Raw genomic sequence first — 115,343 nt, forward strand, 5'->3', positions numbered from 1 at the left:
GATGACAGCGGCTTTCAGGCGAATTCAAACGGTCGTATGATTTTTGTTGACAGGCCTCGCTGCCCGCCCTACCCTCTGTCGAGCTGCACTTTCTTGCATTGCAACGCCCGGCGTTGCCCGACGAAACATCCGATAAAGGAAGAATCCATGACTACCGTTGCTGAAATCATCAAAAACATGGAAGGCAAGTTCAACCCGGCCGCCGCTGCTGGCCTGGATCTGGTTTTTCAATTCAACATCGAGGATGATTCCAACTTCTACACCGTGATCAAGGACGGCACCTGCACGGTCAGTGAAGGCGACGCCGAAGACCCGAACGTCACCCTGATCATGGACTCCGAAACCCTGAATGGTGTCATCTCCGGTGAGACCGACGGCATGCAGGCGTTCATGGGCGGCAAGCTGCGTGCCGAGGGCGACATGATGCTGGCGCTGAAACTGGGCGAACTCTTCCCGGTCTGATCCGCAGCGACAATGAAACCGGAGGCCCGCCTCCGGTTTTTTTATGCCTCGCCAACACGGTTTCTGATAAACCGCCGTTCAGGTTGGCTCGGCCCCCACCCTCCAGTACATTGACCCGCGATCAGCCATCCACACAAGGACAATACCGATGCAAAAAACCCAACTGTTCGATCTCGACGGAAAAGTCGCTCTGGTAACCGGCGCCAGCCGCGGTATCGGCGAAGCGATCGCCAGACTGTTGGCCCAGCAGGGCGCACATGTGATCGTCAGCAGCCGCAAGATCGAGGGCTGCCAGGAAGTGGCCGACGGCATTGTCGCCGCCGGCGGCAAGGCCAGCGCAATGGCCTGCCACATCGGGGAAATGGAACAGATCACCGCGACCATCGAGGCTATCCGCAGCCAGTTCGGCAAACTGGACATTCTGGTCAACAACGCGGCTACCAACCCCTACTTCGGCAACGTGCTGGATACCGACCTGACGGCCTTCCAGAAGACCGTTGACGTGAACATCCGCGGCTACTTCTTCATGTCCGTCGAGGCCGGCAAGCTGATGCGGGAGAACGGTGGCGGCGCGATTCTCAACGTGGCTTCGGTGAACGGTCTGGTTCCGGGACTGATGCAGGGCATCTACTCGATCACCAAGGCGGCGGTCATCAACATGACCAAGGTGTTCGCCAAGGAATGCGCGCAGTTCGGCATTCGCTGCAACGCGTTGCTGCCAGGCCTGACCGACACCAAATTCGCCTCTGCCCTGGTGAAGAATGACAGCATCCTGAAGCCGGCGCTGCAGCGCATTCCGATGGCGCGCCCGGCCGACCCGACCGAAATGGCCGGTACCGTGCTCTATCTGGTGAGTGATGCGTCCAGCTATACCACCGGCGCGGCCATCAACGTTGACGGCGGCATGCTGTCCTGACGCCGCAGGCGGGCCCCGTCAACCGGGGCCCGCTATTCCAGCCCCTTAATCGCATCCAGGGCCTGGGTGTTCATTGCCACCGGCGAGAGGCCTGTCGCACCGATTTCAACCGAGTAGCGGGCGCCATCGGCGATCGGCATGAAGCGGATGGCGAAGGCATCGGCATACAACCAGCCCGGGTCGAACCGGTCCAGCCAGTACCACAGGTCCCGCCAGGCCGGCGTACCGTGCAGCGACGGGGCGAGCGCAGCGTCCATCTCCCGTTGCTGCTCCAGGGTCAGATAGCGCCCGGTCAGGCCGTTGAGCCGGTAGCCGTCCTCCAGCCCCAGCATATGTGGCAGACCACGCCAGCGCAGCACCTGGACATCCAGCTCCCATAGCTGCCCCTGTAACGGCAGATGCTGCGTATCGCCGGCCTCGTCCACCTTCACCTCGTAGTGCTGATGGCTGATGCCCCTGAATTCCAGGGTCGCGATTCGCTCGCCATCGGTGATCGTCCGGAACTGCGCCAGCTCCCAGGCGACAGCCCCGATCACCACGCATACCCCGAGCAGTGCGAGCAGTGCGCACCCCTTCAGCCAGCCGAGCAGCCATTCCAGGCGCCAGCCGGCACGCCATACGAGGTACAGGAGCAGCAGCGCGAGGCACCCGACCAGCAGCGCAAGACCGATGTATTGCATGTACTCTCCTTGTAATTGTCAGGCGGGAACCGGAGGCTCCGGCTGCCCGGCCAGCCTGGCCAGGTAACAGTCAATCAACCAGCGTGAGATGGTGCCCTGGGGCGGGATGGCCGGCAGGCTGTCCACATGCCACCAGCGGGCCTCTTCGATCTCTCCGGGCTGGGGAACGATCTCGCCGGAGACATAGCGTGCGTGAAAGCCCAGCATGAGAGAGTTCGGAAAGGGCCAGTTCTGGCTGCCGAGGTATTCCAGGTCATCGACCTCGATATTGACCTCCTCCATGACCTCCCGACGCAACGCTTCCTCGGCCGACTCGCCGGGCTCGATGAACCCGGCCAGGGTACTGAAGAAGCCGGCTCGGAAGTTCGCCGAACGGGCCAGCAGCACCTCCTCGCCCCGGGTGATGAGAACGATGATGCATGGCGCCAGCTTGGGATACTGCCGGTTGCCGCAGCTACCGCACTCCATGGCCCGCTCGTCATTGCGGATCGCCGTGGGCTCACCGCACCGGCCGCAGTAACGGTGGGTCTCATACCAGATATCGAGCTGCTGGGCGACGCCCAGCAGGCGAAAGGTGGAATCATCGACATTCCCCATCAGGCCCCGCAGGCCATGCCAGGAGAGGCCCGGCAGGTCGATCTGCTCCCGCACCCGCACCAGCCGACAGGGCCGGTCATCGACCAGCCCCAGGGTCATCTGATATTCCGCATCGCCAAGATAGCGAGCCATGTCCGGATCGTGCAGCAGGTTACCCTGATACATGGCGAAGGATTGCTCATGGCGAATCAACACCCAGCCATCCGACGCGCTCTCGGCAGAGATGGACGTGACGAACCGGGTGAATTTCTGCATGGGTCAGCTGCCTACTTGGTAGCCCAGCTCGGCCAGACTCTCTTCGGCCAGGGCCAGCACGTCGCCCTTGTTGACCGAGGAGCGCTCTGCGGACTCGAGGTAGAACTCGATGCTGGTCAGCGCGTCGGCCAGCACTTCCAGCTGCGCTTCCAGCGGCGGGTTCTGACGTTCCAGCAGTGCCTCGCCGATGAAGCGGGTGGCGCTGCGGATGATCTCCGCCGCGCGGGTCATGCCGAGGAAGATCAGGCCGCCGCGGACGGTTTCCAGGGTGTCCGGCACATTCATCAGGTGCATGCGGTCGTGATCGGATTCGACGTACGCGGTCATCGCCCGGCGCGCCAGCGCCAGGCCGGCCTGGGATTCCTCGACCAGCACGATGTGGGCTTCCTTGAGTTCGACCGGCGAGCTCTGCTGGTCGCTGCCCAGCGACCCGACCACCTCACCCTCGTTTTCCATCCGGGTAACCAGCAGCTCGGCATGCAGCACGGCATCGGCGATCCGCTCCAGGGTGCTGGTATCACCCACCTGCCAGCCCTGCAACCGGACGGCCGCCTCGCGGATCTGCTCGGAAATGGCCGGCATATCCAGCACGCTGAGCGTTTTCCACAGTCGCTGCAGCGAGGCGTCCAGGGTGTCCAGCGACTGTTCGGCGTCGCCGGCATTGCGCGCCAGCAGGTCGAGCATGTCCTTGGTTATGCTGATTTCTTCCTGCAGCGCCTCGGCCACAGAGCGCATGACATCCGCACCGGGGCCGTGCAGGCTGGCACTGGCCTGGCGCAGGCTGGCTTCGGTATAACCCGGATCGGGCAGATTCACCGAACGGCGAACCTCGTCACAGAGCACGCAGCCCTCGCCGGCCAGGGCCACCAGATACAGCAGCTCGACCCGCAGCGCCGCCGTTGCCTCGGTGTCCGCCGCCCCCGCCGCGATCCGCTTTATTTCCCGGTCCAGCCGGGAATACAGACGTTTGCGCTCGTTGGTGAGTTCAAGCGGAGTGAGTTCGATGGCCTCCAGCGAGGCACAGGCGATCCAGCAGAGGGTGGCGGCATGGTCCTGCAGCCGCGTCTCCCAGCGTTGCAGGGCACGCTTCATCATGGACACCCCGGCACCGGGGCGTGACTCACGGATCATTTCCAGCAGGCCCAGCTGGAACATCTGCCGAAGGCGGGCGAACGTCTGCCTGTCCAGCGGCTGGCGGGCCCCGTCACGCAGGGCGGGGGGTACCCGATGGGCATCCAGGGGATAGAAGTGGCTCTCGGGCAGCGCCCGGGCACCGCTGCGGTGCGAGCGCAGCTCATTGATGATCGGCAACAACAGTTCGGGGCGCTCACCGCCCTGCTGACGGCAGAAATGCAGATACCGCTGCAGCAGGAACAGGCTGTTGCACAGGGCAGACAGGGGCTCGTTGAGCCCATCGCCTTCGTGCACCGGAATATCCGTCGCGAGGGCGATCATCTCCTCGAGCAGCAGCGCGGCGCCTTCCAGCTCGATCAGATCAAGCGTACCGCGCAGTTGCTGCAGACCCTCAATGGCCCGCTGCAACAGGCTGCCATCGTGGCGCTCTTCAAGAAACTGCTGCAGCAGATCCTCAACCTCGCCCACGCTGACAAAAAGTTCATCCCTGACCAGATCAAGTGATGTAGCACCGGTTAACATCGCTTCAGTCTCCCTTCATCCCTGCAATCAGACTGGCACGCTCAATCAGCGAACTCGGCTGGTTTTTTGCTCATTTGTGCAGCAACGGCCAGTTTGAGGTCCTCCGACTGAAGCATGGCTGCATTCCAGGTGGCTATGTAATTCAATCCGTCAGCTACGCTATGGTCACGGCTGTAGCGAATCATCTCCTTGGTACCACGTATGGCCAGGGGTGACTTTGCGGCAATCTGCCGGGCAATGTCCATCACCGCTTCGAGCAGACTGGCATGATCGGGGTACACCCGATTCACCAGACCGATGCGCTCGGCTTCCTCACCGTACACGGCACGACCGGTATAGGCCAGTTCCCGCATGATGCCATCGCCGATAAGTCGCGGCAATCGCTGCAGAGTCCCCACGTCAGCCGCCATGCCCACGTCTATCTCCTTGATGGAGAAGTGTGCATCGGTTGTAGCATAGCGCATGTCACAGGCGGCGATCAGATCAATCGCACCGCCGATGCAGTACCCGTGGATAGCGGCGATAACCGGTTTCCGGCACTCGTCGACCGCATTGAAGGCAGCCTGCAGGCGCAGGATATTGCGCCGTATCCGCTCGGCATTGCGACCGATGTCACTGACCATGCTGCCCGCTGCCTGGGCAAGCATGTTCAGATCGATGCCTGCGGAGAAACATCTGCCGGCGCCGGAAATCACCGCGACCCGTACGCTGTCCGTCGTATCCACCCACTCGAATATCTCGACCATCTCGCTCCAGAAGGCTTCATCCATGGAATTGGCCTTGGCCGGGCGGTTGATCATCACATGGGCCACGGGCCCGTGCTGTTCCACTGCTAGCGATTGGTATTCACGCATGCGTAACTCCCTGACGGACTGCGTCTTTTATCAAGCCGTGCACTATAACAAGCAACTTCTGTCGCGGCATACCGCCAGTATCGGCCTGGCACCGATAATGTGGCGAAGGCCGCAGTTTCACACCTCAGCGGTTTCCTGCTGGGTCCACAGGGCAAACCCGGCCGCCTTCTCGATGGCAGCCAGACGCTCCGCGTGGGCAGCCAGTTCTGCCTCGCTGGCCTGCAGCACCGGCAGCGCCGGTCGGGTCTGCGGATCCAGCCGACGAATGGCCTCTATCTGTTCACCGCCCGAGTCGCCGCTGCCCTGTCCGGACAGCATCAGCGCGGTCTGACCACCGGTCATCACCAGATAGAGGTCGGCGAGAATCTCCGCGTCGAGCAACGCGCCGTGCAGATCGCGCTGCGAGTTGTCTACCGCATAGCGTTTGCACAGCGCATCCAGGGTATTGCGCTGGCCCGGATGGCGATGGCGTGCCAGTGCCAGCGTATCGAGCACCTTGCAGTGATCGGCAACGGTGCCGTGTCCCCGGCCGAGCAGCGCCAGCTCGGCATTGATGAAGCCGACGTCGAAGGGCGCGTTATGGATGACCAGCTGCGCCCCACGGATGAACTCCATGAACTCGTCAGCCACATCGGCGAACAGCGGCTTGTCGGCAAGGAATTCATTGCTGATGCCGTGTATCTCGAAGGCACCCGCCTCGACTTCACGCTCGGGATTGATGTAGACATGGAAATGCCGGCCGGTCAGCCTGCGGCCGATTAGCTCGACACAACCGATCTCGATAATGCGGTGCCCTTCGCGCACCTCGATACCGGTGGTTTCGGTATCCAGAACCACTTCACGCATTCAGTGCCTTCCCCTTGCCAAGAACCTGCTCCACCCCCCGGTTGGCCAGCGCGTCCGCCAGCTCGTTTTCCGGATGACCGCTGTGCCCCTTCACCCAGCGCCATTCGACATGGTGCTGACTGACCAGCTCGTCCAGCTGGCGCCAGAGATCGGCGTTCTTCACCGGCTGGCGACTGGCCGTTTTCCAGTCCCGCTTCTTCCAGTTCGGCATCCATTCGCGGATGCCCTTCATCACGTACTGCGAGTCAGTGGTCAGCAGCACCCGCGCCGGCGTCTTCTTCAGCGCCTGCAGGCCGCGAATGGCCGCCATCAGCTCCATCCGGTTATTGGTGGTTTCCGGCTCACCGCCGAACAGGGTCTTCTGGTACTCCCCCAGGCGCAGCAGTACCCCCCAACCGCCCGGCCCCGGGTTCCCCTTGCAGGCGCCGTCGGTAAATATCTCGATCACGTGACTCATGGTTTATCCCGTTTGTGTGCCCGACGACTGCCCGCCACCAGCGGCGGCAGCGCCAGCGCAGGGAATTCCCTGCCCCGCTGACGGCGTGGAATGGCGCCCAGCGACTGGCGCCTGGCACGCAGAAAGTAGAACCCGCCGCCGGGAAAGCGGTGTCGCTCGCCCCAGGCATCCAGCAACCGCAGACGCTCCAGCCAGGCACTCGAATCAAGCGGCGGACGATAACATCCATCGACTCTTTTCTCCACTTCGAAACCCAGCAGATCCAGCCAGTCGACAAGACGGGAGGGGCGTACGAAGCCGGCCTCGCTGAACCAGTCGCGCCCGACGAAATGATTGATGCCCCAGCAGCTCCAGGGGTTGAAGCCGAAGATCAGCAGATGGCCGCCGGCCCGCACCGCCTGGCTGGCTTCGCGCAGCAGACTGCGCGGCGACAGGCAGAAATCCAGCCCATGATGGAGCAGCACCACGTCCAGCGAGTGCGGCGCGAAGGGCCAGTGGGTTTCATCCACCGGCAGCCCGCCCTGGCTCACCAGCAGATCCAGCCGCCAGTGGTTGCGCAGCACCGAGCGCTGTTCGTCCAGCAGTTCCGGCAACAGGCCGTACTGCACAAGATGCTGACCGAAGCAGTGTTCCAGCTCGCTGCGGATGATGGTGCGCTCGCTGTCCAGCAGCATCTGCCCCGCTGCACTGTCCAGCCAGCGACGGGCCACACCGAGCAATTGCAGGAGATCTTCCTGGCTGATGGATCGTGACTGTTCCGGAATGTCCATGGAGCCTCCAGTTGGCCTGTTGACGCCAACCTCTTATAAGATAGCCGTAACAACGCTGCCAGGAAGACAGATCGCCATGCCCACCTTCACTGCTCTACGCGCCTTCGAGGACAACTATATATGGCTGCTGAGGAATGAAGATACCCTCCAGGCCGTCGCGGTCGATCCCGGCGACGCAAGGCCGGTTATCAGCTGGTTGGGCCGACATCCGGATTATCAGTTGACCGGCATTCTGCTGACCCACCATCACCGGGACCACACCGGAGGGGTACTCACCCTCAAGGGGGCCACCGGTTGCAAGGTCTGGGGGCCCGCCAACGAGAACATCCAGGGGATCGACCATGCCCTGGCCGATGGCGACACACTGAGCCTGCTGGGTTGTGAACTCCAGGTCATGGCGGTGCCCGGCCACACCCTGGATCATATTGCTTACTATTGCGACGCCCCGGGGGAGCCCTGGCTGCTCAGCGGCGACACCCTGTTCGCCGGCGGCTGCGGCAGATTGTTCGAAGGCACCGCGCAGCAGATGCATGAATCCCTGCAGCGGCTCGCACATCTGCCGGACGACACCAGCATCTATTGCACCCACGAGTACACCCAGGCCAATCTGCGCTTTGCCCGGGCCGTGGAGCCGGACAACGACGACATCCGGGTGCGGCTCGAGGTAGTGGAAGAACTGCGGCGCGACGGGCGGATTACCCTGCCGAGCAGCGTTGCGCTGGAAAAGCGCACCAACCCCTTCCTGCGTTGCGACCAGCCACCGGTCATCGAAGCGGCCACACGCCACGCCGGCCGGGCTACGGCGCCGGGCGTCGAGACATTTGCCGCAATCCGTGCATGGAAGGACATATTCTGACATAGTTGCCGCAAGTGGCCGGAACCTCGGGAAAACGGAGCTTCTGACGCCGTCGTGGATGGCTGCGTCAAGGCACCGTCTTCCAGCCGGTTGACCCCTGGGAAGTGACTCCCTAGAATCGGGCAAATTTTAAGGATGGCCCCCCATGACTTTTAAGCCTCAAGTTCTCGGAAAGGGACTCCTGACGCTGTGGCTTGTGATCCTGGCCGGCTGCCAGACCACCTCCAACCACACCGATCGCACAGCCACGCCGCATGGCACTTCAGGCCAGTCCGTCAGTGAATCCGCACAGCGCTCAGCCAGAAACGCAAAATGGCGCGCGCCGGTCGAGCAGGACGAACCCCACACGCTCTGGACCCGCATCCGCGGCGGCTTCCAGCTTGACCCGGCGCTGATCGACAGTCCGCGGGTAGACAAGCAGAGGCTGCATTATGTGTCCCAGTCCCGCTATTTCAATGTGACATCGGAGCGCGCCCAGCGCTACCTGCACTATGTGGTCGAGGAACTGGACAAGCGCGGGATGCCGCTGGAGCTCGCCCTGCTCCCCTTCGTTGAAAGTGGCTACAACCCGCTGGTCTACTCGAGGTCTCAGGCAGCCGGGATCTGGCAGTTCATCCCTTCCACCGGCAAGGTGTTCTCGCTGCACCAGGACGAGCTGTACGACGGCCGGCGGGACATTACCGCCTCGACCAGTGCTGCCCTGGATTACCTGAGCAAGCTCAACGCCATGTTCGACGGCGACTGGCTGCTGGCGGTGGCCGCCTACAACTGCGGCGAGGGCTGCGTTGGCCGTGCGGTCAAGCGCAACCAGAGTCTCGGCCTGCCGGCGGACTACTGGAACCTGCAACTGCCCGGGGAAACCATGAATTACGTACCCCGCCTGCTGGCCCTGGCCCAGATCATCAGCGCACCCGAGCAGTACGGCATAAACCTGCCGGCGCTCGAGGACGAGCCCTACTTCGCGCAGATCACCATCCGGCGCCCGCTGGACCTGCTCAAGGCGGCGGAACTGGCACGGATCAGTGCCGATGAGATGCGCTATTTGAATCCGGGTTTCAAATACCGCGTGGCAACGCCGCGCGCCCCCTATCAGCTGCTGGTTCCGGTGGCGCAGGCCGAACAGTTCTCCGCTGCCCTGGCCAGCCTGCCGGACAGCGAGCGGGTACCCTTCAGTCGCTATACCGTGCGCCGCGGAGACAACCTGTCGCAGATCGCCCGTCGGCATGGTTCCAGTGTCGAGGCCCTGCGCCGGGCCAACGAGCTTGACGGCAACCTGATCAATGTCGGCCAGACGCTGATCGTGCCCCAGGGTAACGCCGCGCTGGCGTCCGCTTCCAAGCCCGCGCCGGCCAGGCGCACCTACACCGTCCAGAGCGGTGATTCGCTCTACAGCATCGCCCGTCGCTTCGGGGTCAAGGTCAAGCAGCTGCAGGCATGGAACGGTATCGACACCCTGCTCAAGCCCGGTCAGCAGCTGACCCTGCAGATGCCCTGATGCCGCGAGCGAAGGCGTTCGGGGGGCGTACTGGCACCCCGCCCGCTTTCGCTTGCCCGGGGAGGATGGTAGCGTACGGCCCATCATGTACAGACGACGCTCGATGCCTTCCCTGCTGCGCTCCCTTGTTCTGCTGCTGACCCTGGGTCTGCCCGGCCTGGCCCAGGCCGCCATTCATCATCAGCACGGTTACTCCGTGTTCGGCCAGCCGAAGTACCCGGCGCAGTTCGCCCACTTCGACTACGTCAATCCCCGGGCACCGAAAGGCGGGACGCTGCGGGTGATGGGCAGCGGCACCTTCGACACCCTCAACCCCTATACCCTCAAGGGCACCAGCCCTATTGCCACCGGCAACTTCTTCCAATACGGCATCAGCGAGCTGAACGAGCCATTGATGGTCGGCAGCGGCATCTACGACCCCTCCGGCGACGAACCGTACTCGGCCTATGGTCTGATCGCCAAAAGTCTGGAGTTCCCTGACGACCGCAGCTGGGTAGTATTCAACCTCAGACCCGAGGCTCGCTTTCATGACGGTCGGGCAATCACGGCACACGACGTAGCCTTCAGTTATCGGCTGTTGAGCGAACAGGGTCACCCCAACTACCGCGCCATGCTGCAGGAAGTCCAGCGCATCGACATCCTCGGCAGCCACCGCATCCGCTTCATTTTCCGGCAGTCGGACAACCCGCTGCTCATTCTCCGGCTGGGTGAGCTGCCGGTTCTGCCCGAACACTACTGGCGGGACCGCAGCTTCGGCGACACCACCTTCGAACCTGCGCTCAACAGCGGCCCCTACCGCATCACCCAGGTGTCCCCCGGGCGGCGGCTGGTGTTCGAGCGGGTGAAGGATTACTGGGGCCGGGACCTGGCGGTCAACCGCGGCAAGTACAACTTTGACCGGATGGAGGTCGAGTTCTACCGGGACAACAACGTCGCCTTCGAAGCCTTCAAGGCCGGCGAGTTCGACGTCTACCTCGACCACAAGGCCAGCAACTGGGCCAACGCCTATGATTTTCCCGCAGTGCATTCCGGCGCGGTGCTGAAGCGGGCAATCAAGCACCAGATTCCCGCCTCGACCCAGGGCCTGTTCTTCAATACCCGGCGCAGCCCCTTCGATCAGCGTCCGGTGCGTCAGGCGCTGGGCATGCTGTTCGATTTCGAGTGGTCCAACCGGGTGCTGTTCTACGATGCCTATCAGCGCTCGCTGAGCTACTTCCCGAACAGCCCGTTCAGCGCCACCGGCCTGCCCGCAGGCCAGGAATTCCTTTTTCTCGAACCCTTCCGCGAACAGCTGCCGGACGAGCTGTTCCTTGAGCCTTTCACCCTGCCCACTACCGATGGCCGGGGCATTCCGCGGGAGACCCTGCGCGAGGCCGTGAGCCTGTTCAATCAGGCTGGCTGGAAGCTGCGCAACGGTCGGCTGGAAAACCAGGCCGGCCGCCCGCTGATCTTCGAGGTACTGCTGGTCAACCCCAGTCTGGAACGCATCCTGCTGCCGTGGCGCACCAATCTGGCCCGGCTGGGCATCGACCTGCGCATCCGCACGGTCGACCGTGCCCAGTACAAGGCCCGCCTCGACCAGTTCGACTTCGACATGATTCTCACCACCCTGCCCCAGGGCCTCTCGCCCGGATACGAGCAGCACACCTACTTCCATTCCTCCCAGCGCGATGTCAGGGGCAGCCGCAACTATGCGGGTATCGCCAACCCGGTGGTCGATGTCCTGGTAGGCGAACTGCTCAACGCCCGAACGCGCACCCGGCAGATCGCCGCCGGGCGGGCGCTGGACCGGGTGTTATTGTGGGAGCACTACATGATTCCGAACTGGTATATTGACTACCACCGCGTCGCCCATCGAAGTACTTTGCGGTCCCCGGAGACCCCGCCCTATTCACTGGCCATACGGACCTGGTGGAAGGAATGAATCGAACGATAATAAGGTCCCTAGATGCTCGATAAGCTGAAAACCGCCCTGGGCTGCCTGCTGCTCGCCGTCGCCACGGCCACCAGCGCCGCGCCCGGCAGCCATGCGCTGACCCTGTACGGCGAGCCGCCGAAATACCCCGCTGACTTCCAGCACTTCGATTACGTCAATCCCGATGCCCCCAAGGGCGGCACCCTGCGCCTGTCGGCCTTCGGCAGCTTCGACTCGCTCAATGGCTTCATCAGCCGCGGCACCGCCGCCGATCAGCTGGGCCTGATCTACGACACCCTGACCGCCCACGCGCTGGATGAACCCTTCACCGAATACGGACTGATTGCCGAACGCATCGAACAGGCCGAGGACAATACCTGGGTGCGCTTTCATCTGCGCCCGGAGGCGCGCTTCCATGACGGCCACCCGGTCACCGCAGCCGACGTGGTATTTACCTTCAATACCCTGATCGAACAGGGCGCGCCCTTCTACAAGGCCTACTACGGCGATGTGAAGGAGGTGGTGGCCGACGACGAGCGCAGTGTCACCTTTCACTTTCTGCACGGCCGCAACCGCGAGCTGCCACTGGTGCTCGGCCAGCTGCCGGTGTTGCCCGAGCATTACTGGGAAGGCCGGGACTTCAATCGCAACGGTCTGGAGCCACCGCTAGGCAGCGGCCCCTATCGCATAGGCCAGGTCCGCGCCGGCCGCTCCATGACCTTTGAGCGGGTTGCCGATTACTGGGCTGCCGACTTGCCGGTACGCAGGGGGTTCTACAATTTCGACCGCATCACGGTGGACTATTACCGGGACCTGGGCGTGGCACTGGAAGCCTTCAAGGCCGGGCAGTTCGACTTCAACGAGGAGTACAGCGCCAAGAACTGGAGCACCGGTTACGACAGCCCGGCGCTCACTGCCGGGCGCATCATCAAGGAAGAGATTCCCAACCTGAATACCCGGGGCATGCAGGGCTTTGTCTTCAACCTGCGCAAGCCCTACTTCCAGGATGTACGGGTGCGCCAGGCGATTTCCCTGCTGTTCGATTTCGAATGGGCCAACAGCCGCCTGTTCCACGGGGCCTATGAGCGCAGCTCGAGTTTCTTCGGCAACTCCGAGCTGGGCGCCGAGGGTCTGCCCGGTGAGGACGAGCTGGCTCTGCTAGAGCCCCTGCGAGAGCAATTGTCGCCCGCCGTATTCGGGCCCGCCTATGTTCCGCCACAGACCGACGGCAGCGGCAATATCCGCGATCAGCGCCGGCAGGCCTATGCCCTGCTGCAGGAGGCCGGCTGGCGCATCGAGAACGACCAACTGGTGAATGCCGAGGGGCAACCTCTGAGTTTCGAATTCCTGCTGATCCAGGCTGATTTCGAGCGGGTGCTGTTGCCCTTCAAGCGCAACCTGGCGTCGCTGGGCATCGACATGCAGCTGCGCCGGGTGGATACCTCCCAATACGTCAACCGCCTGCGCTCGCGGGACTTCGACATGGTGGTGACCAGCTTCGCCCAGTCCAACTCCCCGGGTAACGAGCAGCGCGAATACTGGCACTCCTCCAGCGCCGACAACCCCGGCAGCCGCAATCTGATGGGCCTGCAGGACCCGGCCGTCGACCAGTTGGTCGAAGGGCTGATCCAGGCCGATTCGCGCGCCGAGCTGATCAGCCATACCCGGGCGCTGGACCGGGTGCTGCGTGCCGGTCATTACCTGGTGCCCAACTACCACACCAGCGTGTACCGGGTGGCCTACTGGGACAAGTTCGCTCACCCGGAGCAGGCGCCGAAATACGACCTGGGGCTCTATACCTGGTGGGCCACCGACCAGGCCGGGGAGCCCGCGCCCATCCTGCTGCCCGAACCCGAGCAGGAGGACTGATCCATGCTGGCCTACATCATCCGACGGCTGCTGCTGATCATCCCTACCCTGTTCGGCATCCTGCTGATCAACTTCCTGATCATCCAGGCCGCCCCGGGCGGCCCGGTGGAACAGATGATTGCCAATCTCGAGGGCTTCGAGGGCGCCACCAGCCGCATCTCCGGCAGCATGCACGCCGAGGTTGCCAGTGGCAGCAACTACCGCGGCGCCCAGGGGCTGGACCCGGACATCATTGCCGAGATCGAGCGCATGTACGGCTTCGACAAGCCGGCCCACGAGCGCTTCTGGCTGATGATCAAGGGCTATCTCACCTTCGATTTCGGTGACAGTTTCTTCCGCGATGCCAGCGTCATCGACCTGATCATCGAGAAGATGCCGGTGTCCATCTCCCTGGGGCTGTGGACCACGCTGATCACCTATCTGATCTCCATTCCCCTGGGCATCCGCAAGGCCATCCGCCACGGCTCGGCCTTCGATGTCTGGACCAGTTCGCTGATCATCGTCGGCTATGCCATTCCCGGCTTCCTGCTGGCGATTCTGCTGATCGTACTGTTCGCCGGTGGCAGTTATTTCGACTGGTTCCCGCTGCGCGGGCTGACCTCCAACAACTGGGAGGAGCTGAGTACCTGGGGCAAGATCACCGATTACCTCTGGCATCTGGTGCTGCCGATCACGGCGATGGTCATCGGCAGCTTTGCCACCCTGACCATGCTGACCAAGAACTGCTTCCTCGACGAGATCGGCAAGCAGTACGTGGTCACCGCGCGGGCCAAGGGCCTGTCGGAAAACCGCGTGCTCTACGGCCACGTATTCCGCAATGCCATGCTGCTGATCATTGCCGGTTTTCCCGCTGCGCTGATCAGCGTCTTCTTCACCGGTGCCCTGCTGATCGAGGTGATCTTCTCGCTGGACGGGCTGGGGCTGCTGGGCTTTGAAGCGGCGATCAACCGGGACTATCCGCTGATGTTCGGCACCCTGTACATCTTTACCCTGCTCGGACTGGTCGTGAAGCTGATCGGTGATATCGCCTACACCCTGGTCGATCCGCGCATCGACTTCGAAAGCCGGGAGGGTTGAGCATGGCCCTGTTTACCCTCTCGCCGCTGAACCAGCGCCGCTTCGCCCGGTTCAAGGCCAACCGCCGGGGCTGGTGGTCGCTGCATATCTTCCTGGTGCTGTTCGTGCTCAGTCTCGGCGCGGAACTCATCGCCAACGATAAACCCTTGCTCGTCAGCTATCAGGGCGAACTCTATACGCCGGTATTCAAGCGCTACGCCGAGACCGAGTTCGGTGGCGAGTTTCCCATCGAGGCGGATTACCGCAGCCCGTATGTGCGCGAGCTGATCGAGGAAGCCGGTGGCTGGATGCTCTGGCCGCTGATCCCCTACAGTTATCAGACCATCAACTACGACCTGCAGGTGCCGGCTCCCGCGCCGCCCTCGGCGGACAACTGGCTGGGTACCGATGACCAGGCCCGGGACGTACTGGCCCGGGTGATCTATGGCTTCCGCATCTCGGTGCTGTTCGCCCTGACCCTGACCATATTGAGCTCCATTATCGGTGTCATCGCCGGCGCCATCCAGGGCTTCTACGGCGGGCGCATCGACCTGTTCGGCCAGCGCTTCATCGAGGTCTGGTCGGGCCTGCCGGTGCTCTACCTGCTGATCATCCTGGCCAGTTTCGTGCAGCCCAACTTCTGGTGGCTGCTGGGCATCATGCTGCTGTTTTCCTGGATGGCACTGGTGGACGTGGTGCGTGCCGAGTTCCTGCGCGGGCGCAACCTGGAATATGTCCGCGCTGCCCGGGCTCTGGGTGCCGGCAATGGCACCATCATGTTCCGCCACATCCTGCCCAACGCCATGGTCGCCACCCTGACCTTCTTCCCGTTCATTCTCACCGGCGGGGTGATCACCCTCACCTCGCTGGACTTCCTGGGCTTCGGGCTGCCGCCCGGCTCGCCGTCGCTGGGCGAGCTGATTGCCCAGGGCAAGGCCAACCTGCAGGCGCCCTGGCTGGGCATCACCGCCTTCGTCGTACTGTCGGTGATGCTGTCGCTGCTGGTATTCATCGGCGAAGCCCTGCGCGATGCCTTCGACCCGAGGAAATGACATGACCGAGCCATTGATACGGATCGACAATCTCAGCGTGGCCTTCCGCAGCGAGCAGGAGGAAATACAGGCGGTGCGCGGCGTCAGTTTCGACATCCGGCCCGGCCAGACCCTGGCCCTGGTCGGTGAGAGCGGCTCCGGCAAATCCGTGACTGCCCACTCCATCCTGCGTCTGCTGCCCTACTCCCAGGCACGTCACCCCAGCGGTCGGATCCTCTATCAGGGGCAGGACCTGCTGACCCTGGGCGAGAAACAGCTGCGCAAGGTGCGCGGCAACCGCATCTCGATGATCTTTCAGGAGCCGATGACGTCGCTGAATCCGCTGCACACCATCGAGCGGCAGATCAGCGAGGTGCTGTTCCTGCACAAGGGGCTGGACAAGAAGGCCGCCCGCGCCCGCACCCTGGAGCTGCTGGAGCTGGTCGGCATCCCCGACCCGGCCCGGCGTCTGGGCGCCTTTCCCCACGAGCTGTCCGGCGGCCAGCGCCAGCGGGTGATGATTGCCATGGCGCTGGCCAACGAGCCGGAACTGCTGATTGCCGACGAGCCCACCACCGCGCTGGACGTCACCGTGCAGCAGAAGATCCTCGAACTGTTGCAGAATCTGCAGCAGAAACTGGGCATGGCGCTGCTGCTGATCAGTCACGATCTGAACCTGGTACGCAAAATTGCGCACCGAGTATGTGTCATGTACCGCGGAGAGGTCGTCGAAGAGAATGATTGTGCAGAACTCTTTGCCAACCCGCAGCACCAATACACTCGCCAGCTGATCGCAGCGGACCCGACTGGCGCGCCGGTGGAGGCGCAACCGGACGCGCCGGTGGTGATGCGGGCGGAACAGCTGCGGGTCTGGTTTCCGATCCGCAAGGGTGTGTTCAAGCGCACCGTGGGGCATGTGAAGGCGGTCACCGACGCCAGTTTCAGCCTGCAGTCTGGGCAGACGCTGGGCATCGTCGGCGAGAGCGGTTCCGGCAAGACCACACTGGGTCTGGCGCTGTTGCGCCTCATCGAGAGCCAGGGCCTGATAGAATGCAACGGGCAGCGGCTGGACGGCCTGGGCCAGAAGGCTGTACGCCCGGCCCGGCGCCAGTTCCAAGTGGTGTTCCAGGACCCCTTCGGCAGTCTGAGCCCGCGCATGTCGATCGCGCAGATCATCAGCGAAGGACTGGAGATCCACCGCATCGGCACGCCAGAGGAGCGGGAGCAGATGGTGATCCAGGCGCTGGAGGAAGTGGGCCTGGACCCGGACAGCCGGCACCGCTACCCGCACGAGTTTTCCGGCGGACAGCGCCAGCGGGTGGCTATTGCCAGGGCCTTGGTGCTCAAACCCTCGCTGATCCTGCTGGATGAGCCGACCTCGGCACTGGACCGCACGGTACAGAGCCAGGTAGTCGAGCTGCTGAGGGACCTGCAGCGCAGGCACAATCTGAGTTATCTGTTTATCAGCCACGACCTGGCGGTGGTCAGGGCCCTCAGTCATCAGCTGATGGTCATTCGCCAGGGTGAAATTGTAGAACAGGGACCGGCGGAGCAGATCTTCGCCTCCCCGCAGCATGACTACACCCGTCAGCTGCTGGAGGCTGCCTTCGCCAACCCGGTATCCGAAAGAACGGCCTCACTGTGAGGCCCAGTGAAACAGGAAAAGAACATGGGATTTCTTAGCGGAAAGCGCGTACTCATTGTTGGTGTAGCCAGCAAGCTGTCCATTGCCTCGGGCATTGCCGCGGCCATGCACCGCGAAGGTGCCGAACTGGCCTTCACCTACCAGAATGACAAGCTCAAGGGCCGCGTCGAGGAGTTTGCCGAGGGCTGGGGTTCCAGCGCCGAGATGTGCTTTCCCTGTGACGTCGGTGACGACGCGCAGATCGAGCAGGTATTCACCGAGCTGGAAAAGAAATGGCCCGAAGGCATCGACTGCATCGTGCACTCGGTAGGCTTTGCCCCCGGCGACCAGCTGGACGGCGACTTCACCGAAGTCACCACCCGTGACGGTTTCAAGATCGCCCACGACATCAGCGCCTACAGCTTCATCGCCCTGGCCAAGGCCGGCCGGGAAGCACTGAAGAAGCGCAACGGCAACCTGCTGACCCTGACCTACCTGGGCTCGGTACGCACCATGCCCAACTACAACGTCATGGGCATGGCCAAGGCCAGTCTGGAAGCCGGCGTGCGTTACCTGGCCAGCAGCCTTGGCCCGGACGGTATCCGGGTCAACGCCGTCTCCGCCGGCCCGATCCGCACCCTGGCCGCCTCCGGCATCAAGAGCTTCCGCAAGATGCTCGCCTACAACGCCGACCGCACGCCCCTGCGCCGCAACGTGACCATCGAGGAAGTGGGCAACGCCGGTGCCTTCCTGTGCTCGGACCTGGCTTCCGGGATCTCCGGTGAGATTCTGTATGTGGACGGCGGGTTCAATACCACGGCCATGGGCAGTATTGACCAGGAGTGAGTTCTGATTGGGGAATTGAGGCTGCTTTCCCCCTCTCCCCCAGCCCCTCTCCCGCAAGGGGAGAGGGGTGACGTGGCTGCAATACCATGCATCCTCTGAAACATCGCCGATATCAAAGCAACGGCGGAGTTGCAGAACATACTGGACCAACCCCCTCTCCCCTCGCGGGAGAGGGTTGGGGAGAGGGGGATCAAGCTCTGAAGTCGCCCTCTACTCCCCCACCACCCTCCGCACCACCGGATCATCCAGATCCCACCCTCCCCCGATAATCGCAGCCAGTTGCACAGTGGCCGCCAGCCGCTCGGCATGGATATCCACCGCCACCCGCCGGGCACTCAGGGTAATGTTCTGCGCCGTAGCCACCTCCAGGAAGGACACCTGCCCTGCCCGATAGCGGTTGTTGACCACCCGTTCGTTTTCCTCCGCCAGATCCAGCAGCTCGGCCTGCTGATCGGCCTTCTCGCTGAGGATCTGTAAGGTCGCCAGCGCGTCTTCCAGCTCCCGCAACCCATCGATAACGGTCTGCCGATAGAAGGCCGCCTGCTCGTCGTAACGGGCCACGGCGATATCCCGGGTGGCTTCCCGCCGGCCGCCATCAAAAATCGTTTGCGCCAGGCTCGGGCCGAGGGACCAGACCCGCGCGGGGGCATCGAAAAGACCGCTGAAGCTGCCGCTCTGCACACCGCCCCACAGGTCCAGGGTTACATCCGGCAGCCAGGCGGCCTGAGCGACACCGATGCGGGCATTGGCGGCGGCCACCTGGCGTTCGGCGGCGACCACGTCCGGGCGCCGGGCAATCAGTACTGCCGGCAGGCTGCGCGGCAACGTGGGGATGGCTGGCAAGCCGTCCTGCTCGGCGAGGGCCAGACCCACCGGTGCTACACCCAGCAGCGCCGCCAGCGCATTCTGTTCCCGGGCCCGGGCGGCCTGCAGGTCGTACATGTCTGTACGCACCGACTGCAGCTGGGTCTCGGCCTGGATCACGTCCGAGCGGGAAACGATGCCGGCGCCGTACTGGTTGCGGGTCAGGGTGGCCGAGCGTTCGAAGGCAGCCAGGGTGTCACGCAGGATGGCCTGCTGCCGGTCCAGCGCGCGCAGTCGGATATAGGAGTCGGCCACTGCCACCTGGATGGCCAAACGCGCCGCCGCAAGATCTGCGGCACTGGCCTGCAGGCCAGCCTGATCCGCCTCGATGCTGCGCCGCACACGGCCCCACAGGTCCGGCGCCCAGCCTATCTGCAGGCGTGCATCGTACTGGCTGCTGTTGGAGCGATCATTGCCTCCGCCGCGACTGGCGCTGACGCTGGCCCCCACCTCCGGAACCAGCTCGCCACGGGTCAGGCGCCACTGGGCTTCGGCGGCACGGTAGCGGGCCTCGGCCTGGGCCAGGGTCTGGTTTGCGCTCTGGCTCTGCTCAATCAGAGAAACGAGCGTCTCGTCACCGAAGGCCTGCCACCAGCTGCCGCTGGCCGCCCAGCTGCGCTCGGGTACCGGCTGCCAGCCGTCCTGGTGGCGCAGCTGGCTGGTGTCGATGGTGTCAGGGCGCTGGTAATCCGGTCCCAGGGTGCAGGCAGAAACCAGCAGTGCAGCGGAGAGGACGAAAATCACGGCAGAGTTGTTCATGGCGATGCGTTCACAGAATCAGTGGGGTTACCCCGGCGGCGCAGCACCCGCTGGCGCAGGCGCTCCAGATAGAGGTAGATGACCGGGGTGGTATACAGCGTAAGCAATTGACTGACCGCCAGCCCGCCGATGATGGTGATACCCAGCGGCCTGCGCATTTCCGCCCCCTCGCCGAAGCCGAGCACCAGCGGCACGGCACCGAGCAGGCCCGCCAGGTTGGTCATCAGGATCGGCCTCAGGCGCAACAGCGCGGCCTGACGGATCGCTTCCTGGGGCGATAGCCCCTCCCGCCGCTGCCCCTCGAGGGCAAAGTCGATCATCATGATGGCGTTCTTCATGACCACGCCTATCAGCAGGAACAGGCCAAGCAGCGCGATGAGGCTGAAATGGGTCCCGCTCAGATGCAGCGCCAGCAGCGCGCCCACACCTGCCGAGGGCAGCGTCGAGAGAATGGTCAGCGGATGCAGCGTGCTCTCGTAGAGCACGCCCAGCACCAGATAGACAGCCAGCACCACCCACAGCAGTAACCAGGGCTGATTGAGATTGACGCTGAAATCCGGCCCGCGGGACAGGGTCGGCACGGTATGCACAGTGGAAGGCAGCATGATCTCGGCCAGCATCCGATCGATCGCCTGTTCCGCCTCGAAGGCGGTAACCCCCGGCGCCAGCGCATAACCCACGCCCACCGACGCGAACTGGCCGTCATGGCGCACCCGGTCATTGGCCATGCCGTAACGCCAGCTGGCAAAGGCAGACAGGGGCACCCGACTGCCATCATCGGTTATCACTTCGATCTGGGCCAGCACAGCGGGGTCGGCGGTGTACCGCGGGTCCAGCTCCATCACCACCCGGTACTGGTTGAGCTCGTCATACAGGGTGGCGACCTGGCGCTGGGAAAAGGAGTTGTTCAGCACCGAAGCGATGGTCGCCATGTCCACCCCCAGACGCCGTGCCGCCTCACGATCGATATCGAGCATCACCTGGCGGGTTTCCTCGCCGCCGGCCGCATCCACATCGACCAGCTCCGGCATCTCCTGCATCGCCTCGGACACCCGCCGGGACCAGACCTTCAGCTCATCCAGCGAATCGGAACGCAACACCACCTCGTGCTCGCTGCGACGGAATGGCGAGCCCAGGTAGATGTCCTGATCCACCATGAGCATCATCATGGCGCCCGGAATCTGCGGTGCATTCAGACGCAGGCGGTCGACCACCTCATGGGCCGATACACCCCGCTCGCGCAGCGGCTTCAGGCTGATCGACAGCTGGGCGTTGGTGGTGCCGCCGGCGCCGCCACTGGTGCCGGTCAGGTCCTGCACCGCCGGATCAGAAAGGATGTACTGGCGGTACGCCTCGATCTTCGGCTGCATGACCTGGAAGGAAAAGCCATCATCCCCGCGCACGAAGCCGCGGATCTGGCCGGTATCCTGCTGCGGCAGCGCTTCCTTGTCCAGACTTGCATACAGCCCGACGGTGGCCGCCATCACCCCCGCCAGTGCCAGCAGCACAATGACGCCGTGGCGCAGCGACCAGTCCAGGCTGGACCGATATCCGTCACGCAGGGCATCGAACAGCGCACCGGTATGCACCGCCAGGCGCCCGGGCCGGCGCTCCCGCTGCGCCCTGAGCCACAGCGCACAGAGGCTGGGCGTCACGGTGATGGACACCAGCAGCGAGATCAGCATGGCGCCGGCCAGCGTGATGGAAAATTCGCGGAAAAGCCGCTCCACCACCCCGCCCATGAACAGAATGGAGACGAACACCACCACCAGCGCCACGTTCATCGCCAGCAGGGTAAAGCCCACCTCCTGCACCCCGCGCAGCGCAGCGGCAAAGGGCGTCAGTCCATTGTGGATATGCCGCTCGACGTTCTCCAGCACCACGATGGCGTCATCCACCACCAGCCCGGCGGCAACGATCAGCGCCATCAACGACAGATTGTTGAGAGAGAAGCCCTGCAGGTACATCACCAGGAAGCTGCCGATCAGGGACACCGGCAGCGCCACCGAGGGAATCAGTGCGGTGCGGGCATTGCCCAGGAACAGCCAGACCACCAGCACCACCAGCAGCGAGGCCAGCACCAAGGTGAACTGGGCCTCGTTGAGGGTGGCACGGATCACCGGCGAGCGATCCATCACCACGCTCAATTCGCTGTCAGCCGGCATCAGCGCCTGCAACTGCGGCAGCTGCTCATGGATGGCGTCGATGGTGCGCACGATGTTGGCACCGGTCTGGCGACTGATCATCAGGATCACCGCTGGGTGATGGTTATGAAAACCGCTGGTATAGCGGTTCTCCACCGAGTCGGTAACTGTGGCCAGATCCCCCAGACGTACGACGGCGCCGTCCCGGTGGCGGATGATCAGGTTGCGATACTCGTCGGCACTGCGCAGCGCATCGCTCAGGCCGACCCGCCAGCGGTGTTCGTCGTCCTCGATCAGACCCAGCGGAAAGATCGCGGTGCTGCGGCTGATGGCCGACCGCACCTCGTCCAGAGCGATGCCGTTGTGCAGCAGCGCGCCTGGGTTGAGCTGCACCCGCACCGCCGGCAGCGACGCACCGGCCACACTGACCTCCCCCACGCCACTGATCTGTGCCAGTTTCTGCGCCAGGATGGTCGAGGCCGCATCGTACAGCGCACTGTCCGCCAGGTTGGGCGAGCTCAGCGCCAGCGCCATGATCGGTGCCTGGGACGGGTTGATCTTGCGGTACTGGGGATTGCCCGGCATGCCCGCCGGCAGCTCGCCACGCACGGCATTGATCGCCGCCTGCACCTCCCGTGCGGCTTCGTCGATATCACGGTCCAGTTCGAACTGCAGCATGATCTGGGTCGAGCCCTGATTGCTGCTGGAGGTGATGGAGATGACCCCGGAGATGGCCCCCAGTGCCCGCTCCAGCGGAGCGGCAACGGTACTGGCCATACTCTCCGGGCTGGCCCCCGGCAGGCTGGCACTGACGGTGATCACCGGAAAGTCCATCTCCGGCAGCGGCGCCACCGGCAGCAGGCGCCAGCTCAGCAGTCCGCAGGCCAGCACCGCCAGCGCCAGCAGGCAGCTGGCAACCGGGCGGCTGACGAACAGACGGGCCGGGTTCATCCGTCGCTTCCCGCCAGCCCGGCCCGTTCCCCGCCCGCACGCCGGCCCAGGCGGTCGAAGAACAGATACACCACCGGCGTGGTGAACAATGTCAGTACCTGGCTGACCAGCAGCCCGCCGACCATCACCAGGCCCAGTGGCTGGCGCAGCTCGGCCCCCGACCCGCTGGCCAGCATCAGCGGTATGGCACCGAACAATGCCGCCAGGGTGGTCATCAGGATGGGCCGGAAGCGAAGCATGGCGGCACGGTGGATTGCCGCCCGGGGGGCCATGCCCTGGTTGCGCTGGGCCTCCAGCGCGAAGTCCACCATCATGATGCCGTTCTTCTTCACCAGCCCGATCAGCAGCACCACTCCGACCACCGCGATCATGTCCAGTGAGCGACCGGTGAGCAGCAGCGCCAGCAGCGCACCGACCGTGGCCGAGGGCAGGGTCGAGAGGATGGTCACCGGATGGATGGTGCTCTCGTAAAGCACACCCAGCACGATGTACATGGTCAGGATGGCCGCCAGAATCAGCCACAGGCTGTTGGCCAGCGACGCCTGGAACGCCTCCGCTGCGCCCTGGAAGCGGGTCTCGATCTCCGCCGGCATCTGCAGCTGCTCCCGGGTCTGCTCGATGGCCGCGACCGCCTGACCCAGCGAGGTGCCGGGCGCCACGTTGAACGACACCGTTGCCATCGGAAACTGGCCCTGGTGGTTGACCATCAGCGGTGTGGAGCGCTGGTGCAATCGCGCCACACTGGCCAGCGGCGCCTGACCGCCGTTGGCAGTGGGCACGTGCAGGCTGCGCAAGGCCTGGGGACCATCGGCCAGCGCCGGGTCCATCTCGAGCACTACCCGGTACTGGTTGGACTGGGTGAACAGGGTGGAAATCTGCCGCTGTGCGAAGGCGTTCTGCAGCACGTCCGCCACAGTGGCCACGTCCACGCCCAGGCGCGCCGCAGCGTCCCGGTCGATCTCCAGATACAGCTCCTGCCCCCGGTGCTGCAGGTCGGAAGCCACATCCGCCAGCTCCGGCCGCCGGGCGAGTGCATCCACCAGCTGCGGCACCCATTCGCCCAGCGTCTCGCTGTCCAGACTGGTGAGGGTGAACTGGTACTGGGTACGAGCCACCCGGTCCTCGATACTCAGCTCCTGGACTGGCTGGAACCAGGCCTGGATACCGTCCACCTCCGTGGCCCGCGAACGCAGCCGATCCATCACCGTGAACACCGATTCGCTGCGCTCGCTGTGCGGCGGCAGGTTGATGAACATGCGCCCGCTGTTGAGACTGGCATTGGTGCCGTCCACACCGATGAAGGAGGACAGGCTGGTCACCCCTTCATCCTTCAGCAGCGCCGCGCCCAGCGCCTGCTGGCGTTCCGACATGGCGGCAAAGGAGACATCCTGCGGCGCCTCGGTCACTACCTGGATCACACCGCTGTCCTGTACCGGGAAGAAGCCCTTGGGCACCGCCAGATACAACAGCGCGGTCAGCACCAGCGTAGCCAGCATGACCAGCAGCATCAGCGCCTGGCGATCCAGGACCCAGTCGAGCATCACGCCATAACGGCGGATCACCCTACTCATCAGACTCCTGCCCTCCGCTTCCTGGTCGTGGGCCGGGGGCTGGCGCAGCATACGAGCGCACATCATCGGGGTCAGGGTCAGGGACACTACCAGCGAAATCGCGATGGCCACCGCCAGGGTGACGGCAAATTCGTGGAAGAGTCGGCCGACCAGATCGCCCATGAACAGCAGCGGGATCAGCACCGCGATCAGCGAGACGGTCAGGGAAATCAGCGTGAAACCGATCTGCGCCGCGCCGCGCAGGGCGGCCTGCATCGGCGAGGCACCCTGCTCCCGGTGGCGGGCGATGTTCTCCAGCATGACGATGGCATCGTCCACCACGAAGCCGGTAGCAATGGTCAGCGCCATGAGCGTGAGGTTGTTGATGGAGAAGCCCATCAGGTACATGAAGGCAAAGGTGCCGACCAGCGACAGCGGCACGGCGACACTGGGGATGATGGTCGCCGGGAGGCTGCGCAGAAAGGCGAAAGTCACCAGCACCACCAGTGCTATGGCCAGCAGCAGTTCCTTCTGCACGTCACGCACCGAGGCGCGGATGCTCTGGGTGCGGTCGGTCAGCACCATCACGTCCACCGAGGCCGGCAGGGTGGCGGTCAGCTGCGGCAGCAGCGCCTGCACCCGGTCAGCCACCTCGATGACGTTGGCGCCGGGCTGGCGCTGAACGTTGAGCAGCACGGCCGGCTGGGTATCGGCCCAGGCGGCGAGGAAGCGGTCCTCGGCACCGTCGATGATGTTCGCCACATCCCCCAGGCGCAGAGCCGCACCGTCCTGCCAGGTGAGGATGAGATCACGATAGTCCTCCACCGAGCGGATCTGATCGTTGGCGTCCAGCATGGTGGTGCGGTGCGGCCCGTCGAAGCTGCCCTTGGGCTGATTGACGTTGGTGGCGGCAATCGCCGCGCGCACGTCATCCATGCCCAGCTCGCGTGCGGCCAGCACCGAGGGGTTGACCTGTATGCGCAGGGCCGGCCGCTGACCACCGGCCAGGCTGACCATGCCGACCCCCGACAACTGGGCCAGTTTCTGCGCCATGCGGGTGTCGACCAGATCATGCACTTCGGGCAGCGGCATCGCCTCGGAGGTGATGGCCAGGGTGAGAATGGGCGCATCTGCCGGGTTGACCTTGCGGTAGATCGGCGGCGCCGGCAGGTCGTTGGGCAACAGGCTCTGAGCCGTGTTGATCGCCGCCTGCACCTCCTGTTCGGCCACGCCCAGGTCCACCTCCAGGGCGAACTGCAGGGTAATCACCGAGGCGCCGGCGGAACTGGTGGAGGACATCTGCTTGAGGCCGGGAATCTGCCCCAGATGCCGCTCCAGCGGTGCGGTGATGGTACGGGCGGTCACCTTGGGGCCGGCCCCCGGCTGGAAGGTGAACACCTGGATGATCGGGTAGTCTACTTGGGGCAATGCCGCCACCGGCAGCATGCGCCAGGCAATCAGGCCGGTGATGAGGAACGCCAGCATCAGCAGCGAGGTCGCCACCGGTCGCAATATGAAAGGCCGGGACAGGCTGTGCTGCCCTTCGGCGCGGCCGTTGTCGACCGCCATGTCAGTCGCTGCCCCGCTCGCTGATGACCACTTCGCGACCGTCGCGCAGACGATCCAGCCCTTCCAGCACCACCAGTTCGCCGGCGTCCAGCCCCTCGGTGACGGCCACGCGGCCATCGGCACTGGCCCCCAGGCTGACAGTACGGGCATAGGCCTTGCTCTCGGCGGCATCGACCACGTAGACATAGGTGCCCCGCGAACCGAACTGCACCGCGTCCGACGGAATGGTGATCACCGAGGCCAGGGTGTGCAGGCGCAGGCGTACGTTGACGAACTGGTTGGGGAACAGCGCATCATCCTCGTTATCGAATACCGCCTTGGCCCGCAACGTGCCGGTCGCTAGATCGATCTGGTTATCCAGTGTCTGCAGCCGGCCGCTGGCCAGCACATGCTGCTCGTTGCGGTCCAGTGCCTGTACGGGCAGCTCGCCTTCCCCTGTCACTGCCCGGCGCAGGGCCGGTACGTCGGGCTCCGGCACGGTGAACTCCACCGCGATCGGGCGCATCTGGGTGATGCTCACCAGGCCCTCGCTGTCTCCGCTGCTGATCAGATTGCCCGGGTCTACCCGGCGCAGGCCCAGCCGCCCGGAGATCGGCGCCTCGATGCGGGTCCAGGACAGCTGCAGACGGGCATCCTCTACCTGGGCGCGATTGGCCTTGAGGGTGCCGCGCAGCTCCTCGACCAGCGCGCGCTGGCTGGTCAATTGCTGGCGGGCAATGGAGTCCTGCTCATACAGCCCTTCGTACAGCTCCAGATCGGCCTGAGCGTTGGCCAGCTGGGCCTGATTCTGCTGCAGCTGCCCTTCGGCCTGGGCCAGACGGGCCCGGTAGGGTGCGGGATCGATTTCCGCCAGCAGGCTGCCCTGCTCCACCTCCGCGCCCTCGGTAAACAGCACCCGCAGCAGCTCACCGTCCACCCGGCTGCGGATGACCACGTTATTCAACGGCGTAACGGTGCCGATGGACTGGATCTGCACATCCAGGCTGCCCTTTTCCGCGGGCACGGCATACACCGGCACCGGCTGGTTCCAGGCGCTGCGCATGGGCATGGACTCGCTGCCCGGGTTGCGGGTCAGCAGATAACCTCCCGCCAGCAGGAAGAGGATCACGCAGAAAATACCGATCAACCGCCGTTGGCGCGTGGACAGAGGGGAAGTATCAGTCATGGAAGGCACACATCTGTAGATCCGGTGAAAAGGGGCGACAAGAAAGCCGCATACCCGGAGACGAGCATGCGGCTTTCCTCAACCCGACGTGAACGCTCAGTAGCGCTCGATGTCGGCCTCATCCTGCAGTTGCTGACGCAACGCGGCAAAATCCTGCTCGCCGGTCTGCCCGCGGACGAAATCCGCGTACATCGACCCTTCCTCCTCGGCCAGCAGATCCTCCGGTGTCGCTACACCGCGCAGCTCCACTATCCACTGGCTGCCATCAGGCTGGCGGAAATGCCCGTACACAGGCGCGTCATCCGGGTGCGGCATGGAGAACACGCTGCGCAACAGGGCCTGATGCACATCGCGGTTGGTGCGCGAGACGGCCTCGTGGGCCTGCCATTGCTGACCGAGCTGCTCTGCAGTACCGCTCACCGACAGCTCGCCGCTGCGCAGGCCAGCCACTATCTCACCGGCGCGCTGTTCGGCCTGCTCCACTGCCTGCTCGAACTGCAGGCGATCGGCAATGTCTGCCTTCACTTCGGCCAGTTCACGCTGCTCCGGCAGCAGATGCTCTTTGACCCGCACTACGGCGACGGTGTCGGCATCCAGTTCGATCAACTGACTGTTGCGACGATCCAGCAGCACGTCATCGCTGAAGGCGGCCGCCATCACCTTCGGATTGGCGGTCAGACCTTCCCCACCGCTGCGTTCAACCGGGCCGTGGGTTTCCAGTTCGACGCCGAGCACACGAGCCGGCTCGGCCAGATCCTCGGACTCGTACGCCAGGTTCGCCAGCTCGCGGGAGGCCTCGACAAATCGGCTGGCAACCTGTTCGTTCTTCAGCTCCTGCTCAAGACCCGGGCGCATCGACTCCAGGGTGGGCACATCGGCCGACTGCAGGTCGGTCAGCTTGATCAGGTGGTAGCCGAAGCTGCTGCGCACCGGTTCGGACACTTCGTTTTCCTGCAACGCATACAACACCGCCTCGAAGTCCGGATCGAAACTGTCACGCTCGACATAACCTAGGTCACCACCATTGTTCACGGTGCCGGGGTCCTGGGAGAACTCCCGCGCCAGCGCGGCAAAATCCTCACCGGCATCGATCCGCGCCTTGACCTCACGGGCCTGCTCGAGCACCGCCGCCTCGTCCCCTTCGATCTCGAACAGGATATGGCTGGCGCGGCGCTGCTCGGCCAGGTTGCCCACCTCGCGGTGGTACAGGGACTCCAGGGCTGCCTCGTCAACTTCCCCATCGTCGAAGAAGTCCGAGCGTGACAGTGTCAGGGTCTCCAGCACCACCTGCTCCGGACTCATGAAGTCGGCCTGGTTGGCCGTGTAATACTGCTCCACCTGCTCGTCGGTCACTGTCACCGCATCGGCGTCAAGATCCAGCTCGATCACCGCGAAATCACGGCTCTGCTTCTCCAGACGGGCCAGCTGCAGCTGTTCACGGGGCGTAGCGAAGGACGTCGCCTCGTAGGCGTTGCGCAGCTGGGCCAGCATCAGTTCCTGGCGCACCAGATCACGGAAGGCCATCCGCGAACTCATGCCCATGCTGCGAATCACCACATCGAAGCGGTTGGCATCGAACTGGCCATTGACCTGGAAGTCGGGGGTGTTCAGCAGCATCTGGTCGATCATCTGTTCGGAGACACGCAGATTGGCGTCACGCGCGCCCTCCAGCAGCACGGCCCGATCGATCAGCCCCTGCAGTACCGAGTCACGCAGCACCTGGTCATCGATCATGTCGGGATCGAACTGCTCGCCCAGCTGCTGGAGTTGCTGGGTCAGCTGGCGGCGTTGCAGGGACACGGCCTGCTCCAGTTCGGCGCTGCTGATGGTGGTGCCATTCACCTCTGCCGCCTTCTGCTCGTTACTGGTGAAGCGGCTGATGGACTCCCAGCCGGTCAATGCAAAAACCAGCACAATGACGCCGACGATCACTTTCGCGACCCAGCTCTGCGCCTTGTCCCTCATGTTCTGAAGCATCGTGCCCCCAATCCTCTGGTCGATTACCTGATGCGCTGCAGGTAAGGGGCGGCTGCGCGGGCAGCCACCTGATTATTCTTTACAACAAAAAAAGGCGCACCAGAAGATGCGCCTTTCGGGAACTGACTGAACCTCTGTGTCTGTGCTGCTGACCAGGAGTCCGCTGCATGCGGCACAGGGTGTATGCGCCGGCATGTCCTGTCAGTTTCGTGACGCTATCAGTTGACAGCGTCCTTCAGTGCCTTGCCAGCCTTGAAGCCCGGGATCTTGGCGGCGCTGATTTCAATCGGCTCACCAGTTTGCGGGTTGCGACCGGTACGGGCAGCACGCTCCTTGACGGCGAAAGTGCCAAAACCAACCAGAACAACCGAATCACCCTCTTTCAGAGCACCGGTAATGGACTCGATGACGGCGTCCAGAGCACGACCGGCAGCAGCTTTGGGAAGATCGGCAGATGCAGCGATGGCATCGACCAGTTCAGACTTGTTCACTCTAAGTCCCCTTATATCTCTCAATGAGTTAGTTAGTCGTTATGTAAGCTTGTGGTTCTAGCAACGCTGTGGCCAGTCAGCATACCTGCTTGGGTCGAAGCACGCTTTATATCAAGCGGTCAAAAACCATGTCAAGGAATGCTTCTGATAACGGCAACATGGCGCTGGGTCGAGGTTTACCGCCCCGAACCCGTTAGCGGCCAGCTTACCATCAATGCGTACTGATGCGCCCTTTTGCATCAGTTTTGTGAGGCTCTTCCTTGGCTACGATTTCTTCCCCTTCTTCCGTCAGGGGCTTCGGCATGTATTGCAGCGCAACTTGCAGCACCTCGTCAATCCATTTCGCCGGGATAATCTCGATATCCTGCTTGATATTGTCGGGTATTTCCTTCAGGTCCTTGAGATTGTCGTGGGGAATGACCACCGTGCGGATTCCGCCGCGGTGGGCCGCGAGCAGCTTTTCCTTCAATCCACCGATCGCCAGCACCTGACCGCGCAGGGTGATCTCTCCGGTCATCGCCACTTCTGCGCGCACCGGGATCTTCGTCAACGCCGACACCAGCGCGGTACACATGCCGATACCGGCGCTGGGGCCGTCCTTGGGCGTGGCGCCCTCGGGCACGTGGATATGCACGTCATGCTGCTCGTGGAAGTCGTTGGCCAGGCCCAGGCTCGCTGCCCGGCTGCGCACCACGGTCATCGCCGCGCTGATCGACTCCTGCATCACGTCGCCGAGGGAGCCGGTCTTGATCTGACGGCCCTTGCCCGGCATCACCGCCGCCTCCAGGCTGAGCAGTTCGCCGCCGACCTGGGTCCAGGCCAGCCCGGTCACCTGACCGATCTGGTCGCTTTCCTCGGCCAGGCCATACTTGAACTTGTGCACACCCAGATGCTGTTCAAGCAGCGCGCCGTCGACTTCGACGCTGGGATACGGCCCCTTGCCGGCATGCTCGCGCACCACCTTGCGGCAGACCTTGGCGATCTGCCGCTCCAGGCCGCGCACACCGGCTTCGCGGGTGTAATAGCGGATCAGATCGCGCAGCGACGCTTCACTGAAGGTCAGCTCGCCCTGCTTAAGGCCGTTGCGCTTCATCTGCTTGGGCACCAGGTAGCGCTGGGCGATCTTGATCTTCTCATCCTCGGTGTAGCCCGGGATGCGGATCACCTCCATCCGGTCGAGCAGCGGCGCCGGAATGTTCATCGAGTTGGAGGTGCAGACGAACATCACCTCGGACAGATCGTAGTCGACCTCCAGGTAATGGTCGGCGAAGGCGTGGTTCTGCTCCGGATCCAGCACCTCCAGCAGTGCCGAGGACGGATCGCCGCGCATGTCCTGACCCATCTTGTCGATCTCGTCGAGCAGGAACAGCGGGTTCTTCACGCCGACCTTGCTCATCTTCTGGATCAGCTTGCCCGGCATCGAGCCGATATAGGTGCGCCGGTGACCACGGATTTCGGCTTCGTCCCGCACGCCGCCCAGTGCCATGCGCACGAACTGACGGTTAGTGGCCTTGGCCAGTGACTCGCCCAGCGAGGTCTTGCCCACGCCCGGAGGCCCGACCAGACAGAGCACCGGCCCCTTCAGCTTGCGCACACGCTTCTGCACCGCAAGATACTCGACGATGCGCTCCTTGACCTCCTCCAGGCCGTAATGGTCGCTGTCCAGCACCTTCTGGGCATGCTCGAGGTCGTGGCGCACCCGCGTGGTCCTGGTCCACGGCACATTGATCAGCCACTCGATATAGGAGCGCACCACTGTCGCCTCGGCGGACATCGGCGACATCATCCGCAGCTTCTTCAGCTCGGCATTGGCTTTCTCCAGCGCCTCCTTGGCCATACCGGAGGACTCGATCTTCTTCTGCAGCTCGTCCAGCTCGCTGGAACCATCCTCGCCGGTGCCCATCTCTTTCTGGATGGCCTTCATCTGTTCGTTGAGGTAGTACTCGCGCTGGCTGCGCTCCATCTGCTTCTTGACCCGCCCGCGGATACGCTTCTCCACCTGCAGCAGGTCAATTTCGGTGTCCAGCACCCCAAGCACGTGCTCGACGCGCTCGCGTACCGGTGCGATCTCCAGGATCTGCTGCTTCTGCTCCACCTTCAGCTGGAGATGGGCGGCCATGCTGTCAACCAGACGCCGTGGGTCCTCAATGCCGGCGAGCGAAGTCACGGCCTCCGGCGGCACCTTCTTGCCCAGATTGACGAACTGCTCGAACTGGCTCATCAGGGTGCGTACCAGCACTTCGCTTTCCCGGGCGTCCTGTTCGACCTCTTCAACGAGCTGAACATGGACCTGCTGGTAGCCGTCCAGCTCCTCTACCTGCTCGATGCGGGCACGCTGCTCGCCTTCCACCAGCACCTTGACGGTGCCGTCGGGCAGCTTCAGCAACTGCAGGATGGTGGCAAGGGTTCCCGTTTCGTAGAGCTGCTCGGCACCGGGGTCATCGTCCGCAGGATTGCGCTGGGTTACCAGCACCACCTGTTTCTCGCCCAGCATGGCGGCCTCCAGGGCTTCGATGGACTTGCTCCGGCCAACGAAGAGGGGGATGACCATATGGGGGAAAACCACCACATCACGCAATGGCAATAGCGGAAATACGCTGGGGCTCGTCATGGTTTGGGCTCACTCGCAAGGGGATGGGTCGCATGCCCACCCGATATTGATCTGGGTCTTGGCATCAAGATGGGGGTGCGGGGGGTAAATTACAAGATGTCGTGCGCAGCAGCGCAGAAAAACCGCGCCGCCAGACTGGCGGCGCGGGTACCTCTCACTCCTCGGGCATCGCCTTGGGCGGCTGCTCGGCGCTTTCGTAGATCAGCAGCGGCTTGGCGTTGCCACTGATCACGTTCTCGTCGATCACCACCTTGCTGACGTGCTCGATGGAGGGAATCTCGTACATGGTGTCCAGCAGCACGCTTTCCAGGATGGAACGCAGGCCACGGGCACCGGTCTTGCGCTTGAGGGCACGCTGGGCGATGGCCTTGAGCGCGTCGGTACGGAATTCCAGTTCCACCCCTTCCATCTCGAACAGCCGACCGTACTGCCGGGTCAGCGAGTTCTTCGGCTCGGTGAGAATCTGCACCAGCGCTTCCTCGTCCAGCTCGGCCAGCGTGGCGATCACCGGCAGACGGCCGACAAACTCGGGAATCAGACCGAAACGCACCAGATCCTCGGGTTCGACCTCCATCAGCGTGTCGCCCACCCGCTTGCCATCATCCTTGCTGCGCACACTGGCATTGAAGCCGATGCCGCTCTTCTCGGAACGGTCGCGGATGACCTTTTCCAGGCCAGCGAAGGCGCCACCGCAGATAAACAGGATGTTGCGCGTGTCCACCTGCAGGAATTCCTGCTGCGGATGCTTGCGGCCTCCCTGCGGGGGTACCGAGGCGACAGTGCCCTCGATCAGTTTCAGCAGGGCCTGCTGCACGCCCTCGCCGGAAACATCCCGGGTGATCGAGGGGTTGTCCGATTTGCGCGAGATCTTGTCGATCTCGTCGATGTAGACGATACCCATCTGGGCCTTCTCCACATCGTAATCGCACTTCTGCAGCAGTTTCTGGATGATGTTCTCGACGTCCTCGCCCACATAACCGGCTTCGGTCAGCGTTGTCGCATCGGCAATGGTGAACGGCACGTTCAGCAGCCGGGCCAGGGTTTCCGCCAGCAGCGTCTTGCCGGAGCCGGTGGGGCCGATGACCAGGATGTTGCTCTTGCCCAGCTCGACCTCGTCCTTGCCCTCGCGCTGGTTGAGCCGCTTGTAGTGGTTGTACACCGCTACCGACAGCACCTTCTTGGCCTGTTGCTGGCCAATCACGTACTGGTCGAGGATGCCGCAGATCTCCATCGGCGACGGCAGCTTGTGTTCGCCGCTGTCGCTGCTGTTTTCCTGCACTTCCTCGCGAATGATGTCGTTGCACAGGTCGACACATTCGTCACAAATGAAAACGGAGGGGCCGGCAATCAGCTTGCGCACTTCATGCTGGCTCTTGCCGCAGAAGGAGCAATACAGCAGCTTGCCGTTGTCGTCACCCTTCCCAGTCATATCTGTCATCTAAAACCCCTGCTTGCGATCGCTCTTGCAGTTAAAGATGAGGGCTACCCGCTCTCTTTGCAAGTGCAAACCTGCCAGCCTGTGCCGCTTCTCGCGGATCAGGCTGGCGAATAACTATTTCACCCCGGCACACGCCGATGATGGTCTATCACGCCGGTTCGGCACCCGGCCGGCTGTCCAGCACCTGATCAATCAGACCGTACTCCACCGCCTCGGAGGCGCTCATGAAGCGGTCCCGGTCGGTATCCCGGGCGATCACGTCCAGCGGCTGGCCGGTGTGGTGCGCCAGCACCTTGTTCAGACGCTCGCGAATATACAGGATCTCGCGGGCATGAATCTCGATGTCCGACGCCTGACCCTGGAAACCGCCCAGCGGCTGGTGAATCATCACCCGCGAATGGGGCAGCGCGAAACGCTTGCCCGGCGCGCCACCGGCCAGCAGGAAGGCGCCCATGCTGCAGGCTTGCCCGATGCACAGGGTGCTGACATTCGGCTTGATGAACTGCATGGTGTCGTAGATCGCCAGACCCGCGGTCACCGAGCCGCCCGGGGAATTGATGTAGAGGTGGATATCCTTGTCAGGGTTCTCCGACTCCAGAAACAGCAACTGGGCGACGACCAGGTTGGCCATGTAATCCTCGACCTGACCGACCAGGAAAATCACCCGCTCCTTGAGCAGACGCGAGTAGATGTCGTACGAACGCTCACCCCGTGCCGACTGCTCGACAACCATGGGTACAAGCCCGCCTGCGGCCTTGATTTCCGGCGGTAGCCCGGTATAGCTGTTATGAATCATGCGCTGGTGTCACTCCACTTTGCCTGTCGCGTAAACCCGGTCGGGGTTCCCCATAAACACATGAGCCAGCCCTAAGGCTGGCTCCATGCACTGCATCACATCGGCGACGAACTTATTCGTCTTCGCTGCCTGCCGCGTCTTCAGCCTGCTCGGGCTGAGCCGGCTTGACTGCGTCCTCGTAGGTAACGGTCCTGTCTGTCACCTTGGCCTTCTGCAGCACAGTATCCACGACTTGCTCTTCCAGTACAACCGACTGAATCTCCGCCAGTTGCTGCTCGTTCTGCATGTACCAGTTGATCACCTGTTCCGGCTCCTGGTAGGCCGAAGCCAGCTCCTCAACCATGGCCCGCACGCGATCATCGTCCGGCTTGATGTCGTTCTGCTTGACGATCTCGGCCACGATCAGGCCCAGGGTCACGCGGCGCTTGGCCTGCTCTTCGAACAGCTCGGCCGGCAGCTGGCTCGGATCGATGTTGGCACCGCCGAACTGCTGTACGGCCTGCTGACGAAGACGATCGATCTCGCTGCTGATAAGCGCCTTGGGCACTTCGACATTATTGGTTGCCAGCAGACCGTCCATCACCTGGGTCTTGGTCTTGCTCTTGATGGCCTGGCGCAGCTCACGCTCCATGTTCTTGCGAACTTCGGTACGGAAACCTTCCAGACCACCCTCTTCCACGCCGAAGCGGGCAAAGAACTCGTCGTTCAGCTCAGGCAGGCGGGCCTCGGCCACCTCGTGAACCATGATCTCGAACTCGGCGGCCTTTCCGGCCAGATCCAGGTTCTGGTAATCCTCGGGGAAGGTCACGCTGATGGTGCGGCTTTCACCGGCCCTGGCGCCGACCAGACCGTCCTCGAAGCCAGGGATCATGCGCCCGGAACCCAGCACCAGCTTGGTGTTGCTGGCGGTGCCGCCCTGGAAGGCCTCACCGTCGATACGACCAGTGAAATCGATGGTCAGCTGGTCATCGTTGGCGGCTTCACGTTCGACTGCTTCATAGCTGGTGTGCTGCTTGCGCAGGATCTCGAGCATGTTCTCCAGATCCGCATCGGTCACCTCGGACTCGATGCGCTCGACGGAGATGTCCGCGAAATCACCCAGGGTCACTTCGGGGTAAACCTCGAAGGTGGCGATGTATTCGAAGTCCTTGCCTTCCTCCAGCTCCTTGGGCTCAACGCTGGGGGCACCGGCCGGATTCAGCTTTTCCTGAACGATGGCCTCATAAAGGGAGGACTGGATCATCTCACCGATGACTTCCTGACGTGCGGATGCACCGAAGCGCTTGCGGATGACGCTCATCGGCACCTTGCCCGGACGGAAACCATCAACGCGCGCACGACGAGCAGTCTGCTGCAGGCGCTTGTTGACTTCGTTTTCGATGCGCTCGGCCGGAATGCCGACAGTCATGCGGCGCTCAAGACCGGAGATGGTTTCAACCGAAACTTGCATGTAGAGCCCTCGTTGAACAGACAGATTATGAGTGGATGAATAAAAGGCGGACATTCTAGGGTTTGTTGGCCTGTCATCGCAAGCCGCATCGCCCCGAGATTCCGCCGCTCGGGGTTTTTCTTGAATCTTTTCTCCCCGTGCCGCTCGAAACAGATAGCCCCCGGACAGGATATGACGATGCAGACACTCAGCCAGTACCACGTCGACCAGACCGACCTTCGCGATCTCTATCAGCAGCTTCAGCACGCCCCGGCGCAGCACCTGAACGAAGCGCGGCATTTCCTGCGCAACCAGCTGCAGCATGCCACCCCACAGCTGGCGGATCTCCCTGACAACCCCGCCCAGCTGGAGACCCACATACTGCGCAACAACGCACGAACCGCCCGCGCCTGGCGCGACTACCTGATGACCCGCAAGCAGGGCCAGCCCCGTCGCTATTTCAGCACGCGATCCCATGCGCTCTACTTCCTGCGAAACGTGGCGCCCACCAAGCTGGTGGACGGCGCCTGGCTCTACGGCGTGCTCCGCCAATGGCATGACCCGCGGATGCATGACCTGGTACGCACCTATCTTGAAGAGCTGGGCGATGGCGAACCGGAACAGAACCACGTACTGGTCTATCGTCAGCTGCTGGCCAGCCACGACCTCCGCGACCTGGATGGACTGCCGGCCGACCGCTACATGCAGGGCGCTCTGCAGCTCGCCCTGGGTCACCTCACCGACGAGTTCCTGCCGGAGGTGATCGGCTACAACCTCGGCTACGAGCAACTGCCGCTGCATCTGCTGATCACCACTTACGAGCTGGCGGAGCTGGGCATCGACCCGCACTACTTCCGCCTGCACATTACCATCGACAACGCCTCCACCGGCCATGCACGGCGGGCAGCCCGGGCAGTACTGGACAACCTGCCGATCGGCAGCGGCCAGCAGAGCTTCTATCGCCGGGTGCGCCAGGGTTATCAGCTCAACGAGCTGGGCGCCTCCTCCACCTCGGTGATCCGCGAGTTCAATCTGGACAGGGAGTTATGCCGCGTTCTTGAAGAAAAGGCTAAAGTGGCCCGGCACATGCATTCGGATATGTGCCGGATAGATGGACGCACCATCAATGAATGGCTGGACAGCAGCGGACGCATCCCTGCCCTGCTCGAAGCCCTGCAGCAAAAAGGCTGGATACGCCGCCACCAGGACCCGGCGGACAGCCGCTTCTGGCGACTGATCAAAAGCGACCGCGCACCCATGTTCGGCGTATTCAGTGATTACGAACTGCAGCTGTTGCACGACTGGATTGCCGGAGAATGGCAATGCGAACAGACCAACCGCCTGGCAGCACGCCGCAGCCACGCGGGCCACCCTGCGGACGCGGAGGCGAAGGAAAGCCTGCGTCGGGAGGAAGTCGAGCTGCAGAAGACGCTGAGCAAGCTGTCGGAACAGGAACGCACCCGGCGACTGATCGAGCTGCTGTCACCGGCCGAGCATTTCACCCCCGCCGGGCTGGCCGCCACCAGGATATTTGCCGCAAGGCTGTGACCGGGCCGGGGCTGCTGTGCAGCCGATCGCGGCGAGGTCGCCAGAAGACATATATAAAGGAAGCAATGAGCAGAGCCGCTCATCAGGCATGAATGGTGCGGACGGAGAGACTCGAACTCTCACACCTCGCGGCGCCAGAACCTAAATCTGGTGTGTCTACCAATTCCACCACGTCCGCAATTTGGTACAGATACAAAAACGCCAGGCAGTGCCTGGCGTTTTTGCTGAAATGGGGTGGACGATGGGGATCGAACCCACGACACCAGGAGCCACAATCCTGTGCTCTACCGACTGAGCTACGCCCACCATTACAGCTGCAACACTAACACAACTTCTGCAGAATCATACCATGTGCGCTGTGGCGCGCCCGGCAGGATTCGAACCTGCGACCACCCGCTTAGAAGGCGGGTGCTCTATCCAACTGAGCTACGGGCGCCGTATGCACATGATCAATCCCGAAGGCTTGAAATGCTGGTGCCTTGATCGCCTTCCAAACCGACTTCGTTGTGTTTGTGAAGCGGGGCGAATAATACTCAGCCCCCACCCCCACGTCAACGGTAAAATCATATTTTTTTCAAATATTTGAGTAGCTTAAGAATGAAACGCTCGCTGGTCTTTGCCGAGCCCCCGTGGCGTGCGACAATCAGCGGCATTCTCGTACTACCCAGGAACATCATGAAAGCCCAACTCATCGATGGCAAACAGATTGCCGCCAGTCTCCGGCGAGAAATCGCCGACAAGGTCAACCAGCGCAGACAGCAGGGGCTGCGTATTCCCGGTCTCGCCGTTATTCTGGTAGGCAACGATCCAGCCTCCGAAGTCTATGTCGCGCACAAGCGCAAGGACTGCGAGGAAGTGGGCTTCATCTCCATGTCTCACGACCTGCCCGCCGACACCCGTCAGGAAGACCTGCTCGCGCTGATCGACCAGCTCAATGAAGACCCGACCGTGGATGGCATCCTTGTGCAGTTGCCTCTGCCCGCGCACCTGGATTCCTCCCAGCTGCTCGAGCGCATCCGCCCGGACAAGGATGTGGATGGCTTCCATCCGTACAACATCGGCCGCCTGGCCCAGCGCGTACCGCTGTTGCGACCCTGCACCCCGCTGGGCATCATCCGCCTGCTCAAGAGCACCGGCGTCAGCCCCTACGGTCTCAACGCCACCGTGGTCGGGGCCTCCAACATCGTCGGTCGTCCCATGGCCCTGGAACTGCTGCTGGCCGGCTGCACCACCACCGTCGCCCATCGCTTCACCACCGATCTGGAAGACCACGTCCGCCGCTCGGACCTGGTGGTCGTCGCGGTCGGCAAACCCGGCCTGGTGAAGGGTGAATGGATCAAGCCCGGCGCGATCGTCATCGACGTGGGCATCAATCGCATGGAAGATGGCCGCCTGCGCGGCGATGTGGACTTCGACGAGGCCGCCGAGCGTGCCTCATGGATCACGCCGGTTCCCGGTGGCGTCGGGCCGATGACCCGCGCCTGCCTGCTGGAAAACACCCTCACCGCCTGCGAGAAGCTGCACAGCTGAGCCGCCCCGGCCACGGAAGGTGCGCTGGCCCTGCCGCCAGCGCACCGGCTCACAAGCTCGCCGTCGCGCCACCATCCACCGGCAGATTGATGCCGTTGATGTAGGACGCCGCCGGCGACGCCAGAAAGGCCACCGCGTTGGCAAACTCCCTGGGCTCGGCAAACCGCCGGGTCGGCAGCTCCTGCAGCATGTCCTGCTCGATCTCCGCCACGCTGCGGCCCGCCGCCTGCGCCCGGTAGGCCAGCAGCTCCTCCAGCCGCGCGGTGCGTGTCAGCCCCGGCAGCACATTGTTGACCGTGATGCCGGCCGCCGCCAGTTCCCGGGACAGGGTCTTGGCCCAGTTCGCCATGGCGGCGCGGATGGCATTGGATACGCCCAGGTTGACGATGGGCGCCTTCACCGAGGTCGACAGCACATTGATGATGCGCCCGTAGCCCTGCTCCCTCATGCCCGGCAGCAACAGCTGCAGCACCGCCTGACTGCCCGGCAGGTGCTGGCTGAAGGCATGGGTAAACTCCTGGGGCGTGGCCAGATGAGCCGGGCCCGGAGCAGGCCCACCGGTGTTGTTGACCCAGATGGTGATCGGCCCGCCGCTGTCCAGCCGCGCCTGAAGCTCGGTGGACAGATGCGGCAGGTCGGCGGAGTCAGCACATATATAGCCATGCTGTTGCCCTTCGGCAGTGGGCAGCTGCGCCACCACCTCCGCCAGCTTCTGCTCATTGCGCGCGAGCACGATGACCTCCGCGCCCAGGGCCGCCAGTTGCCAGGCGCAGGCCGCCCCCAGCCCCTGACTTCCCCCACCGACCAGTGCACGTTTACCCGTAAGATCAAGATCCATTGCCGACTCCAATCAAAGCATTCCTAGGGATTCGATTCCCCAGAGCATAGCCTCTGGAGCCGGCACGCAGGAAGTGGCGCCGGGCCTTATATCGTATCGGCCGGCACCCGCACCCAGCCTTCCATCAGGATCCGCGCACTGCGGCTCATGATGGCCTTGGTCACCGTCCAGTTGCCGCCCTCCTGCCTGGCTTCCGCACCCACGCGCAGCGTGCCCGAGGGGTGACCGAAGCGCACCGCCTCGCGGTCACCGCCACCGGCCGCCAGATTGACCAGGGTGCCCGGCACCGCCGCCGCCGTGCCGATGGCCACCGCACAGGTACCCATCATCGCGTGGTGCAGCTTGCCCATGGACAGCGCGCGCACCAGCAGATCGACATCCGCGGCCATGATCGGCTTGCCGCTGGAGGCCAGGTAATCCTTCGGTGGTGCGACGAAGGCAATCTTCGGCGTGTGCTGGCGTTTGAGCGCCTCTTCCGGCGTCTTGATCAGCCCCATGCGCAGCGCCCCGGCAACGCGAATAGCCTCGAAACGCGCCAGCGCTTCCGGGTCCGAGTTGATCTGCTCGCGCAGCTCGGTACCCTGATAGCCGATTTCCTCTGCATTGACGAACACCGTGGGGATGCCGGCGGCAATCATGGTCGCCTTGATGGTGCCGATACCCGGCACCTCCAGGTTATCCACCAGATTACCGGTGGGGAACATGCTGCCGCCCTCTTCCCCGTCATCGGACGGGTCCATGAACTCCAGCACGATCTCCGCCGCCGGAAAGGTCACCCCATCCAGCTCGAAATCCCCCAGCTCCTGTACCTGGCCATCGCTGACCGGCACGTGGGCAATGATGGTCTTCTGGATATTGGCCTGCCAGATACGCACCGTGCAGGTGCCGTTCTCCGGAATCCGCGCCGGGTCCACCAGCCCCGCATGGATGGCAAAGGCCCCTGCCGCAGTCGACAGGTTGCCGCAGTTGCCGCTCCAGTCGACGAAGGGGCTGTCGATGGAGACCTGGCCGTAGAGGTAATCCACGTCGTGATCGGGCTGACTGCTCCTGGACAGGATCACGCACTTGCTGGTACTGGACGTCGCCCCGCCCATGCCGTCGATGTGGGCGGCATAGGGATCGGGACTGCCGATTACCCGCATGAACAGCCGGTCCCGCGCCTCGCCCGACACCTGACAGGATTCGGGCAGGTCCTGCAGACGGAAGAAAACACCCTTGCTGGTACCGCCACGCATGTAGGTGGCGGGGATCTTGATCTGTGTTGTCATTGTTGCTCCTGGGTTTGGGTGACAGGCCCCCCTCCCTTCACGGGTGAGGGGGAGCCTTTTACCGCCCTAAACCTTCCCTTCCAGAAAGTCCTGCGCAAACCGCTGCAGCACACCACCCGCTTGGTACACAGTCACTTCCTCGTCACTGTCCAGCCTGCAGGTCATGGGCACTTCAACGCGCTCGCCGTTCTTCCGGTTGATCACCAGCATCAGGTCCGCCCCCGGTGCCGGCGTGCCCTCCACGTCGTAGGTCTCGGTACCATCCAGCTCCAGCGTCTTGCGCGTGGTGCCCGGTTTGAACTCCAGCGGCAGTACGCCCATGCCGATCAGGTTGGTGCGGTGGATGCGTTCGAAGCCTTCGGCGGCGATCACTTCCACCCCGGCCAGACGCACGCCCTTGGCCGCCCAGTCGCGGGAGGAGCCCTGGCCGTAGTCGGCGCCGGCGATGATGATCAGCGGCTGCTTGCGGTTCATGTAGGTTTCGATGGCTTCCCACATGCGCATCACTTCGCCTTCCGGCTCGACCCGGGCCAGCGAGCCCTGCCTTACCGTGCCGTCCTCGTTCAACACCATCTCGTTGAACAGTTTCGGGTTGGCGAAGGTGGCGCGCTGGGCGGTCAGGTGGTCGCCGCGGTGGGTGGCGTAGGAGTTGAAGTCCTCCTCCGGCAGGCCCATCTTCGCCAGGTACTCACCGGCGGCGCTGTCCGGCAGGATGGCGTTGGACGGCGACAGGTGGTCGGTGGTGATGTTGTCCGGCAGGATCGCCAGCGGGCGCATGCCCTTCATGGTGCGCTCACCGGCCAGCGCGCCTTCCCAGTACGGCGGGCGGCGGATGTAGGTAGACATCGGACGCCAGTCGTAGAGCGGGCTCTTGGCCTCTTCCACCGCGCCGAGGTCGAACATCGGGATGTACACCTGCTTGAACTGCTCCGGCTTGACGCTGGAGGCGACAATGGCGTCGATCTCCTCGTCGCTCGGCCACAGGTCCTTCAGGGTAATCGGTTGACCCTTCTGGTCGTGCCCCAGCACATCCTGCTCGATATCAAAGCGCACGGTACCGGCAATCGCATAGGCCACCACCAGCGGCGGCGAGGCGAGGAAGGCCTGCTTGGCGTAGGGGTGGATGCGGCCGTCGAAGTTGCGGTTACCGGACAGTACCGCCGTGGCATACAGGTCGCGGTCGATGATTTCCTGCTGGATCTTCGGGTCCAGCGCGCCGGACATGCCGTTACAGGTGGTGCAGGCGTAACCGACGATGCCGAAGCCGAGCTTCTCCAGTTCCGGCAGCAGGCCGGCCTCTTCCAGATACAGCCTGGCGACCTTGGAGCCGGGCGCGAAGGAGGTCTTCACCCAGGGCTTGCGGATCAGGCCCAGTTCGTTGGCCTTTTTCGCCACCAGACCGGCGGCCACCACGTTGCGCGGGTTGGAAGTGTTGGTGCAGCTGGTGATGGCGGCGATGATCACCGCGCCATCGGGCATCAGCCCCTGCTCTTCTTCCTTGCGCGCCGCGGCCAGCTGCTCGGCGCTGGCGATGCCACGCTCCTGCAGCGCCGAGGTTGGCAGACGGCGGTGCGGGTTGGACGGGCCCGCCAGGTTGCGCACCACGCTGGACAGATCGAATTCCAGCACCCGCTCGTACTCGGCGGTGGTCAGCGCGCTGCTCCACAGGCCCAGCTGTTTGGCGTACTGCTCGACCAGCGCCACCTGCTCCGGCTCGCGGCCGGTCAGCTTCAGGTAATCGATGGTCTGGCCGTCGATATAGAACATTGCGGCGGTAGCGCCGTATTCCGGGCACATGTTGGAGATGGTCGCACGGTCGCCGATGGTCAGGCTGTCGGCTCCTTCGCCGAAGAACTCGACGTAGGCGCCCACTACCCGCTCCTTGCGCAGGAATTCTGTCAGGGCCAGCACGATATCGGTCGCGGTGATGCCCGGCTGACGCTTGCCGGTCAGCTTGACGCCGACGATGTCGGGCAGGCGCATCATGGACGGGCGGCCGAGCATCACGGTCTCGGCTTCCAGCCCACCGACGCCGATGGCAATCACGCCCAGCGCGTCGACGTGCGGGGTGTGCGAGTCGGTACCCACGCAGGTATCCGGGAAGGCGACGCCGTCACGGGCCTGGATCACCGGGCTCATCTTCTCCAGGTTGATCTGGTGCATGATGCCGTTACCGGCGGGGATCACGTCGACGTTCTTGAACGCGGTCTTGGTCCACTCGATAAAGTGGAAGCGATCCTCGTTGCGACGGTCCTCGATGGCGCGGTTCTTCTCGAACGCCTCGGGATCGAAGCCGGGCGCCTCCACGGCCAGCGAGTGGTCGACGATCAGCTGGGTCGGCACCACCGGGTTGACCTTGGACGGGTCACCACCGGCCTCGGCGATGGCATCACGCAGGCCGGCCAGGTCGACCAGTGCGGTCTGGCCGAGAATGTCATGACAGACCACGCGGGCCGGGTACCAGGGGAAGTCCAGATCGCGCTTGCGATGGATCAGCTGGCCCAGGTAGTCGTTGAGCTTCTCCGGCTCGGCGCGGCGCACCAGCTGCTCGGCCAGCACCCGGGAGGTATAGGGCAGTTTCGCCCAGGCGCCGGGCTGAATCGCATCCACGGCGGCGGGGGCGTTGTAGTAGTCCAGGTCGGTGCCCTGGAGTTTTTCGCGGTACTTGGTGTTCATGGTTTTGCCTGTATGAGCGTGGTGTGGGCCGCCCCCTCTCCCCAACCCCTCTCCCGCCAGGGGAGAGGGGCTTTGATAGCGTGCACGGAGCTGAGTAGGCGTTTTTCTGCAGCCCAACAAAGGTCTGCAGGCGAACCACTATCTATCCAGCGCACGGACTGCCCCCTCTCCCTTGACGGGAGAGGGCTGGGGAGAGGGTGAAAGGCCGCCCCAGAAAACTTACTTACGATCCTTCAACGGCACAAACTCCAGATCCTCCGGCCCAACATAGTTGGCGCTCGGGCGGATGATCTTGCCGTCGATGCGTTGTTCGATCACGTGGGCGGACCAGCCGGCGGTGCGGGCAATCACGAACAGCGGCGTGAACATGGCCGTGGGCACGCCCATCATGTGGTAGCTCACCGCGCTGAACCAGTCGAGGTTGGGGAACATCTTCTTGATTTCCCACATCACGCTTTCCAGCCGCTCGGCGATGTCGTACATCTTGCGGTTCTGCTGTTCGTCTGACAGCTCCAGCGCCACCTTCTTGATCACCTCGTTGCGCGGATCGGAGACGGTGTACACCGGGTGGCCGAAGCCGATGACCACTTCCTTGCGCCCTACCCGCTCGCGGATGTCGGCTTCAGCCTCATCCGGATTGTCGTAGCGCTTCTGGATCTCGAAGGCCACCTCGTTGGCGCCGCCGTGCTTGGGGCCGCGCAGCGCGCCGATGGCACCGGCAATAGCCGAGTACATGTCCGAGCCGGTACCGGCAATGACGCGGCTGGTAAAGGTCGAGGCGTTGAACTCGTGCTCGGCGTACAGGTTCAGCGAGGTGTGCATGGCGCGCACCCAGGACTCCCGGGGCTTCTCGCCGTGCAGCAGGTGCAGGAAGTGACCGCCGATGGAGTCGTCGTCGGTTTCCACGTCGATGCACTTGCCGTTGTGGCTGTAGTGGTACCAGTACAGCAGCATGGAACCCAGCGAGGCCATCAGCTTGTCGGCGATGTCACGGGCACCCGGGTGGTTGTGGTCGTCCTTCTCCGGCGTCAGACAGCCCAGCACGGAAACGCCGGTGCGCATCACGTCCATCGGGTGGGCGGAGGGCGGCAGTTGTTCCAGAGCGGTCATTACCGCCGCCGGCAGGCCGCGCAGGGCCTTGAGCTTGGCCTTGTAGGCACGCAGTTCGGCTTCGGTCGGCAGCTTGCCATGCACCAGCAGGTGGGCGATTTCCTCGAATTCACAGGTCGTGGCGATATCCAGGATGTCATAGCCACGGTAATGCAGGTCGTTACCGCTGCGGCCCACGGTACACAGGGCGGTGTTACCGGCGGCGGTGCCGCTCAGGGCGACGGATTTCTTCGGCTTGAAGGTCGGGGTGGTCGATTCGGTAGCGCTCATCGCACATTCTCCTCTTGTGCCCGGCCGCAGGGTCGGCCGGGTATTTTCTTGTTCAGGAAATCACTTCTTACCGGCGGCAAACAGCGCGTCCAGTTTCTGTTCAAAGGCGTGGTAACCGATGCGGTCGTACAGCTCCATGCGCGTCTGCATGCTATCCACCACGTTCTTCTGATGGCCTTCGGTACGAATGGCGTTGTAGACATTCTCTGCGGCCTTGTTCGCTGCGCGGAATGCCGACAGCGGATACAGCTGAATGGCAACACCTACCGAGGCCAGCTCTTCACGGGTGAACAGCGGCGTGGCACCGAACTCGGTGATGTTGGCAAGAATCGGAACGTTCAGCTCCTTCACGAAGCGCTCGTAGGTCGGCAGATCGTAGGCAGCTTCGGCAAAGATGGCATCGGCGCCGGCTTCGACGTAGCGCTTGCAACGCTCCAGCGCCGCGTCCACGCCTTCGGCCTGGATGGCATCGGTACGGGCAATCAGGAAGAAGTCCGGATCGGTCCGGGCGTCAGCCGCCGCCTTGACCCGGTCCGCCATCTCCTCGGTGGAGACGATCTCCTTGCCCGGGCGGTGGCCGCAGCGCTTGGCGCCGACCTGATCCTCGATATGGGCAGCGGCCGCGCCGGCCTTGATCAGGCTCTTGATGGTGCGCTCGATATTGAAGGCGCTGGGACCGAAGCCGGTGTCGATATCGACCATCAGCGGCAGGTCGCACACATCGGTAATGCGGCGCACATCGATCAGCACATCCTCAAGGGTGTTGATACCCAGATCGGGCATGCCGAGGGAGCCGGCGGCAACGCCACCACCGGACAGGTAGATGGCCCTGAAGCCAGCACGCTTGGCCAGCAGGGCATGGTTGGCATTGATCGCGCCGATCACCTGCAACGGTTGTTCTTCGACCAACGCCTGACGAAACTTCTGACCCGGGGTCTTGTTCATTACCTATTTCCCTCCTGAGGATGTAGTGGCGTCGCGCTGCTCCAGCATACGGCGCTCTATATTGCGGCGAGATGCGCTGATATGACGGCGCATCAGCATTTCCGCGAGTTCACCATCACGGTCGGCGATGGCTTCGATGATTCGATGGTGCTCGGCAAACGCCTGCTGCGGGCGCTTGGGAGCGGATGAGAACTTGTAGCGGTACATGCGTACCAGGTGATACAGATCCCCGCAGAGCATGTCGCTCAGGGTGCGATTCTTGCTGCCCTGGATGATCACGAAATGGATATCCAGGTCGCCTTCCTGCTGATAGTAGGATTCGTTGGCCTTCAGGCCGGAATGCCGCTCGTGGGTTGCCAGCACTTCACGCAGGTTGGCGACCTCCTCGTCGGTCATGTTCTGCGCGGCCAGCCGGCAGGCCATGCCTTCCAGCGCCTCGCGCACATGGTAGAGCTCGATCAGCTCTTCATAGCTGAGCGACACCACCCGCACACCGGCATGGGGCACGCGCACCACCAGCCGCCGCCCTTCCAGCCGACGGATGGCCTCGCGCAATGGCCCCCGACTGATACCGTAGGTGGTGGACAGAAACTGTTCACTGATCCGCGTCCCCGGCGGGATCTCACCCTTGACGATGGCCGTCTGCAAACGCAGAAAGGCTCCATCGGAGAGTGTGGTGGTGGCTGCAGCCTCTACGGAATCGGTCAATTGTATACAACCTTGTTATGTGCGGATATAGAAAGCCCCGTTATTGAGGGCGATAGTGCCAGCGTCGAACACGGATTGTCAACAATCCGAGAATAGCGGTTACGTAGCGCAACAACTCGGCAAGGAACTTAGGGCCCTGTGTGCCGGTCTGCTTGCGTGCTACTATCGCACCCGTCCAACGCTGCCTTTTCCGACCGATCCATGGAATGGAGCAGCAGTCTGAAACTGCCGCTGAGAACGTTATGCAATCGATCAACACGCATCTGAAAATCCTGATTGCCCTTATGGTCAGTCTGGGGCTCCTGATTACCGGTTATCAGATCTATGTCCTGGACATCCCCGTCCGGGAAGACGAAACCGACGATATATGGAGCCTGGACGCGAAGGTGGAATTCCGCGCCAACAGCGGGGTTCCGGTAAAGGCGCAGCTGTTCATTCCACCGCTCAATCAGGAATTCGTCAGCCTCAACGAGAGTTTCATTTCCAATAACTACGGCGTCAGCGTCAACCAGCAGAACGGCAACCGCCGGGTTACCTGGTCCGCCCGCCGTGCCAGCGGCTCCCAGGCTCTTTATTACCGCATGGTGCTGACCAAGCGTTACGGCACCGAGCCGGTCGAGGCCAGGCCGCCCGCCCCGCGCCAGCCGATCGAGCTGAGCGGCGCCGAGCAGGTCGCCGCCGACGCCCTGATCAATCCGATCCGCCAGCACTCGGCCGACATCGAGACCTTCATCAGCGAAACCATCCGCCGGGTCAACGACATCACCGATGACAACGTCCGTCTGCTGCTGGACGGTCAGGCCACGCCGCTGAACAAGGCAAGGGTGATCGACGTGCTGCTGTCCAACGCCCGCATTCCGCTGGAGCTGGTGCACACCATCCGCCTGGAGCCCTCGACCAACCAGGAGCCGGAACTCTGGCTGCGCAGTCACAACGGCGAGCGCTGGCTGTACTTCCACCCGGAGACCGGCCAGCAGGGCATCCCCGACAACCGTCTGGTCTGGTGGACCGGTAACCTGCCGCTGCTGCAGCTGGAAGGCGGCCGCACCGGCAACGTCAGCTTCACCATCAACAACAGCGAAATGAACGCGCTGCGCCTGGCCCGCATGACCACCGAGGCCACCACCTCGCCGCTGCTGGAATACTCGCTGTACGGCCTGCCGCTGCAGGCCCAGCAGGTCTATCAGGTGATGATCATGATCCCGATCGGCGTACTGGTGATCCTGGTGCTGCGCAACCTGATCGGCATCCAGACCCTGGGCACCTTCACCCCGGTGCTGATCGCCCTGGCATTCCGAGAAACCCAGGTCGGCTGGGGCATCATGCTGTTCACCCTGATCACTGCCCTGGGCCTGTCGCTGCGTTCCTATCTGGAGCATCTCAAGCTGCAGATGCTGCCCCGACTGTCCATCGTGCTCACCTTCGTGGTGATCATCATTGCGGTGATCAGCCTGTTCAGCCACAAGCTGGGCATCGAGCGTGCATTGTCGGTATCGCTGTTCCCGATGGTGATCCTGACCATGACCATCGAGCGCCTGTCGATCAACTGGGAAGAGCGCGGCGGCGGTCACTCCTTCAAGGTCGCGGTTGGCACGCTGATCGCCGCGACCCTGTCGCACATGCTGATGACCATTCCGGAACTGACCTACTTCGTGTTCACCTTCCCGGGTGTGCTGCTGGTGCTGGTAGGCTTCATGCTGGCCATGGGTCGCTATCGCGGCTACCGCCTCACCGAACTGATGCGCTTCAAGGCGCTGACCAAGCAGGGTTGAGGGCCAACACATGTTTTTCTGGAAAACCTGGAAGGCACTGAGCGAAGCGGGCGTGATGGGCATCAATCGCCGCAACGCGGACTACGTGCTCAAGTACAACAAGCGGCATCTGTACCCGGTGGTGGACGACAAGATCCTGACCAAGGAACGGGCCATCGCTGCGAAAATCAACGTGCCGGAAATGTACGGCATCATCGATAGCGAAAAGGATATCGGCAAGTTCAGCAAACTGGTTGAAGGCCACAAGGACTTCGTCATCAAGCCGGCGCAGGGCGCCGGCGGTGACGGCATCATGGTTATCGGTGACCGCTACGAGGGGCGTTATCGCACGGTATCGGGCAAGATCGTCAGCCATGACGAGATCGAGCATCACCTGTCCAACATCATCTCCGGGCTGTACTCCCTGGGCGGCCACCGTGACCGCGCGCTGATCGAATATCGGGTCAAGCCCGATCCGATCTTCCGCAGCATCAGCTACGAAGGCGTGCCCGACATCCGCATCATCGTTCTGATGGGCTACCCGGTGATGGCGATGCTGCGCCTGCCTACCCGGCAGTCCGGCGGCAAGGCCAACCTGCACCAGGGCGCGATCGGCGTCGGCGTGGACCTGACCACCGGCATCACCCTCCAGGGCACCTGGCTGAACAACAAGATCAGCAAGCACCCGGACACCGCCAACGAAGTGGCCGGCGTGCAGCTGCCCGACTGGGACGGCTTCATGCGCCTGGCCACCTCCTGCTACGAGCTGTCCGGGCTGGGCTATATCGGCGTGGATCTGGTCCTGGACGAGAAAAAGGGCCCGCTCATTCTGGAGCTCAACGCCCGCCCCGGCCTCAACATCCAGATCGCCAACGATGCCGGCCTGACCCACCGCTGCCACACAGTGGAACGACATATCGCCGCGCTGAAGAAAGCCGGTCGCAGCGAGACCGTCGAGGAGCGTATGGCGTTCTCGCAGAAGCATTTCGGCAAGCCGGTGTTTCTCAGCGCCGACGAAGTGCCCCCGCCGTCGGAAGCTGTCGAACCCGACGCATGATCCAGCCCTACCGCATCACCGAGCTGCCCTGGCAGGCCGACCCGCTGCCGGGGCTGCTTGCCATCCGGGGCATGGGCCACCCGGTCCTGCTTGACTCGGCCGCCAGCGGTGATCCTCGCAGCCGCTACAGCATACTGGCTGCCGATCCCGCCATGGTGATCAGCGCCGAACGAAACGAAAGCGGATTGTCGACAATCGCGCGCCTGCGCGCCGCGCTGCAGGACCTCGGGCCGGCCAGCTGGCCTGATCAGCTGCAACTGCCGTTTGGCGCAGGTGCGCTGGGATTCGTCAGTTACGACTTCGGCCGGGCGCTGGAAAGCCTGCCGGTACAGGCGAAGGCCGATATTTCCCTGCCACTGTTGCAGATGGGCATCTATCACTGGAGCGTCATCAGCGACAATCAGGCCCGGCGCCGCTGGCTGGTCTGCCACCCCAGGGTGGCACGGGAGTATGAGGAGCAAGTGCTGATGCGGCTGGGCTCCCGAGATCCTTCCGAACAATCCTTCGCCCTGCGACAGCCCTTCGCCGCCGAACAGCGCAAGGACGAATATCTTCAGTCGTTCGAGCGCATCCAGCACTATATCCGCGCCGGCGACTGCTACCAGGTCAACCTGGCCCAGCGCTTCAGCGCGCCCTGCCAGGGCGATCCCCTCGCCGCCTACCGGCGACTGCGCCGGGCCTGCCCCACCCCCTTCGCCGCCTACCTGGAGTCACCGGACCACGCCGTGCTGAGCCTGTCGCCGGAGCGCTTTCTCAAGGTAGTGGATGGCCAGGTGGAAACCCGCCCGATCAAGGGCACGCGCCCCCGGGGCACAACCGCCGAGCGGGACACAGCGCTGGCCGAGGAGCTGCGCAGCAGCCCCAAGGACCGCGCGGAAAACCTGATGATCGTCGACCTGCTGCGCAACGACCTAGGTCGCGTATGCGCCTATGGCAGCGTACGGGTGCCGGAACTGTTCAGCATCGAGCGCTACCCCAACGTCCACCACCTGGTCAGCAGCATTACCGGCACCCTCGCCCCCGGCGAGGACGCCCTGAGCCTGCTGGCCGGCGCCTTCCCGGGCGGCTCCATCACCGGCGCCCCGAAGATCCGCGCCATGCAGATCATCGAAGAACTGGAGCCGGTACGCCGCAGCCTGTATTGCGGCAGTATCGGTTACATCGGCTGCGAGGGGCAGATGGACATGAACATCGCCATCCGCACGCTGGTGCACCAGAAGGACCGGCTCTATTGCTGGGGTGGCGGCGGTATTGTCGCGGATTCGGATGGGGAAGCGGAATATCAGGAAAGCCTGACCAAGGTGCGGGTGCTGATGGAGAGTCTGGGGTAGCTTGGTTTGAGTTGCTGGTTGCTGGTTGTTGGTTGCTGGTTGCTGGTTGCTGGTTGCTGGATCAGCGGAAGACTTCGCTTATGGGGCGGGCTATCTCGACACGCTGCAAGTACATCCCTGTAAGCTCGCGGTCGCCATCCATGGCGACACGACGGTCGAGCTAACCCGCCCCACAAGCTCCGTCACAAACTCTTGAGTCGCGGACGGCAAAACCAAACCAGCAGCGGCTTGAATGTCAGCAGGCCGGAGGGGGTATGACCGATCGCGGGACCGTCTGCGGCCAGGGACGGCCGTAGACGAGCGCCATGGATGGCGGGGTGCGAGTCCAGCGATGGGTCATGCCCCCTCCGGCCCGGCCCCGATTCCGCAACAGCGTCGACCTGAGAAAAAATCACGCTGATCAAGCAGGCTTACAGGCTCAGCTTCCGATTCGACGCCTTGATGAATTCCTTCTTCAGGTCTTCAAAGGTATGCACCGCGGGGAACTGCGGGAATTCGGCGATCACGTTGTCCGGCGCGTGGAACAGAATGCCAGCGTGGGCTTCGGAGAGCATGGTGGTGTCGTTGTAGGAGTCACCGGCGGCGATCACCCGGTAGTACAGGCTCTTGAACGCCAATACCGACTGACGCTTGGGGTCCTTCTGGCGCAGCTGGTAGTCCACCACCCGGTCATTCTCATCGGTGATCAGCTTGTGGCACAGCAGCGTCGGAAAGCCCAGCTGGCGCATCAGCGGCTGGGAGAATTCGTAGAAGGTGTCGGACAGGATCACCACCTGGAAACGCTCGCGCAGCCAGTCCACGAACTCCACTGCACCGTCCAGCGGCTTCAGGGTGCCGATCACTTCCTGGATATCGCCCAGCTTCAGGCCATGTTCGTCCAGAATACGCAGGCGCTGCTTCATCAGCACGTCGTAATCGGGAATATCCCGGGTGGTCGCGCGCAGCTCGGCGATACCGGTTTTCTCGGCGAAGGCAATCCAGATTTCGGGGACCAGAACACCTTCGAGGTCAAGGCAGGCGATTTCCACAGAGTACTCCTGAAGCAGTGATTGAACTGGCGCCACAATCTACCGGCTCCGCTACGCGGGCGCAATCGCGGCGCGACAGGACAGGTCTTCGATAGCAGCAAGGCATAAAACTATAACCAAATAGAGGAAGAAGTACTAAGCGCCCCTTGCTAAAATGCCGCGATCAAGAGATGGCCCGCAGATGGCCGCATTGCAGGAGAGCCTGATGTTGAGCAATACATTCGATGCCGAAGCCCTGGCGACCGAGTACGCCGCGAAGTCGCCGCAGGAAATTCTGAAGCTGGCCTTCGCGCATTTCGATGACCTCTGGCTGTCCTTCAGTGGGGCCGACGACATCGTCGTGCTGGACATGGCCTGGAAGATCAATCCGCAGCTCAGGGTGTTCACCCTGGATACCGGTCGCCTGCATCCGGAGACCTACCGTTTTCTGGAAGAAGTGCGCAAGCACTACGACATCCAGCTCGAAGTACTCTCCCCCGATCAGCAGGCGCTGGAAGCCTACGTCAAGGCCAAGGGGCTGTTCGACTTCTATGAAAGCGGCCATGGTGAATGCTGCGGCATCCGCAAGATCGCGCCCCTGCGCCGCAAGCTGGCCACCGTCGATGCCTGGATCACCGGCCAGCGCCGGGATCAGAGCCCCGGTACCCGCAGCAACGTGCCGGTGGTGGAAGTCGATGGCGCCTTTTCCACTGCGGACCGCCAGTTGATCAAGTTCAACCCGCTGGCCAACTACACCAGCGAAGACGTGTGGAACTACATCCGCATGCTGGAGATTCCCTACAACCCGCTGCACGAGCGCGGTTTTGTCAGCATCGGCTGCGAACCCTGCACCCGCCCGGTCCTGCCCAACCAGCACGAACGTGAAGGTCGCTGGTGGTGGGAAGAGGCAACCCAGAAGGAATGCGGACTGCACGCCGGAAACCTGATCGCCCGGGGGTAAGCGCGTTTTGGGCGGGCGTCCGCGCCTGCGGCCATCGCCGCGAGGTCGCGGCTCCTACAGAGATGGGGCATGTACCGGGTTCGAATCGATGGGTATGGCGCGGCTGACAGGCCCGCCCCCGGGAATGTCGAGTTCCATCTCGACACAGCGGACCGTCAGCAAACCGGGTACCCGGAACGAGCACCCGGCCCCGCCGCAGGCGATGACTCAGTAAACCGGCAGCTCCACCGACTCGAACAACGCCTCCACCTCCGCGCGATTGGCACAGGCGGTCACTTCCTCGATGCGCTCACGGGTAAGATGTGGCGCAAAGGCTTCGATGAAGTCGTACATGAACCCCCGCAGAAAGGTTCCCTTGCGAAAGCCCAGATGGGTGACGCTGGACTCGAACAGATGACTGGCATCAATCGTCACCAGATCATCATCCAACTGCGGATCAACCGCCATCTTCGCCACGATTCCCACCCCCAGTCCCAGCCGCACATAGGTCTTGAGCACGTCGGCATCCGCGGCGGTGAAGACCACCTTCGGCTCCAGCCCCTTATGGCTGAAGGCCTCGTCCAGTTTCGAGCGGCCGGTGAAGCCGAACACATAGGTGACAATGGGCTGCTCGGCCAGCAGCTCCAGGGTCAGCGGACCGGCGTCCGCCAGCGGGTGCCCCTTGGGCACGATCACGCAGCGGTTCCAGCGGTAGCAGGGCATCATCACCAGTTCGTTGAACAGCTCCATGCCCTCGGTGGCAATGGCAAAGTCGGCAGTGCCATCGACCGCCATCTCGCTGATCTGGGTCGGCGTGCCCTGATGCATGTGCAGCGACACCTCGGGATAGGCCTCGATGAAGCGGGCGATCACCGGGGGCAGAGCATAGCGCGCCTGGGTGTGGGTGGTTGCCAGGGTCAGGGTACCCCGGCGCTCATGGCTGAACTCCTGGGCGATCTGCTTGATGTTCTCGCACTTGCGGAGGATTTCACCGGCCGTCTGGATGATCTGTTCGCCGGCCGGCGTGATGCGGGTGAGGTGCTTGCCGCTGCGTGAGAACACCTCCACTCCCAGCTCGTCTTCCAGCAGGCGGATCTGCTTGCTGATGCCCGGCTGGGAGGTGTAAAGACTCTGGGCGGTGGCGGAAACGTTGAGGCCGTGGTGGGCCACTTCCCAGATATAACGCAGCTGCTGCAATTTCATAGATGCCATCCCTCAGTGCAAACAAGCGAAACATCATGAACCGTTTATAACCAAATTCATAGTTATCACGGTGATGTTAGACCAGGAATGGCAAAAGGTAACGCCGCTGGTCGGTTGGAACAGCGGCGAAGCAGCAGTGCCGGGGAGCCCCCCGAGCCGGAAGTCAGTTCTCGCTCAGATAACCTGCTTCGATAAACCGCAGCATGTTCAGCAGCGTTTCGGTGCGCGGCATGCTGTACCCGGCCTCTGCGGCGAGCTTCAGCGCTTCACCGTACAGATTGTCGAGTTCCATCGGCCGCTTGTGCAGCCAGTCGTGGTACATGCTCGGCAGATAGTCGGGTATGCGGCTGGTACCGGCGATCAGCAACTCCGGCAGCTTCTCCGGCAGCGGGTAGCCGCAGGCGCGCGCGGCTCCTGCCACCTCTTCCATCAGCCCCAGGATCAGCTCCCGGCTCGCCGGGTTGGCCAGCAGAGCGTCGGTCCCGGCATTGAGTACCACGGATACGCCGTTGAACGGCGCGTTCCACACCAGCTTCTGCCAGCGGGCCGCATCCACGCTGTCCATTTCCCGGGCCTTCAGTCCGGCAGCACGGAACATCTCCGCCCCTTCGGCAATGATCGCCTGCTGCTGCGCTGCGTCGGCGCCGCCGGAGTGATAGCCCAGGTCGATCATGCCGTTGTCCTGGTGCACTACCACTCCCGGAGCCTTGCGGTACAGGCAGACGTAGCACAGCCCACCGATCAGGTGCAGCCCCTGCGGCAGGTGCTGACGCAGGTGTTCTTCGTTGTTCAGTCCGTTCTGCAACAGCAGAACCCGGGCGTCGGGCGCCGCCGCCCGGGCGATAAGGGGGGCCAGCTCATCGTTGCTGGTCGATTTGGCGCCGATCAGCAACCAGTCGCAGGGCGGCATCTGCGTCACATCCTCATAGGCCTGGACCGACGGCAGCCTCAGTTCGCCATGCACCTGGCTCTCGATCAGGATGCCGTTCTGCCGGACCGCCTGGTATTCGCTGCGCAGCAGGAAATGCACGTCGTACCCTGCCCGCGCCAGCATGACGCCGTAAAACCCACCGATAGCGCCGGTGCCGATGATTCCAATACGTGGCTTCGCCATTCACTGCCCCCTGGTTATTGTCGAATGCTTCACAGAACTCGCCCATGGTATGACGTCGCCGCGCCGGGGAACAGTCAGACAGGCGACAAAGCATGCGTCAGGGTAGCCGTGGCGGGCGTCCATGCTTTAAGCTGTCCGCCATCAAAGACGGGCCGGCGGTTTGCCGGCCTGACCGACTCGCTGGGAAGGAAGATGGCTGATTTACCTATTAATGATCTGAACGTTGCTTCCAACGAAGCGATGATTACACCGGCCCAACTCAAGGCCCGAATCCCCATGAGCCAGGCGGCGCAGGCCACCATAAGCGGAAGCCGCCAGGTCATTCGCGACATTCTCGACGGCAAGGACCACCGCCTGTTCATCGTCATCGGCCCCTGCTCCATTCATGATGTCGAGGCGGCCAAGGACTATGCCCGTCGGCTCCGGGAGCTGGCCGCCGAGGTCAGCGACACCCTGTATCTGGTCATGCGCGTGTACTTCGAGAAGCCGCGTACCACCATTGGCTGGAAAGGACTGATCAACGACCCTTATCTGGATGACAGTTTCAAGATCGAGGACGGACTGCACATCGGCCGTCAGCTGCTCAGCGACCTGGTCGAGCTGGGCCTGCCCACCGCCACCGAGGCCCTGGACCCGATCTCGCCGCAGTACCTGCAGGACCTGATTTCCTGGTCCGCCATCGGCGCGCGCACTACCGAATCCCAGACCCACCGTGAACTGGCCTCGGGCCTGTCCTGTGCGGTCGGCTTCAAGAACGGCACCGACGGCAACCTCGGCGTGGCCATCAATGCCCTGCAGTCCACCGCCAGCCCGCATCGCTTCATGGGTATCAACCATGAAGGCCAGGTTTCGCTGGTCACCACCCGCGGCAACCGCTATGGCCACGTGGTGCTGCGCGGCGGCAACGGCAAGCCCAACTACGATTCGGTCAGCGTTGCCCTGTGCGAGCGCGAGCTGGAAAAGGCCGGCATCAAGCCGAACATCATGATCGACTGCAGCCACGCCAACTCCAACAAGGACCCAGCCCTGCAGCCGCTGGTGATGGACAACGTGGCCAACCAGATCGTGGATGGCAACAACTCGATCATCGGCCTCATGGTGGAAAGCCATATCGGCTGGGGCAACCAGGCAATCAACAAGGATCTGTCGCAGCTGGAGTACGGCGTGTCCATCACCGACGCCTGCATCGACTGGGACACCACCGTCAAGGCGGTCCGCAGCATGCATGCCAAGATCAGGGATGTACTGCCACAGCGCAAGCGCGGCTGAGTTCTTCTCGACCTGCCAGCGCATCACCCCGGAGGCCGGCTCCCCGCCTCCGGGGCCCCTCTCAATCCCGTCCGGCCCGCTCGTCCATGTAGCGTGCAACGTAAGAGCACGACGGGATCACCTTGTAACCCTGCTCCGCAGCGTATTTCAACGCCTCCGCCGCCAGCAGTGCGGCCAGTCCCCGCCCACGCAGCGAATCCGGCACGAAGGTGCGGTAGATATCGATGGTCTGCTTGCCCAGGTCCATGTAGGTCAGATACGCGCGCCCCGCCTCGTCATCGATGTAGAACATCCGACCCTCGATGTCATGCTGAACAGCAACATCCTCATTCATCTCCGCCCTCCTCTGTTATGCCGGCCCCTCACGCCGGCGGATTGACCCCGATACCCAGCAGCATCAGCAGCCCGATGGACGCCAGACAGGCAATCACCGGCACCACCACGGTCACCACGAACATGTCCTTGTAGGCTTCACGGTGGGTCAGCCCCATGATCATGAAGGTAGCGATGACCGCTCCGCAGTGCGGCAGCGAATCCAGGCCCCCGGCAGCAATCGCCGCAATCCGGTGCAGGATCTCGGGCTGCACGCCCATGTCAAGATAGCTCGGCGCCAGGGTCTGCATGAATATCTGCAGACCGCCCGATGACGAGCCGACGATGGCCGACAGGGTGCTGACGGACGCGAACACCGACAGCAGCGGCGGCAGGTTCACACCCAGGATCCACTGGGCAAACTCGCCGAAGCCGGCCGTCTGGGTGACCACCCCACCAAAGCCGATCACGGCTGCGGTATTCAGCAGCGGCATCACCGAATCCTCGGCGCCCTGCCCGAACACCTTGCCGATCTGGCGGCGGGCATTGCCAAACAGTATTGCACAGGTCAGTGAGCCGACAATAAGTGCAATGCTCGGCCAGATGATCGGCTGCGCGGCACTGAACAGCAGCGTCCGGGCCAGCAGCCCATCGTCGGCGGACCAGTCGCCCATCCCCAGCAGCAGGCGCGGCAGCATGATCACACCCAGCACCATGATCAGCGGCACGATCGCCAATCCCCACGATGGCGCCTCATCCGGGTCGCCGATCAGTTGCTCCATGCGTCGGTCCTGCTCGTTCTCCACATAGCCTTCACCAGTGGCCCTGGCGACTTTCCACTCGCGCTCCACATACCACATGCCCAGGCCCGCCATGATCGCCGCCGCGAACAGCCCGATCCAGCCGCCGGCAAACAGATCGGTACCCAGCGCGCTGGCGGAGATCACGTTGTGGATCGAAGGCGAACCGGGCAACGCCGTCATGGTGAAGGTGCCGGCACCGATGGCGGTGGCCGCGCACCAGATGCGCTTGGGCAGGTTGGCTTCGCGCATCAAGGTGATGCCCAGCGGATACATGGTGAACACCACCACGAACACCACCACGCCGCCATAGGTCAGCAGCGCACAGACCACCATGCCCACCAGCAGGGTATGTCGGGTGCCCAGCCCCCGGGTGATGGCTACGGCGATGCTCTTGGCCGCCTGGCTTGTAGCCATGGCCTTGCCGAAAATGGCGCCACAGAGAAACAGCAGGAAGAACTTGCCGGCAAAGGTATAAGCCCCGAGCGGGCCGAAAGGATAGTGCTCCAGCAGTGCCGCCGGCAGCATGATGCCATTGGGAATGGCGACTACCAGGGCACAGATGACCGAAGCCAGAAAGATGTTCACGCCACGCAGCGCAAACCAGATCAGCAACGCCAACCCTGCGAACAACCCGATGTATCCGAGCATGTGATGCGGTCCTTTTATTATGATTGTTACCGGCTTCACATTAACCCAGCTCGCAGCGGGAACAAACCGCGCTGCACACAGGTCACTTTGCTGAATACTGGGGAACGCATGGCGATGATGATCGTCGTCAACCACCGTTCATCAGAAAACTGCCATAATTGCCGTCATTGGCGTTTTGCCATGAATGCGCAGCGGCAGGATGTCAATGCTCAGGCCCCGACCGGGGCCAGTCACCCTCTGTGAAATTGAAGGAGTATCACGATGAAAACCCTGATGAAGCTGTCCGCTCTGCCCTTGGCGGCCCTGCTGCTTGCAGGTTGTGCCAGCAACCAGCACAGCGAGGAAACCACCGCGCGCCTGTCCGCCAACGAAAACGCTGCTGCCCGCGCCCAGTCCACCGCCGACGAAGCCAACCGCAAGGCTGACGAGGCCCTGGCCGCTGCCCAGCGTGCCCAGCAGACAGCTGACGAAGCCAACGAGCGCGCCCTCCGCATGCTCGAGCGCGCCAGCCGCAAATGAGGTACCGGGGGCTGGCCGCCAGGCCGGCCCCTTTTCCACCCGTAGTAGCTCAGAAGAACGCGGTCGCCGCCTCGTACGGCTCGCCGATCACCTCCGGAATTCCCTCCTCGGCAAACACCACATCGCGAATCTTCTTCCAGTCCAGGCGGAATCCGCCCACCAGCTCGCCGCGCTCGCGCAATAGCTGCTGAATGGCGGTCTGTTTGTCCAGCACCGACGGGAAGCCATGCTCGTCCAAGGGGGTATGCACCTCCAGATACAGGCGTTCATCCATCACACCAAGCTTGTACGGCTGGTTGACGATGGTGACTGGAGTCCCGACCGGCACCTGGGGAAACAGCTCGGTGACATCCTTGTTGTTCATCCGGAAACAACCGTGACTGACCCGCATGCCGATACCGAAGGATTTGTTGGTCCCGTGGATCACATAGCCGCTCATGGCCAGATTCATCTTGAACGGCCCCATGGGATTGTCCGGCCCCGGCGGCACTACCGCCGGCAGGATCTCGCCCTGGGCAGCATGCTCATCACGGATCGACTGGGGCGGATACCACGACGGGTTCGCCTCCTTGCGCGCCACCCGGGTCTGCCCGATCGGCGAGGACCAGCCCTCACGACCGATGCCCACAGGCCAGGTGCTCACGCGTTCGCCGCCTTCCGGATAGAAGTACAGGCGGTACTCCGGCAGATTGATGACGATCCCGTTACGCGGCGCATCCGGCAGAATATGCTTGCCGGGCAGACGCACCTTGGTACCCTCGCCGGGCAGCCAGGCATCCACGTTCGGATTGGCTGCCTGCATTTCGTTGAAACCGAAGCCATGGGCGTCGGCCAGATCCACGAGGGTATCCTCGTAACGGGCCTCGATGGTGTAGATACTGCCGATTATCTGCTGCCCCTCGTAGGCAAGAGGGTAATCAGCCGCCTCTGCGGCTACCGCGGCCGCAATCAGAGCAATGCCCAGCAATCCAACTGATGTTTTCACTGGTCCCTCTCATGAACCGGGCGCTATTGCGCATACAAATCAAACTGTTGATTCAAGACCGGCACGGCATCAGCCGAGCGTGTAACCACTCGCTTGCCTGCATTGCGCAAGGTGCGCGCAACGTCCATGCACTGCGGACACAGGCTCTTCAGGGTGTGGCGTTGCACCTCCCGGTAAACCGGGCGCGATGGCAGCAGATCACCACAAAGAGATCGTTCCAGCGGCATATCCAGCCGCAGGTTGATATCTACCAGATGCATGTGCCACGGGTCGCCTACAAACAGGTCCTGCTGTTCGTCCTGCTCTACTACACACCACCTTCTGGCCATCCAGGACACTGTCACCTGAATTTTCCTTATATCTACTCGATGCTGTCCAGCCAGAGCCGGATAGCGGGCCAGGCATTATCCAGCAAAAGCGGCTGGGCTGCAGCGGTTGGATGCACACCATCATCCTGCATCATCCCCTCTACCCCGCCGACACCCTCGAGCAGAAAGGGTACCAGCGTCACATCCCGCTCCTCGGCCACCTGGTGAAACACCTGGGCAAACCCGTCGGCGTAACGCGGACCGTAGTTCGGCGGGATCATCATGCCCAGCAGTATCACGTCTGCACCGGCCTGCTGCGACAGGGAAACCATCGCCGAAAGATTCTGTTGCATATTCTCCAGCGGCAGCGCACGCAGCCCGTCATTGCCACCCAGCTCGATGATCACCAGCTCCGGCTCGAACTCCTCAAGCAGCCCGGGCAACCGCGCCAGACCGCCTGCGGTGGTGTCACCGCTGACCGACGCATTGATCACGCTGTGCGGGTAGCCCTCGTCGGTCAGCCGCTGTTCCAGCAGGGAGCCCCAGCCTTCGCTGATTTCCAGACCAAAGGCCGCGCTGATACTATCGCCGACCAACAGGATGTTCTGTGCATGCACTGGCATGGCCAGCAGAAACAGAAAAACAGCAGCACATCTTTTCCAGACAGTCATCAAGGCCGATCCCATGTCAGACAGCGTTATCATCGCCCGCCACCTTAGCAAAGTCGTGGATGCCCCGGAAGCAAGACTGACCATACTCGACAACGTCAGCCTGAGCATTGCTCGGGGCGCCAGCGTGGCTATCGCTGAGCCTGCTCGCAGGGCTGGATCTGCCCAGTTCCGGCGAGGTGCTTATGGCCGGCGAATCCCTCGGCAGCCTGGACGAGGACCAACGCGCCGCCCTGAGGGCCGAACAGGTCGGCTTCGTGTTCCAGTCCTTTCAGCTGCTCGACAGCCTCAACGCACTGGAAAACGTCATGCTGCCGCTGGAGCTTGACGGGCGCCGCGACGCTGGCCGCCGCGCCGAGCAGCTCCTGCAGCGTGTCGGGCTCGGCCATCGGCTGCGCCATTACCCCCGTCAGCTGTCCGGCGGTGAACAGCAGCGCGTAGCAATCGCCCGGGCCTTTGCCAGCGAGCCGGCAATCCTGTTTGCCGACGAGCCAACGGGCAACCTCGACGCCGCCACCGGCGCTCGCATCACCGACCTGCTGTTCGAACTCAACCGCGAACAGGGCACGACACTGGTCATGGTCACCCATGACGAACGCCTGGCCCAGCGCTGCGAAAGCGCACTGCATCTGGAAGCCGGCCGACTGAAGGAAGACGTCGCATGATCGGTCGTGACCTGCCGCTGGCCTCCCGGCTGATACTGCGCGAGTGGCGCGCGGGCGAGCTGCGGGTCATGCTCCTCGCCCTGCTGATCGCGGTCACCGTCAGCACCGCCATCAGCTTCTTCACCGACCGCCTGCAGCGCGGTATGGCGACCCGGGCGGCGGAGTTTCTCGGCGCCGATATGCGGGTGTCCTCAAGGGAGCCCCTACCCGACGCATTTCTTCAGGAGGCGATAAGGAATAACCTGCAACACGTTGATCTCGTTGACTTCTCAAGCGTCACTTCCAGTGAAGCCGAGATGCAGCTGTCCAGCATCAAGGCGGTCGGACAGGGCTATCCGCTGCGCGGGGAGGTACGCATCAGTGAGCAGGCTTTCGGCCAAGAGCGGGTAGCCGAGGGCGTACCGGAGCCCGGCAGCGTCTGGATCGAACCGCGGCTGCTCGGTGTGCTCGGTCTTGAGGTAGGCGACGCGCTGGAGATCGGTTATGCGCAGCTGCGCATCGACGCCCTGCTTACCCACGAGCCGGATCGCGCCGGAGATTTCTACAGCCTCACCCCGCGGGTGCTGATGAACCTGGCCGACCTGCCCGCCACCCGGGTAATACAGCCGGGCAGCCGGGTGCGCTACCGCCTGCTGGTGGCCGGCGACGAAGCCGATCTGCAGCGTTATCGTGACTGGCTCGAACCCCAGCTGGAAAGTCATCAGCGACTGACCTCCGTCGCCGACGACAACCGGCAGATGGGCAACGCCCTGGACCGCGCCAACCAGTTTCTCGGTCTGGCCAGCATAGCCGCCGTGGTCCTGGCCGGGGTCGCCGTGGCGCTCTCGGCCAGTCGCTTTGCCCAGCGCCACTTCGACACCAGCGCCCTGCTGCGCTGCCTGGGTGCCAGCCGGCGGCGCACATTGCGCCTGTTCCTGCTGCAACTGCTGGGCCTGGGCATCATCGCCACCCTCCTCGGCCTGCTGGCCGGCGGGCTGATGCAATGGGGGTTGATGCATCTGTTGCGCGACCTGCTGCCGCCGGATCTGCCGCGCCCCGGTTTCAAGCCTCTCGTCGTGGGGGCAGCCACCGGCCTGGTGGGCCTGTTCGGCTTTGCCCTGCCGCCGCTGCTGCGGCTGGGCCGGGTATCACCGCTGCGGGTTCTGCGCCGCGAACTCACACCGCTGCCCGGCAGCGGCTGGTTGATCTACGGCCTGGCGCTGTCCGGCCTCGCCCTGCTGATGTGGCAGTTCACCGGCAACCTGCCGATGACCCTGGCGGTGATCACTGGCGGCGCGCTGGCCACGCTGCTGCTGAGCAGTCTCGCCTGGCTGCTGCTGCGCAGCGCCGGCAACCGCCTGCGCCACCTGGGTCTGGCCTGGCGGCTGGGCAGCGGGCAACTGCTCAAGCAGCCCGCCGCTGCGGCCGGGCAGGTGCTGGCGTTCGGGCTGATCCTGATGTCCATGGTGGTGATCTTCATCCTGCGCACCGAGCTGCTCGACACCTGGCAGGCCCAGCTGCCGGAGGATGCGCCCAACCACTTCGTGCTGAACATCCTGCCCGCGGAGGAAGCCGCCTTCCACCAGGCACTGGATGACATCGGCGCCCGCGCTGCGCCGCTGTATCCGGTGTCACCGGGCCGGCTGGTCAGCATCAACGGCGAGCCGGTACGCGAACACGTCACCAAGGACAGCCCCGGTGAGCGCGCCATCAACCGCGACCTGAGTCTCACCTGGTCCGCCGAGCTGGCGGAAGACAACGAGTTGGTCGCCGGGCAATGGTGGCACCAGCTGCCGCAGACGGAGGGCCATCATGTGTCGGTTGAATCCGAGCTGGCCGACAGCCTCGGCATCGGTCTGGGCGACCAGCTCGGCTTTATCGTGGGCGGCACCCGCATCGAAGCGGGGGTCAGCAGCATCCGCCGCGTCAACTGGGACAACTTCACCCCCAACTTCTACATGGTGCTGTCCCCCGGCGCCCTCGAGGGCATGCCTACCACCCTGCTTACCAGCTTCCATTTGCCGGTGGAGCAACGCGAAGGCCTGCGCGAGCTGACCCGCGCCTTCCCGGCGATCACCCTGCTGGAAGTGGAAGCCATCCTCGAACAGCTGCGCGATATCCTGCAGCAGGTCACCCTGGCCGTTGAGTACGTGCTGGTATTCGTGCTGCTGGCGGGCTTTACCGTGCTGTTTGCCTCCCTGCAATCGACACTGGACACTCGCCTGTACGAAGGCGCCCTGCTGCGCACCCTCGGCGCCCGCCGTGACCTCCTGCGCAAGGCCAACCGCCTCGAATTCAGCCTGCTCGGCGCGCTGGCCGGCGCGCTGGCCATCGTCGCGGCGGAGCTGATCACCTGGCTGCTGTACCGGTTCGCGTTCGAGCTGGAGTGGCAGCCGCACTATGCGCTGTGGCTGGCGGTACCGGCGGCGGGAGCACTGCTGATCGGCCTGGCGGGGGCGCTGGGTACCCGGGCGGTGGTCAATCAGAGTCCAATGGGGTTGTTGCGGCGGAGTCAGTAAGCTGAACCTCCCCCTCTCCCCTCGCGGGAGAGGGCTGGGGAAAGGGGGAAGGCCCACAACCCCCAGCACCCACCTCACTCCCCCTCATACTCGATCGAATTCACATACCACACCGCCGTGCCCGCCTCCGTCGTCACCTCCGCCTCGTCATCCACCTGCTTGCCGATCAGTGCCCGTGCCATGGGCGAGTCCACCGAGATGTAATCCTTGCTCCCGAATATCTCGTCATAGCCTACAATCCGAAAGCGCAGCTGCTTGCCGTCATCATTCTCGATCTCCACCCAGGCACCGAAGAACACCTTGCCTTCCTGCTCCGGCCGGTAGTCCACCACCTTCAGGTACTCCAGACACTTGCGCAGATAACGCACCCGGCGGTCGATCTCGCGCAGGCGCTTCTTGTTGTACTGGTAATCCGCATTCTCGCTGCGGTCCCCCAGACTCGCGGCCCAGGCGACCTTCTTCGTGATGTCGGGGCGTTCCACCCGCCACAGTTCGTCCAGTTCCCTGCGCAGGTTCTCGTAACCCTGGCGCGTGATCAGCGGTGTCTTCAAACTGTCTGCTCCCTGTCCTGCCATTGGAGTGCGATGAAATGATGCGGTAATCCGCTCTGAATACGCGTATACTACGCGATCTTCAATCCCCCAAGGTTTACTCCACGTATGTCCGATACCGCTCCGGCGGCACCGCAATTTGCCGACCTCGGCTTGCCTGCACCGCTTCTTGAGGCCCTCAACAGCCTCGGCTATGAAACACCCTCCCCTATCCAGGCCGAGGCAATCCCGACTCTGCTGGCTGGCGAAGATCTGCTCGGCCTGGCACAGACCGGCACCGGCAAGACCGCCGCCTTCTCCCTGCCGGTACTGGCAGGCATCGACGTCAGCATCCGCGCCACCCAGGCGCTGGTCCTCACGCCCACCCGTGAACTCGCCCTGCAGGTAGCAGAAGCCCTGCAGCGCTATGCGCAGAACATGCGCGGCTTTTCCGTGCTGGCGCTGTACGGCGGCTCCCCCTTCGCTCCCCAGTTCAAGGCACTCGAGCGAGGCGCCCACGTCGTCGTGGCCACTCCAGGCCGCCTGACCGACCACATGCGCCGCGGCAGCATCAAGTTCGACAACATGCGCTTCCTCGTCCTCGACGAAGCGGATGAGATGCTCAAGATGGGCTTTGCCGACGATCTCGACGCCGTGTTCGAGAAGGTGCCCGAGAACACCCAGAAAGCACTGTTCTCCGCCACCATGCCCACCGGCGTGCGTACCGTTGCCCGCAAGCACATGCGCGAGCCGAAGGAAATCCGCCTGCACAGTGGCAAGACCAGCAGCCTGGACACCATCACCCAGAAGGTCTGGGAAGTGTCCAACCACCACAAGCTGGACGCCATGACCCGCCTGCTGGAAGTCGAGCCGGTCGAGGCGATGATCGTCTTCGTCCGTACCAAGACTGCCAGCCTCGAGCTGTCCGAGCGCCTGGAAGCGCGTGGCTTTGCCGCCGCGGCGCTGAACGGCGACCTCAGCCAGCAGTTGCGTGAGCAGGTCGTCGACCGGCTCAAGCGCGGCCTGCTGGATATCGTCGTGGCAACCGACGTGGCCGCCCGCGGGCTGGACGTGGAACGTATCTCCCACGTGCTGAACTACGACCTGCCCCATGACAGCGAGTCCTATGTCCACCGTATCGGTCGTACCGGCCGTGCCGGGCGTTCCGGTACCGCCATCCTGTTCGTCACCCCGCGCGAGCGGCGCATGCTCGGCATGCTGGAAAAGGCCACCGGCCAGAAGATCGAGCAACAGGCCCTGCCCACCGCCGACGCGGTACGCAGTGGTCGACTGAGCAAGCTCGCCGGCCGCCTGCAGACCGCCTCGGAAACCACTGGCGCCCTGCATCAGCAGCTGGTTGATGATCTGCTGCAGCTGACCACCATGGAACCGCTGGAGCTGGCCGCCAACCTGCTGGCCCTGCTGCCCAGTGCCAAGACCCTGGTCGAGCCCGTTGCCGACCTGCCCGCTGCCCCGCCGCGCCGGGAGATGAGCGACGACCGCGACAGCGGCCTGGTCCGTTACAAGGTTCAGGGTGGCCGCTCCAACGGTCTGATGCCCAAGCCGCTGGTCGATGCGCTGGTCAGGCATGGCGGCCTGCGCCGCCAGCAGATCGGTCACATCAAGATGTTCACCGAGCACACCGGTGTCTATCTGCCGCAGCTGGACAGCTCCGTACTGAACAAGCTGGCCGGCGTTGAGGTGAACGGCGTCGCCCTGCAGATCCGCGAGTGGCCGCTGCCACCCGGTGAAGTCGAGCGTCCGCGCAGCCCGCGTCCGCCGCGCAAGGACTTTGCCGGCAAACCGCGCACCGGCAGCAAGCCACCGGCACGCCGCAGCTGATCGATGGAATGGGTCGATATCGGCGTCAATCTGCTCGACGCCGCCTTTGACAGGGATCGCGACCAAGTGCTCGAACGCGCCTGGTCGGCCGGCATCAGCCAGATGATCCTGACCGCCACCGATATAGAAGACTGCACAGCCGTGCAGACCCTCTGCGCCAGCGACCCGCAGCGACTGTTCTGCACCGCCGGCGTCCATCCCCATTCCGCCCGCCACTGGTCCACTTCCGCTGCAGGCGAGCTGAAACGTCTTGCCCAGGCCGATTGCGTGCGCGCCATTGGTGAATGCGGACTGGACTACAACCGCGACTTCTCACCCCGCCCCGAGCAACGCAAGGCCCTCGAGCAACAGCTTGAACTGGCCGTGGAGCTCGGCTATCCGGTATTTCTCCATGAGCGCGAGGCCAGCGATACCCTCGTCGCCATCCTGCGGGACTTCCGCGACCAGCTGCCGGCCGCGGTGGTACATTGCTTCACCGCCGACAAGTCGGCACTGTACGGCTATCTGGATCTGGACCTGCACATCGGCATCACCGGCTGGATCTGTGACGAGCGCCGCGGCACCCACCTGCAACCGCTGGTCAGAGACATCCCCGCTGGACGACTGATGTTGGAGACCGATGCCCCCTGGCTGTTGCCCCGGACCCTTTCGCCCAGGCCGAAGGACCGGCGCAACGAGCCGGCTTTCCTGCCGGAGGTCGCCGCCATGGTAGCGCGCTGCCGGGGCGAGAGTCTGGAGCAGTTGGCAGCCCATACCAGCGCAACTGCCCGGGATTTTTTCGGTATCGCCATCTGAGCCGGTGGTCTTACCCTGCGTCCATACGCTATTCTGTCTCGCAGCCGGCAGTCCTCCAGGGATCGGACGCTCCGCACCGCCTTTTTCACATGTTTTCCCTGGGAGTCGCACAAGATGCTGCGTCTGAAGAAACTGTCCCTCTACTGCCTGCTCCCGTTCGCCGGCATGCTGGCCACCACCGCAGCTGTTGCCCAGAGTGATCGTGGCACCCTGCCGGCCAAGGTCACCTCGGCCCTGAACGCCGCAAACATTCCCACCAATGCCTTCTCCCTCGCGGTGATCCCGCTGGAGGATCAGGGCATGGCGCAATTCATCAATGCCGATCACCCGGTCAACCCCGCCTCGACCATGAAGCTGGTCACCACTTATGCGGCGCTCGAGCTGCTCGGCCCCAATTACCAGTGGCAGACCGATTTCTACGGCACCGGCGCCATCCGCGATGGCGTGCTGGAAGGGGATCTGGTATTTCGCAGCAGCGGCGACCCCAAGCTGACCATGGAGCGCATGTGGCTGCTGCTGCGTGATCTGCGCGCCGCAGGGGTGCGCGAAGTGAAGGGCGACCTGGTACTGCAGCCGGCCGACCTCAAAATGCCCGCCGATGTGCCGCCCTTCCAGGACGACGGCAACGACCCGACCCGCCCCTTTCTGGTGGAGCCGGACCCGCTGCTGACCAACCTCAAGCTGCTGTCCCTGCGCACCTATGGCGAAGCCGGCGGCGTGCGCACGCATCTTGAGCCGGCCCTGCCGGAAGTGACCATCGATAATCAGCTGAGCGTGCTGCCGGCGGCCAAGAGCTGCCCCTGGCCCAACGTGGTGTACTCGGTGAAGGATGACGGCAAGCGCGCCACCATCACCCTCACCGGCTCCCTGCACCAGGGTTGCAGTGCCGAGCGCTACCTGTCCGCGCTGGACGCACCGGTTTACACCGCCAGCCTGATCCGCACCCTGTGGCACGAGATGGGCGGCCGGATCGCCGGCGGCAATCGCATTGCCACGACGCCGTCCAACGGACGACTGCTGGCCCGCAGCACATCACCGGACCTGGTGGACGTGGTGCGCGACATCAACAAGTACAGCAACAACACCATGGCCCGCCAGCTGTTCCTCACCATCGGCCGTGAACAGCGCAGCGCCGCCGATGCGGACGATCACAAGGCGGCCAACCGCATCATCAACCAGTGGCTGGCGGACAAGGGCATTCAGCCCAACGGGCTGGTACTGGAGAATGGCTCGGGACTGTCACGCATGGAGCGTATGAGCGCGAGGGACATGGCCCAGCTGCTCAGCCACGCCTGGCGCAGCCCCTATGCGGCCGAGTTTGTCGCCTCCATGCCGCTCGCGGCCATGGACGGAACCATGCGGCGGCGCCTGCACAACACCCCGGTGGCGGGGCAGGCACATATCAAGACCGGGTCCTTGCGCAACGTCAGAGCGATAGCCGGGATCACCCGGGACAACAACGGCCAGAGCTGGGCGGTGACCGCCATCGTCAACCACCCCGCCGCCGGTGGCGCGAGGCAGGCGCTGGACGGCGTGCTCACCGACGTCTACCGCCGCGGACCGACCGACGTGGCGGACAGCCGCTGAGCCGGGGCGCCAAACCCCGGGCGGGCTCCGCCCGCCTATCGCCCCGAGGTCGGGCTCCCACAAAAAACGGCCCAGGGACTCGTTGTAGGAGCCCCGACCCCGGGGCGATAGGCGCGCAGCGCGCGCCCTGCCGCCTGCACTCTGTTACCCCAACCGCTCAATCCGCCAGGTCCGGTGTATCCTCGCATTGCGCTGAAAATCCCTATCCAGCGTCTGCGCCGATATATCCTCCACCCGATACCTCTCCTCCAACCCCGCATCCAGCCGGAACCGTCGGAAATTGTTGGAGAAATACAGCACCCCACCCGGTGCCAGCCGGGCCATGGCCATGTCCAGCAGCTGCACATGGTCGCGCTGCACATCGAACACGTCATCCATGCGCTTGGAATTGGAGAAGGTCGGCGGGTCGATGAAGATCAGGTCATATTCGCCCCGATCCGCCGCCAGCCAGGTCATCACATCGGCCTGCACCAGCTGGTGCAGATCGGACAACCCATTGAGCGAGAGATTGCGCCGCGCCCAGTCCAGATAGGTCCTGGACAGATCCACACTGGTGGTACGCCGCGCGCCGCCGACCGCAGCGTGCACGGTGGCACTGGCGGTATAGCAGAACAGATTGAGGAAGCGCTTGCCGCGGGCCTCCGAGGCGATGCGCAGGCGTATCGGACGGTGATCCAGAAACAGCCCGGTATCCAGGTAATCGGTCAGGTTGACCAGCAGCTTCACCTGCCCTTCCTGCACCGTCATGAACTCGCCACGCTGGGCCATGCGTTCGTACTGCTGCTTGCCGGTCTGGCGCTGGCGCTGCTTGAGCACCACCCGTTCGGAGGGGATATCCAGCACCTGGGGCAACGCCACCAGCACATCCTGCAGCCGTGCCTGGGCCTTGTCCTCGCTGACGCTGGCCGGCGCCGCATACTCCTGCACGTGGGCCCAGCCATCATACAGATCGATGGCCACGGCAAACTCCGGCATGTCCGCGTCATACAGCCGATAGCAGCTGATGTTCTGCTGCCGCGCCCATTTGCCCAGGGTCTTCAGGTTCTTCTTCAGGCGGTTGGCAAACATCTGCGCCGACTCGCTGAGCCGGGCCTCGGCAGCCGGTGCGGCCGGGTCCCCCTGTTCACTGCGGCCTGCCGCGGCGTCGCCGGTAATATAGCGCTCGGGCTGAAGATCCATCATCAGCAGCTTGCACGGCAAGGCACCGTTGAACAGGGAATACTGCTTGTGACTGCGAATCCCCATGCGCCGCCCGAGCTCGGGGTTGCCGGTGAAGATTGCTGCCTGCCAGCCGGTGCATTCCCGACGCAGCACCTCGCCCAGCTTCTGGTACAGGTAGACCAGACTGGCCGCCTCGCCCAGGCGCTCACCATAGGGCGGATTGCAGACGATCAACCCGGTCTGGCCGCGATCCGGGTTCGGCGCGAAGGTCGCCAGCTCGCCCTGATACACCTTCACCCATTCCGCCAGCCCTGCCCGCTGGATATTGTTGCGCAGCGGCTGCAGCAGCCGCGGGTCCGCCTCGTAACCACGAATCCACAGCGGGGGACGCGCCAGTCCGGCCGCTGCCCGCTGCTCCGCTTCGTTCAGCAGCCGCTGCCACATCGCCGGTACATGCTGCAGCCAGCGGCTGAAGCCCCAGTGCTTGCGGTGCAGGTTGGGCGCCACGTCGGCTGCCATCAGGCCCGCCTCCACCAGAAAGGTACCCGAGCCGCACATCGGGTCGGCCAGCGCTGCGCCCTGCGCCGCCAGCGCCGGCCAGTTCGCGCGGATCAGTACCGCCGCCGCCAGGTTCTCCTTCAGCGGCGCGGCGCCCTGCTGCAACCGGTAACCCCGCTGGTGCAGGCTGTTGCCGGACAGGTCCAGCGCCAGCTGCACTTCGCCGTTACGGCAATGCACATTCACCCGCAGGTGCGGACTGTTCTTGTCCACCGACGGCCGTACGCCCGCCGGGGTGCGCAGCCTGTCCACAATCGCATCCTTGACCCGCAGCGCACCGAAGTGGGTATTGTCCACGCCCGGAAGCTGGCCGGTGAAATCCACCGCCAGGGTACCGTCGCTGGCCAGATGGTCCGCCCAGTCGATCTGCGCCACGCCGTCATACAGCCCCTGTGCATCGCCGGCCGGAAAGCGATGCAGAATCAGCAGAACCCGGTTGGCCAGGCGCGACCACAGGCACAGACGATAACCCAGCTCGATCGTTCCGCTTGCATAGACGCCGGCCAGGGTTTCCTTTGCCGACTCGGCACCCAGCACGCGCACCTCATCGAGCAGCAGCCCCTCGATGCCCTTCGGACAGGTGATAAAAAATTCAAAGGTGTCGCGCATCTGATTGATTTCCGTCGTTATGTGACATTTTGGTTGCAACCTACAGGTCTAAGGGTACCTTTCATATGCCAATTCGGTCTTTGTGAACCTGTGGCAATAGGGTACAACAGTCCCAGGTGGTTACATCAAACAAGGGGTGGCGCCCATTGCGCGCACCCCGGGCGCCGGAGCAATTCCGGCGTCGGTGCAGGCCTATGCCTGCACCCTTGACCGAGCGCACATCGCGGCTCGGGTGTTCTACCACAAGAGGGCTGTACCTTATGAGAAGACTAAAGCGTGATCCGATGGAACGAGCATTTTTGCGCGGATATCAGAACGGCGTTCAAGGCAAGTCTCAGGATTCCTGTCCTTTCACCAGTAGCGCCACCAGACAGAACTGGATCAATGGCTGGCGTGAAGGCAGAGCAGACCACTGGGCAGGCTATACCGGTATTTCAGGTGTGCATCGACTAAACGAGATGCGCGCAGTAGGGTAACTCCCCCAGCACCCCTTTTCTCCCAGGGCGCTTACTCCAAGCGTCGGGCCTGCGAGGCCCAGGCCCCCGGAACATCACCGGGGGCCATTCATTTCAGATAGCCGAAATCGCATCCACACATTCGCGGATCAGCTCCGGGCCACGATAGATGAAGCCGCTGTACAGCTGCACCAGGCTGGCCCCCGCAGCAATCTTGGCGGCGGCATCTGCGCCGGTGAGAATCCCGCCGGCACCGATGATCGGCAACTGCCCCTTCAGTTCTGCCGCCAGCACCCGGATCACCTCGGTGGATACCTCGGTCAGCGGCCCACCCGACAGCCCGCCCGCCTCCTGCGCGTGTTCCATGCCCTCGACCAGAGTGCGGTCCAGGGTGGTGTTGGTGGCAATCACCGCGTCCATACCCTGCTCGACCAGGGTGCGCGCGACCAGCGCCAGCTCCTCTGGAGTCATGTCTGGCGCGATCTTGATGGCAATCGGTACATAGCGGCCCTGCTCGGCGGCCAGCTGCTGCTGACAGGCCTTGATCTGGCCCAGCAGCTCTTTGAGCGTGTCGCCGTACTGCAGCGTCCGCAGCCCCGGGGTATTGGGTGAGGACAGGTTGACGGTAACGTAGCTGGCATGGGCATAGACCCGGCGCAGGCAGTAGAGGTAGTCGTCGACCGCCTGCTCCACCGGGGTCGAGGCATTCTTGCCGATGTTGATACCCAGCGGGCCCTTGAAACGCACGCGGGCAACCCGCTCCACCAGCGCATCCACACCCAGGTTGTTGAAACCCATGCGGTTGATGATGGCGTTGGCCTCAGGCAGGCGAAACAGCCGGGGCTTCGGGTTGCCGGCCTGGGGCCGGGGCGTGACGGTGCCCACCTCGATGAAACCGAAGCCCAGGCCCGCCAGGCCGTCGACCGCCACTGCATTCTTGTCCAGACCCGCCGCCAGCCCGACCGGATTGTCGAAGGTCATGCCCAGCACCTGCACCGGATGCGAAGGCACCGGCCGCGCCAGCCGGGAGGCCAGCCGCAACCGCCCGGCAGCACCAAGCAGATCGAGTGCCAGATCATGGGAAGTCTCCGCCGGCAGGCGGAACATCAGGGAACGCAGGTTGGAATACATCGGAATGCCCCGGTAGAAAATGCAGGGCGGAGTATAACGTATTCAGCACAGGGGACCGAGGGCCATGACGCCACCGAGCCATGGGGGCTGCTGCGCAGCCCAATCGCCCCGAGGTCGGGGCTCCCACAGTTCGGGGCGAACCCAGAGCTTTTGTAGGAGCCCCGACCTCGGGGCGAACCCAGGGCTTTTGCAGGAGCCCCGACCTCGGGGCGAACCCAGGGCTTTTGCAGGAGCCCCGACCCCGGGGCGAACCCAGGGCTTTTGTAGGAGCCCCGACCTCGGGGCGATGGCGGTGGGCAGGCACCGAGGCCCCTGCCCGCCGCTCCCCCTCCAACCTCTCCAGCGACACCAGCTTGCCCTCACCGGTAAAGGTGAGCACAAAGCTGCCATACACCCCTTCGTGTTTCAGGAAGCGGCGCAGGTGGTGGGCCGGGAGGCTGATGCTGCGGCCGTCTCTGGCGTGCAGCAGAACGCGCCCGGCCTGGCCTCGGTACCAGGCCAGGTAGCGTTCTGCGGGCAGTGCCAGATCGACGATCAGCCGCTGCATGGCTCAGCCCTGGCTGGCATTGCCGCTCAGGTCACCCAGCTCGCGCATGGCGACGGCGATCATCGGGTAGTCGCTGGTGCCGACGCTGCGCAGCTCACCCAGCAGGGCTTCCCAGCGCTGTACCAGCGTCCGGTTCTGCTCGCGCCAGCTGTCCACCAGCTCCGCCGCCGAGGCATCGGCATGCCCCTTCTGCAGCAGCGCAGTGGTCATCACGCCCAGATAGCTTTCCAGCTGATCGCGGTAGGCTTCCCGGGCCAGGGCCTGCCACTGGGAATTGGCCGGCAGCGCGTTGATCTGCTCGCTGAGCCAGGGCAATTGCAGCTCGCTGCCAAGGGCAAACAGCACCTGGGCGACCTTCTCCGCCGGCTGACCGGTGGCGTCGGCGGCGTGGATCACCCCCAGCATGGTGTAGAAGTGCACCGTGGCCGCCACCTGGCGGGCGATGGCCTCCGGCACACCGGCTGCGATGAACTGATCGTAGCGCTCCTGCCACAGCGCCTTCACCGACCCTTCCAGCATGCTCTCGAAGCCGGCGTTCAGGCTCTGGATCAGCGGCGCGAAGTGCTCGACTTCCTCAGTGGCGTTGAGCTCGGGACCGCGCCGGCGGATGAACCAGCGGGTCGCACCGCGGGCCAGTCGCACCAGCTCCTGCATCAGCTCCAGCTGAACCGCCGCAGGCAGCTGATTATCCAGCTGCTCGATGCTGTCGAACGCTTCCATCAACCGGAACACGTCCCGCGCCACCACATAGGCCGTGACGATCTGCCCTGCGCTGGCACCGGTGGACTGCTCCAGCCGCCGCAGGAAGGTGATGCCCATGTGGTTGACCAGGTTGTTGGCCAGCTGGGTGGCGATGATCTCCCGGCGCAGCTTGTGGTTGGCCACGGCCTCGCCGTGTTCGGCCACCAGCTTCGGCGGCAGCGCCTTGAACAGCTCGCGGCCGATCCAGGCATCATCCGGCGCGCTGGTGTCGACCAGCCGCTCCTTCAGATCAGCCTTGGCGTAGCTGACCAGCACCGCCAGTTCTGGCCGGGTAAGCCCCTGGCCGTTGGCGGCCCGCTCGGCCAGCTGCTCATCGGACGGCAGCGCCTCCAGCGCGCGGTCCAGCTTGCCGGCGGCCTCCATCGAGTTGATGAAGCGGCGGTACTCGACCATGGTATGCGCCGCCTGGCCCTGGGCCAGGCTGATGGCCTGGGTCTGCTTGTAGTTGCTGTCAAGCACCAGCTCCGCCACTTCATCGGTCATGTCCACCAGCAGACTGTTGCGCTGCTTGAGGGTCATGTCGCCGTCGGCCACCAGCTGGTTGAGCAGGATCTTGATGTTCACTTCCTGGTCGGAGCAACTGACCCCACCTGCGTTATCGATGAAGTCGGTGTTGCAGGCGCCGCCCTTGAGGCTGTACTCGATGCGGCCCAGCTGGGTCATGCCCAGGTTGCCGCCCTCGCCTATCACCCGGACGCGCAGCTCGTTGCCATTAACGCGCAGGCCGTCGTTGGCCTTGTCGCTGACGTCCGCATGGCTTTCGCTGCTGCCCTTGATGTAGGTGCCGATCCCGCCGTTCCACAGCAGGTCCACCGGCGCCTTGAGCAGCCGGTTGATCAGCTCGGTGGGGGTCAGCTGATCCTCGGCAATGTCGAAGACCTCCTTGATCTGCGGGCTCAGGGTGATCTGCTTGAGCTGCCGGGAGAATACCCCACCGCCCTCGGAGATCAGCTCCGTGTTGTAATCGGACCAGCCCGACCGCGGCGTGTTGTACAGGCGCTGACGCTCATCGAAGGCGGCCCCGGCATCGGCCGGGTTCGGGTCGATGAAGATTTCCAGATGGTTGAACGCCGCCAGCAAACGCACCGAGCGCGAACGCAGCAGGCCGTTGCCGAACACGTCACCGCTCATGTCGCCGATGCCGATGACGGTCACCGGGTCACGCTGCACATCGATGCCCAGCTCGCGAAAGTGGCGCTGCACGGACACCCAGGCCCCTCGGGCGGTGATCGCCATGCCCTTGTGGTCGTAGCCCACCGAGCCGCCGGAGGCGAAGGCGTCACCCATCCAGAAGCCGTATTCCTCGGCGATGCCGTTGGCAATGTCGGAGAAGGTCGCGGTGCCCTTGTCGGCGGCCACTACCAGGTAATAGTCGTCCCCGTCGTGACGGATGACCTGCTGCGGCGGCACCACCTCGCCGTTCACCAGGTTGTCGGTCACGTCCAGCAGCCCGCGGATGAAGATGCGATAGCACGCGATCGCCTCCTGCTGCACCGCATCGCGGCCCTGATCGTGGGGCAGTCGGCGCGGTACGAAACCGCCCTTGGCACCCGACGGGACGATCACCGAGTTCTTGACCTGCTGCGCCTTGGTCAGGCCCAGCACCTCGGTACGGTAGTCCTCCTCGCGGTCGGACCAGCGCAGTCCACCACGGGCCACCTTGCCGCCACGCAGGTGCACACCCTCGACCCGCGGCGAATAGACGAAGATCTCGTACATCGGCCGCGGCAGCGGCAGCTCGGGGATGGCATGGGGGTCGAACTTCAGGCTGAAGTAGTCCTTCGGCTCGCCATTGGCCTCGGTCTGATAGAAGTTGGTGCGCAGGGTTGCCTTGATCAGATCCAGATAGCGGCGCAGGATGCGGTCCTCGTTCAGCACCGCGACGTTGTCAAGGGCGGCGAGGATGGCCTGCTCCAGCTTCTCCTCCAGCTCCCCGGCGGTGGCCTTGCGTGCCAGCAGGAAGCGGGTCCGGAACAACCGCACCAGCTCCCGTGCCACCGGCGCGTGGTTGGCCAGGGTAGCGGCAATGTAGGGCAGCTCGAAGCCCATGCGGATCTGCTTGATGTAGCGCGCCAGCGCGCGCAGCAGCGCCGCCTCGCGCCAGTGGATACCCGCCAGCAGGATCAGCCGGTTGAAGCCGTCGTTCTCGGCCTTGCCATTCCAGATGGCGGTGAACGCCTCGCGGAACAGGTCGTTGACATCGGCGATGTCCATCTCCGCATCCAGCGCATTGGCGAACACGAAGTCGTGAATCCAGTAGGTCTGGCCATCGGCCCGGGTCAACTGGAAGGGGAACTCACCGAGCACCCGCAGCCCCAGGTTGTCGAGGATCGGCATGACATCGGACAACGGCAGCGAGCCGCCGAAATGGTACAGCTTGCAATGCAGCAGGCCGGAATCACCATCCAGCCGCTGGTGGAAACTCATGGCCAGCGGGTTGTCCGCATCCAGCTCCAGCAGGTGCTGAAGATCCACCACGGCGGTCTCGGGCGTGAAGCGGTTGCTGTATCCCGGTGGCAGGCCCCGGCCGAACTGGCTCAGTACCTCACGGGCCCGGGCTTCGCCCAGGGTTTCCTGCAGTTGTTCACCCAGGTCGTCAGTCCAACCGCGGCTGGCCTGAATTATTTCGTCTTGTAGTTTCAGAGCACTAATCTCCAGAGTTTGGCGCGGGTCTACGTTCAGGATGAACTGCACTCGCACAAGGTTTGAGTCGGAAAACAGGGTCCAGAATTCACTGGCGGTCGCACCCAGCCGGTCCATCAGAACCTGCTGGATCTTCATCCGCGTGGCAGTGGAATAAATATCTCTGGGCACATACACCAGACAGTAATAGAAGCAGCCATAACTGCCGCGGCGTACAAACAGCCGCACCAGGTTGCGCTCCTGAATCTGCACAATGCGCAGCGCCGTGTCGGCAAGCTCCTGCTCGGAGACCTGGAACAGGTCATCCCGCGGCAGCTCCTGCAGCACCTGGCTGAGCTCCTTGTACAGATGGCTGCCGGGCAACAGGCCCGACCGCTCGCGCACCCGCTGCACCTTGCGGCGCAGGCAGGGAATGCTCAGGACATCCGCGGCGTACACGCGGGTGGTATAGAAACCGCTGAAGCGATGCTCGAGCAGCACGCGGCCCTCGGCATCGACTTCACGGATGGACAGATAATCGGGATAGGCCGCGCGGTGTACACGGCTGGCCTGGGGTGCCTTGGCAAAGGACAGCAGCAGGGGTTGGCGCAGGTATTCGAGCAGGCTGGCAGGCAGGGCGCTGGTGAATTCATCGGCGGGCAGCAGCGGCGCATTGCCAAGGCTGTGCCGGGTCTGGATGTCCAGCCGGCGGTCGTCGGCGATGGTGAAGCGTTCGTAGCCGAGGAAGATGAAATTGTCGTCCAGCAGCCATTGCAGAAAATCGCCGACCTCCTCCCGCTCCCCCGCGTCGAACCAGTCGAACGCGGCACCGTCAAGATCAGCGATCAGGGCCTCGACCCGGGCCCGCATCGGCCCATGGTCGGTCACCACCGCCTCGACCTGCCCGAGCGCGTCGCGCAGCCCGCTCTGCAACGCGCTCAGCGCCGCCGGGGTGGTACAGCGATCGATCTCGATATGCATGACCGACTCGCTGGCCAGCCCGCGGTCGGTGTTGTCCGCCGGGTGCAGTTCGAGCAGCCTGCCATGTTCGTCACGTTCCACCGTGAATACGCTATTATGCAGGCGCTGAATGGCAAACCCCTGACGTTGCAACTCGATGCGCACCGAATCCACCAGAAACGGCATGTCCGCATGCACCAGCTGCACCACCGTATGGGCGCACTGCCAGCCGTGGGTCTCGATCGTCGGGTTGAATATCTGCAGCTTGCTGCCGGTGCGGTCGAACTCCTGCAGCAACCGCCACGCGGAGCGCAGACAGCCGAGCAACTCGCTCTGCTGCCGGCCCTGCAGCTCTTCCAGCGGGGTGATTCCGAAGAACTCGCCCGCCAGGACGCCAATCCCATCAGACTCCGTCGGGTCGACCAGCTCCTTCACGCGTTGGCGAAGGATCTGCAACAGCTCCGCCTTGCTGCTGGCGACGATAAAACCCATAACCCACTCCCTCATACCGAGCGGCGGCCGCTACGGCAGTAAAAAAATGGTCCGGAATTGATTCCAGATTAGTCCAGCCGAGACACTTTCGGTAAAGTACCTGCATCGCAGGAAGACCATCGGTGTATTAAGGAAGAACCATGCCCCATCGCGCATCACTGCTGCAATTGAAGAGCTACATGACTCAGCAGGTCTTCGGTCAGGAACACCTGATCGATCGCATGCTGATCTGCCTGCTCGCGGGCGGCCATCTGCTGGTAGAGGGCGCGCCAGGGCTGGCCAAGACCAAGGCCATCAAGACCATGGCCGAAGCCATCGAAGCGGATTTTCATCGCATCCAGTTCACTCCCGACCTCCTGCCTGCGGATATCACCGGCACGGAAATCTACCGTCCGGAGACCGCCAGCTTCAGCTTCCAGCAGGGGCCGATCTTCCATCATCTAGTATTGGCCGACGAAATCAACCGCGCGCCGGCCAAGGTTCAGTCCGCTCTGCTTGAGGCCATGGCCGAACGCCAGGTCAGTATCGGCCGGGAAACCTGGCCACTGCCGGAGCTGTTCATGGTCATGGCCACGCAGAACCCCCTCGAGCAGGAAGGCACCTATCCCCTGCCCGAAGCCCAGCTCGACCGTTTCCTCATGCATGTGCTGATCGGATTCCCCGATGCCGCGCTGGAGCGGCAGATTCTGCACCTTGCCCGCGGGGAAGCCAAGGGCTTCGAGCCAAGAATCAGCCAGCGGGTCAGCCAGGAAAGCATTCTGGCGGCCCGTCAGGAGGTGCTCGGCCTGTTCATGGCGGACGCCGTGGAGGAGTATCTCATCCAGCTGGTCATGGCCACCCGCCGGCCGGAAATGTACAACCCGCAACTGGCCGAATGGATCCAGCTGGGTGCCAGTCCGCGGGGTACCATCGCCCTCGACCGATGCGCCCGGGCCCATGCCTGGCTGGCCGGTCGCGACTTCGTCAGCCCCGAGGATGTGCAGGCCATCGTGCATGATGTGCTGCGCCACCGCCTGATCCTGAGCTTCGAGGCCGAAGCGGCCGGGGTCGATGCCGACCGCGCCATTACCCTGCTGCTCGAATCCGTCGCGGTGGTCTGAGCCGATGGACACCCCCGCGGCCTATACCGCCCTGGATGCGCTGCTCGACATGCGCCGCCACTGCCGTGATCTGCCCGCCTCGCTGCGCCCGGTGCAGCTGGGCCAGCAGGCCGGACGGCAGCTGTCACGCCTGCGCGGCCGCGGTATCGACTTCGACCAGGTGCGCCTCTACCAGCCCGGGGATGACATCCGCAATATCGACTGGCGTGTCACCGCCCGTACCCGCAAGCCGCATACCAAGGTATTCAACGAAGAGCGCGAGCGGCCGGTGTTCGTCATCTGCGAGCAGAGCGCCCGCCTGTTCTTCGGCACCCGGCTGCGCTTCAAGTCGGTGCTCGCGGCGGAGGCCGCGTCGCTGATCGCCTGGATGGCATTGGCCCACAACGACCGGGTCGGCGGCATGGTGTTCGATGACGACGCCTGCCACGAGGTGCGCCCGCGCCGCAGCCGGCGGGCGATCCTGCAATTGCTCGGGCAACTGCTCAGGGCCAACCATGCGCTGGATTCGGACAATCGGGCCGGTGCAGCCGAGCCCCTGAACCTGGCGTTGCGCCGCAGCCGGGAGATCATCCGCCCCGGCAGCGTGCTGTACCTGCTGTGCGACCATGCCGCGGTCGACGCCGTCAGCATGCCCCTGCTGACCGCCCTGGCCTCGCACAACGATGTGATCCTGCTGCCGCTGTACGACGCCCTCGAAGCAAGCCTGCCCAGCGCCCCGGCGCTGGAATTCGTCCAGGGTGATCAGCGCCTGACCCTGAACACCACCGGCACCGCCCTGCGGGAAGCCTGGGCCGCCCAGTTCCTCGCCCGGCAGCAGGCCTGGCAGCGTCTGGCCAGTCGCTTGCACTGCGGCCTGCAACCGCTGGATACCAGCCGCACGGCGGTCGCGCAGCTGCAGCAGTTGCTGGTGGTGCACGCCCGGAGGCGCAGCTGATGGAAGCACTGCAGCAGCAGTTGATTACCCCGGCTGCGCCCGCGCCGATCAGCTGGTGGCCCCCTGCTCCCGGCTGGTGGCTACTTGTCGCAGCCGTGCTGCTGGCGTTGCTGCTCGGCCCCTGGCTGGTGCGCAGACGGCGCCGGCGCAACCGCAGGCGCGCAGGTCACGGGAGCATGAAAACCTTCGCCGACATACCGGCGGGACTGCCGGACCGCCAATGGCTGGCCGAGATCAATATTCATCTCAAGCAGATTCTCCGGCAGCGCGGCGAAGAGCATGCCACCCGCCTGTTCGGCGAAGCCTGGCTGGACTACCTGTGCAGTCGTCCGGGCAGCAACCGCGAGGCGCTGCAGCCACTTGCTGCCGATCTTTACAAGCCCAGCGCCAGCCTCACCTCCGAGCAACGTGATGCCCTGCTGCGGGAACTGCGAGTATGGGTGCGCCATGAACAGCCTTGAATTCGCCTGGCCGCTCTGCTTTCTCCTGCTGCCGCTGCCCTGGGTGTATCGCCGCTGGCTGCCGCCGGCGCAGACCCGCTCAGCCGCCCTGCACGTCACGTTCATGGACAGGCTGCAGAGCATCCGGCCGCTGGCAGGAGAAAGCACCGTCCCCGGGCGGCGCTGGCCTCTGCTGCTGGTCTGGCTGCTGCTGGTACTGGCCGCCGCACGGCCCCAATTGCTGGGTGAGGCGCTTCCCGCCGCCACCAGCGGCCGCGACATGATGCTGGCGGTGGATCTGTCCGGCAGCATGGAGTTCCGTGACATGCAGCTGGACGGCCAGGAGGTCAACCGCCTCACCCTGGTCAAGGCGCTGCTCGGTGACTTCATCGAACGCCGCCGGGGTGACCGGATCGGGCTGGTGCTGTTCGGCAGTCAGGCCTATGTGCAGGCCCCGCTGACCCATGATCGGGAGGCTGTTGCCCAGTGGCTGGATGAGAGTTTCATCGGTCTGGCCGGGCGGGAGACAGCCATCGGTGATGCCATCGGCCTGGCGATCAAGCGATTGCAGGCCGAACCGGCCGCCAGCCGGGTACTGATACTGATTTCCGACGGGGCCAACACCGCCGGTTCGGTCAGCCCGCTGCGGGCAGCCCGACTGGCGGCCGAGCATGGTATTCGCATCTTCACCATCGGCATCGGCGCGGACGTTACCGCCCCGCCGGGCGCCCTCAGCTTCGGTCTGCAGACCGACCCCTCCATCGAGCTGGACGAGCAGAGCCTGCGGCAGATCGCCGAACTCACCGGCGGTGAATACTTCCGCGCCCGCAACGGCGATGACATGCAGGCCATTTATCAGCGGCTCGACCAACTGGAGCCGGCACTGCGCCCCGGCCGGCCGGACCGCCAGACCACCCCGCTGTACCCCTGGCCGCTGGGCCTGGCTCTCCTGCTGAGCCTGGGCCTTTCAGCGGGTGTCGTGCAACGGAGCCGTGCGCATGTCTGATCTGTTCGGCTTCACCCTGTTGCGACCCTGGTGGCTGCTGGCGCTCATCCCGGCGCTGGTGCTGCTGGTCATGCTCTATCGCCATGGCTGGCGTCATTCGGCATGGGAACAGCTGCTGCCACCCGCCCTGCAGGGCTGGCTGCTGCAACGCCAGACCGGCAGTGGCCAGCGTCTGCGCTTCATCGCACTGGGTACTACCTGGCTGCTGGTGATCCTCGCCCTGGCCGGCCCCGCGCGGGAAAGCACCAGCGAGCCCCTGCGTGTGGAAGACCGCTCGCTGGTGATAGTGCTCGACCTGTCCCGGCACATGCTCTCCAACGACCTGCCGCCGGACCGGCTGGAGCGGGCGCGACTGAAAATCCGCAGCCTGATGCAGGATTATCCCGGCAGCCAGCTGTCGCTCATCGTGTATGCCGGCAGCGCGCACCGGGTCACGCCTCTGAGTACCGACCACGCCACGCTCACCAACCTGCTGGGCGCTCTGGAACCAGGCATCATGCCGGTCGATGGCCAGGCCCTGGACGACGCCCTGCGTCTGGCTCGCCAGCCCCTGCAACAGCTGCCCCGCGCCAGCAGTCAGATACTGCTGATCACCAGCGGGCTGGACCGCACCGGTCAACAGGCGCTGGCCGAACATGCCGCCGAGCTGGGTTCGCAGCTCTCTATACTCGGCGTCGGTACCCGCTCCGGAGCGCCGGTCCCGCTGGTGGAGGGCGGCTTCCTGCGCGATGACGAGGGGCGCATCCTGCTGCCGCGCCTGAACAGCGAGCGGCTGGCCAGCCTGAGCCGCCAGCACGGGGCGCGCTACCATGACATCACCGTCAGCCACCGCGATCTGAATTATCTGTTGCAACCGTGGCAGGCCGGCGCCACCACCGATGTACGCCCGCTGATAAGCGACCATGGGCACTGGCTGGTTCTGTTGCTGCTGCCCATCGCCGCCCTCGGAGCGCGGCGGGGCTGGCTGGGTGTGCTGCTGTGCGCCGCCCTGCTGCCCGCTGACGCCCAGGCGCTGCAATGGCAGGATCTGTGGCAGCGGCCCGATCAACAGGCCATGGCGCTGCTGCAGAATCAGCAACCTGCCGAAGCCGCCGAGCGCTTCGAAGACCCGCACTGGCGCAACTGGGCGCTCTATCAGGCCGGCGAGTACCAGCAGGCCGCCGACGGCTGGGCGGATCTTGCCAGAGCCCACCCGGATGAGCCTGCACATCATTTCAACCGTGGCACCGCGCTGGCCATGGCCGGGGACCTCCCGGCGGCGCTGGAGGCCTACGAGCACACCCTCACCCTGGCACCGGATCATCACGGCGCAAGACACAATCGCAAGCTGATCGAGGACTATCTCGAACAGCTGCGCCAACAGGCAGAGGAGCAGCAGTCCGCCGCGCCGGAGTCCGGCAGCCAGGCTGACGACACAGCCAACGGCGCCCAGGGCAACGGCACCGACTCCCCCGCCGGCGGCACGGCCGGCAGCGAGGCGGAAGGCCAGACCGCCCCCGGGCCGGCCCCCTCAGCCAGCGCGGGCGTAGCGGCCAGCAACGGCAACACGAACAATGGCGGCGCCGCAGGAAGTGGCACCGCCGGAGAGCAGGCGCCGGCAGGTAGTGGCACCGAGGCAGCTGACGGCCGGGCCGGCGACGGCCAGGTAGCCGGCCCACGGAACGGTATCAGCGGACAACAGCCGGCACTGGACCAGTGGCTGCTGGAAATCCCGGATGACCCCGCCGAACTGCTGCGCCGCAAATTCCTATATCAGCATCTACAGCAACAGGACGCTAACCCATGATTCGCCTGCTGATCCTACTCCTGCTGAGCCTTCTCAGCCCACTGGCCCACGCCGCGCTTGAGGCCAGCGTCGAACGTACCCGGCTGGTGGAAGGCGAGAGCCTGGAACTCACCCTGGAAACACCCAGCGCCGGCCGGCTCAGCGAACTCGATCTGACCCCGCTGGAAGCCCACTTCGAGGTGCACGGCACGCGCCAGCTCAGCCTGGTCAGCCAGATCAACGGCCGTACGTCACCGGTGACCCGCTGGGTGATCAGCATCACCCCACTGCGCACCGGCTACGTGGTCATACCGCCACTCCAGCTCGGGGACGTCAGCAGCCAGCCGATCAGCCTGCATGTGCTGTCCGCCGACCAGGCGGCTACCGATCGCGGTGCGCGGCTGGCACCGGTGTTCATCGACAGCGAAGTGGATACCGAGACCCCCTACGTCCAGGCCCAGGTGCTGCTTACCCTGCGCATCTACCACTCGGTATCGCTGTTCGATGACTCCACCCTCAGCGGACTGGAGATTCCCAACGCCCGGGTAGAAAGCCTCGGCGCACCGCGCAACTTCGAACGGCTGCTCAACGGCGTACGCCACGGAGTCATCGAGGTGCGCTATGCCATCTTCCCGCAACACAGCGGCGAGCTGGATATCCCCTCGCAACTGTTCAGCGCCACGGCCCTTCAGCCCGGCAGCAACGGTCGCAACGGTGCCCGCAGCGGGCGGCTGGTGCAGGTGCGCTCACCGAGCATCACCCTGCAGGTCAGACCGATTCCCGATGAATACCCGGCTGGTGTCCCCTGGCTGCCGGCACGCAGCCTGACCCTGACCCAGACCTGGCAACCGGACCCGGGTATCGACCTGTTCAGCGGCGAACCGCTGACCAGAACCCTGAGCCTCGCTGCCGAAGGTCTCAACGCAAGCCAGCTGCCGGCGCTGCAGAGCCTGAGCGGGGACGCCGCGCAGGACCAGCAACTGCGCCAGTATTCGGATCAACCTCACCTGCAGACCGAGCTGAGCGACCACGGCGTACGCGGCGCGCGGCATGACAGCGCCGCGCTGGTGGCCTTGCAGGAAGGCACCTGGACCCTCCCGCCCGTGACGGTGCACTGGTGGAATACCGAAGCGGACAGGCTGGAAACCGCCAGTCTCGACAGCGTGGTGCTCAATATCAGCCGGGACGCGGACTTCCCCAGCGTCGGCACGCCCGCAGGCTTCGCCCAGCCCGCCCCGCCGGTGCTGCTCTGGCCCTGGCAGGTCGCCTGCGCCCTGCTCGGTCTGGGATTGGCAGGCTGTCTGTACCTGCTGTATCGCACGCGGCAGCTGCTGGCGGAATATCAGCTGACCGAAACCGAAGAGCATTTCGACGACCAGCAACAGGGCAACCCCCTGGCCGACCTGCAGGCCGCCTGCCGCACCAACCGCCCCGCCGAAGCGCGCAAGGCTCTGGAAGCCTGGGCGAGGCAACAACACAGCGAAGGGCTGATCGGCCTCAGTCACAACCACATCGAACTGGAAGAAGCCCTCGACGACCTCAACGCCTGCCTGTTCGGCCAGGCCCGCCACACCTGGCGCGGCAAACCCCTCTGGCGCGCCGTGCGCATGGTCATCCAGAGCCAGCGACGCGAGGCCGAAGAGGACAGCGCGGCCAGAGTGGAAAGCCTCTACCCGGAGGTGTAAGACAACAGCCCCCTTTTGTCGAGATGGAACTCGACACTCCATCTGGAGGGCCGGGTTCCATCCCGGCCAGGGGCGTTACCCTCGCCCCCTTTTGTCGAGGTGGAACTCGACATTCCATACTGGAGGGCCGGGTTCCATCCCGGCCAGCAGGGTTGCCCTCGCCCCCCCCCCTTTTGTCGAGGTGGAACTCGACACTCCATCTGGAGGGCCGGGTTCCATCCCGGCCAGCGGGGGGTGCCGCATGCTCGCAAAAAAAATCCCCCGACTGCGAACAGCCGGGGGATTGTGGGAGCCGATGCTCGATCAGTCGCGGAGCTTCTCCGGACGGATCAGGAAGCGTGCCAGTGCCGGCAGCAGCCACAGCGCTCCGAACATGTTCCACAGGAACATGAAGGTCAGCAGGATGCCCATATCAGCCTGGAACTTGATGTCGGAGAAGATCCAGGTCGCCACACCGATCGCCAGGGTAAAGCCGGTAAAGGTAACCGCCTTGCCCGTGGTCTTCAGGGTCTCGTAGTAGGCCTCCTGCAGCGGCAGGCCCTGACGCAGATAGGTTTCCAGACGACTGTAGATATAGATGCCATAGTCCACACCGATACCCACACCCAGCGCGATGACCGGCAGGGTCGCCACCTTGACGCCAATCCCCAGGAACGCCATCAGCGCGTTGGCCAGCACAGAGGTCAGCGCCAGCGGGATGATGATACAGAGCACCGCCGGGATCGACCGGAAGGTAGCCAGACACATCAGGATCACCACCACGTACACAGTGATCAGCATCTTGATCTGGGACTTCTCGATGACCACGTTGGTGGCAGCCTCGATACCCGCGTTACCGGCAGCCAGTTTGAACTCCAGGTTCTCGGTGTTGTACTCCTCCGCGAACGCTTCCACCTCAGCGGTGACACGCTGGAGCGTCTCGGCCTTGTGGTCGTTCAGGAATACCATGACCGGCGCCAGGGAGCAGCTGGCATTGAACATGCCTTCTGGCGCACGGCTGATAGCCGTGTTCAGGTTGTCCTGGTTACGCGACAGGGTCTGCCATTTCAGGCTGCCCTCGTTGTTGCCCATGATCACCTGCTTGGCAACAGTCACCAGCGATACGGCAGACTGCACGCCGGACAGGTTTGCCATGCGCCACTCCAGCTGATCGATGGCTTCCATCGTCTCATACGCCGAACACATTTCCGGCGGCGTGCTGACCATGACAACCAGTACGTCGGAGCTGGTCGAGTAGTTGCGGATGATGAAATCGTTATCCAGGTTGTAGCGCGAGTCGGCATGCAGCTCGGGCGCACCCGGATCCAGGTCACCGATCTCCACCTTCTGGCCATGGTAGATACCGAAGGCGAAGGCAATGATGGCAATAACCACGGAAATCGGCGCAACGGCAGGATGCGCGAAGCCCGACAGACCGCGCCACAGGCGCTGGGGACGCGAGTTCAGGTCACGGTTACGCTCGACCGCGCGCTTGCTGATACCGATGTAGGACATCAGCGTCGGCAGCAACACCAGGTTGGTCAGGATGATCACACCCACACCCACGGAGGCGGCAATGCCCAGCTCGCGGATCACTTCGATCTCGATCAGCAGCAGCGTGGCGAAACCGACACCGTCGGAGACCAGGGCCACCATGCCGGGAACGTACAGTGAGCGGAACGCACGACGGGCGGCGGTATAGGCGCTGTCAGCCGTGATCGACTCGATGGACATGGCGTTGATGATCTGTACGCCGTGGGAAATACCGATGGCGAAGACCAGGAAGGGAACCAGGATCGAATAGGGATCCAGTCCGTATCCCAGGGTATGCAGCAGGCCCATCTGCCAGATGACCGCGATTACCGAACACGCCAGGGTAACCAGCGAGCTCTTCAGGCAACGGGTGAAGATCAGCAGCAACGCAAAGGTGATCAGCAGCGCAACACCGAAGTACATCACCACCTTGACGATGCCTTCGATCAGATCACCCACCTTCTTGGCGAAGCCGACGATGTGAATGCTGATGTTGGGATTCTCACCCTGGAACTCGTTGCGGATCTTCTCTTCCAGCAGACGGGAGAACTCGCCGTAATCCAGCTGGATCAACTCACCCTGGTTCTCCGGATTGGGATAGGACTCCTGCAGCGGCACCTCGATGATGGTGGACTTGAAGTTGTTCGCCACCAGACGGCCGATTTCACCGGACTTGAGGATGTTCACCCGCAGGTCTTCCAGATCCTCCTCGGTCAGATAGGAGGGCTTGTCCGCGACCGGACCGCCGTCGAAGCCGTACTCGGTGACCTCGGTCCAGCGCACGTTGGGTGTCCACAGCGAACGCAGGTTGGCACGATCGACGCCGGGCAGGAAAAACACCTCGTCGTTGACCCGCTTGAGGGTTTCCATGTACTCGGTCGAGAAGATGTCGCCATCCTCGATGGCCACGGCAATCCGGATGGAGTTGCCCAGGTTGGCCATGTCGTCCCGATGCTCGATCATGTTGGCGATCCACGGGTGCTGCAGCGGGATCATCTTGTCAAAGCTGGTTACCGGCCGCACCTGGGAGGCCTGAAAGGCCATGAACAGCGTAATTGCCGCAAACAGCAGCAGCACCACCAGCCGGTTGTTGAATATCAGCCGCTCGACAAACGGAGCGGTTTCCTGATGATGTCTGGACATCAAAATCTCCTGGCGTGTAATTCTTATTGAAGCAAGACGTAGGTCGGTTGCTTATCGTTATTCTTCTGTCGCCGGCACTGGTACCACGACCGCATCGGTGCTGGTCGCAGCCCCGTCCGGGCCCGCTGTCACCGCACCCCGCTGCCCTACCAGCAATATGTCATCACCGTCCAGAGCCGTGGCACTGGCCAGGGCAACCCGGTCGCTGCGGATGCGGACGTTGAAGCTGCGCCCGGCATCTTCACTGATTGCAACCACACCACCGACGCCGACAATGACCAGGCGCCCGTCAGGCGTCAGCCCACCCCCTGCCAGAGTGGAATCCAGAGGTCCGTTGTTGGGAGTCATCAGGGTGACTTCCTGCCAGGTATCGCCGAAGTCATCGGAACGGAACACGTTGCCACGCAGGCCCCAGGCAATCACGCCACCTGGTTCGCCTGTGGCAGACACGCCAAACCAGGAGCCGTCATAAGGACCGTTCTCGAGCGTTTCCCAGGTATCGCCATAGTCGGCGGAGCGGTACATGGTGCCCATTTCGCCGACCATGAACAGACCACTGTCCCTGATCGCGGCCAGGGCGTTGTAGTGGAAACCGTCTTCGTTATCCACGTCGAAGGACACGTCATCCCAGGTCTCGCCACCATCATCGGTACGCAGCAGCAGACCGTAGGCACCGGCAGCCAGGCCGGTGTTGGCATCACGGAACCAGACATCCATCAGCGGCTTTTCCAGATAGCCGAAGCCTTCGTCCATTTGTTCGAGCTCGGGATCACGGTACTGCACTGCCCAGGTCTCTCCCCCATCCGCCGTGTGCAATACCAGCGAATCATGCCCGACGGCCCAGCCATGGCTGGCGTCGACGAAGTGGACCGCGGTGAGCAACTGACGCGTCGGCACCGTGGCCTGGAGCCAGGTTGCGCCATTGTCATCGGAATAGACGATATGCCCGCGTGCCCCAACGGCCACAAGGCGATCACCGGCATGCGCAACGTCAAGCAGGAGCGTTCTGCTCGCCTTGAGCGACATGATGGCTGGTTTGAGTTCAATGCTGGGAGCTTGTGTCTGCGCCAGAGCGGAAGACGAGCCGACGAACAGTGCGCTGGCGAGGCCCAGCGCCAATGCAATTCTGCATGACAGAGATTTTCTGGAAACGCGCCATGATAACGGCTCGTGCATAATCCTTCCCCTTTGTTCTTATATAACTCTGCCTTATGGCAGGTCAGGCGATACTATCCAGAATTGACAAGACCCGCCAACTGGACTTGGTTATGTTTTGTTAACCATGGAACATACCGCGCGCGCCGGGAGCAGGCTTCTGGACCTGCAGAGGCGGACGGGACTGTCCGAGCGCAGGCAAGACAAACAGAGGAGTTGTCCCGCTGCGCCTACACAGCGGGACATATTGATATCACGCCAGCGACTTGCTGGCCACTTCGTACACGTCCGGGGAGAGATCATCAGCCTCGAGAATACGCTGCAATTCACCTTTCATCAGTTCCTGCCGCACCGGATCGAACTTGCGCCACCGGGTCAGCGGCGTGATCAGCCGCGATGCGATCTGCGGGTTCAGTCTGTTCAGCTCGATCACCCGATCGGCAAGGAACCGGTACCCTGCCCCGTCCACGGCATGGAAGTTGACCAGGTTATTGTTGGCAAAAGCCCCGATAACCGAACGCACCTTGTTCGGGTTGCGGATGTTGAACGCAGGGTGCTTCATCAGTTCCTGCACCCGTTGCAACCCGCCGGGCAGCGGACTGCTGGCCTGGATGCTGAACCACTGATCCATCACCAGTGGATAGTCCGCCCAGCGCTGGGCAAATTCCTGCAGTGCAGCGTGCTTCTGCTGTTCGTCCGACGAATTCACCAGCGCCACCAGCGCTGCCTGGCGGTCGGTCATGTTGCTGGCCTCGACGAACTGGCGCACGCAGGCGGACATGGCCGCGCTGGACTCGGTCAGCATCAGGTAGCCAAGCAGGGTATTGCGCAGACTGCGCCGCGCCATGCTCGCCGCGTCCGCACTCCAGGGCTCCGCCGTGCTGCCCAGCGACTCGAAGCGCTCCCACATCGGCTCCGCCAGCGCCGTGGCCAGCTCCCTGCGCACGGTCTCGCGCACATGGTGGATGGCATCCACATCCGCCACCTCGGCCAGCTCGATCAGATAGGCCTCGGACGGCAGGCGCAGGATCTCTGCCGCCACAGCCGGATCCAGTTCAGTGTCCGACAGCACCCGGCGATACACTTCCAGCAGGCGCTGATCCAGTAACAGCGGGCGGCCGGCCTGGTGAATTTCCACCAGCCCCTGCAGCACGTCCACCGCCAGCGATTGTGCCGCTTCCCAGCGGTTGAAACCGTCCGGGTCGTGCATGGCGAGGAATACCCGGTCGTCACGACTGAAGGGGTAGACCAGTTTCACCGGCGCCGAGAAGCCGCGCAGCAGCGAGGGCAGCGGCTCCTGCGTCACTCCCTCGAAGACGAACACCTGCTCGGCCTCGGTGACGGCCAGAACCGTTTCGGTACCCAGCTCGCTGCCGCCCATGCGCAGCGGCAACTCCTCGCCCCGCTCGTTGAGCAACGCCATGCGCAGCGGGATCACGAAGGGCAGCTTCTCTGCCTGGCCCGGCGTCGGCGGGCAGCTCTGCCGGCAGCGCAGCTCATAGGTCGAGCTGGATGCATCAAAGCGGCCTTCCACCTCCAGCACCGGGGTGCCGGCCTGGCTGTACCAGCGCTTGAACTGGGTGAAATCCACGCCGTTGGCGTCTTCCAGCGCAGCCACGAAATCATCGCAGGTCACCGCCTGCCCGTCGTGGCGCTCGAAATACAGATCGGTGCCCTTGCGGAACCGCTCCGGCCCCAGCAGCGTATGCAGCATCCGCACCACTTCCGCGCCCTTCTCGTAGATGGTCAGGGTGTAGAAGTTGGAGATTTCCATATAGGACTCGGGGCGCACCGGATGGGCCATGGGGCCGGCGTCCTCGGCGAACTGGTTGGCGCGCAGGAAGGTGACGTCCTCGATGCGCTTGACCGTGCGCGAGTTCATGTCCGCGCTGAACTCCGCATCGCGGAACACGGTGAAGCCTTCCTTCAGCGACAGCTGGAACCAGTCGCGGCAGGTCACCCGGTTGCCCGACCAGTTATGGAAGTACTCATGCGCCACCACCGACTCGACCCGCTGGAAGGCCATGTCGGTCGCGGTATCCGGGTGCGCCAGCACGCAGCTGGAGTTGAAGATGTTGAGCCCCTTGTTCTCCATGGCGCCCATGTTGAAGTCGTTCACCGCAACGATCATGAAGATGTCCAGGTCGTATTCGCGGCCATAGACTTCCTCGTCCCAGCGCATGGAGCGCTTGAGGCTGTCCATGGCGTGGCCGCACTGCTCGCGGTTCTCCGGCTCGACGTAGATGCGCAGGTCGATCTTCCGACCGCTCAGGGTGGTGTAGCTGTCCTGAATCAGGCACAGGTCCCCGGCAACCAAGGCGAACAGGTAGGACGGCTTCGGGAAGGGATCTTCCCAGGTGGCCCAGTGCCGACCGCCCTCGTGCTCGCCGCTGGCAATCAGGTTGCCGTTGGACAGCAGGATCGGATACGCGCCCCGGTCGGCCATCACCGTTGTGGTGAAGCGGCTCATCACATCCGGCCGGTCCAGATAGTAGGTGATCTTGCGGAAGCCCTCGGCCTCGCACTGGGTACAGAACATGCCCCCGGACTTGTACAGTCCTTCCAGCGCCGTGTTGTTCTGCGGCTGGATACGGGTGGTGATGGCAAGCTCGAAGTCGGCTGTTTGCGGGTGCAGAGTCAGACTGTGCTCATCGACCTGGTAGTCGGATGAGTCGATGGCCTGATCGTTGATAGCCACGCTGACCAGCTCCAGCTCCTGGCCATGCAAGACCAGCGGCGGTGCCCCAACCCCAACTGGCCGAGATGGAACTCGGCCCTCCGTAGTGGAGTGTCGAGTTCCATCTCGACAAAGCGTGCCATCGGCACGCCCGTCATTAAGCCTCACCAGCAGACGACTGTGCACCAGCGCATGGTCCTCGAACAGTTCGAAGGTCAGGTGCGTCTCGTCGATCAGATAGTCGGGCTGGCGATAGTCCGTGAGGTAGATTGTCTGGGGTTGTTCGGTACGCATGCTTGGCTCCTCAGGACACACTGAATGCCATAGTGTAGGCGGTATATTTGCGGATATTGATGACAGCGGTGTCCAGCATCAGGTATTGCCCCTTGATGCCGAGCAGGGTGCCTTCCAGCACCGGCTCCTTGTCCAGGTTGGCCGATTTCGGTTTTTCACTGTATTCCAGAACCGGGTAGCGAATCTCCTGCACCTCGGCCGCCGGCAGCGGCTGGATCGCCTGCAGGCCGAAGCGCGCCTGCAGTTCCTGCAGACCGTCGTGGGCACCGTCCAGCAGACGGTCGCGCTCGGCCAGCAGGTCCATCGGCTCCGGTTCACCCTTGAGCAGGGCACGCCAGTTGGTCTTGTCCGCCACCTGCTGCCGCAGCAGGTCTTCCACCAGCCCGGACTGCTGACGGGTAGCCACCCGCAGGATCGGCAACGCCTGACTGGCGCCCTGATCGATCCAGCGGGTCGGCACCTGGCTGGCCCGGGTAATGCCCACCTTCAGGCCGGACGAATTGGCCAGATAGACGATGTGATCGGTCATGCAGAATGTGTCGCCCCACTCCGGCTCGCGGCAGGTGCCCTGGTCATAGTGGCAACGCTCCGGACTGACAATGCAGATATCGCACTGCGCCAGTTTCTTCATGCAGGGGAAGCAGAAGCCCTGGCTGTAGCTCTTCTTCGTGAGCCGGTTGCAATGGGTGCAGTGGATAGGCCCCAGCGCCTCCAGACGGATGGTGCGCCCGAGCAACTCGTTGAGCGGCAGCTGCTGCTCGCCGAGGGGTAAAGCGTACTGGACGGGTTCGTCCAGGGTTCCGAGCATCTTGCGGATACTGCCCTCGCCGCTGACCAACGCCATCAGTGCAGCGTACCCTTGGCCGCGCTGAACAGCGACTCATCCAGGTTGGCCGGCGCCTTCGCCATGTTCTTGCAGCTCTGGCCGATATAGCCGGTACGCTCTTCCTCGGGCAGGTTCTCGATTTCCCAGGCAATGATCGCCTGCAGGGACAACTCCTTCTGCTCCTGAGTCAGCTTGCGGCCGTCCGACCACTTGCCCAGCTCGATCGCCTGTTTCAGGCTCTGATACACCTCGGGCGAGATGTTGCGCAGCATGTTGATGAAGTCGTTCATGAAAACTCCGGAGACTGGTTGGCAATGCGGGGCATTGTACCATCCCGCAAGCGAGCCAGACCGGTGGAATCACCGGGGCGGCCCATGGCCGCCAATCGCCCCGGGGTCGAGGCTCCCACGAAAAACAACCAGACAGAGCCAAACGGTTTTGCATCAGCGCCGCCCAAGCATCTCACCGCTATTGCCCCTTCACTCCCCGTAGGACCGGCGCCGCAGCGCCCGACCGCCGCGCCGCGCTCCCCCTCCACCCCCGCATGAGCGCCCGGCCGCCCCACCGCGATCCCCCTTCACCCCCGCCGGAGCACCGGACCGCCCCACCGCGATAGGCGGCCGGAGGCTGTGGTCAGGACGCTGGATCGGCGCGCGAGCTCGGTTCTTTCATTTGTAGGAGCCCCGACCTCGGGGCGATTGGCGTGCGCAGCACGCCCGCAGTCTATCTGATCCACCGCTGCACACCACCCGCGATCACCCCACACACGCAACCAATCACCAGCCCGCTCACATGCGCCGCATTGGCGATGGCGCCGAAGCCCAGTGCAGTGACCAGGCCGCTCATGCACAGCACCAGCCACGCCAGCATCATGATCACCACCCCCTTGGGCAGGTCGAAGTGCACGTTGGGGGAGATCAGCTGGTACAGCCAGCAATACCCGAGCAACCCGTACAACACGCCGGACAACCCGCCGAACAGAGTCGTCGGCCCGCTCACCAGCCATTGCCCACCGTTGGAAACCAGCGCAAACAGCAACGTCAGCCCCAACAGCCACAGGCTGCCCGAGCGCATTTCGATGCGCCTGCCCAGCTCCCAGTACCACAGCGCGTTGAACGCCAGGTGCATCCAGCCGAAATGCAGGAAGATCGGCGTAACCAGCCGCCACCACTGGGCCAGGTCCGGCTCACTGGCCATCAGGCCCATGCTGTTGACCGGCGTAAAGCTCAGCACGATCACCGCTCCGATGCGGCTGCCGAGCCCGGTCCAGAACGCCACGAAGAAGGTGATCGCCAACACCGCAAGGGTTACCGGCATATACCGCAGCATCAGTGGCCAGTTCAGCCGGGCCGCCGGCCGCACACTGGCGCGGAAGTCCAGCGTCGCCTGCTCCGCCGGCACGCCTTCGGCATAGATCCTGCGCACGATCTCGGCGTCCGCCTCGTCGCCGGTCCAGATCACCTGCTCGCCGCGCTCCTCGGTGATCCGGTGCGGCACGCCCTGCTGATGCAGGAAACGGGTCAGCTGACTCAGGTCCTCATCCAGTTGGCATTCCAGCGCGCGGTGCATACTCATTTCACGTCCACCCAGACAAAATGGTCCGGCAGCACCCGCTCCTCGCCACTCCAGCGGTAAGCCACCAGCCGGCCGTACTTGACGGCACTGTAATCGAGGCACGCCAGGTTCGGACGCAACGGCTGCGGCCTTCCCTGCTGCCAGTAATGGCCGACAAACAACAGCGGCTCATCCACACCATAGAACAGCAATTCACGTTTCTGGCGATAGGTCAGCGGACGAATGGCGATGTGCTCCGGCAGCGCATCCGGCTGAAACACCAGATCGCCGTACGTTTCCGGCGACTCTTCCCAGAACTTGGTGCGGAACATGCCCCGCACCACGCCATCGCCGCCCTTCATCTTCAACCCGTGGGGCAGGTGCATGCCGATGCCGCGCAGCAGCCGGTCGAATACCTGATCGGCAAAGCTGTCCCGCTCCACCGACGCCTGCAGGAACTCCACATCCGGCGTCGCATCCGGGTACTGGCTGGCAAAGGTCTCGATCACCTGGTGGTCCCAGCATGCATGCACCAGCCGGAACTCCCCGGCATCAAGAAACAGCGGCAAGGTCCAGAACCAGTCGAGAAACTCGTCCCACTCCGCCGCGTACCCCTCGAACTGCTCCAGGGTCGCCTGGATCTGCCGCAGGTTGCGGTCGGTATGCTCGCGCACGTAGGCCTGACCGCTGCCCGGCGGGGCCGGCGTGAACCAGCCCAGCGCATTGAACTCATGGTTACCCATGATGCAGCGCGCACTGCCCGCCTCAACCATGTCGCGTACCAGCAACAGCGCCTCGCGGATGCGCGGCCCGCGGTCAATGATATCCCCCAGGAACAGTGCCTGGCGCTGCGGATGCCGCCACACTCCACCGACCCGTGCATAACCCATCTGCTCCAGCAGTTTTTCCAGCGTCCTTGCACAACCATGCACGTCGCCGATGATGTCAAAACCTTGCCAGTGCGAGATGTCTGTCATGTCGGTCATTTAGTAAGTCGACTGCTCCAACCCAGTTTACTGCGGCAGATCGCATAGAAATTGTGATTCAGCGGATGGATCAACCGCAGCTTCTGCGCCTTCTTGCGGATGATCACGATATCACCCGGCGCGCAGGCGATGTGTTCCTGACCATCGCAGCTCACCTGGGGATAGATCTCGTTGTTGCGCGAGATGGTGATGCGTATCTCACTGTTGCCCTCCACCACCATCGGCCGGCTGGAAAGCGTATGCGGGTACATCGGCACCAGCACCATCGCGTCCAGCTTGGGATGCATGATGGGACCACCGGCCGACAGGGAGTACGCCGTCGAGCCGGTCGGCGTCGCCACGATCATCCCGTCGGATTTCAGGCTGTAGACGAACTGACCATCAACAAACAGCTCGAATTCAATCATGCGCGCCGATTTGCCCGGGTGCAGCACCACCTCGTTCAGCGCGGAGATGGAGCCCAGCTCCTCGTTATTGCGACAGACGATGGCGTCGAGCAGAAAGCGCGACTCGGCCATGTACTTGCCTTCCAGCACATCGCCCACCCCCTGCTCCAGCTCGTCCGGCGCGATGTCGGTGAGAAAGCCCAGGCCGCCGCGGTTGACACCCAGCACCGGCACGTTCGACTGGCACAGCGCCCGGGCTGCCCCCAGCAGGCTGCCGTCGCCACCCACCACAATCACCAGATCGCACAGATCACCCATGTTCTGACGGGAGCAGACCTGCAGTTGATGGCCGGGCAACAGGTCAGCCACGGCATCCTCAAGGATCACCGTATGGCCCCGCTCCAGCAGGAAGCGCTTCAGACGACGCAGGGTATCCACGACACGGCCACTGCCCAGGCGACCAATCAATCCGATACTGCGGAAATGCTCCATAGATCACTCGCTAATAATCAGCTCAGGAAAATTCCGCACAGGCACGAGCGCACGGATGAAGCGGTAATTATCCGTAGCGAAGGAGCGTTAGGCAAATGAGGGGCGGCAGGATCAGCCCATGTTGGTGGGCGTGCGGCTCTGCAACTTCATCAGTTCACGGCGCAGCAGGCCGTTGACTCTCTGCTGTTCCGCCAGCTCGCGCTTGATGTCCAGCAATTCGCCCTGGGCGATGGTGAGGTGTTCGGCATGCTCGCCCTTGAGCATGTCCAGCTGCTGGCGATAATCCTGCTCCTGCTGACGCAGCCGCGCCTGCAGCTCGCCAATCTGGCGCAGGTATTCGGCCACTTCGCCGGCGTGGGCCTTGCGCAGCTTGTCCATGTCGGCCAGAAGAGTCTCCCGCGCCACCCCCTCGGCCGGTGCGCTCGCCGCACCGTACCAGGCGTCCTCGGCAGCCACCTGGAGATTGTCCGCGGCCAGCACCGCCTTGGCTTCCTCGTCCTCACCGAGAATGCCCAGGCCGTTGCGCGTGACCGCCTGCTTGATCCAGGCCAGATCCGCCTTGCCGCCGCGCTGGCCCGGCTTCCACAGATGCGGGAGATAGTTCCGGTTGGCGCAGAAGCCGAGACACGCCAGCCGAATGGGACCACCGCCCATATCCGGCCCGCGACCGGCCTTCTCGGCAATGTTGCGCAGCGGCAGGTTCCACAAGCGGTTGACGTAGCCGTCCATGTCGAAATCAAGGGTAAAGAAAACCGCAGCCCGCACATGCAGCCGGTGGTTGATCTGCAGAAACACCGCCTCCACCGTCTCGTCGGCGAAGTCCGGTGCGGTTACCAGACCGTCGAGCAAGGCCTCGAACTCGGGGTACAGCATCTCACGCGAGATGCCCTGTTCAGAAAAGAACATCACCGCTTCGGTCAGCAATGGTTTCTGAATCTTGCCCGGGTCGCTTGAGATCATTTGGCTGTGCCCATCCGTGTTTTCTTATCAATCGCCTAACTCTGCACTTTTTTCACAGCGAGTGCATCCACTCCCGTGCAAGTATAGGGAAAACGTCACATCACGGATGTGACAGGGTTGGCAGGGGCGAGGATGGCGTGGTGCTATCGAGTCCGGGCAGGCACAAACCACCAACCCCGGGCGGCCTCCGGCCGCCAATCGCCCCGGGGTCGGGGCTCCTACCGCACCTGGGCATCCTGCAGACAACAGCGCGCAGCCCAATCGCCCCGAGGCCGGGACTCCTCCCGCACGTTGGGTATTCCCGTAGGAGCATCCCCAAAACCCCCGTTCCCGTAGGAGCGGCGCCGGAGCGCCGGACCGCCTCGCCGCGATTGGCGCGCGAAGCGCGCCCGGTAGAGACTGAGAGACGGCAGAAGCAGAGCGCCTCAGATCACCGCCGCCAACCGCGCTCCCTGATCGATCGCCCGCTTCGCATCCAGCTCCGCGGCCACGTCCGCGCCGCCGATCAGGTGTACTGGCTTGCCCAGCGCCTCGACGCCTGCCTGCAGCTCCCGCAGGGGCTCCTGACCTGCGCAGAGAATCACCGTATCCACCGGCAGCACGCTGACCTCGTCCCCGCGGCGAATGTGCAGGCCCTCGTCATCAATCTGCAGATATTCCACCCCATTGAGCATCTTCACCTGCTTGGTCGCCAGCCCGGCGCGGTGGATCCAGCCGGTGGTCTTGCCCAGTCCGGCGCCGACCTTGCTCGGCTTGCGCTGCAGCAGATACACCTCGCGCGCCGGCGGTTCCGGTTGCGGGGTCACACCCGCGATGCCGCCCCGCGCCTGCAGCTCCGGGTCGATGCCCCACTCCTTCCAGAACAGCGCCGTATTGGTGCTCGGGCTCTCCCCCTGGTGGCAGATGAACTCCGATACGTCGAAACCGATCCCACCGGCACCGATCACCGCCACCTTCCGGCCTACCGGCTTGCGCTGCAGGATGGCGTCCAGATAACCGATGACCTTCGGATGATCCACACCCGGAATCGCCGGCACCCGCGGCACGATGCCGGTAGCCAGAATCACTTCATCGAAATCAGCCAGATCCTCTGCAGCAACCCGCGTATTCAGTTTCAGCTCGACACCCGTGGTCTCGATCCGCTTGCCGAAATACCGCAGCGTCTCGTAGAACTCCTCCTTGCCCGGCACCAGCTTGGCCACGTTGAACTGACCGCCGATCTTGTCGGCCGCATCAAACAGCGTCACCGCATGACCACGCTCGGCCGCCACCGTAGCCGCAGCCAGCCCCGCCGGGCCGGCGCCGACCACCGCAATCTTTTTCACCTGGGCAGTCGGAATATAATTCAGCTCGGTCTCGTAACAGGCCCGCGGGTTGACCAGGCAGCTGGTCAGACGACCGCTGAACGTGTGGTCCAGACAGGCCTGGTTGCAGCCGATGCAGGTATTGATCTCGTCCGCCCGGCCAGCCGCGGCCTTGCTGATGAAATCCGGATCCGCCAGGAACGGCCGCGCCATGGACACCATATCCGCATGCCCCTCCGCCAGCACCTGCTCGGCCACTTCCGGCGTGTTGATGCGGTTGGTTGTCACCAACGGGATCGAAACCTCGCCCTTCAGCCGCGCCGTCACCTTGGTGAAGGCCGCACGCGGTACCTTGGTCGCGATGGTCGGAATGCGCGCCTCGTGCCAGCCGATGCCGGTATTGATGATGGTCGCCCCGGCCTTCTCGATCTCCTTCGCCAGCAGCACCACCTCATCCCAGCTGCTGCCGTCTTCCACCAGATCCAGCATCGACAGGCGATAGATGATGATGAACTCCGGCCCCACCGCAGCGCGGACACGGCGCACGATCTCCAGCGGCAGGCGCATGCGATTCTCGTAGCTGCCACCCCAGCGGTCGGTACGCTTGTTGACCCGCTCCACCAGGAACTGGTTGATGAAGTAGCCCTCGGAGCCCATGATCTCCACGCCGTCATAACCGGCCTGCCGGGCCAGCGCCGCGCAGTTGGCGAAGTCGCTGATCTGCTTCTCGATACCCGCCTCGTCCAGCTCCTTCGGCGTGAACGGGTTGATCGGCGACTGCACCGGGCTGGCCGAGACCTGCGCCGGGTTGAACGCATACCGCCCCGCATGGAGGATCTGCAGGCAGATCTTGCCGCCGGCCTCGTGCACCGCCTGGGTGACTACCTTGTGCTTCTCGGCTTCCTCCGGCGTGCTGAGCTTGGCCGCGCCCTTGCCCACGCTGCCCTCCTCGTTCGGGCCGAAGCCGCCGGTCACGATCAGACCGACACCGCCGCGGGCGCGCTCGGCAAAGAACGCCGCCATCCGCTCAAACCCCTGCGGGCGCTCCTCCAGCCCGGTGTGCATCGATCCCATCAGCACACGGTTGCGCAGGGTGGTAAAACCCAGATCCAGCGGGGCCAGCATATGGGGATAAAGGGATTGTCCGCTCATGGTCATGCTCCAGTTCATCATCAGGCGCCGGTTGCGAAGGCAGACGCACCGGCCTGTTCTTTTCATGGAGCAGACGATAGGCCGCGCCCCGGTGACGCTCAATCACCGCAGGTGACATTTTAATTACCCTGGATTACATTCTGCTGCCGGAAGCAAGGAACCTGCCCATGAAACTCGGTGACCTGTCGGTCGGCTATCTCTACAGCCTGCACGCGGCATTGCAGAGCCTCGGTCATGATGCCCAGGCACTGTTCACGCGGTATCGCGTCAGCCGGGACCTGCTAGCCGCGCCCCAGGCCCGCATCAGCATTCCGCGCTTCATGCGGCTCGGGCATGCCGCCATACAGCTCAGCGGTCGCGCTGACATCGGCTTGCTGATGGGGCTGCACAGCCAGCCCGCGCACCTTGGTTTACCCGGCGTTACCGCGCAATGCGCGCCCAGTCTCGGCCAGGCCTTCGACACCCTGGTGCGCTTCGAGCGCCTGACCAGCCAGAACTACCGCGGCCACTCCAGCTTCCAGCCGCCCGCCACGCGCTTCTACTCGATCAGCCCGTACAACCAGTTCAACCTGTTCGTGGTCGACTCGGCCCTGGCGTCGCGCATGCAATTGGCCCGGCAACTGACCGGTGGCGCAGCCCGGCTGCGGGAGGTGCATATCGAGTTTCCTGCACCGCCCCATGCGGAAAGATATGAGGAGGTGTTTGGCTGCCCCGTGCTGTTCGAGCAGGCGCACAACCAGCTGCTGTGGGAGCCGGCCAGCCTGGCGCTGCCCCTGCTGCAGAGCGCTCCGACCACCCACGCCCAACTGCTGGCGCTGTGCGAGCAGCAGCTGCACGAGCTGACCCGGCACCGGCATCTGCGCGAACGGGTGGAAGAGATCCTATCGCCGCAACTGCACCGCCAGCTCCCGGACCTGGCCGAGGTGGCCGCCCAGCTCGGCCTGCCGCCGTGGACCCTGCGCCGTCGGCTGAAGGCCGAAGCCAACACCCGATTTCAGGACATCATCGACGAGATAAGGCGGGATCTGGCTGTGAGTTATATCCGTGACACGGAAACCGCACTGGGTGAAATTGCTTTCCTGCTCGGCTTTTCCTCCCCTGCTGCGTTTCAGCGGGCGTTCAAGCGTTGGACCGGCGAAGCGCCGGGGCAATACAGGAGGCAGGCGAGGCAGCCGCGTCACATTTCCTGAGCGTCGTCCACGTCGTCATCCCATTCCTGGGCGCGCTGTTCAAGCAGTTCTTCTTCGTAATCGCTCATTGTTCTTCTCCCGATTGTCTTGCCTCGCAGGCTAAGCCTGTCGCATTACATTGAGATGAAGCCCACCCGGGAAAGTTCAGGTAATGAGCGCGTCTGCACCATTGACCTTGTCACCATGTCAGGGTTGAAACTGCCGGCAGTCCCCCCGATATAGGAGCAGCAACCATGAGTTCGATCCAACTGAACGTGAAGGAAATGACCTGCGGCAACTGTGTGACTCACGTTACCGACGCGCTCAGGGCCGTCGCTGGTGTGAAAGAAGTCCACGTAGACCTGGAAAAGGGTAAGGTAAGCGTCAAGGGCGACGCCGAAAGCCCCGCCCTGGTCGCCGCACTGAACGAAGCCGGTTACCCCAGCACCGTTGCCCATGATGGCAAGGCGACCTGCTGCGGTGGTTGTCACTGACACGCAACGAGGAATAACCATGCTCAGCAAACTCCGCTACGCCGCCCTTGTCGCCATGATATCTGGCGGCATGGCACACGCCGGCAGCAGCCTCACCATCGACGTCCACCGCGACGCCAATTGCGGTTGCTGCAAGGAGTGGATTCAGTATCTGGAACAGAATGGCTTCACCGTGAAAGATCACGTCGAGCCGAACATGTCAGCCGTCAAACAGCGGCTGGGCGTGCCGGCGCGACTGGGCTCCTGCCACACCGCGGTGATAAACGGCCAGTTCGTTGAAGGCCACGTACCGGCGCAGCAGATCCTGGCCCTGCAGAACCGCCCCGACCTGCTCGGCATCGCCGTCCCCGGCATGCCCATGGGCTCGCCCGGCATGGAATACGGCGACCGCAAGGACCCCTACCAAGTGGTGGGCCTGACCACGGACCGGGACCTGGAAATCGTAGCGGAGTACTGAGCACAGCCCCGTCCATACTGTAGGAGCCCCGACCTCGGGGCGATTGGGCTGCGCAAGCAGCCCCGGGTTGCCTATGTGGTATCAACCGGGGCGCGCTCCGCACGCCTATCGCGGCGAGGCGGACCGGCGATCCGGCGCCGCTCCTACAAAAACCGGTGCTCATACCCCCGATCCGTAGGAGCCCCGACCCCGGGGCGATGCTGGCCGCCAGGCCAGCCTGCGGCCTTGCCGATCTGGCCCGCCTACCTCCCCGCCATCCTCACAACCACCCGCCGGTTCTTCGCCCTGCCCTGCGCCGTGGCATTACTTGCCACCGGGTACCGGTCTCCATGAAACCGCATGGTGATCAGCGACTCATCCAACCCCTGCTCCAGCAGATAGGCCTGCACCGCCAACACCCGCCGCCGTGACAGCTCGCGATTGCTCAACCGGTCGCCGACGCTGTCCGAGTGACCCTCCAGCTCGATTCCGGTAATCGTCGGATCTTCCCGCAGATACTCCAATGCCACATCCAGCAACTGCCGCGCATCCCCGGTCAAGGTGGTACCGGCCGACGGGAAGGTGATAGGCGTGCGGGCGATCTGGTCGATGTTCATCGGCAGCAATCCATTCGTACAGTCCTGAAATTCCAACCAGGCCTGCTGGTAACCCACCGGCGAAATCACCACCCGGATCTGATTCCCCGCATCGCTCATACCGCTGCGCTGAATGGTTGGCTGCAGCCCCTGGGCGAGACCGGCCAGCATCATCCCGGACTGCTCGAAAGGCAACCGCAACGCCCGGTTGCCCGGCTGCACCGTGCCCTGCCCGAGCAGCTGAGCCCGCGTGCCCGGCCGCCAGGGCGGCGCATCGTTATACAGCTGGGCCGGCCCCGGACGCATGATGTTGCTGGCCGCCGACAGCTCGAACACCGGCCGCTCACCCGCCCGGCGCACGAACACCGCCTCACCGAAGCCGTCCACCTGCTGGCTCAGACGGCACTCGAACTTGTCACCGTCCACCGACCACGCCACATTCTCCATGCGGGTCTGGAACGTCAGAGCCTGAACAGGCAGGGCAAAACCCAGCAGCAGAATGAGTGGAAAACGTGGCAAGAGGGGCTCTCCTTGGCGTGAAGCTACAGGAGAAGGGATCGGCGGGGAGTGGGGAAACTTTAGGGGGAGGCTGGCAAGGCCGTGGCCAGACCGGGCGGCCGACTGCCGCCAATCGCCCCGGGGTCGGGGCTCCTACAAAAACCTTGCAGTCACCGGGCTGCGGACCCAATTTCAGCCACGGATCGGTAGGAGCGGCGACCTCGCCGCGATTGGCGTGCGAAGCACGCCCGGCGTACCACAACGTAGCCCGCGGCTGGCCTGGCGGCCAGCTATCGCCCCGGGGTCGGGGCTCCTACAATAAACCCTGCAGCCACCGGGCTGCGGACCCAATTTCCGCCACGAACTTGTAGGAGCGGCGACCTCGCCGCGATTGGCGTGCGAAGCGCGCCCGGCGTCAGGCAACGTAGCCCGCGGCTGGCCTGGCGGCCAGCTATCGCCCCGGGGTCGGGGCTCCTACAGCAAACGTGAGGGAGGGGCAAGCGTGAGGGAGCGGCCTACCTGTAACCACTCGGGTTATTGGACTGCCAGCGCCACGCATCGGCGCACATCCGTTCCAGCCCCAGCTCCGCGCGCCAGCCGAGTTCTTCGGTTGCCCGTGCAGGGTCGGCGTAGCAGGCGGCGACGTCGCCGGGACGGCGGTCGGTCAGTTTGTAGGCGAGCTTGTGGCCGCAGGCCCTTTCGAAGGCGTGCACCATATCCAGCACAGAATACCCGGTGCCGGTGCCCAGGTTGAATGCTCTGATACCCAGCCCGCGGTCCAGCCATTCCAGCGCCTTCACGTGCCCTTCGGCCAGGTCCATCACATGGATGTAATCGCGCACGCCGGTACCGTCATGGGTCGGGTAGTCGCTGCCGAACACGTTCAGATGCTCCCGCCGCCCCACCGCGACCTGGGCGACATAGGGCATGAGGTTGTTCGGCACGTCCGCCGGGTCTTCACCGATGCGTCCGCTGATGTGCGCACCCACCGGATTGAAGTAGCGCAGCAGCGCGATGTTCCAGCTGGCGTCCGACACATGCAGATCCCCCAGCATTTCCTCGATCATCAGCTTCGAGCGGCCATAGGGGTTGGTCGCACTGGTCGGAAAATCCTCCCGGATCGGCAGAGAGGCAGGGTCGCCATACACCGTCGCCGAGGAGCTGAACACCATGTTCTTCACACCGGCCCGCTGCATCGCCTCGCACAGAACGATGGTCCCGCTTACGTTGTTCCAGAAGTAACGCAACGGCTGGCTGACCGACTCGCCCACCGCCTTCAACCCGGCAAAGTGGATCACCGCATCGATGTCATGCTCCGCGAACAGGCGGTCCAGCAGCGCGGCATCGTTGATGTCCCCCTCGACCAGCGCCACCTTGCGGCGGGTGATATCCTCCACGCGCCGCAGGGCCTCGGGGGAGCTGTTGCTGAAATTGTCCAGCACCACCACCTCGTACCCCAGCTCCAGCAGGCGGACAACCGTATGCGAGCCGATGTAACCCGCCCCACCGGTAACCAGAATGGTTCTACTCATGAAATCTTCCTGAAAATCAAATCGCCCGAATGGCCTCCAGCAGCTTTTCGGTCTGCTGCTGCATCAGCGCTCCATCACCCCGGCTTTCCACGTTCAGGCGAATAACCGGCTCGGTATTGGACGCCCGCAGATTGAAGCGCCACTGCTCGAAGCTGATGCTGAGGCCGTCAGTATAATCCACATCCAGAGCGCCCGGGGCATACTGCTGCTCGATCGCCTTCAGCACGGTCGGCGCGTCGGAGACGGTCAGATTGATCTCGCCGGAGGACGGATACGCCGCAATGCGCTCGTCCACCAGCTCCGACAGAGGCTTCTCCTTGCGGCACATCAGCTCCGCCACCAGCAGCCAGGGGATCATGCCGCTGTCGCAATAGGCGAAGTCGCGGAAGTAATGGTGCGCGCTCATCTCGCCGCCGTAGATCGCATCCTCGGCGCGCATGCGTTCCTTGATGAAGGCATGCCCGGCCTTGGTCTGCACCGCCACCCCGCCGTTCTGCTCTATCTGCTCCACGGTGTTCCACACCAAGCGCGGGTCGTGGATGATGCGGGCACCCCGCTCCTTCTGCAGGAACGCCTCGGCCAGCAGCCCGACGATGTAATAACCCTCGATGAACCGGCCCTGCTCATCGAACAGGAAGCAACGGTCGAAGTCGCCATCCCAGGCGATGCCCATGTCCGCCTGGTACTTCAGCACCGCCTCACTGGTCACGCCCCGGTTTTCAGTCAGAATCGGGTTGGGTATGCCGTTGGGGAAAGTGCCGTCCGGCTCGTGGTTGATCTTCACCAGCTCAACCGGGATATGCTGCTCGGCAAAAGCCTTCTCCAGCGCATCGATAACCGGCCCGGCAGCCCCGTTACCCGCATTGACCACCAGCCGCATCGGCGTGAAGGACACCGGATCGACATAGCTCAGCAGATGCTCGATGTAATCCTGGCGGATGTCGATCTGCTCATAGCTGCCCCGATCCTCCTCAGCCACGTTCGGATCACGGCCGTCCACCAGCTCATACTGCGCCGCCTCGGCCAGCGCGCGGATATCCGCCAGACCGGTATCCGCCGAAATCGGCCGCGAGCCCTCACGCACGAGCTTGAAACCGTTGTAGTCGATGGGGTTATGGGAGGCCGTCACCTCGATGCCACCGTCCACGCCGAGGTGGAAGGTCGCGAAATACACCTCCTCGGTGCCGACCATGCCCAGATCCAGCACATCCACGCCCTCATCGCGCAGACCATTGGCCAGCGCGGCCTTCAGCGGCGCAGAACTCTCGCGGATGTCACCGCCCAGTACAACGCGCTTGGGTTTCAGCCACTGGGCGAAGCCGCGGGCGATGCGATAGGCGACGTCTTCGTCCAGCTGGGTGCCGAGCTGGCCGCGGATGTCATAGGCTTTGAAACAGGTGATTTCTGACATGGGACGTTTCCTTGATCGTTTTGGGCGGGGCCGTTACCCCCTCTCCCCCAGCCCCTCTCCCGCGAGGGGAGAGGGGAGTTGTTTGTTTTTGCCAACGTTGGTGTTGGTTTGGGTTTTGGTGTCCGTTGGGGGCGGGAAGGCCCCACCCATCATCAAAACTCAAGCCCCGACAATCCGCCCCAACAACCCCGCAGTAGAAGAATCCACCCCTTCCACCTGCCCTTCCCCACGAATCCACCCCAGTGTATCCACCGCCAGTTTCTTGCCCATCTCCACGCCCCACTGGTCAAACGGATTGATCTCCCAGATCACCGATTGCACGAACACCTTATGCTCATACATCGCAATCAGCGCCCCCAGGCTGTAGGGGTTCAGCTCATCCAGCAACAGGGTCGAGCTGGGCTGATTACCGCGGTAGCGCTGGTGGATGGGCATGTCCTCCGGGTTCTTCAGCGCGGCGTCGCCCAGCGCCAGCAGGCGGGACTGGGCCAGGCAGTTGGCCAGGGCCAGCTCGTGCTGGGATATCAGCTCCTCGGTCACCTCGTCACGATTCTGGTGATAGCGCCGCGCCGGAAGGATGAAGTCACAGGTCACCGGCTCGGTCCCCTGGTGCAGCAGCTGGTAGAACGCATGCTGCGCGTTGGGGCCCACATCGCCCCAGATGATCGGGCAGGTACTGTGCTCGACCAGCTTGCCGTCGCGGGTCACGCTCTTGCCGTTGGACTCCATTTCCAGCTGCTCCAGATACAGCGGCAGCAGTTTGAGTCGACCGTCGTACGGCAGAATCGCCTGGGCGTTGATGTCCAGTACGTTGGTGTTCCATACGCCCACCAGCGCCATCAGCACCGGCAGGTTGCACTCCCAGGGCGCGGTACGGAAGTGCTCGTCCATCAGGTGCGCACCGGCCAGCAGCTGACGGAAGCCGTGCATTCCGACAGTCAGCGCGATCGGCAGCCCGATCGCCGACCACATCGAATAACGCCCGCCGACCCAGTCCCAGATCTGCAGCTGATGTTCTTCGCTGATGCCCCAGTCGGTCATTTTCTGTACAGCGGAAGACACGCCGAGGAAGTGGCAGTGCAGCACGCCGGGCTTGTCTCCCAGAGTGTGCTCCAGCCAGTGGCGCGCGGTCTCGGCGTTGCTCAGGGTGTCGATGGTGGTAAAGGATTTCGACGAGATGATGAACAGCGTCGAGTGCGGGTTCAGGGTGCGCAACAGCTGGGACAGCTGGCTGCCATCCATGGTCGAGGCAAAATGCATGGTCAGGCGGGAGGAGGTTTCCACCGCGCTGTCACAAAGCGCCTCCGCCACCATCTGGGGGCCGAGGTCCGAGCCGCCGACGCCGATGTTCACCACATCGGTCACCACCTCGCCGGTCACACCCCGCCACTGGCCCGAATGCAGCTTGTGGACGATGCGGTCCATGCGCCGGAGCTGCTCGTGGACCTGGGCCGTGATGTCGACACCGTTGATCGAGCAGGACGCGTCCTCGGGCAGGCGCAGTGCCCAGTGCATGGCGGAACGCCCTTCCGTGCAGTTGACCGGGTCCCCGGCGAACAGACGGTCGATCCACTGCGGCAGTTGCTGCTGGCGGGCCAGGTCGAACAGGCGGGCCAGCGTCTGCTCCGTCAGGCGCTGCTTGGAATAATCGAACAACAGCGGCCCGCATTCACAATGCAACCGCTCGAAACGCGCAGGGTCCGCATCAAACAATTCCGCCAGATGCGTATCCCGAATGCCCTCAGCATGATCGGCAAGCACACGCCACATATTTTCAGTTCTCCAGAATGTTTGTTTGGGCCCGTGGGCGCGCGTTGCGCGCCTATCGCGGCGGGGTCGCCGCTCCTACAAAAGCCGGTGCTCATACCCCGATCTGTAGGAGCCCCGACCCCGGGGCGATTGGGCTGCGCAAGCAGCCCTGGGTTGCTTATGCGGTATCAACCGGGGCGCGCGTTGCACGCCAATCGCGGCGAGGTCGCCGCTCCTACAAAAAACGGTGCTCATACCCCCGATCTGTAGAAGTCCCGACCTCGGGGCGATTGGCGCGCGAAGCGCGCCCGGGTCAAGCCCAGAAACCCGCCCTACCGCCGCCCGATCCCGAAATAGGTAAACCCGGCCCTCTTCACAAAATCCGGGTCCCACACATTTCGTCCGTCCAGCAGCAACGACTCTCTCATCTCCGCCTTCAACCGCTTGAAATCCGGGCTCCAGTACGACTTCCACTCGGTCACCAGCATCAGCGCATCCACCCCGGCCGCCGCCTCGTAAGGATCATCATGCAGGACCAGATCATCCCGCTCCCCTGCCCACTCGGCCAGCGCCGGCAGGGCACGGGGGTCATGCACGTGCACCTGCGCACCCTGGGCCCATAGCGCGGTTATCAGCTTCAGCACCGGCGCGTTGTCGATGCGCGACGACTCCGGCTTGAACGCCGCTCCCCAGATAGCCACCTTGCGGCCGCTCAGCTGGTTGTCGTAGTACTGCCACAGTTTGCGGAACAGCGCTTCCTTCTGCCGCTCGTTGATCTGCAATACCTCTTCGATCAACTGCGCCTGCAGGCCGCTGTGCTGCAGGGTGCTGGCCAGACTCATCACGTCGCGGGAGAAGCTCAGCCCGCCAAAGCCGCAACCAGGGTACAGGTAGGCCTCGCCGATACGCTTGTCCGCCCCCATGCCCTGACGCACCCGCTCGATGTCCACATCCAGACTGTCCGCCAGATTGGCCATGTCGTTCATGTAGCTCAGCCGGGTCGCCAGCATGCCGTTGATTGCCAGCTTGGTGAATTCCGCCTCCCGCGGGCGCATGGACATGATCGCATCCCGGCGGCGGTTGAACGGACGCAGAATCTCTGCCACCAGCCGTCCTGCCCAGGGCAGGTCCGCGCCTACCAGCCAGTGTTCGGAACGGGTAAAGCCGTTCAGGGCAGCCCCCTCGGTCAGCAGATCAGGCACACTCACAACAGCGCCATGCCGCGCATCGGCGCCCTCGCGGGACTGCATCGCGCGCTGCAGCGCCTCGGTGCTGCCCACCGGGAAGGTAGACTGGTTGACCACCAGAAACTCGGGATCGATGCTCACAGGCAGAGAGCGGACCAATTCATGGGCATAGTCCAGCAGGTCCGGCGCCAGCGCCAGCCAGAGCACGGTCACACGCGGGTCGGGACGCTGATCCAGACCAACCACCTGCAGACGGCCCTCGCGCTTCTGCTCCAGCATCAGATCAGCCAGACCCGGCTCGCGCAGGGAGAAGGTACCGGTATTCAAGGTGTTGGCCACCCCACCGGGGGATACATGCAGGGTGACCTGATGCCCGGTCGAGGCCAGCGCCGCAGCGCTGACCATGGCACAGAGCGTATCGCCGTAAACATCAATGAACATGGGCCAATCCTCAGCCTTGATAGCGCGCCAGCATCGCCTGGAAGTCCGCACCCAATGTAGGATGCTGCACCCCGTAAGCCACTGTAGCCTCCAGATATCCCAACTTGCTGCCGCAATCATGGGAGCGGGCGGAGATATGCCATGCCTCTACGCCCTCGCCGCGCATCAGCTCGGCAATGGCATCTGTCAACTGGATCTCGCCACCGGCGCCCGGCTCGGTGTTCTCCAGCAGATCGAAGATGCGTGCCGGGAGCACGTAACGCCCGACCACCGCCAGATTCGACGGCGCCTGGTCGCGGGGCGGCTTTTCCACAACCCGACTCATCAGAGCATGCTGGCCCGGCTGCAGGTCAACACCGTGTACGTCCACCACACCATACTGACTGACCAGCTCTTCAGGCACCGGCTCCACCAGAATCTGCGCATGGCCGCCGGTCTCTACAAAACGCCGCGCCATCTGTTGCAGGTCGTTCTCGGGCCCCCGCTGCTCCACCAGCACATCCGGCAGCAGCACCGCAAAGGGCTCGTTACCCACCACGGGGCGAGCACAGTAAACGGCATGGCCCAGACCCAGCGCACGGCCCTGGCGCACAGCGGTCACCTTAAGCTGCGGGGGGGGCAATATCACGCAGCACCTGCAGCAGCTCGTGCTTGCCACGACGCTCCAGCTCGGCTTCCAGCTCGTAGTTCACATCGAAGTGATCTTCGATGGCCTTCTTGCTCGAGTGCGTGACCAGCACAATTTCGTTGATCCCGGCTGCCAGTGCTTCCTCAACCACGTACTGGATCACCGGCTTGTCCACCACCGTTACCATTTCCTTCGGGATTGCCTTGCTCGCAGGCAGGAAACGCGTTCCCAGACCTGCAACCGGTAAAACTGCCTTGGTAACCTTCACGGTAGCTCCTGTATAAGAATCGAACAGACAAAAAATAGGAAAGCCAAGCGGCGCGCGAGTTCAGTGATTTTATATGAAGTGGAGGGGGATAGCCCGGTTGGTCTTGTGGATGTGGCCTTGGGGCTGCTGGCGCAGCCCTATCGCCCCGGGGTCGGGGCTCCTACAGTCGAGAGGGCGACCGGGTTTGGGGGGCGTTACCGGGTTTGGAATATCCCCCGGGTTTGGGTAACACCACCTTCGGGACCGGGTTTGTAGGAGCGGCGCCGGGACGCCGGACCGCCCCGCCGCGATGGGCGCGCGACGCGCGCCCGGCCGGTTACCTGCAGGCAACCTTGGGGCTGCTGGCGCAGCCTATCGCCCCGAGGTCGAGGCTCCTACGGGTTGGGGGGAGGGATTCTCAGTCACTCCCAAACAGGTCCCGGGTATATACCTTGCCGGCCACATCCACTAATTCCGGCGCTTGCCTGTTGGCCACGACCACATCGCTGATCCGCTTGAACTCATCCAGATCACGCACCACCCGCGCGCCATGGAAGCTTTCTCCCTTCAACACCGGCTCATACACCACCACCTCCACCCCGCTGGCCTGGATGCGCTTCATCACGCCCTGGATGGCGGAGGCGCGGAAGTTGTCCGAGCCGGTTTTCATTACCAGGCGGTAGATACCCACCACCCCCGGCCTGCGCGCGAGAATGGAACTGGCGATGAAGTCCTTGCGGGTGGCGTTGGCCTCGACGATGGCCCTGATCAGGTTATTCGGCACCTGGTCATAGTTGGCCAGCAGCTGACGGGTGTCCTTGGGCAGACAATAGCCGCCGTAACCGAAACTGGGGTTGTTGTAGTGCTTGCCGATACGCGGGTCCAGGCCTACCCCCTCGATCACCTGCCGGCTCTGCAGGCCCCGGGCTTCACAGTAGCTGTCGAGCTCGTTGAAGTAGGCCACGCGCATCGCCAGGTAGGTATTAGAGAACAGCTTGATGGCTTCCGCCTCGGTGGAGTCGGTGAACAGCACAGGCACATCCTGGCGCACCGCGCCCTGCCGCATCAGCCCGGCAAAGAACCGCGCCCGCTCGCTGCGCTCACCGACAATGATTCTGGAAGGATAGAGATTGTCATGCAGCGCCCGGCCTTCACGCAGAAACTCGGGAGAGAAAAGGATATTGTCGGTCGCGAACCGCTGGCGGATGTCGCGGGTGTAGCCAACCGGAACGGTCGACTTGATCACCATTACCGCACCGGGGTTGATCGCCAGCACATCGGCAATCACCGACTCCACCGTGCTGGTATCGAAGCAGTTGGTATCCGGATTGTAGTCAGTGGGCGTGGCGATGATGACAAACTGCGCATCACCCAACGCCAGCTCCCTGTCCAGCGTTGCCCGCAGGTTCAGTGGCCGATTCGCCAGGAAGTCGCTGATCAGCGCATCTTCGATGGGCGACAGCCGGTCATTGAGCAGATCGACCTTCTCCGGAACGATGTCCAGCGCCACTACCTGATTATGCTGCGCCAGCAGCACCGCGTTGGACAGGCCCACATAACCGGTCCCCACCACAGCAATCTTAACCATCGGCCCCACGGCTCCCAGTCAATCAACGAGACTGGGACCCATGGTGCAGTGGGAATATGACTGTTTGGCGTCTCAGCGGCGCAGGGCTTTCTCGTCGCCGGCCGCCTCGGCAATCCGGTCTTCAGCATCGCCGGTAGAACCGGACTCCGATACCGGGGGAGTAACAGCCACCAGCGGCGCAGCGGCAGCCTCGCGCTGCTCATGCTGCTGGTACAGAAGATCGACAATGCCGTTAGGCGGCTCATAACCCTGAACGGTGCTCAGCAGTATCTCGCGCACCGCTTCGTAGTCATCCCGGCGCACCGCCTCGCGCAGCCCGCCGAGGACCGGCAGCAGCGCGGACCAGCGCAGATACACCTCATTCGCCCGGCGAATCTTGGGATGACTGGTGGACTCGGGGTTGTCGCCGATCAGCAGCTCTTCATACAGCTTCTCACCCGGCCGCAGACCACTGAAGGTAATGGCGATATCGCCGTTGGGGTTGTACTCGTCGCGCACCGTCAGGCCGGAGAGCATCACCATCTTGCGCGCCAGGTCGACAATGGTGACCGGCTCGCCCATGTCCAGAACGAACACATCACCACCCTGCCCCATGGCCCCCGCCTGGATCACCAGCTGCGCTGCCTCGGGAATGGTCATGAAGTACCGGGTGATTTTCGGGTGGGTCACGGTAACCGGCCCACCACGGCGGATCTGCTCACGGAAGCGCGGGATCACCGAGCCGGACGACCCCAGCACGTTACCAAAGCGCACCATCGTGAAGCGCGTGCGGTTCACCTGGTTCACTGCCGACGCCTCGCCGAACAGCCGCGGTGCGGGTTCATGACTCAGCGCCTGCAGCACCATCTCCGCCAGACGCTTGGTCGAACCCATCACGTTGGTCGGGCGCACCGCCTTGTCAGTAGAAATCAGCACAAAATTCTCGACCCGGCACTTGATCGCCGCCTGGGCCGCATTCACCGTACCGAAGACGTTGTTCATGATGCCTTCGGCGATGTTGTGCTCCACCATCGGCACGTGCTTGTAGGCCGCGGCGTGGTAGACGGTATTGACCTTCCACGCGCTCATCACGTCCTGCAGCCGCGTGAAGTTGCGGATCGACCCCATGATCGGCACCAGCCGGATCGGCGCTTCATGGCGGCGAATCCAGGCTTCCAGCTCCGCATGAATCTCGTACAGCGCGAATTCGCTGTGCTCGTACAGCACCAGAGTAGTCGGCTGGGACAGCACGATCTGACGGCACAGCTCACTGCCGATCGAGCCCCCGGCCCCGGTCACCATGACCGCCTGCCCCTTGATGCAACGCTGGAACAGGGACATATCCGGCGGCACCGGGTCGCGGCCCAGCAGGTCGGCAACATCCACCTCCTGCAGATCGTCCACCTTCACCTTGCCGGCGGCCAGATCCATGATGCCGGGAATGGTGCGCACATGCACACCATGGCCCTGCAGCGCAGTGAGAATCTCCTGGCGCCGCGAGCGGGATGTGGACGGCATCGCCAGCATGATCTCGCTGACCCCGGTCTGCGCCACCAGCTTGCCAACGTCGGCACCGGCATACACCGGCAATTCGGAAATGGTCCGCCCGTTCAGCTGCGGGTCGTCATCCAGAAAGGCCACCGGCTTGTACAGCCGCCCCACCTTCAGCGACGCCAGCAACTGCAGACCGGCCGAACCGGCACCGTAGATCGCCACCGGCTTGCCCCCGGCCTCGCTGTCCTTGTTCTTGCTGTGAGAATGCCGCAGCGCAGGCAACCCGGCCGTCAGCCAGTCACCCATGAAATACTCGCGGGCCAGCAGGCGCAGGCCGCCGATCAGGATCAGACTCAATGTCCAGTAGGAGAAAAGCACCGCCCGCGGCAGCTCGACCTGCCAGCCAAGGTCCTTGGCCAGCAGCACAACGAAAGCGAAGGTAAGCGCACCGAAGGTCACCGCCTTGGCGATGCAGTACAGGGCCATGTTACCGAAGTGGCGCATCACCGCCCGGTACATGCCCATGCGGATGTAGACAGGTATGGCCAGCAGCGGCCCGAGGACAAACAACCAACCCTGACCCGCGCTAGGCGAGCGCCAGCCTTCGTCTCCCAGCTGCAGAAACAACGCAAGCCACAGCGCTGCCGACAAGAGCACCAGATCCGCAGCGATCTGGATAATGCGTTTCTGGCGGCAGCTCAATCCTATCAATTTTTCTTTTAACACTTTCGTTCCTCAGACATTGCAGCTGTAGACCCTGTCTAAAGCTGACATGCCGTGTTACGAAATGTTCAATGAATAACTGCACTACGACGCAGGGTGAGCCCGTACCTCCCTGCAACGCCCGGGCTCCGATCAGCAGATGTAAATAAAAGGTTAAATCACCTTTGTGACACCGGTATGAGCGCACTCCCCGAGCACGTCATCGATCACCGCGCAGGTCCTGTCGATCTCCGCCTCGGTCAGCGTGGGGTGCACCAGGAACATCAGGCTTGTCTCGCCCAGCTCGCGGGCCACCGGCAGCCGCTCGGCCGGCCGCCAATCGGTACCGTCGAAGGCCTTCTCCAGATAGACCTCCGAGCAGGAGCCCTGAAAACAGGGCACGCCCCGCTCGACGATGGCGTCGATGATGCGGTCCCGCGTCCAGCCCTCGGCCAGCTTCTCCGGGCGCACCTGCACATAGCACTTGTAATGGGCATGCACGCAATCGGATGGGAACGCCGGCACCCGCAGCGCCGCATGCTGGCGGCAGGCATCCCAGATGCGCTCCGCGTTGCGCGTGCGCGCCGCGGTCCAGTCCGCCATCCGCTTGAGCTGGATGCGCCCGATCACCGCCTGCAGCTCGGTCATCCGCCAGTTGGTGCCGAAGCTCTCATGCAACCAGCGAAAGCCAGGGGCATGCTCGCGCTCATACACCGCCTCCCAGCTCTTGCCATGGTCCTTGTATGACCACATGCGCGACCACAGCTCGCGGTCATTGGTGGTCACCATGCCGCCCTCGCCGCCGGTGGTCATGATCTTGTCCTGGCAGAACGACCAGCAGCCCACATCACCAATGGAGCCGACCGACCGCCCCTTGTAACGTGCCCCATGGGCCTGGGCGCAATCCTCGATCACATGCAGCCCATGCTCACGGGCCAGCGCCATGATCGGGTCCATATCGCACGGCCAACCGGCCAGATGCACACAGATGATCGCCCGGGTACGCTCGGTCAGCACCGCCCGCACCGTATCGGCGGTAATGTTCTGTGAATCCGCATCCACATCGGCAAACACCGGCACCGCCCCTGCGGTCACAATGCTCGAGGCCGAGGCCAGGAAGGTACGCGAAGTCACCACCACCTCGTCGCCCTCGCCTATCTCCAGCGCCTTCAGCGCCAGGTCCAGCGCCAGCGTACCGTTGGCCAGCGCCACCGCGTACTCGGCATCGGCCCAGGCAGCAAACTCCTTCTCGAACTCGCGGCCTTCCTGGCCCGTCCAGTAGTTGACCCGGTTGGACAACAGCACATCACGCACTGCATTGGCCTCTTCCTCGGTGAAGGAAGGCCAGGGGGAAAAAGGTCCGTTCAGCATGATTATCCTGTATCAGTCATCAGATTCGTTTTGCACAGCAGGTGACGGTCACTCCACCACCGTCACCCCATTCCAGCCGACCCGCTCGATAAGCGCCGCCAGCCCGGGGCTCCGGTAACGCAGCCCCGCATCTTCCCAGCGCTGTTTCACGCTGATATGCACCACAGGCTCCACAGGGCGCACCGATCTGCGCCCCATCGCCTTGTAGAAACCCTTGTATTCGTTGTGTTGAGTACCGGCGTAGTCCGGCTTCATCCGCTGAAGCAGGTGCGGCTCCAGCCCCAGCCCGCAAGCCTGGGCCTCCCGGGCCATCCACTGCCCGGCCACATCCCCCAGACCACAGTCCGGGTAGCCGCCGCCGACATCCGTATGGACCCCGGCAAACCACACCTGTTGCAGATCGATCCCTGCCTTGGCCGCCCACAGCGCCGGCTCGAAGTCCTGGCGGTTCTCGTCGATGGACACCGCATGGCGCGCATGATTGATGATGCTGCTGGGC

General features: G+C 63.7%; 89 protein-coding genes, 3 tRNA genes and 2 pseudogenes (1 of these 94 only partly in view). 34 read left to right on the forward strand and 60 right to left on the reverse strand.

The features are described from left to right. Positions 1 to 147 precede the first annotated feature (147 nt). Together IEW63_RS05545 and IEW63_RS05550 are read left to right on the forward strand one after the other, a co-directional pair. Positions 148 to 462 (forward strand): SCP2 sterol-binding domain-containing protein, encoded by a 315-nt coding sequence (locus IEW63_RS05545; protein ID WP_188635625.1) that lies wholly within the window; start codon positions 148 to 150, stop codon positions 460 to 462. 148 nt (positions 463 to 610) lie between these two features. Beyond that, complete coding sequence (locus tag IEW63_RS05550) at positions 611 to 1,378, forward strand: SDR family oxidoreductase (protein WP_188635626.1); 768 nt, start codon at positions 611 to 613, stop codon at positions 1,376 to 1,378. Positions 1,379 to 1,410: 32 nt separating this feature from the next. Here IEW63_RS05550 and IEW63_RS05555 read toward each other — a convergent pair whose 3' ends face one another. The 7 genes from IEW63_RS05555 to IEW63_RS05585 form a co-directional block, all read right to left on the reverse strand. Next, positions 1,411 to 2,058, reverse strand: coding sequence for a hypothetical protein (locus IEW63_RS05555; RefSeq protein ID WP_188635627.1), 648 nt, complete (start codon positions 2,056 to 2,058; stop codon positions 1,411 to 1,413). Between the two features lie 18 nt (positions 2,059 to 2,076). Next, complete coding sequence (nudC, locus tag IEW63_RS05560; protein ID WP_188635628.1) at positions 2,077 to 2,910, reverse strand: NAD(+) diphosphatase; 834 nt, start codon at positions 2,908 to 2,910, stop codon at positions 2,077 to 2,079. Positions 2,911 to 2,913: 3 nt separating this feature from the next. Then, on the reverse strand, positions 2,914 to 4,566 hold the full coding sequence (locus tag IEW63_RS05565; RefSeq protein ID WP_188635629.1) for a FimL-related protein: 1,653 nt from the start codon (positions 4,564 to 4,566) through the stop codon (positions 2,914 to 2,916). Positions 4,567 to 4,607: 41 nt separating this feature from the next. Next, a complete protein-coding gene (locus IEW63_RS05570) occupies positions 4,608 to 5,420 on the reverse strand; it encodes a crotonase/enoyl-CoA hydratase family protein (protein ID WP_188635630.1) in 813 nt (270 codons plus the stop codon). Between the two features lie 117 nt (positions 5,421 to 5,537). Continuing rightward, positions 5,538 to 6,266 carry a DNA polymerase III subunit epsilon gene (gene dnaQ / locus IEW63_RS05575; protein ID WP_188635631.1) on the reverse strand — a complete coding sequence of 243 codons (729 nt, stop codon included), beginning with the start codon at positions 6,264 to 6,266 and terminating at the stop codon, positions 5,538 to 5,540. Next, the gene (gene rnhA / locus IEW63_RS05580; RefSeq protein ID WP_188635632.1) at positions 6,259 to 6,723 is read right to left on the reverse strand and encodes a ribonuclease HI; all 465 of its coding nucleotides are present in this window, start codon (positions 6,721 to 6,723) and stop codon (positions 6,259 to 6,261) included. The genes dnaQ and rnhA overlap by 8 nt, the downstream gene beginning before the upstream one ends. Beyond that, positions 6,720 to 7,493, reverse strand: coding sequence for a class I SAM-dependent methyltransferase (locus IEW63_RS05585; protein WP_188635633.1), 774 nt, complete (start codon positions 7,491 to 7,493; stop codon positions 6,720 to 6,722). The genes rnhA and IEW63_RS05585 overlap by 4 nt, the downstream gene beginning before the upstream one ends. A gap of 76 nt (positions 7,494 to 7,569) precedes the next feature. On the opposite strand from IEW63_RS05585, the gene gloB reads away from it, so the two are divergent. The 8 genes from gloB (at position 7,570) to fabI (ending at position 18,185) form a co-directional block, all read left to right on the forward strand. Further along, the gene (gene gloB / locus IEW63_RS05590; RefSeq protein WP_229710357.1) at positions 7,570 to 8,349 is read left to right on the forward strand and encodes a hydroxyacylglutathione hydrolase; all 780 of its coding nucleotides are present in this window, start codon (positions 7,570 to 7,572) and stop codon (positions 8,347 to 8,349) included. A gap of 145 nt (positions 8,350 to 8,494) precedes the next feature. Continuing rightward, positions 8,495 to 9,844 carry a LysM peptidoglycan-binding domain-containing protein gene (locus IEW63_RS05595; RefSeq protein WP_188635634.1) on the forward strand — a complete coding sequence of 450 codons (1,350 nt, stop codon included), beginning with the start codon at positions 8,495 to 8,497 and terminating at the stop codon, positions 9,842 to 9,844. 85 nt (positions 9,845 to 9,929) lie between these two features. Next, the gene (locus IEW63_RS05600; RefSeq protein WP_373288212.1) at positions 9,930 to 11,768 is read left to right on the forward strand and encodes an extracellular solute-binding protein; all 1,839 of its coding nucleotides are present in this window, start codon (positions 9,930 to 9,932) and stop codon (positions 11,766 to 11,768) included. 24 nt (positions 11,769 to 11,792) lie between these two features. After that, positions 11,793 to 13,628 carry an extracellular solute-binding protein gene (locus IEW63_RS05605; protein WP_188635635.1) on the forward strand — a complete coding sequence of 612 codons (1,836 nt, stop codon included), beginning with the start codon at positions 11,793 to 11,795 and terminating at the stop codon, positions 13,626 to 13,628. Between the two features lie 3 nt (positions 13,629 to 13,631). After that, positions 13,632 to 14,705: a microcin C ABC transporter permease YejB gene (locus IEW63_RS05610; protein WP_188635636.1), complete on the forward strand. Its 1,074-nt coding sequence runs from the start codon at positions 13,632 to 13,634 to the stop codon at positions 14,703 to 14,705. A gap of 2 nt (positions 14,706 to 14,707) precedes the next feature. After that, entirely contained in the window at positions 14,708 to 15,736 is a 1,029-nt protein-coding gene (locus tag IEW63_RS05615; protein ID WP_188635637.1) for an ABC transporter permease, read from the forward strand. Between the two features lies 1 nt (position 15,737). Next, positions 15,738 to 17,360 carry an ABC transporter ATP-binding protein gene (locus IEW63_RS05620; RefSeq protein WP_188635638.1) on the forward strand — a complete coding sequence of 541 codons (1,623 nt, stop codon included), beginning with the start codon at positions 15,738 to 15,740 and terminating at the stop codon, positions 17,358 to 17,360. A gap of 24 nt (positions 17,361 to 17,384) precedes the next feature. Further along, positions 17,385 to 18,185 (forward strand): enoyl-ACP reductase FabI, encoded by an 801-nt coding sequence (fabI, locus tag IEW63_RS05625; protein ID WP_188635639.1) that lies wholly within the window; start codon positions 17,385 to 17,387, stop codon positions 18,183 to 18,185. A 210-nt stretch (positions 18,186 to 18,395) separates the two neighbouring features. Here the strand turns inward: fabI and IEW63_RS05630 are convergent, their stop codons facing one another. The 10 genes from IEW63_RS05630 to tig form a co-directional block, all read right to left on the reverse strand. Continuing rightward, on the reverse strand, positions 18,396 to 19,808 hold the full coding sequence (locus IEW63_RS05630; protein WP_188635640.1) for an efflux transporter outer membrane subunit: 1,413 nt from the start codon (positions 19,806 to 19,808) through the stop codon (positions 18,396 to 18,398). Continuing rightward, complete coding sequence (locus IEW63_RS05635) at positions 19,805 to 22,903, reverse strand: efflux RND transporter permease subunit (protein WP_188635641.1); 3,099 nt, start codon at positions 22,901 to 22,903, stop codon at positions 19,805 to 19,807. Before IEW63_RS05635 ends, IEW63_RS05630 begins: the two co-directional genes overlap by 4 nt. Next, entirely contained in the window at positions 22,900 to 26,022 is a 3,123-nt protein-coding gene (locus IEW63_RS05640; RefSeq protein ID WP_188635642.1) for a multidrug efflux RND transporter permease subunit, read from the reverse strand. The genes IEW63_RS05635 and IEW63_RS05640 overlap by 4 nt, the downstream gene beginning before the upstream one ends. A gap of 1 nt (position 26,023) precedes the next feature. Then, complete coding sequence (locus IEW63_RS05645; protein WP_188635643.1) at positions 26,024 to 27,187, reverse strand: efflux RND transporter periplasmic adaptor subunit; 1,164 nt, start codon at positions 27,185 to 27,187, stop codon at positions 26,024 to 26,026. Between the two features lie 96 nt (positions 27,188 to 27,283). Next, positions 27,284 to 29,164 carry a SurA N-terminal domain-containing protein gene (locus IEW63_RS05650; RefSeq protein ID WP_188635644.1) on the reverse strand — a complete coding sequence of 627 codons (1,881 nt, stop codon included), beginning with the start codon at positions 29,162 to 29,164 and terminating at the stop codon, positions 27,284 to 27,286. A 218-nt stretch (positions 29,165 to 29,382) separates the two neighbouring features. Beyond that, positions 29,383 to 29,655, reverse strand: coding sequence for a non-specific DNA-binding protein Hbs (gene hbs / locus IEW63_RS05655; protein WP_188635645.1), 273 nt, complete (start codon positions 29,653 to 29,655; stop codon positions 29,383 to 29,385). A gap of 211 nt (positions 29,656 to 29,866) precedes the next feature. Then, a complete protein-coding gene (lon, locus tag IEW63_RS05660; RefSeq protein ID WP_188635646.1) occupies positions 29,867 to 32,266 on the reverse strand; it encodes an endopeptidase La in 2,400 nt (799 codons plus the stop codon). Positions 32,267 to 32,420: 154 nt separating this feature from the next. Beyond that, a complete protein-coding gene (gene clpX, locus IEW63_RS05665; protein WP_188635647.1) occupies positions 32,421 to 33,704 on the reverse strand; it encodes an ATP-dependent Clp protease ATP-binding subunit ClpX in 1,284 nt (427 codons plus the stop codon). A 148-nt stretch (positions 33,705 to 33,852) separates the two neighbouring features. Beyond that, positions 33,853 to 34,500, reverse strand: a complete 648-nt coding sequence (clpP, locus tag IEW63_RS05670; protein ID WP_188635648.1) for an ATP-dependent Clp endopeptidase proteolytic subunit ClpP — start codon at positions 34,498 to 34,500, stop codon at positions 33,853 to 33,855. A gap of 112 nt (positions 34,501 to 34,612) precedes the next feature. Then, the gene (gene tig / locus IEW63_RS05675) at positions 34,613 to 35,950 is read right to left on the reverse strand and encodes a trigger factor (protein ID WP_188635649.1); all 1,338 of its coding nucleotides are present in this window, start codon (positions 35,948 to 35,950) and stop codon (positions 34,613 to 34,615) included. A gap of 171 nt (positions 35,951 to 36,121) precedes the next feature. Between tig and IEW63_RS05680 the strand changes: the two genes are divergently transcribed. Further along, positions 36,122 to 37,477 carry an iron-containing redox enzyme family protein gene (locus IEW63_RS05680; RefSeq protein ID WP_188635650.1) on the forward strand — a complete coding sequence of 452 codons (1,356 nt, stop codon included), beginning with the start codon at positions 36,122 to 36,124 and terminating at the stop codon, positions 37,475 to 37,477. 93 nt (positions 37,478 to 37,570) lie between these two features. Here the strand turns inward: IEW63_RS05680 and IEW63_RS05685 are convergent. From IEW63_RS05685 to IEW63_RS05695, 3 genes are all read right to left on the reverse strand, one after another. Further along, positions 37,571 to 37,655 (reverse strand) — tRNA-Leu (locus tag IEW63_RS05685). 52 nt (positions 37,656 to 37,707) lie between these two features. Continuing rightward, positions 37,708 to 37,783: transfer RNA gene (locus IEW63_RS05690), tRNA-His, on the reverse strand. A gap of 53 nt (positions 37,784 to 37,836) precedes the next feature. Continuing rightward, a tRNA-Arg gene (locus IEW63_RS05695) sits at positions 37,837 to 37,913 on the reverse strand. Between the two features lie 239 nt (positions 37,914 to 38,152). On the opposite strand from IEW63_RS05695, the gene folD reads away from it, so the two are divergent. Further along, on the forward strand, positions 38,153 to 39,007 hold the full coding sequence (gene folD / locus IEW63_RS05700; protein ID WP_188635651.1) for a bifunctional methylenetetrahydrofolate dehydrogenase/methenyltetrahydrofolate cyclohydrolase FolD: 855 nt from the start codon (positions 38,153 to 38,155) through the stop codon (positions 39,005 to 39,007). A gap of 49 nt (positions 39,008 to 39,056) precedes the next feature. On the opposite strand, the gene IEW63_RS05705 is transcribed toward folD, so the two are convergent. The 6 genes from IEW63_RS05705 to IEW63_RS05730 all read right to left on the reverse strand — a co-directional run bounded on the left by IEW63_RS05705 (position 39,057) and on the right by IEW63_RS05730 (position 46,822). Then, the gene (locus IEW63_RS05705) at positions 39,057 to 39,845 is read right to left on the reverse strand and encodes an SDR family oxidoreductase (RefSeq protein WP_188635652.1); all 789 of its coding nucleotides are present in this window, start codon (positions 39,843 to 39,845) and stop codon (positions 39,057 to 39,059) included. Between the two features lie 86 nt (positions 39,846 to 39,931). Next, positions 39,932 to 41,113 (reverse strand): 2-methylaconitate cis-trans isomerase PrpF, encoded by a 1,182-nt coding sequence (gene prpF / locus IEW63_RS05710; protein ID WP_188635653.1) that lies wholly within the window; start codon positions 41,111 to 41,113, stop codon positions 39,932 to 39,934. A 66-nt stretch (positions 41,114 to 41,179) separates the two neighbouring features. Then, positions 41,180 to 43,789, reverse strand: a complete 2,610-nt coding sequence (acnD, locus tag IEW63_RS05715; RefSeq protein WP_188635654.1) for a Fe/S-dependent 2-methylisocitrate dehydratase AcnD — start codon at positions 43,787 to 43,789, stop codon at positions 41,180 to 41,182. A 219-nt stretch (positions 43,790 to 44,008) separates the two neighbouring features. Next, positions 44,009 to 45,169, reverse strand: a complete 1,161-nt coding sequence (gene prpC, locus IEW63_RS05720; protein ID WP_188635655.1) for a bifunctional 2-methylcitrate synthase/citrate synthase — start codon at positions 45,167 to 45,169, stop codon at positions 44,009 to 44,011. A 60-nt stretch (positions 45,170 to 45,229) separates the two neighbouring features. Next, the gene (prpB, locus tag IEW63_RS05725; protein ID WP_188635656.1) at positions 45,230 to 46,114 is read right to left on the reverse strand and encodes a methylisocitrate lyase; all 885 of its coding nucleotides are present in this window, start codon (positions 46,112 to 46,114) and stop codon (positions 45,230 to 45,232) included. 3 nt (positions 46,115 to 46,117) lie between these two features. Beyond that, positions 46,118 to 46,822, reverse strand: coding sequence for a GntR family transcriptional regulator (locus IEW63_RS05730; protein ID WP_229710359.1), 705 nt, complete (start codon positions 46,820 to 46,822; stop codon positions 46,118 to 46,120). A gap of 242 nt (positions 46,823 to 47,064) precedes the next feature. Here IEW63_RS05730 and rloB point away from each other — a divergent pair, with 242 nt between their 5' ends. From rloB to pabB, 3 genes are read left to right on the forward strand one after another with little or no spacing between them, the layout of a single operon-like run. Next, on the forward strand, positions 47,065 to 48,594 hold the full coding sequence (gene rloB / locus IEW63_RS05735) for an osmotic stress tolerance membrane protein RloB (RefSeq protein ID WP_188635657.1): 1,530 nt from the start codon (positions 47,065 to 47,067) through the stop codon (positions 48,592 to 48,594). A 10-nt stretch (positions 48,595 to 48,604) separates the two neighbouring features. Then, positions 48,605 to 49,630 carry an alpha-L-glutamate ligase-like protein gene (locus tag IEW63_RS05740; protein ID WP_188635658.1) on the forward strand — a complete coding sequence of 342 codons (1,026 nt, stop codon included), beginning with the start codon at positions 48,605 to 48,607 and terminating at the stop codon, positions 49,628 to 49,630. Continuing rightward, complete coding sequence (pabB, locus tag IEW63_RS05745; RefSeq protein ID WP_188635659.1) at positions 49,627 to 50,961, forward strand: aminodeoxychorismate synthase component I; 1,335 nt, start codon at positions 49,627 to 49,629, stop codon at positions 50,959 to 50,961. Before IEW63_RS05740 ends, pabB begins: the two co-directional genes overlap by 4 nt. 410 nt (positions 50,962 to 51,371) lie before the next feature. On the opposite strand, the gene thrH is transcribed toward pabB, so the two are convergent. Next, positions 51,372 to 51,989, reverse strand: a complete 618-nt coding sequence (gene thrH / locus IEW63_RS05750; RefSeq protein ID WP_188635660.1) for a bifunctional phosphoserine phosphatase/homoserine phosphotransferase ThrH — start codon at positions 51,987 to 51,989, stop codon at positions 51,372 to 51,374. Positions 51,990 to 52,197: 208 nt separating this feature from the next. On the opposite strand from thrH, the gene IEW63_RS05755 reads away from it, so the two are divergent. Then, positions 52,198 to 52,929 carry a phosphoadenylyl-sulfate reductase gene (locus tag IEW63_RS05755; protein ID WP_229710387.1) on the forward strand — a complete coding sequence of 244 codons (732 nt, stop codon included), beginning with the start codon at positions 52,198 to 52,200 and terminating at the stop codon, positions 52,927 to 52,929. Between the two features lie 207 nt (positions 52,930 to 53,136). Here the strand turns inward: IEW63_RS05755 and cysB are convergent, their stop codons facing one another. Both cysB and IEW63_RS05765 read right to left on the reverse strand, forming a co-directional pair. Beyond that, positions 53,137 to 54,111: an HTH-type transcriptional regulator CysB gene (gene cysB / locus IEW63_RS05760; protein ID WP_188635662.1), complete on the reverse strand. Its 975-nt coding sequence runs from the start codon at positions 54,109 to 54,111 to the stop codon at positions 53,137 to 53,139. A gap of 163 nt (positions 54,112 to 54,274) precedes the next feature. Then, positions 54,275 to 55,225: a putative 2-dehydropantoate 2-reductase gene (locus IEW63_RS05765; protein WP_188635663.1), complete on the reverse strand. Its 951-nt coding sequence runs from the start codon at positions 55,223 to 55,225 to the stop codon at positions 54,275 to 54,277. Between the two features lie 192 nt (positions 55,226 to 55,417). Between IEW63_RS05765 and IEW63_RS05770 the strand changes: the two genes are divergently transcribed. Next, entirely contained in the window at positions 55,418 to 56,494 is a 1,077-nt protein-coding gene (locus tag IEW63_RS05770) for a 3-deoxy-7-phosphoheptulonate synthase (protein ID WP_188635664.1), read from the forward strand. Between the two features lie 61 nt (positions 56,495 to 56,555). Here the strand turns inward: IEW63_RS05770 and IEW63_RS05775 are convergent, their stop codons facing one another. Both IEW63_RS05775 and IEW63_RS05780 read right to left on the reverse strand, forming a co-directional pair. Further along, entirely contained in the window at positions 56,556 to 56,786 is a 231-nt protein-coding gene (locus IEW63_RS05775; RefSeq protein ID WP_373288215.1) for a GNAT family N-acetyltransferase, read from the reverse strand. Between the two features lie 70 nt (positions 56,787 to 56,856). Then, positions 56,857 to 58,257, reverse strand: a complete 1,401-nt coding sequence (locus tag IEW63_RS05780) for a GntP family permease (protein WP_188635666.1) — start codon at positions 58,255 to 58,257, stop codon at positions 56,857 to 56,859. Positions 58,258 to 58,365: 108 nt separating this feature from the next. Here IEW63_RS05780 and IEW63_RS14690 point away from each other — a divergent pair, with 108 nt between their 5' ends. Next, complete coding sequence (locus IEW63_RS14690; RefSeq protein WP_272872575.1) at positions 58,366 to 58,500, forward strand: hypothetical protein; 135 nt, start codon at positions 58,366 to 58,368, stop codon at positions 58,498 to 58,500. Between the two features lie 18 nt (positions 58,501 to 58,518). Continuing rightward, positions 58,519 to 58,776 carry an Lpp/OprI family alanine-zipper lipoprotein gene (locus IEW63_RS05785; protein ID WP_188635667.1) on the forward strand — a complete coding sequence of 86 codons (258 nt, stop codon included), beginning with the start codon at positions 58,519 to 58,521 and terminating at the stop codon, positions 58,774 to 58,776. A gap of 49 nt (positions 58,777 to 58,825) precedes the next feature. Here IEW63_RS05785 and IEW63_RS05790 read toward each other — a convergent pair whose 3' ends face one another. Genes IEW63_RS05790 through IEW63_RS05800 form a run of 3 tightly spaced genes read right to left on the reverse strand, consistent with a single transcriptional unit; the run spans position 58,826 to position 60,740 of the window. Further along, positions 58,826 to 59,761, reverse strand: a complete 936-nt coding sequence (locus IEW63_RS05790; protein ID WP_188635668.1) for a L,D-transpeptidase family protein — start codon at positions 59,759 to 59,761, stop codon at positions 58,826 to 58,828. Between the two features lie 23 nt (positions 59,762 to 59,784). Next, positions 59,785 to 60,105, reverse strand: coding sequence for a hypothetical protein (locus IEW63_RS05795; RefSeq protein WP_188635669.1), 321 nt, complete (start codon positions 60,103 to 60,105; stop codon positions 59,785 to 59,787). Positions 60,106 to 60,122: 17 nt separating this feature from the next. Beyond that, positions 60,123 to 60,740, reverse strand: coding sequence for an arylesterase (locus IEW63_RS05800; RefSeq protein WP_188635670.1), 618 nt, complete (start codon positions 60,738 to 60,740; stop codon positions 60,123 to 60,125). Between the two features lie 13 nt (positions 60,741 to 60,753). Between IEW63_RS05800 and IEW63_RS05805 the strand changes: the two are divergent. Next, positions 60,754 to 61,402: pseudogene (locus tag IEW63_RS05805) on the forward strand (ABC transporter ATP-binding protein). Further along, positions 61,399 to 63,900, forward strand: a complete 2,502-nt coding sequence (locus tag IEW63_RS05810) for an ABC transporter permease (protein WP_188635671.1) — start codon at positions 61,399 to 61,401, stop codon at positions 63,898 to 63,900. Before IEW63_RS05805 ends, IEW63_RS05810 begins: the two are co-directional and overlap by 4 nt. Before the next feature lie 74 nt (positions 63,901 to 63,974). On the opposite strand, the gene greB is transcribed toward IEW63_RS05810, so the two are convergent. Beyond that, the gene (gene greB / locus IEW63_RS05815; protein ID WP_188635672.1) at positions 63,975 to 64,451 is read right to left on the reverse strand and encodes a transcription elongation factor GreB; all 477 of its coding nucleotides are present in this window, start codon (positions 64,449 to 64,451) and stop codon (positions 63,975 to 63,977) included. A gap of 108 nt (positions 64,452 to 64,559) precedes the next feature. On the opposite strand from greB, the gene IEW63_RS05820 reads away from it, so the two are divergent. The 3 genes from IEW63_RS05820 to dacB all read left to right on the forward strand — a co-directional run bounded on the left by IEW63_RS05820 (position 64,560) and on the right by dacB (position 68,654). Next, the gene (locus IEW63_RS05820; protein ID WP_188635673.1) at positions 64,560 to 66,272 is read left to right on the forward strand and encodes a DEAD/DEAH box helicase; all 1,713 of its coding nucleotides are present in this window, start codon (positions 64,560 to 64,562) and stop codon (positions 66,270 to 66,272) included. 3 nt (positions 66,273 to 66,275) lie between these two features. Then, a complete protein-coding gene (locus tag IEW63_RS05825) occupies positions 66,276 to 67,067 on the forward strand; it encodes a TatD family hydrolase (protein ID WP_188635674.1) in 792 nt (263 codons plus the stop codon). A gap of 114 nt (positions 67,068 to 67,181) precedes the next feature. Continuing rightward, positions 67,182 to 68,654 carry a D-alanyl-D-alanine carboxypeptidase/D-alanyl-D-alanine endopeptidase gene (dacB, locus tag IEW63_RS05830; protein ID WP_188635675.1) on the forward strand — a complete coding sequence of 491 codons (1,473 nt, stop codon included), beginning with the start codon at positions 67,182 to 67,184 and terminating at the stop codon, positions 68,652 to 68,654. A gap of 144 nt (positions 68,655 to 68,798) precedes the next feature. Here dacB and rlmKL read toward each other — a convergent pair whose 3' ends face one another. Continuing rightward, complete coding sequence (rlmKL, locus tag IEW63_RS05835) at positions 68,799 to 70,982, reverse strand: bifunctional 23S rRNA (guanine(2069)-N(7))-methyltransferase RlmK/23S rRNA (guanine(2445)-N(2))-methyltransferase RlmL (RefSeq protein WP_188635676.1); 2,184 nt, start codon at positions 70,980 to 70,982, stop codon at positions 68,799 to 68,801. Positions 70,983 to 71,242: 260 nt separating this feature from the next. On the opposite strand from rlmKL, the gene rmf reads away from it, so the two are divergent. After that, positions 71,243 to 71,458 (forward strand): ribosome modulation factor, encoded by a 216-nt coding sequence (gene rmf / locus IEW63_RS05840; protein WP_188635677.1) that lies wholly within the window; start codon positions 71,243 to 71,245, stop codon positions 71,456 to 71,458. Between the two features lie 93 nt (positions 71,459 to 71,551). Here rmf and IEW63_RS05845 read toward each other — a convergent pair whose 3' ends face one another. From IEW63_RS05845 to IEW63_RS05855, 3 genes and pseudogenes are all read right to left on the reverse strand, one after another. Then, entirely contained in the window at positions 71,552 to 72,568 is a 1,017-nt protein-coding gene (locus IEW63_RS05845) for a quinone-dependent dihydroorotate dehydrogenase (RefSeq protein WP_188635678.1), read from the reverse strand. 328 nt (positions 72,569 to 72,896) lie between these two features. Continuing rightward, positions 72,897 to 73,115: pseudogene (locus IEW63_RS14635) on the reverse strand (DUF2835 domain-containing protein); the annotation flags it as partial. 3 nt (positions 73,116 to 73,118) lie between these two features. Next, on the reverse strand, positions 73,119 to 77,951 hold the full coding sequence (locus IEW63_RS05855; protein WP_188635680.1) for an NAD-glutamate dehydrogenase: 4,833 nt from the start codon (positions 77,949 to 77,951) through the stop codon (positions 73,119 to 73,121). A 140-nt stretch (positions 77,952 to 78,091) separates the two neighbouring features. Between IEW63_RS05855 and IEW63_RS05860 the strand changes: the two genes are divergently transcribed. The 6 genes from IEW63_RS05860 to IEW63_RS05885 are packed head-to-tail and all read left to right on the forward strand — an operon-like array spanning position 78,092 to position 84,881. Beyond that, positions 78,092 to 79,051, forward strand: coding sequence for an AAA family ATPase (locus IEW63_RS05860; RefSeq protein ID WP_188635681.1), 960 nt, complete (start codon positions 78,092 to 78,094; stop codon positions 79,049 to 79,051). A 4-nt stretch (positions 79,052 to 79,055) separates the two neighbouring features. Continuing rightward, positions 79,056 to 79,985 carry a DUF58 domain-containing protein gene (locus tag IEW63_RS05865; RefSeq protein WP_229710360.1) on the forward strand — a complete coding sequence of 310 codons (930 nt, stop codon included), beginning with the start codon at positions 79,056 to 79,058 and terminating at the stop codon, positions 79,983 to 79,985. Beyond that, complete coding sequence (locus tag IEW63_RS05870; protein ID WP_188635683.1) at positions 79,985 to 80,446, forward strand: DUF4381 domain-containing protein; 462 nt, start codon at positions 79,985 to 79,987, stop codon at positions 80,444 to 80,446. Before IEW63_RS05865 ends, IEW63_RS05870 begins: the two co-directional genes overlap by 1 nt. Then, positions 80,433 to 81,431, forward strand: a complete 999-nt coding sequence (locus tag IEW63_RS05875; protein ID WP_188635684.1) for a vWA domain-containing protein — start codon at positions 80,433 to 80,435, stop codon at positions 81,429 to 81,431. Before IEW63_RS05870 ends, IEW63_RS05875 begins: the two co-directional genes overlap by 14 nt. Beyond that, positions 81,424 to 83,217: a VWA domain-containing protein gene (locus IEW63_RS05880; protein ID WP_188635685.1), complete on the forward strand. Its 1,794-nt coding sequence runs from the start codon at positions 81,424 to 81,426 to the stop codon at positions 83,215 to 83,217. Before IEW63_RS05875 ends, IEW63_RS05880 begins: the two co-directional genes overlap by 8 nt. Then, positions 83,214 to 84,881, forward strand: a complete 1,668-nt coding sequence (locus tag IEW63_RS05885) for a BatD family protein (RefSeq protein ID WP_188635686.1) — start codon at positions 83,214 to 83,216, stop codon at positions 84,879 to 84,881. The genes IEW63_RS05880 and IEW63_RS05885 overlap by 4 nt, the downstream gene beginning before the upstream one ends. 303 nt (positions 84,882 to 85,184) lie before the next feature. On the opposite strand, the gene IEW63_RS05890 is transcribed toward IEW63_RS05885, so the two are convergent. The 10 genes from IEW63_RS05890 to IEW63_RS05935 form a co-directional block, all read right to left on the reverse strand. Continuing rightward, positions 85,185 to 87,536, reverse strand: a complete 2,352-nt coding sequence (locus IEW63_RS05890; protein ID WP_188635687.1) for an efflux RND transporter permease subunit — start codon at positions 87,534 to 87,536, stop codon at positions 85,185 to 85,187. Positions 87,537 to 87,593: 57 nt separating this feature from the next. Beyond that, complete coding sequence (locus IEW63_RS05895; RefSeq protein WP_188635688.1) at positions 87,594 to 88,712, reverse strand: YCF48-related protein; 1,119 nt, start codon at positions 88,710 to 88,712, stop codon at positions 87,594 to 87,596. 232 nt (positions 88,713 to 88,944) lie between these two features. Continuing rightward, entirely contained in the window at positions 88,945 to 91,662 is a 2,718-nt protein-coding gene (gene pepN / locus IEW63_RS05900) for an aminopeptidase N (protein WP_188635689.1), read from the reverse strand. A gap of 10 nt (positions 91,663 to 91,672) precedes the next feature. Continuing rightward, positions 91,673 to 92,506 carry a DUF2797 domain-containing protein gene (locus tag IEW63_RS05905; RefSeq protein WP_188635690.1) on the reverse strand — a complete coding sequence of 278 codons (834 nt, stop codon included), beginning with the start codon at positions 92,504 to 92,506 and terminating at the stop codon, positions 91,673 to 91,675. Continuing rightward, positions 92,506 to 92,778 carry a YeaC family protein gene (locus IEW63_RS05910; protein WP_188635691.1) on the reverse strand — a complete coding sequence of 91 codons (273 nt, stop codon included), beginning with the start codon at positions 92,776 to 92,778 and terminating at the stop codon, positions 92,506 to 92,508. Before IEW63_RS05910 ends, IEW63_RS05905 begins: the two co-directional genes overlap by 1 nt. 433 nt (positions 92,779 to 93,211) lie before the next feature. Next, on the reverse strand, positions 93,212 to 94,063 hold the full coding sequence (locus IEW63_RS05915; RefSeq protein ID WP_188635692.1) for a rhomboid family intramembrane serine protease: 852 nt from the start codon (positions 94,061 to 94,063) through the stop codon (positions 93,212 to 93,214). Then, a complete protein-coding gene (locus IEW63_RS05920; protein WP_188636055.1) occupies positions 94,060 to 95,019 on the reverse strand; it encodes a metallophosphoesterase in 960 nt (319 codons plus the stop codon). The genes IEW63_RS05915 and IEW63_RS05920 overlap by 4 nt, the downstream gene beginning before the upstream one ends. A 5-nt stretch (positions 95,020 to 95,024) precedes the next feature. Further along, positions 95,025 to 95,906 carry an NAD(+) kinase gene (locus IEW63_RS05925; protein ID WP_188635693.1) on the reverse strand — a complete coding sequence of 294 codons (882 nt, stop codon included), beginning with the start codon at positions 95,904 to 95,906 and terminating at the stop codon, positions 95,025 to 95,027. 111 nt (positions 95,907 to 96,017) lie between these two features. Next, on the reverse strand, positions 96,018 to 96,866 hold the full coding sequence (locus tag IEW63_RS05930; protein ID WP_188635694.1) for a hypothetical protein: 849 nt from the start codon (positions 96,864 to 96,866) through the stop codon (positions 96,018 to 96,020). Positions 96,867 to 97,291: 425 nt separating this feature from the next. Then, positions 97,292 to 99,322: an NADPH-dependent 2,4-dienoyl-CoA reductase gene (locus tag IEW63_RS05935; protein ID WP_188635695.1), complete on the reverse strand. Its 2,031-nt coding sequence runs from the start codon at positions 99,320 to 99,322 to the stop codon at positions 97,292 to 97,294. A 167-nt stretch (positions 99,323 to 99,489) separates the two neighbouring features. Between IEW63_RS05935 and IEW63_RS05940 the strand changes: the two genes are divergently transcribed. The 3 genes from IEW63_RS05940 to IEW63_RS05950 all read left to right on the forward strand — a co-directional run bounded on the left by IEW63_RS05940 (position 99,490) and on the right by IEW63_RS05950 (position 101,442). Further along, on the forward strand, positions 99,490 to 100,512 hold the full coding sequence (locus IEW63_RS05940; RefSeq protein ID WP_188635696.1) for an AraC family transcriptional regulator: 1,023 nt from the start codon (positions 99,490 to 99,492) through the stop codon (positions 100,510 to 100,512). 233 nt (positions 100,513 to 100,745) lie between these two features. Beyond that, positions 100,746 to 100,985 carry a heavy-metal-associated domain-containing protein gene (locus IEW63_RS05945; RefSeq protein ID WP_188635697.1) on the forward strand — a complete coding sequence of 80 codons (240 nt, stop codon included), beginning with the start codon at positions 100,746 to 100,748 and terminating at the stop codon, positions 100,983 to 100,985. 19 nt (positions 100,986 to 101,004) lie between these two features. Next, on the forward strand, positions 101,005 to 101,442 hold the full coding sequence (locus IEW63_RS05950; RefSeq protein WP_188635698.1) for a DUF411 domain-containing protein: 438 nt from the start codon (positions 101,005 to 101,007) through the stop codon (positions 101,440 to 101,442). A 242-nt stretch (positions 101,443 to 101,684) separates the two neighbouring features. Here the strand turns inward: IEW63_RS05950 and IEW63_RS05955 are convergent, their stop codons facing one another. The 11 genes from IEW63_RS05955 to IEW63_RS06000 form a co-directional block, all read right to left on the reverse strand. Next, positions 101,685 to 102,536, reverse strand: coding sequence for a flagellar protein MotY (locus IEW63_RS05955; RefSeq protein ID WP_188635699.1), 852 nt, complete (start codon positions 102,534 to 102,536; stop codon positions 101,685 to 101,687). A gap of 494 nt (positions 102,537 to 103,030) precedes the next feature. After that, the gene (gene galE, locus IEW63_RS05960) at positions 103,031 to 104,047 is read right to left on the reverse strand and encodes a UDP-glucose 4-epimerase GalE (protein ID WP_188635700.1); all 1,017 of its coding nucleotides are present in this window, start codon (positions 104,045 to 104,047) and stop codon (positions 103,031 to 103,033) included. Positions 104,048 to 104,063: 16 nt separating this feature from the next. Further along, positions 104,064 to 105,458, reverse strand: coding sequence for a phosphohexomutase domain-containing protein (locus tag IEW63_RS05965; protein WP_188635701.1), 1,395 nt, complete (start codon positions 105,456 to 105,458; stop codon positions 104,064 to 104,066). A 159-nt stretch (positions 105,459 to 105,617) separates the two neighbouring features. Then, entirely contained in the window at positions 105,618 to 107,228 is a 1,611-nt protein-coding gene (gene pgi / locus IEW63_RS05970; RefSeq protein ID WP_188635702.1) for a glucose-6-phosphate isomerase, read from the reverse strand. Between the two features lie 311 nt (positions 107,229 to 107,539). Next, positions 107,540 to 108,835, reverse strand: a complete 1,296-nt coding sequence (locus IEW63_RS05975; protein ID WP_188635703.1) for a UDP-glucose dehydrogenase family protein — start codon at positions 108,833 to 108,835, stop codon at positions 107,540 to 107,542. 10 nt (positions 108,836 to 108,845) lie between these two features. After that, positions 108,846 to 109,436, reverse strand: a complete 591-nt coding sequence (locus IEW63_RS05980; RefSeq protein WP_272872576.1) for a UTP--glucose-1-phosphate uridylyltransferase — start codon at positions 109,434 to 109,436, stop codon at positions 108,846 to 108,848. A gap of 1 nt (position 109,437) precedes the next feature. Further along, complete coding sequence (locus IEW63_RS14695; protein WP_272872577.1) at positions 109,438 to 109,731, reverse strand: sugar phosphate nucleotidyltransferase; 294 nt, start codon at positions 109,729 to 109,731, stop codon at positions 109,438 to 109,440. A gap of 397 nt (positions 109,732 to 110,128) precedes the next feature. Then, a complete protein-coding gene (locus tag IEW63_RS05985) occupies positions 110,129 to 111,298 on the reverse strand; it encodes a nucleotide sugar dehydrogenase (protein WP_188635704.1) in 1,170 nt (389 codons plus the stop codon). Between the two features lie 72 nt (positions 111,299 to 111,370). Further along, positions 111,371 to 113,497, reverse strand: a complete 2,127-nt coding sequence (locus tag IEW63_RS05990; protein ID WP_229710363.1) for a polysaccharide biosynthesis protein — start codon at positions 113,495 to 113,497, stop codon at positions 111,371 to 111,373. Between the two features lie 150 nt (positions 113,498 to 113,647). Continuing rightward, positions 113,648 to 114,844 (reverse strand): DegT/DnrJ/EryC1/StrS family aminotransferase, encoded by a 1,197-nt coding sequence (locus IEW63_RS05995; protein ID WP_188635705.1) that lies wholly within the window; start codon positions 114,842 to 114,844, stop codon positions 113,648 to 113,650. Positions 114,845 to 114,892: 48 nt separating this feature from the next. After that, positions 114,893 to 115,343, reverse strand: the 3' portion of a protein-coding gene (locus tag IEW63_RS06000; RefSeq protein ID WP_188635706.1) for a T6SS phospholipase effector Tle1-like catalytic domain-containing protein. The gene runs 560 nt beyond the window's last position; the window shows 451 of its 1,011 coding nt (coding positions 561–1,011); the start codon falls outside the window, past its right edge — the gene reads right to left on this strand; the stop codon is at positions 114,893 to 114,895.

The sequence above is a fragment of the Halopseudomonas pertucinogena genome (genome assembly GCF_014646575.1).
GTDB lineage: Bacteria > Pseudomonadota > Gammaproteobacteria > Pseudomonadales > Pseudomonadaceae > Halopseudomonas > Halopseudomonas pertucinogena.

Excerpts from the sequence above, each read along its gene's own strand:
- dacB (WP_188635675.1), top strand. The coding sequence starts at position 67,182 with ATGCTGCGTCTGAAGAAACTGTCCCTCTACTGCCTGCTCCCGTTCGCC.
- IEW63_RS05630 (WP_188635640.1), bottom strand. The coding sequence starts at position 19,808 with ATGAACAACTCTGCCGTGATTTTCGTCCTCTCCGCTGCACTGCTGGTT.
- IEW63_RS05940 (WP_188635696.1), top strand. The coding sequence starts at position 99,490 with ATGAAACTCGGTGACCTGTCGGTCGGCTATCTCTACAGCCTGCACGCG.
- IEW63_RS05870 (WP_188635683.1), top strand. The coding sequence starts at position 79,985 with ATGGAAGCACTGCAGCAGCAGTTGATTACCCCGGCTGCGCCCGCGCCG.
- IEW63_RS14690 (WP_272872575.1), top strand. The coding sequence starts at position 58,366 with ATGGCGATGATGATCGTCGTCAACCACCGTTCATCAGAAAACTGCCAT.
- cysB (WP_188635662.1), bottom strand. The coding sequence starts at position 54,111 with ATGAAATTGCAGCAGCTGCGTTATATCTGGGAAGTGGCCCACCACGGC.
- clpX (WP_188635647.1), bottom strand. The coding sequence starts at position 33,704 with ATGACAGATATGACTGGGAAGGGTGACGACAACGGCAAGCTGCTGTAT.
- IEW63_RS05570 (WP_188635630.1), bottom strand. The coding sequence starts at position 5,420 with ATGCGTGAATACCAATCGCTAGCAGTGGAACAGCACGGGCCCGTGGCC.
- IEW63_RS05645 (WP_188635643.1), bottom strand. The coding sequence starts at position 27,187 with ATGACTGATACTTCCCCTCTGTCCACGCGCCAACGGCGGTTGATCGGT.
- IEW63_RS05595 (WP_188635634.1), top strand. The coding sequence starts at position 8,495 with ATGACTTTTAAGCCTCAAGTTCTCGGAAAGGGACTCCTGACGCTGTGG.
- IEW63_RS05785 (WP_188635667.1), top strand. The coding sequence starts at position 58,519 with ATGAAAACCCTGATGAAGCTGTCCGCTCTGCCCTTGGCGGCCCTGCTG.
- pabB (WP_188635659.1), top strand. The coding sequence starts at position 49,627 with ATGATCCAGCCCTACCGCATCACCGAGCTGCCCTGGCAGGCCGACCCG.
- IEW63_RS05585 (WP_188635633.1), bottom strand. The coding sequence starts at position 7,493 with ATGGACATTCCGGAACAGTCACGATCCATCAGCCAGGAAGATCTCCTG.
- IEW63_RS05915 (WP_188635692.1), bottom strand. The coding sequence starts at position 94,063 with ATGAGTATGCACCGCGCGCTGGAATGCCAACTGGATGAGGACCTGAGT.
- IEW63_RS05650 (WP_188635644.1), bottom strand. The coding sequence starts at position 29,164 with ATGCTTCAGAACATGAGGGACAAGGCGCAGAGCTGGGTCGCGAAAGTG.
- IEW63_RS05935 (WP_188635695.1), bottom strand. The coding sequence starts at position 99,322 with ATGAGCGGACAATCCCTTTATCCCCATATGCTGGCCCCGCTGGATCTG.
- prpB (WP_188635656.1), bottom strand. The coding sequence starts at position 46,114 with ATGAACAAGACCCCGGGTCAGAAGTTTCGTCAGGCGTTGGTCGAAGAA.
- IEW63_RS05605 (WP_188635635.1), top strand. The coding sequence starts at position 11,793 with ATGCTCGATAAGCTGAAAACCGCCCTGGGCTGCCTGCTGCTCGCCGTC.
- rlmKL (WP_188635676.1), bottom strand. The coding sequence starts at position 70,982 with ATGCGCGACACCTTTGAATTTTTTATCACCTGTCCGAAGGGCATCGAG.
- pgi (WP_188635702.1), bottom strand. The coding sequence starts at position 107,228 with ATGTGGCGTGTGCTTGCCGATCATGCTGAGGGCATTCGGGATACGCAT.
- tig (WP_188635649.1), bottom strand. The coding sequence starts at position 35,950 with ATGCAAGTTTCGGTTGAAACCATCTCCGGTCTTGAGCGCCGCATGACT.
- IEW63_RS05825 (WP_188635674.1), top strand. The coding sequence starts at position 66,276 with ATGGAATGGGTCGATATCGGCGTCAATCTGCTCGACGCCGCCTTTGAC.
- IEW63_RS05620 (WP_188635638.1), top strand. The coding sequence starts at position 15,738 with ATGACCGAGCCATTGATACGGATCGACAATCTCAGCGTGGCCTTCCGC.
- IEW63_RS05885 (WP_188635686.1), top strand. The coding sequence starts at position 83,214 with ATGATTCGCCTGCTGATCCTACTCCTGCTGAGCCTTCTCAGCCCACTG.
- IEW63_RS05550 (WP_188635626.1), top strand. The coding sequence starts at position 611 with ATGCAAAAAACCCAACTGTTCGATCTCGACGGAAAAGTCGCTCTGGTA.
- IEW63_RS05925 (WP_188635693.1), bottom strand. The coding sequence starts at position 95,906 with ATGGAGCATTTCCGCAGTATCGGATTGATTGGTCGCCTGGGCAGTGGC.
- IEW63_RS05950 (WP_188635698.1), top strand. The coding sequence starts at position 101,005 with ATGCTCAGCAAACTCCGCTACGCCGCCCTTGTCGCCATGATATCTGGC.
- IEW63_RS05740 (WP_188635658.1), top strand. The coding sequence starts at position 48,605 with ATGTTTTTCTGGAAAACCTGGAAGGCACTGAGCGAAGCGGGCGTGATG.
- lon (WP_188635646.1), bottom strand. The coding sequence starts at position 32,266 with ATGACGAGCCCCAGCGTATTTCCGCTATTGCCATTGCGTGATGTGGTG.
- IEW63_RS05765 (WP_188635663.1), bottom strand. The coding sequence starts at position 55,225 with ATGGCGAAGCCACGTATTGGAATCATCGGCACCGGCGCTATCGGTGGG.
- prpF (WP_188635653.1), bottom strand. The coding sequence starts at position 41,113 with ATGACAACACAGATCAAGATCCCCGCCACCTACATGCGTGGCGGTACC.
- IEW63_RS05615 (WP_188635637.1), top strand. The coding sequence starts at position 14,708 with ATGGCCCTGTTTACCCTCTCGCCGCTGAACCAGCGCCGCTTCGCCCGG.
- IEW63_RS05995 (WP_188635705.1), bottom strand. The coding sequence starts at position 114,844 with ATGCTGAACGGACCTTTTTCCCCCTGGCCTTCCTTCACCGAGGAAGAG.
- IEW63_RS05910 (WP_188635691.1), bottom strand. The coding sequence starts at position 92,778 with ATGAACGACTTCATCAACATGCTGCGCAACATCTCGCCCGAGGTGTAT.
- IEW63_RS05880 (WP_188635685.1), top strand. The coding sequence starts at position 81,424 with ATGTCTGATCTGTTCGGCTTCACCCTGTTGCGACCCTGGTGGCTGCTG.
- IEW63_RS05965 (WP_188635701.1), bottom strand. The coding sequence starts at position 105,458 with ATGTCAGAAATCACCTGTTTCAAAGCCTATGACATCCGCGGCCAGCTC.
- IEW63_RS05845 (WP_188635678.1), bottom strand. The coding sequence starts at position 72,568 with ATGTATTCCAACCTGCGTTCCCTGATGTTCCGCCTGCCGGCGGAGACT.
- IEW63_RS05985 (WP_188635704.1), bottom strand. The coding sequence starts at position 111,298 with ATGGTTAAGATTGCTGTGGTGGGGACCGGTTATGTGGGCCTGTCCAAC.
- IEW63_RS05945 (WP_188635697.1), top strand. The coding sequence starts at position 100,746 with ATGAGTTCGATCCAACTGAACGTGAAGGAAATGACCTGCGGCAACTGT.
- IEW63_RS05545 (WP_188635625.1), top strand. The coding sequence starts at position 148 with ATGACTACCGTTGCTGAAATCATCAAAAACATGGAAGGCAAGTTCAAC.
- pepN (WP_188635689.1), bottom strand. The coding sequence starts at position 91,662 with ATGCGTACCGAACAACCCCAGACAATCTACCTCACGGACTATCGCCAG.
- IEW63_RS05855 (WP_188635680.1), bottom strand. The coding sequence starts at position 77,951 with ATGGGTTTTATCGTCGCCAGCAGCAAGGCGGAGCTGTTGCAGATCCTT.
- IEW63_RS05635 (WP_188635641.1), bottom strand. The coding sequence starts at position 22,903 with ATGAACCCGGCCCGTCTGTTCGTCAGCCGCCCGGTTGCCAGCTGCCTG.
- IEW63_RS05860 (WP_188635681.1), top strand. The coding sequence starts at position 78,092 with ATGCCCCATCGCGCATCACTGCTGCAATTGAAGAGCTACATGACTCAG.
- IEW63_RS05680 (WP_188635650.1), top strand. The coding sequence starts at position 36,122 with ATGACGATGCAGACACTCAGCCAGTACCACGTCGACCAGACCGACCTT.
- IEW63_RS05865 (WP_229710360.1), top strand. The coding sequence starts at position 79,056 with ATGGACACCCCCGCGGCCTATACCGCCCTGGATGCGCTGCTCGACATG.
- IEW63_RS05600 (WP_373288212.1), top strand. The coding sequence starts at position 9,930 with ATGTACAGACGACGCTCGATGCCTTCCCTGCTGCGCTCCCTTGTTCTG.
- IEW63_RS05800 (WP_188635670.1), bottom strand. The coding sequence starts at position 60,740 with ATGACTGTCTGGAAAAGATGTGCTGCTGTTTTTCTGTTTCTGCTGGCC.
- clpP (WP_188635648.1), bottom strand. The coding sequence starts at position 34,500 with ATGATTCATAACAGCTATACCGGGCTACCGCCGGAAATCAAGGCCGCA.
- IEW63_RS05875 (WP_188635684.1), top strand. The coding sequence starts at position 80,433 with ATGAACAGCCTTGAATTCGCCTGGCCGCTCTGCTTTCTCCTGCTGCCG.
- folD (WP_188635651.1), top strand. The coding sequence starts at position 38,153 with ATGAAAGCCCAACTCATCGATGGCAAACAGATTGCCGCCAGTCTCCGG.
- IEW63_RS05920 (WP_188636055.1), bottom strand. The coding sequence starts at position 95,019 with ATGACAGACATCTCGCACTGGCAAGGTTTTGACATCATCGGCGACGTG.
- IEW63_RS05610 (WP_188635636.1), top strand. The coding sequence starts at position 13,632 with ATGCTGGCCTACATCATCCGACGGCTGCTGCTGATCATCCCTACCCTG.
- nudC (WP_188635628.1), bottom strand. The coding sequence starts at position 2,910 with ATGCAGAAATTCACCCGGTTCGTCACGTCCATCTCTGCCGAGAGCGCG.
- dnaQ (WP_188635631.1), bottom strand. The coding sequence starts at position 6,266 with ATGCGTGAAGTGGTTCTGGATACCGAAACCACCGGTATCGAGGTGCGC.
- IEW63_RS05565 (WP_188635629.1), bottom strand. The coding sequence starts at position 4,566 with ATGTTAACCGGTGCTACATCACTTGATCTGGTCAGGGATGAACTTTTT.
- IEW63_RS05975 (WP_188635703.1), bottom strand. The coding sequence starts at position 108,835 with ATGTTCATTGATGTTTACGGCGATACGCTCTGTGCCATGGTCAGCGCT.
- IEW63_RS05555 (WP_188635627.1), bottom strand. The coding sequence starts at position 2,058 with ATGCAATACATCGGTCTTGCGCTGCTGGTCGGGTGCCTCGCGCTGCTG.
- galE (WP_188635700.1), bottom strand. The coding sequence starts at position 104,047 with ATGAGTAGAACCATTCTGGTTACCGGTGGGGCGGGTTACATCGGCTCG.
- IEW63_RS05775 (WP_373288215.1), bottom strand. The coding sequence starts at position 56,786 with ATGTTCTACATCGATGACGAGGCGGGGCGCGCGTATCTGACCTACATG.
- IEW63_RS05895 (WP_188635688.1), bottom strand. The coding sequence starts at position 88,712 with ATGCACGAGCCGTTATCATGGCGCGTTTCCAGAAAATCTCTGTCATGC.
- IEW63_RS05780 (WP_188635666.1), bottom strand. The coding sequence starts at position 58,257 with ATGCTCGGATACATCGGGTTGTTCGCAGGGTTGGCGTTGCTGATCTGG.
- IEW63_RS05705 (WP_188635652.1), bottom strand. The coding sequence starts at position 39,845 with ATGGATCTTGATCTTACGGGTAAACGTGCACTGGTCGGTGGGGGAAGT.
- acnD (WP_188635654.1), bottom strand. The coding sequence starts at position 43,789 with ATGAACACCAAGTACCGCGAAAAACTCCAGGGCACCGACCTGGACTAC.
- IEW63_RS05905 (WP_188635690.1), bottom strand. The coding sequence starts at position 92,506 with ATGGCGTTGGTCAGCGGCGAGGGCAGTATCCGCAAGATGCTCGGAACC.
- prpC (WP_188635655.1), bottom strand. The coding sequence starts at position 45,169 with ATGAGCGCTACCGAATCGACCACCCCGACCTTCAAGCCGAAGAAATCC.
- rmf (WP_188635677.1), top strand. The coding sequence starts at position 71,243 with ATGAGAAGACTAAAGCGTGATCCGATGGAACGAGCATTTTTGCGCGGA.
- IEW63_RS05640 (WP_188635642.1), bottom strand. The coding sequence starts at position 26,022 with ATGGCGGTCGACAACGGCCGCGCCGAAGGGCAGCACAGCCTGTCCCGG.
- gloB (WP_229710357.1), top strand. The coding sequence starts at position 7,570 with ATGCCCACCTTCACTGCTCTACGCGCCTTCGAGGACAACTATATATGG.
- rloB (WP_188635657.1), top strand. The coding sequence starts at position 47,065 with ATGCAATCGATCAACACGCATCTGAAAATCCTGATTGCCCTTATGGTC.
- rnhA (WP_188635632.1), bottom strand. The coding sequence starts at position 6,723 with ATGAGTCACGTGATCGAGATATTTACCGACGGCGCCTGCAAGGGGAAC.
- IEW63_RS05820 (WP_188635673.1), top strand. The coding sequence starts at position 64,560 with ATGTCCGATACCGCTCCGGCGGCACCGCAATTTGCCGACCTCGGCTTG.
- IEW63_RS05930 (WP_188635694.1), bottom strand. The coding sequence starts at position 96,866 with ATGATCTCAAGCGACCCGGGCAAGATTCAGAAACCATTGCTGACCGAA.
- IEW63_RS05890 (WP_188635687.1), bottom strand. The coding sequence starts at position 87,536 with ATGTCCAGACATCATCAGGAAACCGCTCCGTTTGTCGAGCGGCTGATA.
- IEW63_RS05810 (WP_188635671.1), top strand. The coding sequence starts at position 61,399 with ATGATCGGTCGTGACCTGCCGCTGGCCTCCCGGCTGATACTGCGCGAG.
- fabI (WP_188635639.1), top strand. The coding sequence starts at position 17,385 with ATGGGATTTCTTAGCGGAAAGCGCGTACTCATTGTTGGTGTAGCCAGC.
- IEW63_RS05770 (WP_188635664.1), top strand. The coding sequence starts at position 55,418 with ATGGCTGATTTACCTATTAATGATCTGAACGTTGCTTCCAACGAAGCG.